This window comes from Salinispirillum marinum (genome assembly GCF_042650105.1).
Classification (GTDB): domain Bacteria; phylum Pseudomonadota; class Gammaproteobacteria; order Pseudomonadales; family Natronospirillaceae; genus Salinispirillum; species Salinispirillum marinum.
The window spans coordinates 1-115343 of sequence record NZ_JBHSAL010000005.1 but is presented as its reverse complement, the minus strand read 5'-3'; the positions used below and the strand labels follow the sequence as shown (position 1 = coordinate 115343).

The following is a 115343-nucleotide window of genomic DNA, read 5'->3' as shown; positions in this document are numbered from 1 at the left end:
ATCAACGCGGAACCAAGTTTCACGATCGTACGAAGCTACGGCCTGATAATTCTTCCAGCCCAGAGGGTAGGCTGATTCGCCGCAATTTTCCAAGCGTAAAACGTGTTCAACATCTTCTGTGCTGACCAAGCGGAAATGGAACCATTGATAGAAATCGGAGTTGTTGTCTTTGCGAATGGTCAACCGGATGTTGGTTGGGTCATCGGCAGCAATAACGTCAATATTGCCACTGTCAAACTGGCTGGTGATCTTAATCATAGGTTTGATTTCTCCGCAGGTTCATGTCGTGCGGATCACTATATAGAGGAAGTAAGGTCGTCGCTATGCACTGGATTTTCTGAACAAGCAGTCAATGTATCGCTCGCTATACATCCGACCTCACTGGGAGAGAATTTAAACTCAGACTTGAAAACAGATCCGTTCAACCCATCTAACGTAAACGCACTTAACCTTTATAAAGAGAAAACGATATGACCACCCCTTGGTTTCCGAATACTGAATTGTGGCCCGTACAGCATCCTGATCGCCTGCAACTCTACACCATGGCGACGCCGAATGGCTTGAAAGTGTCTATTGCTCTGGAGGAAATGGGCATTCCCTACGAGGCCCATTTGGTTAACATTTTGGAAAACACCCAGTTTGACCCGGATTACTTAAAACTGAGCCCGAACGGTAAGATACCCACGATATTGGACCCTAACGGCCCAGCGGGTGAGCCCATTACCTTGATGGAAACAGGTGCGATTCTGTTATATCTGGCGGAAAAATCCGGAAAGTTGATGCCCGCTGACCCGCGCCAGGCATGGGTGGTAAAGCAGTGGCTGTTTATGCAGGTTGCCCATATCGGACCCATGTTCGGGCAGTTCGGTCATTTCTATAAATTCGCCAAGGGTAAAACCAGCGATGAATACGCTGTTACGCGCTTTACCAACGAAGCGAAACGGCTGTTGAAGGTGCTGGATGACCGCTTGGCGACCACGTCCTGGCTGGCCGGTGAGGAATACACGATTGCCGATGTAGCCACCTTCCCATGGGTTGCTTGTTTGAGTTTCTATGACGGTCTGGAAGCCGTCGAGTTTGATACCTTTGGGCACGTAAAAGCATGGCTCGAGCGCTGTGAAGTACGGCCAGCCACGCAGCGCGGTCGGCAAGTCGGGTTGATCGGTTCCTAGAAATTACGGGCGAGCTGCCCTAACCATTGCGTGCATTGGCGAACACCGTTACCATTGCCGCTCAATAAATACACAAAAGGCCCCGCTTGCTGGGGTCTTTTTTATTTCAGTTCGAGAAATAAGAGAGCACGACACCATGGCCGCAAGACACTTTTTGACGCTGTTGGACCTTTCGCCGTCTGAGCTTCGGCAACTGATTGACCGAGCCATAGAGCTGAAGGCCATGCAAAAACGTGGTGATATTCACGAACCGTTGAAAAATCGTGTATTGGCAATGATTTTTGAAAAGTCGTCCACCCGTACGCGGGTGTCGTTTGAAGCAGGGATGTCCCAATTGGGCGGTAGTTCCATCTTCTTGTCGCCGCGCGATACCCAGCTTGGCCGTGGCGAGCCGATCGAAGATTCCGCACGCGTGTTGTCACAAATGGTCGATGCCGTGATGATCCGAACCTTCGAACATGACAAAGTGGAATTGTTTGCCGAGTACGCCACCGTGCCCGTCATCAACGCCCTAACCGACGATTATCACCCCTGCCAGTTGCTGGCCGACATGCAGGCCTATCACGAAGTGCGCGGCTCCATTCAAGGTAAAACCGTGACCTGGGTGGGGGATGGCAACAATATGTGCCACAGCTATATTAATGCTGCCCGGCAATGGGACTTTACCCTGAACATCGCCTGCCCCGAAGGCTTTGAACCGAATGCCGACTTGGTACAAGCCAATGCTGATCGAGTGAATGTCTTGCGAGACCCGAAAGCGGCGGTGGAAAACTCACATTTGGTCGTTACCGATGTGTGGGCCTCCATGGGCCAGGAAGATGAAGCGGCCGAGCGCATGAATAAATTTGCTGACTATCAAATCAGCCCCGCGCTCATGGATCTTGCCCACCCGGACGCCCTGTTTATGCATTGTTTGCCCGCGCACCGGGGCGAAGAAGTTAGCCATGACATGCTGGATGACCCGCGTTCTGTGGTGTGGGAAGAAGCGGGCAACCGGCTGCACGCGCAAAAAGCGCTGCTGGAATTTTTGCTGGCACATTAATAGTACCGGGTAGGCAATCCCCCCTTGAAACAAAAAAAATCTCCCTCATATAAGGGCCATTCTAATTCTTTGGCCCTAGGGAGACGCATCAATGTCGGCAGAAGAGCAAAAAGCACAGCCAGAAACTGAAAATGAAGCAACGACCTCTGACATCGAGGTAGACGCAAGCACCGTCGATTCGACGCCGTCGGATGCCGATGTCCCTGCGCACGGTGAAGACGTCAGCCTAGAAGAGCTGGTCGCCCAGCTGGCGGCAAGTCAGGAAGAAATTGCCAAGTTGAAAGATGCGGTCATTCGAAGTGAAGCGGAGATGCAGAACATCCGCCGTCGGGCCGAAAAAGATGTGGAAGCCGCGCACAAATTCAGCCAGGAAAAACTCATCAAAGAACTGTTGCCCGTGCTCGACAATCTCGAGCGTGCGCTGGAGGCTTCCACTGGCGAAGAGACGGGTGCGGCCAAGGCGGTACTGGAAGGCGTTGAGCTAACCCATAAGTCGTTCTCCGATACCTTGGTCAAAGCCGCTGTGGTTGCGCTCAACCCAGTGGGTGAAACCTTCGACCCACAACTGCATCAAGCTATGTCCATGGTGCCAAACCCTGATGTACCTGCCAATACCGTTATTGCTGTGGTGCAAAAAGGGTACAGCTTGCATGGTCGGTTAGTGCGTCCGGCCATGGTGATGGTGTCCAGCGGTGGGCCGACCAGTACACACATTGATGAAACCGCATAAGAACAATCCTTTAACGACTGCATTCGCAACCATGGCGTCAAAATTCATCACTTGACGTCAAGCGACTTGAAAAAACTGCGCCGGGACCCATATACCGGCTATAGCAAGATAAACCGAATTACTGAGGAGTAAACATCATGGGTAAAATTATCGGCATCGACTTGGGAACCACCAATTCATGTGTGGCTATCCTCGACGGTGACAAAACACGCGTAATTGAAAACGCTGAAGGCGATCGCACTACCCCATCCATTGTGGCCTACGCCGACGATGATGAAGTGTTGGTCGGTCAACCCGCGAAACGCCAAGCCGTGACCAATCCGCAGAACACGTTGTATGCCGTGAAGCGTCTGATTGGCCGCCGCTTTGAAGACGATGTCGTGCAAAAAGACATCAAAATGGTGCCGTACAAAATCGTTAAAGCCGACAACGGCGATGCTTGGGTTGAAGTGAAAGGCGACAAAAAAGCGCCGCCACAGATTTCTGCCGAAGTGCTAAAGAAAATGAAGAAAACCGCCGAAGACTTCTTGGGTGAAAAAGTCACCGAAGCGGTTATCACCGTGCCTGCGTACTTCAACGACAGCCAGCGTCAAGCCACGAAAGATGCTGGCCGTATTGCCGGTTTGGATGTAAAACGGATCATCAACGAACCTACGGCGGCAGCGCTGGCCTATGGTTTGGATAAGAAATCCGGCGACCGCACCATTGCTGTGTATGACTTGGGCGGTGGTACGTTCGATATTTCCATCATTGAAATCGCTGATGTTGATGGCGAAACCCAGTTTGAAGTGTTGTCCACCAACGGTGACACCTTCTTGGGTGGTGAAGACTTCGACATGCACCTGATCAACTACTTGGCCGACCAGTTCAAGAAAGACAGTGGCATCGACCTGAAAGGCGACTCGTTGGCCATGCAGCGCTTAAAAGAAGCGGCTGAAAAAGCCAAAGTTGAATTGTCGTCCGCGCAGCAGACCGACGTGAACTTGCCCTACATCACCGCTGACGCTTCAGGGCCAAAACACCTGAACGTTAAAGTCACGCGTGCCAAGTTGGAAGCGCTGGTGGAAGAGTTGGTTGAACGGTCCATTGCGCCTTGCCGCATGGCCTTGAAAGACGCTGACTTGGATGTGGGTGATATTGACGAAGTGATTTTGGTCGGTGGTCAATCACGTATGCCACTGGTGCAGCAGAAGGTAAAAGACTTCTTCGGCAAAGAACCTCGTAAAGACGTTAACCCGGATGAAGCCGTGGCCATGGGTGCAGCTTTGCAGGGTGCGGTATTGTCAGGCGATGTGAAAGACGTACTGTTGTTGGACGTAACCCCATTAACCCTGGGTATCGAAACCATGGGCGGCGTAATGACCGCGTTGATCGAAAAGAACACCACCATTCCGACCAAGAAAACACAGGTGTTCTCAACGGCTGACAACAACCAAACCGCCGTGACCATTCACGTGGTACAGGGTGAGCGTAAGCAAGCGGCGCAGAACAAATCACTGGGTCGTTTCGACTTGGCTGACATTCCGCCAGCACCGCGTGGTGTGCCGCAGATTGAAGTCGCCTTCGACATCGATGCCAACGGTATTTTGAATGTGTCGGCCAAAGATAAAGGCACCGGCAAAGAACAATCCATCGTCATCAAAGCTTCTTCTGGCTTGAGCGATGATGAAATCGAAGCCATGGTGAAAGACGCCGAAGCGAACGCCGAGGAAGACCGCAAGTTTGAAGAGCTGGTACAGGCGCGCAACACCGCCGATGCCATGATTCACGCTACTCGGAAAACCTTAGAAGACGCAGGCGACAAAGCGACCGAAGAAGAGAAAAGCGCCATTGAAAGCGCCATCTCTGACTTGGAAGTGGCTATGAAAGGCAACGATAAGGCGGAAATTGAAGCCAAAACCAAAGCGCTGACCGATGCGTCTGGTAATCTGGCGCAGAAAATGTATGCCGATGCCGCTGCACAAGGTGAAGCGGGTGCCAATGCAGACGCGACGGACAATGGCGCCGACGACGCAGTAGACGCCGAGTTTGAAGAAGTAAAAGACGACAAGTAATACGTAAGAGGCCAGCCTTCTGGCCTAATTTCGCGCGGAGGGCCGCACGCCTACCGAAACAAATGTCGTAGGAGGCCAGCCCCCTGGCCGAAGGGTTCTCGTAAGAGACCAGCCCTCTGACCGAACATGCGCATTAATCATCAAGGATGGACCTACGAGTCCATCCTTTTGTTTGCTGGAACATTCCAAGATGTCAAAACGAGACTATTACGAAGTACTGGGTGTCGATCGCAAAGCGGATGCCAAAGAAATCAAAAAGGCATACCGCCGTTTGGCGATGAAATACCACCCGGACCGCAACTCCGACGACCCGGATTCCGACGCCAAATTCAAAGAGGCCAGTGAGGCCTATGAAGTTCTGGCCGACGAAGACAAACGCCACATCTACGACCAGCGCGGTCATGCGGGCCTTGAAGGTATGGGGGCTGGTGGCTTTGATGCCGGAGCGCATGGTAGCTTCAGTGACATTTTTGGTGATGTGTTTGGCGATATTTTTGGTGGTGGCCGTGGTGGTCGCTCGACCTCGCGGCGCGGTTCCGACTTGCGCTATAACCTTGAACTGAGCTTGGAAGAAGCCGTACGCGGAGTGGAAAAGAAAATCCGTGTGCCGACGTTGGTGGGTTGTAATACCTGTGACGGCAGCGGCGCAAAACCTGGCACCAAGCCCACCACCTGTACCGTGTGCCAAGGTACTGGCACAGTGCGTATGCAACAGGGCTTCTTTGCCGTACAACAAACCTGCCATGCATGTGGCGGGCGCGGCACCGTGATTGCCGACCCGTGCCATGACTGCCATGGCCGTGGTGTAAAAGAAGAAACGCGCACCCTGAACGTGAAAATTCCTGCCGGTGTTGATACCGGTGACCGTATTCGCTTGAGCGGTGAGGGTGAAGCGGGCATGCAAGGTGGCCCATCGGGTGACTTGTTTGTGCAGGTGATGGTACGTGAACACCCCATTTTTCAACGTGACGGCAGCAACCTGTATTGCGAAGTCCCCATTTCCTTTGCTGACGCCGCTTTAGGTGGCGAGCTGGAAGTGCCGACGCTGGAAGGCAAGGTTAAACTTAAAGTGCCGGAAGAAACGCAAACCGGCAAGCTGTTCCGCTTACGCAGCAAAGGCGTTACGTCTGTGCGCGGCGGCCCGCGTGGCGACCTATTATGCCGCGTGGTCATCGAAACGCCGGTGAAGCTTTCGAGCGCACAAAAAGATCTGCTGCGAGAGTTTCAAGCGTCTCTGGAAGGCAAGAAACACAACCATTCACCGAAAAAAACCACCTGGTTTGACGGTGTGAAGAAATTTTTCGACGGCATGTAGATAGATAGTTCGTAGGAGCGCGGCGCTCGCTACACAAGCAGGCGCGAATAAATTACATGTGGGGAGCAATCATGAACATCATCATCACGGGCGCACCGGGCCGCATGGGTCGAACCTTGGTTACACTGGTGCACGAACACTCCCGGTTGACCTTGGCTGGCGCGACGGATCGACCCGACAGCAGCTTGTTGGGCACCGATATCGGCGCGCTTTGCGGCTTGGGTGAATTGAATGTGCCGCTGGTGGATGATTTGGAACAGTGCGACCCAGCCGCCGATGTAGTGATTGATTTCACCACCCCGGCAGCTTCGATGGATCACTTGGAATACTGTCGTCAGCAAGGTATTGGCCTGGTGATCGGTACGACCGGGTTTAGCCCGGAAGAAAAAGATCTCATTGCTCAGGCGGCGCGTGAAATCCCCATCGTGTTTGCCCCTAACTATTCCGTGGGAGTCACCGTACTACTGAGCCTAGTAAAGCAAACCGCTGCGCTCTTGGGCGATGACTACGACGTAGAAATTGTCGAAATGCACCATCGGCATAAGGTAGATGCTCCCTCAGGTACGGCACTGCGGCTCGGTGAAGCCGCTGCCGAAGGGTTAGGGCGTAATCTGTACGATGTTGCCGTATATGGGCGAGAAGGCGCAGAGGGCCCGCGTGAGCAACAAACCATCGGTTTTGCCACCCTGCGCGGCGGCGATGTCGTCGGAGACCATACCGTGGTTTACGCCACCGAAGGCGAGCGCATAGAACTCACGCACAAAGCCAGCAACCGCAATACCTTTGCGAAAGGTGCTTTGCGCGCCGCCCAATGGCTGGTCGATCAACCGGCAGGTTTGTATGACATGCAGGATGTTTTGGGCCTGAAAAACGGGTGAACTTTTCATTGCGGTGAGGTTTTTACGGGCATAGAATATTCATAAATACCCATTTTTATTAGGTTTTGAATATGGCCAGCACCAGTATGAGTCTTGGCAAGCACTGGGAAGTATTTATCCAGAATCAGGTCAGTACCGGCCGGTACGGCTCGGCCAGTGAAGTGATCAGGGATGCACTACGTCAAATGGAAGAACGAAACAATAAGCTAGAAGCCTTACGCAAACATGTAGCTGAAGGCATAGCTCAGGCCGACGGAGGCGAGCTTACTGGCTATAATCGAGAAGCCTTACTTGAAGAGCTAAGGAGCTAATCGCTATCAATAACATGGATGTTGTATTCACCCCTCGCGCCAAAAAGGACCTCAAAGACATCTGGCAGTTCACGCAGTTCCGGTGGGGCAGTGCTCAAGCTGACCTCTATGTGTCGCGCTTACTCGATGCCATAGAACTGCTCAGCAGCATCCCTAGTGCAGGGCGGGTAAGGCCGGAGATCGGCAAGAACGTCCAGTGTCTATCTGTAGGAAGACACAGCATTTTCTATCGACAAACAGACGGTATTGAAATATTGGCGGTGGTGCATCAATCCATGGATCAATTTCAAGTTGAATGAAATGTTGGTTGACGGATATTTTGAGTGTTGCGAAATAGTTCAGAACTTCAGTAGGCAGATTGCTTACGCAATCCTTACGATCGTTTTCGATGCCCTGCGCTGAAAATTTGATCTTGATGCTTTGGTCGAAAAATCAACAACCTAGGTTATCCTTGCAAAAAATTCATCACACATAGCACCCGCCCCCCGCATATCCGGATGTAAAACTGCGAAATCTGTCTAAAAAACCCAATTTAACGCCAAAAAACCGTTGACCACTCCCAAATTCTCTGGTGTGATAACGGCACGTTCGGGCCTTGGCTGGGGCGTTACACCGCAGAAAAACACTGACGGGCACGGTTTTCCGATTCGTCGGTGAAAAAGCTACGGAGTTTGAAGCCAAGGGTTTCAATTTTGTAATAGCCGTGTAATATGGCTGCTGCAAACTGAATAACGATAAGAAATCGGTGTGCACACAGTCCCATGGGTGAACACCAACTTATGGAGTTCAGCGCAATTGTGCGTTGAGTTCGTGATAATAAAAGGGGAATCTTGAATGAAAGCTTTTAAACTTGCTTCTGGTTTTGCAGTTTCTGCATTGACGTTGGCGATCGCTGGCACTGCAGTGGCTGAAGCTACTACTGAAATGTCCTACACTGGTTCAGTGCGTGTTCAAACTGTTTTCGATTTGGAAGCTGAAAGCCGCGAAAACCAACTGCCTGGTTATGCTGCAGCTGATGAAGACTGGTACAACTTCAACATCACTACCACTGTGAAGCATGGCCCTATGAGCGGTAAAATCCGTGTAGGTATCCATGAAGATGAAAAGGCTGGTGGTAGTGGTTGGTCGCCAACGTCAGTTACTAATGACAAGAATAACGGATATGTTCGTGTATTTGACTTGCGCGTAGACGAAGGCGCTGTTTCTTTCGGTCAAATTGGCGACATCGCTGATACCGTTGGTAAATTGGAAGGCTTAACCGATTTCGATACTGCCGCTGAAACAGCATTAGATGCTGGCTTAGGTGTTAAATCAGCAGCACGTTACACTGTTGCCGATTTAGGCCTGAAAGTACAAGCTGAAGGTAACGATGTAGCCGATTTCGGTTTCGCTGCCGCTGTACACCAAGACTTGGGCGTAGCTCAAGTTTGGGCTGACTTCCAATACCGTGAGCCTGATGGCGGCAACTCTGATGTAGACGCAATCACTGGTTTAGGTGTGGCAGTTGAAGCTTCTCCAATTGATGCTTTGACCATTGAAGGTGCATTCCGTAATAACTCGGGCGCAGACGATTCAGCTTGGGCTGCTAAAGCCACATTCGCTGTGTCAGATACTATCTCTGTATACGGTCAAGTAGCTTCTATCAGTACTGAAAACGAGCGTATGGCTGTTCGTGCAGGTGGTTCTGCTGCATTTGCTCCGATTACTGTTGAAGGCTGGTTTGCTACTGACTTGACTGAAGATGCGGAAGACACTCGTGTATTCGGTAAAGTGAGCTATGCTGAAGGCGCTATCGGTGCTTACGGCGAAGCCAAAATGGGCTTAGGCGAAGGCCAAGGCTTGGAAGCTGAAGTTGGTGGTTCTTACACCACTGAGTCTGGCGTTAAATATGGTGCTGAATACGCCATGGGCGACGTAGCTGATGAAGATTCAGAAGCTAGCAAAGCAACTGTATATGCTGAATACAGCTTCTAATCTGACCCTTAAAGGTTAATTGAAGTTAAAAAGCCGGCATTAGCCGGCTTTTTTGTGTCTGTCATCTTCTGGACGTTGCGTTAACGTTCACATCTCAACTGTCGTCAAATTGCCATAAAATCGTCGTCATTTTGTCAACTTGCCCCTAGAAAATCTCTCCTGCGTTTTTGAGTAAATGCTCAATCCAAACTTCAGGGGAAATAACATGGTTGATGATAATAATAAGCCGGTTGAATTTGACCGTTTAATTGATTCTGCGGTCAGTCGTCGCAGTCTGTTGAAAATGGGTGGTGCAGTGGGTGCGACAGCCTTCATGGGTGGCGTATCCGGCGTGGCCGCGGCGGTAAACCAAGCCACAACGTTAATGAGCTTTGACAATATACCCACCAGCACGGCAGACGACATCATGCTGCCGCCGGGTTACCGTTACGATGTGCTGATGTCATGGGGTGACCCGGTTTTGCGTGGTGCACCGGAATTCTCACGCAGCAACAATGCAGAAGCACAAGCTGGCCAGTTTGGTGACAACACAGATGGCATGGAGCTCTACCACCTGACCAACGCCGATGGGTCAATGGACCCCAACCGGGCCGTACTGGCCGTGAACAGCGAATACTACAATGATGAATACCTGTTTACGCACGGTGAAGCCGCGAAAACCGCAGATGATGTGCGGCGTGGGCTGTATGCGCACGGCGTCACCGTGGTGGAGCTGGAACGCAACCGTAACGGTGAATGGGCGTATAAAAAGTCCTCAAACTTGAACCGTCGCTTACACGGTTACAGTGAGTTTGAACTGACCGGGCCTGTTGCCGGTACAGAATATGTGAAAACGTCGGAAGATACTTCCGGTCGTCGCGTGCTTGGTACCTTGAATAACTGTGGTGCCAGCCGCACGCCATGGGGCACCTACTTAACTTGTGAAGAGAACTTCAACGGTTATTTTGGGGCGCCAGAAGGTACGACGTTCACCCCGGCACAGCAGCGCTATGGTTTAAGCACTGGTGGTTTCGGTTACCAGTGGTGGCCACATGAGCGCCGTTTCAATGTCGCGCAAGAGCCGAACGAAGCGAATCGGTTTGGTTGGATTGTGGAAATTGATCCGATGAACCCGAATTCAACGCCGAAAAAGCGTACGGCGTTAGGACGGTTCAAGCACGAAAACGCAGCAGTGACGATCAATAAAGATGGTCGTGCGGTAGTGTACATGGGTGACGACGAGCGCGCCGAGTTCATCTATAAGTTTGTGTCGCGTGATCTGTACGACGCCAACAATCCCTCACGCAATGCAGACCTGCTGGAACAGGGCACGCTCTATGCGGCACGGTTTAACGAAAATGGCAGCGGCGACTGGTTGGAACTGACGTTCGGTCGCAACGGTTTAACGCCCAGCAATGGTTTCCGAGATGAAGCCGATGTGTTGGTGCGGGCACGTGAGGCGGCGACCTTCGTGGGTGCAACCACAATGGACCGTCCGGAGTGGGTCACGGTGCACCCCTCAGCCCCTATGGTCTTGTGTGCCTTGACCAACAATAGCCGCCGTACAGCGGAAACGACGAATGGTCCGAACCCACGGGCAGAAAACCATTTTGGTCAAATTGTACGCTGGACGCCGCACAATGGTGATCATACTTCCGATCGTTTTGGGTGGGACCTGTACGCAGTGGCCGGTAACCCGACAACTCAAACGGGTCTGTATGCCGGCAGTGACAACATTACGGCGGAGAATATGTTCAACAGCCCGGATGGATTGGCGTTCGACCGTTTCGGTCGCTTGTGGATCCAAACCGATGGTAACTTCAGCAATGAAGGTCGTTATGCCGGTCAAGGCAACAACATGATGTTGTGTGGTGATCCGGTAACAGGCCATATCCGCCGTTTTATGGTGGGGCCGGTTGGCTGTGAAGTGACGGGTATTACGTTCAGTGACGACCATCGCGCCATGATGGTAGGGATCCAGCACCCAACGGGCGCTTGGCCGAATGCAGGTCGTGATGGTGTGCCGCGTTCATCGGTGATCACAATCTATCGTGAAGATGGCGGTGTTATTGGTGCCTAAAGCACTCGGGGAGGGCTCGTCCCTCCCCGGTTTTCTATACGGCTAAAATAAACTTTCTAATCCACTCCGCTACTAATTCCGGCTTTTCCGCGTGCAACCAGTGTCCGGTGCCGCCGACGATTCGACCTTTGGCATTGGGAAAAAGCCCCGTAATGGTGGGCTGGTCTTCTTTGCTGACGTAATCGGAAAGCTCCCCGACTAAAAACTGTGTTGGGCCGGTGTACTTCCCCGATTCAACCGGAAAATCCGCTAAATCTTCGTAGTGTCCATACAAAGCCTGCCAGTTGATCCGCCATTGGAAGCCCTGATCGGTGCGCTCCAGGTTTTTTAGGATAAACGTTCGTACATCCGTGGTTTGAATATGTTCTTGTAAGATCGCTTCAGCATCTTGTCGCGTTTGAGGTTTCGCTTCGACCACGGCGAGTAAACCGGCAAATACATCGCGGTGGCGTATGGGATATCGTTTCGGGGCAATATCCACCACCGTTAAACTGCTTACCCGTTCCGGGTGTTGTAGGGCAAAGGTCATCGCAATTTTGCCGCCCATGGAATGGCCAACAATATGCGCTTTGGGGAGATTAAGATCATCCATCAAGGCCGCAATATCAGCCGCCATGGTGGTATAGCGAATATCATTGTTATGCGGCGAGCGACCATGGTTGCGCATGTCGGGTAAGATCAAGCGGAAGTGGTCTTTCAAAATACGGCTGACGCCGCCCCAGTTCAGACCATCGCCGAACAGGCCGTGAATAATGATGACGGGTTCGCCATCGCCTTGGGTTCGGTAGTGCAGTTTCATGCAGTTTTCCATTGTGAACCATTAAGCATGCGCAGTAGGATACGTGATAGAACACACATAGGCTACGGTAGGCCTGCGCAATGCTTTTGTTGGCGTTGTCATAAATTGATGCTGTTGGAGAAGCCTGTTAGTGGAACCGGTCTATTTTTTAATTGCGCTCAGCACCTTGTTGTTTGTGGGTGTCATCGTCATTCTGCATTTTGAAGTGTTTGTGTGGTTTAGTCGTCAGATGGAGCGTCCAGGGTATCCTCCACGGGTTCGCATGGTATTGTTGATGTTTGGCATATTGGCGCTGCATGTGGTTGAAATCTGGCTCTTTGCTGCGCTGGTTTGGTTTTTATTACTGTTCGATGGTGCAGGTCAGATACACGCACACTACGCCGTCGGCTTTTTGGATACGGTTTATTTGTCGGCCGTTACCTACACGACCGTAGGCTATGGTGATATTTGGGCGGAAGGGCCTATTCGGTTTGTGCTCGGAACAGAAGCGTTGGTGGGTTTTGCGCTCATTACATGGTCAGCCTCCTTAACCTTTATTGAAATGCAGAAGCATTGGCTACCGAAACGATCGCCGATGGAGTAGTAGTGTTTAGGCTTCCGCCAACAATCGCTGTTTGGCGATCTTAATCACCTGTGTACGCAGGTTCAGCATGACATCACTTTCCGTTTGCCAATAGTGCCAGTAAAGCGGGGTAGATAGGGCATAACCGGGCACAACGTCGACCAACTCGCCACTGGCGAGCAAGTCACGGAATTGCAGTTCTGGAATCATCCCGTAGCCGAGGCCGACGCGAGTGGCCTCAACAAAGCCTTCCGATGAGGGGCAGTAATGTATGCGTTGGGGTGTTCCACCCACTACCGTCGCCAAAAATTCGTGCTGCAATGGGTCATCGCGGTTAAACACCAAACAGGGCGCATCCGGTAGCCGGGAAAGGTCCTTTAACCCATAGTTCGCAATAAACTCGGGCGAGGCTACGGCCCGGTAACGTAAATACCCCAAGAAGGCGACGCGACCGCCGTTTACCGGTTCGGCACTGGCGCATAAGCACGCCATCACCTCGCCTTGGCGCATCCGACGCAGCCCAACCGCCTGATCTTCCACTAACAGATCAAAAGAAACATTGGGATGGTCGGGTAAAACCAAGGCTTCGGGTAACCAGGTTGCCAGCGAGTCGGCGTTTACGGTTAAACGCACCGTGAGTTGATTGGGCGTGCTGGCAATGCCCAGTCCCGCCTCCAATAATCGTACCTGCTGCCAGTGGCTGTGCAAACGCTGGCCCATGGCTGTGGCCTTGGGCGGCGTAGTGCGCATCAAAACCGGTTGGCCGATCAGTGCTTCCAAGTGTTTTACGCGCTGGCTAACCGCCGATTGTGTGATAAACAGGTGACGCGCGGCGCGTTCAAAGCCGCCATGCTCGATCACCATGGCAAGGGCTTGCAGACCTCGATAATCAATCATTAGATACTCTTATGATGCAGAAGAATTATGTGTTGGATTAATGATACGCCACGCTGCTATCTTGCCCAAATGAAACTGTTGTCCAAATAAAGGTGAGGGATAGTTATGCTGTGGTCGCTGTTAACCGGCTTTGTGGTCACCATCGGCTTGATCGTAGCGATCGGTGCGCAAAATGCTTGGGTGTTGAGCCAGAGTATGCGTGGTGGACATCGCGGTGTTATCGCCATGGTGTGTATTTTGTGTGATGCAGGTTTGATTATTTTGGGCGTCTACGGAATTCATTGGGTGCAGGCGATTGTGCCTGACCTCGTGCCGGTGCTGACATGGCTTGGTGTGGCGTTGTTATTGTGGTTAGCGAGCCAGTCGGCGTGGCGAGCATGGCAGGGTACTTCAGGCTTGCAGGCAGATTTGGCGACGGGCTTGGGTGGGCGCTGGAAAACCGCTGGCACTGCGCTAGCTATTACACTACTGAATCCGCATGTGTATCTTGATACCGTGGTATTGATTGGCAGTATTGGTGCGCAACAGGCAGCGCCGCCGTGGTTTGTATTGGGGGCTTGTTTAGCGTCGTTTACGTGGTTTACCGCGCTCACCGGATTTGCTCCGAAACTGGCCAGTTATCTGCGTTCGCCAGCCCGTTGGCGGGCTTTTGATGCGGGCATGTCGGCATTGTTGGTTGTGGTGGCGGTTTCCTTAGTTTGGCACGGATAAATGTATGGTGACATTAACCATCGCGCAGCAAGCGTTCGAAATAGAGCCGGACAAAACGCTTTATGAAGCGTTGTTGGGACAGGGATTGGCGCTGCGCAAAGCCTGCATTAACGGCGCTTGCGGGGTGTGTCGGTACCGGTTGGTGGCGGGACATATCGATTACCGTGGCCGTACCCCCTATGGTTTAGACGAAGCAGCACGAAGAGAGGGGTTTATCTTGCCTTGCATCGCTTATCCGATCGGAGACGTTGGTTTAAGTGAGCTACGCCGTTAATGCAATGCGTTAAGCCACCCGCCTAGCAGCAGAGAGACGGCAAACAGGGGTAGGCTCCACGCATGAAATTCTTTCCACAGTCCGGGCTGGCGAGCCAGTCGCAGCGCAATCAGGTTCGCCAAGGAGCCCAACATAAAGCCTAAGCCGCCCACGCTCACTCCCCACGCCAGGGTGCGCCAATCGGACGTGAATTCAGCCAGCAATATATTGGCTGGTACGTTCGACATTGCTTGCGAGAGTAGCACCGAGCAGATGAATAGGGCATCTTAGGGCATGGACTGCATTTGAATGAGGTCAAGGTGTTGCATCATCCACTGGTGGGTTTTGTCGTTGTCGCCTTGTCGCCAACCGGCGACGATCTGAATGTCCGCCACATCCGGTTGTTCAACCAGTTCTTTGACGATCAGCTCACCCGCGAAAATTTCCTTTTGAATGCGATGTAAGGGCAGAAAGCCGATACCCAACCCCTGTTTCTGCGCGATGATCTTGGTTGCCATGTCCGGCACCATGATTTCGCGCTTGCGCTTGCGAATGCCGGCGGTCAATGGAGCGATTTGGCGAGCGGTGTCCTTCACAGTCACCACCGGGAAATCGGCCATGTCGTCTTCAGTAATCGCCCGATCAATGGCCGCTAAGGGATGGCTTCCCGCCACCGCCAGCACCATTTGCATTGAGCCAATGACGCGTGTCTGAATACCCGATGCGTTGGGCTTCGACAAATTCGGAGCTAAGACCAAATCCACCTGATGATTGATCAGTAACTCCCAAGTACCTGACAAGGTACCCTGTTGAATATGTATAGGCACCCAGGGGATATCCAGCTGCGCCTTACTGAGCAGCGGTACGACTTGACTGAAATCCAATACGTGATCAACCGCGAGGCTGTATTGGGTCGTCCAGCCTTCGGCAAGGCGTTGTGAACTGTGCGCCAAATTGTCGAGTGAAGTCAGAATATGGCGGCCTTCCTTCAGGATATGGCGCGCACTCTCCGTCCATTCGGCGCGGTGGCCGCTGCGGTCAAACAAGGTGATGTCGAGGTCTTTTTCGCACTTTTGCAATGTGTAGGTCAGGGCCGAAGGCACTTTGTGCAATTGCTCGGCTGCCGCCGCGAAGCTCCCATGTCGGTCAATGGCGTCGAGTGTTTTGATCAGGTCGATGGTAATCGGGTTGTGAGCCATGTTCGGCACTCATTCAAACTTTTTGAAATCATCCGCCAGATTATTCCGTTATTCAAGTGCCGATAGAGGGTCTACTCTAACCGCATCACTCAAATGAAGAGGTAATGATCATGACCACGAGAACTGTTGCCCGCTTGGCGAAAGGTATGCCGACTCAGGACGGCGCAGGCGTTAGCCTGTCACGCATTATCGGCAACCCGTACTTGCAGCGTTTGGATCCTTTCTTAATGCTGGATGAATTTAAGTCAGACGACCCGAACGACTATATTGCGGGCTTTCCATCGCACCCACACCGGGGCTTTGAAACCGTGACCTACCTGATCGAAGGCAGTGTGCGCCACCGTGACCACATGGGCAGCGAAGGCTATTTAGGGCCAGGCTCTATTCAATGGATGACGGCGGGGCGCGGCATTATTCATGAAGAAATGCCACAGCAGGAAAATGGCTTGCTGTGGGGCTTCCAGCTGTGGGTAAACCTGCCAGCGAAAGACAAAATGATCGACCCGCGCTATCAGGATATTCCGGCCAGCGATGTACCCGAAGTGGATGTGCCCGTGGGTAAAGTGCGTGTGTTGGCAGGTTCCTTGAAGGGTGTAACCGGGCCAGTCAGTGGCGTGGCTACTCAACCACGCTTCTTTGATGTGCGCTGGGAGCAAGCAGGTGAATTTGAGCACGACTTGCCCGCCGAGCATACCGGGTTTATCTACGCGTACAAGGGTGAGTTGAATGTAGCAGGTCAGGTCATTCGTGAAGGCGAAGTGGCGGTGTTGAGCGAGGGCGATTCAGTGAGCATCTCCGCGCAAGCTCACAGCGGTGCATTGTTGATCGCTGGCCAGCCGTTGAAAGAACCTATTGTGCAGTATGGTCCGTTCGTGATGAACACACCGCAGGAAATCGAACAAGCGATTCGAGACTATCAGTCCGGGCGATTGGTTTCGTAGCTTTCTACTTGCATGGGACACCATGGGCTTTCGGGGTGTGCCAATAGCGCTTCACGGCAGGCCGAAAGGCGCGCTTTATGGCACACACCCTACGCCCATTGCAGTTCAGTATCATGGTGTAATATGAAAGCGGACTGACTGATTCTTAATCTGCTTTTTCTGGCTTTGGCCTTGGGTTCAAGCAGGGCGCAGGGCGTATGCCTCAAGGTGCGATCAATTGCGATAGCAATTGACACCGCCACCAGGCGCCCGCAGGGGGAGAAAAATGCACAATCATTTTTCTCAGTCACTCCCGGCCTGCCGTGGAGCGCCAGAGGCATACCCCGAGAGCCCTACGGACTAAAACCGACAGACACAAAAAAGCCAGCTTGAGCTGGCTTTTATGTCCACGGATGGACGGTATTCTGGCAACGCAGGAGCAGTTGCCAGTGTTGTCTCCGAAGAGACGCTAGGACCTTGTCGGTCGTTATTACGCTTTCAGCGCTTTAACGTGACCCGACAAACGGCTCATGGTGCGCGCGGCCTTGTTTTTAGAGATAATGCCCTTACGAGCCATACCATCTAACTTAGGCTGTGCGGCAGACAAAGCGGTTTTGGCTGCCTCGTAATTGCCAGTTTCAATCTGTGCAACTACTTTCTTCACATATGTGCGGACCATAGAGCGCAGGCTAGCATTGTGTGCACGGCGACCAATCGCTTGACGTGCACGTTTACGAGAACCAGGGTTGTTTGCCACAGTGTGTGCGCTCCTATTACGAAATTAAGCTCATGATACGTGTTCAAAAACAGAACCCTATCAAAGAGAGCGCGCGATTCTAGATCTACTGCCTATTCTTGTCAACCAAAAGGGTGGCCACACCGACAAAACCGGAATCTCGCCTGACTTCGCACATCGAAGAAATTCAATTACACTGCGTCGACTCTCCATTGCGTTAGGATTTTTCACCTCATGGCCGGATCTCGCCTGTTAAAACAATCGGCCATTGTCAGTGCGGGCACCATGACGTCCCGTATCTTGGGTTTGGTGCGTGATGTTGTTATGGCGGCCTTACTAGGGGCCACCAATGCCGCCGATGCCTTTTATGTGGCGTTTAAAATTCCCAATTTTTTTCGCCGCTTATTTGCTGAAGGTGCTTTTGCCCAAGCCTTTGTGCCGGTGTTGGCGGAGTATAAAGAAGAAGGTGGGCTGGCTGCGGTACAGCAATTAGTGAATAGGGTATTTGTTACACTCGGTTTTTCCCTGTTTGTGGTGTGCGCACTGGCCTTTGCGGCGGCCCCCGGCATAACGTGGCTGTTTGCCTCCGGCTTTCATCAATACCCCGATAAGCTGGCCCTGACCACCGAACTCATCCGTATCACCTTTCCATACTTAGGGTTTATTTCACTCACGGCGTTTGCCGGCGGAATTCTCAATACGTACGGGCGCTATGCGATTCCGGCATTGACACCCGTGCTACTGAACCTGTCGTTGATTGGCGCAGCTTTCTGGTTAACGCCTTATGTGCCAACACCGGCGCATGCTTTAGCCTGGGGCGTGTTGATGGCCGGGGTGACTCAGTTGCTCTTTCAGGTGCCCTTTTTACGCCAACTGGGGTTGTTGCCGAAGCCGGTTTGGGACTGGCGGCACCCCGGCGTGGTGAAGATTCTGCGCTTGATGGCACCGGCCATGTTGGGGGTCAGCGTGGCGCAGGTTAATTTGTTGCTGGATACCGTATTGGCCTCCTGGCTGGAAGCGGGCAGTGTGGCGTGGCTGTATTATTCGGATCGGTTGGTGGAGTTGCCCTTAGGTGTAATCGGCATTGCCATTGCCACTGTCGTGTTGCCCGGATTGTCGGCTGACGTTGCCAAGAAAGATGACGATGCCTTTAGGGAAAGCCTGCACTGGGCGGTGCGGATGGTGCTATTGCTCGGCGTCCCTGCTGCCGTGGCGCTGGCGGTTTTGGCGGTGCCGATTCTGAGTACCCTCTTTTTCTACGGTGCTATGACCGCGCATGACGTGACCCGCAGTGCGGCCAGTTTAATGGCCTACAGTGGGGGGTTGGTGGCTTTTATGTTGGTGAAAGTATTAGCGCCGGGTTTTTTCAGTCGGCAAGACATGAAAACGCCGGTCAAAATAGCGCTGGCGGCGTTGGTCGCCAATATAGTCTTCAATCTAATCCTGATTTGGCCACTCGCTCACGTTGGCCTGGCGTTGGCGACGACATTATCGGCTTGGCTCAATGCCGGGTTATTAGCCGCCGGCTTGCATAGAGCTGGGTTGTTGAGCGTCGGCGGTTTAATGCGGCATCCGCGCACCTTGGGTGTTGTCGGGGCTGCTCTGTTAATGGCGATGGTGTTGGTGTGGGTTATGCCGGATACTGCGTGGTGGCTCGCCGCCGACCTTTGGTTAAGATTGCGCGCCTTGGGCCTGTTAATTGCGCTTGGCGGTTTGGCTTATGGGTTCGGCTTGGTCATCACCGGCTGGCGGGTGCGACATCTCACAGCACGGTAGCCGCTGACCGACTGGCCCGCTATAATGACGCCCCTTGTAATGGGTGAAACGATTCTGTGAAGTTACTGCGTGGCAGTCAGGTCCTCGAAGGGCCACATCAAGCAACGGTGGTTACCGTGGGTAACTTCGATGGCGTGCATCTGGGTCACCAGCAACTGTTGCGTGCCTTAAAATCCTATGCAGACGCGCATCAATTGGCCACCGCGGTCGTGTTATTCGAGCCACAGCCCAAAGAATTCTTCATGGGCGCCGACGCGCCACCCCGCATTTCAACGCTGCGTGATAAGCTCATGGTGTTGCAGGCGTTGGGCATTGATTGGGTTTGGGTGGTGCGTTTTAACAGTGCTTTTGCCAATCAATCGCCGGAAGACTTTATTCATCGCTACCTGTGCGCGGGTTTGCGGGCGCAACATGTGGTGGTTGGGGATGATTTTCGTTTCGGTCGTCAGCGCTTGGGTGATTTAGCCTTGTTAAAAGCGGTGGGTGCACATCAAGGCTTCAGCGCCGAAGGCACGGATTCGTTCATCGCCGCCGATCAACGTGTGAGCAGCACAGCGGTGCGGACGGCATTGAGTGATGGCAACTTCCGCCTGGCGGAAACGCTGCTCGGTCGACCCTATGCCCTTACCGGACGGGTAATTCATGGCCAGCGCTTGGGGCGCAAGCTGGGATTCCCTACCGCCAATATCGGCTTGGGGCCGCAGCGGCGTGCCGTAAATGGAGTTTATAGCGTATGGGCGTGGGTTGATGGCCATGGAGAACGCATAGCAGGCGTGGCCAATGTGGGGGTTAAACCCAGTTTTTCTCACCTGGCGCCGTTGTTAGAAGTCCACCTGTTGGATACCCAGTTAGACCTCTACGGTCACACTTTGACTGTGGAGTTTGTTCAGAAAATTCGTGATGCACGTAAGTTTGCCGCCTTGATAGACTTGCAAACACAAATTCAGAAAGACACCGAAACCGCTCGGGCACAATTGACCCGACAGAGGAATGACTAAAAGGCCATGACTGACTATAAAGCCACGTTGAACCTGCCCGACACCGAATTTCCGATGCGCGGAAACCTGCCGCAGCGCGAACCTGAGCGCCTGAAACAATGGGCAGAACAGGATATTTACCAAAAGATTCGCACCTACGCGGCAGGGCGTCCTAAGTTTATTCTGCATGATGGCCCACCGTATGCGAACGGCGATATTCATATTGGTCATGCGGTTAACAAGGTGTTGAAGGACATGATTGTGAAGTCGCGGGGCTTTATGGGCTTTGATGCGCCTTATGTGCCCGGTTGGGACTGCCACGGTTTGCCCATCGAACACAAAGTCGAAACCATGATTGGTCGCGCGGGCGATAAGGTAGACCACAAAACCTTTCGCGCCAAGTGCCGCGAATACGCGCTGCAACAAGTAGACGGCCAGCGCGAAGCGTTCAAGCGCCTGGGTATTTTCGGTGACTGGGATAACCCTTATTTAACCTTGGATAAAAAAGTCGAAGCGGACATCATTCGCGCCCTCGGCGATATTGCCAAAAATGGCCATTTGCACAAAGGCTTTAAGCCGGTGTACTGGAGTGTGGTGGGCGGCTCTGCCTTGGCAGAAGCGGAAGTCGAATACAAAGAGAAAACCTCGCAAGCCATTGATGTGGCATATCCTGTGTTGGACGGCGCGAAACTGTCTGCGGCCTTTGGTGAAGTGGGCATGTTGAAGGATGCCAGCGTAGTCATCTGGACGACAACCCCGTGGACCATTCCGTCCAGCTTGGCGGTCAGCGCGCACCCTGAAATTGAATATGCCTTGGTGTTGGCCAATGGCAAACACTATGTACTGGCGCGTGACTTGGTAGAAACGGCCGCGCAACGTTACGAATGGCAAAACACCAAAGTCGAGGCACTGACACGCGGCGCGGCGCTAGAAGGCCTGCGTATGAAGCACCCGTTCTACGACCGGGAAATCCCCATGTTGTTGGGTGAGCACGTCACCACTGAGGCCGGTACTGGCTTTGTGCACACGGCACCGGATCACGGCGCTGACGACTTTGTGGTAGCGCGGCATTACGGCATCGAAACCATCAATCCGATTGATGATGGCGGGGTGTACAGAGAGCACATCGAAGGTTTTGCCGGGCAGCATGTCTACAAAGTAGACGGCCCGGTGATCGAGCGGTTGAAGGCGGCAGGAACCTTAGTCGCCCATGAAACCATAAAACACCAATATGCCCACTGCTGGCGTACCAAAACGCCGTTGATCTATCGCGCCACACCGCAATGGTTTGTGTCGATGACCAAAAACAACTTGCGTGATCAAGCGTTGGACGCCATCAAGGGTGTACGTTGGGTTCCTTCTTGGGGACAAAACCGCATTGAAGCGATGATTGAGCAAAGCCCGGATTGGTGTGTGTCGCGGCAACGCACTTGGGGTGTGCCGATCTGTTTGTTCGTGCATAAAACGACCGGTGAATTGCATCCGCGCACCCAAGAGATCATTGAGCAAGTGGCGCAGCGGGTTGAACAAGACGGCATGGATGCGTGGTGGGAATACGACTCGGCGGAGCTGCTGGGTGCGGATGTAGACGACTATGAAAAGGTCACCGACACCTTGGATGTTTGGTTTGACTCCGGCGTCACCCACGCCAGCGTATTGCGCAAACGCCCGGAGCTGGGTCAATACCCGGCGGATATGTATTTGGAAGGTTCGGATCAACATCGCGGCTGGTTCCAGTCGTCACTGAAAACCGGTATCGCCATTAACGGTGCTGCGCCATACAAGCAAGTGCTGACGCACGGTTTTACGGTGGATGAAAATGGCCGCAAGATGTCCAAATCCATTGGCAATATTGTAGAACCGCAGAAGATCAACAATACGCTGGGTGCGGATGTACTGCGCCTGTGGATTGCCTCGACCGATTACAGTGGTGATATGAGCTGTTCGGAAGACATTCTTAAGCGTTCATCCGATGCCTACCGGCGTATCCGCAATACTTGTCGTTTCCTGCTGTCGAATATGGCCGGTTTCGACCCCGCCACCGATATCGTACCGATGGATCAGATGCTGAAACTGGACCGTTGGCTGGTGCATCGTACCGCGCAACTGCAAGCAGAAATTCACGACCACTATGACAACTACCAATTCCTCAATGTGTATCAAAACGTGCACAACTTCTGTGTGTTGGAATTGGGTGGTTTTTACCTGGATATCATTAAAGACCGGCAATACACCACGCAGGCTGATTCCTTGGCCCGCCGCAGTGCGCAGACGGCGTTGTATCATACTTTACAGGCCATGGTGCGCTGGATTGCCCCAATACTGAGCTTCACCGCCGAAGAGCTGTGGGAATGTATGCCGGGCGAGAAAGCCGAGTCGGTTTTCCTGAATACCTGGTATGACGGCTTGGCCGAACTGCCCGCCGAAGAAGAATGGAATGACGCCTTCTGGGATGTGGTGATGCAGGCCAAAGAAGGCACCAACAAGGTGCTCGAAATGGCGCGCAGTGAAGGTATGAAAGGTGGCAGCTTAGGTGCAGCAGTAACGCTGTATTGTACGGACGACATGGCCGATGTGCTTAACCGCTTAGGCGATGAGCTGCGCTTTGTGTTGATCACGTCTGCCGCCACGGTGAAGTCCTTTAAAGATGCTCCTGCCGAAGCCCAAGACAGCGATGTTGAAGGCTTGAAAGTTGCAGTGACGGCGGCGGATGGCACCAAGTGCGTGCGGTGCTGGCATTACCGTGATGATGTGGGTAGCCATGACGAGCACCCTGAACTTTGTGGCCGCTGTGTGACCAATGTCGCCGGCGTGGGTGAGCTGAGGTTATTCGCTTAATGGTATTGCAGGTCATGGGTTACCGGTTAGATGCAAAGCAGTTGCTCTGGTTGTTGATTGCGGCGGTGATCATTGTTTTTGATCAATGGACGAAGCACCTAGTAGCCAGCACTTTGCAATACGGTCAGCGTATTAATGTGTTGCCCGTCTTCGACATTATCTATGTGCACAATCCGGGGGCTGCGTTCAGTTTTCTGGCGGATGCCGGAGGCTGGCAAATCGTATTTTTTACCGCGATTGCTGCCATCATGAGTGTGGCTATGATGATCTGGATCTTGACCTTACCGCGTACCGCTCGTTGGTTGCCGGTGGCCTTGAGCTTGATCATTGGTGGAGCCATCGGTAATGCCATTGACCGGATCAAATACGGCTATGTTGAAGATTTTATTTTGGTGTATTGGCAAAACGCCTATTTCCCGGCGTTTAACATTGCGGATTCAGCCATCACTGTGGGCGCCATTATGCTGTTGATTGATGCATTTTGGCTGGAAAAACGTCGTGCGGCAGCGGAGTAAGTGGCCGAACGTTCCTAGTTAATAACAGAGGCAGTACGGTTGGTATGCAGATTACCGAGAATTCACTGGTGACCTTGCACTTTTCCCTGGCGTTGGCCGACGGTGAAGTGATTGACAGCAATTTCCACGGCAATGCCGCTACGTTTCAAATGGGCGATGGCAGCTTGTTGGAAGGCTTTGAAGCCTGTTTGCTGGGCCTCAGCGTGGGCGACCGGGAAACCTTTCAAGTACCCGCCGAAAAAGCCTTTGGGCTGCATTTGGAAGATAATGTACAAACCTTCAAACGACATCAGTTCGGTGTTGATATCGTGCTGGAGCCGGGTGTCGTGGTTTCCTTTGCCGATGCTTCCGGTGCAGAGTTGCCCGGTGTGGTCAGTCGTTTGGACGGCGACTATGTCGTGGTGGACTTTAATCATCCCTTGGCCGGTAAAGACATCACCTTCATGGTGTCGATTCTGTCCGTCGCCGAAGCGCCTGAGGAGGCTTAACGCATGTCTGCCACCGTGGTTGACCCGCAATCCATCGCCATCACTTTGGCCAATCCGCGCGGTTTTTGTGCCGGGGTTGATCGGGCCATCGATATTGTGAACCGTGCCTTGGAAATCCACGGTGCACCTCTCTATGTGCGTCATGAAGTGGTGCACAACAAGTTCGTGGTCGACAATCTGCGGGCGCGGGGTGCGGTGTTTGTGGATGAATTGGATGAAGTGCCGGACAATCAGTTGGTTATTTTCTCTGCCCACGGTGTATCAAAAGCAGTGCAGGAAGAGGCGCGTAAACGGGGCTTGAAAGTCTATGATGCGACCTGCCCCCTAGTGACCAAAGTGCATTTAGAAGTCACCAAATTCAGCCGCGAAGGCATGGAATGCATTTTGATCGGTCATAAAGGCCACCCGGAAGTGGAAGGCACCATGGGCCAGTTCGATGCTTCGCACGGTGGAGCGATTTATTTGGTGGAAGACGTAACCGATGTGGCGGCACTGCAAGTGCGTAATGAGCAGCAACTCGCCTATGTGACCCAGACCACGCTCTCTATGGATGATACAGCTCAAATCATCGATGCCCTGCGGGCGCGTTTTCCGCACATTGAAGGGCCGCGCAAAAATGACATTTGCTATGCTACGCAAAATCGGCAGGATGCGGTGAAAAGCCTGGCGACAGAATGCGATGTCGTGCTGGTGGTGGGCTCACCCAACAGTTCCAACTCCAACCGCTTACGCGAATTATCCGAACGTATGGGTTGCCCCGCGTACTTGATAGACTCGGCGGATGAAATTCAATCGGAATGGCTGGCCGGGAAGAAACACATTGGCGTGACCGCCGGAGCCTCCGCACCGGAAATCCTCGTCGAAGAGGTGGTAGAAGCATTGCAGGCACGGGGCGGTCGGGCACCGGTCAATTTAAAGGGTATTCCCGAAAATGTGGTGTTCAGTTTGCCGCGTGAGCTGAGAATCGAGGCGAAAACCATTGAATAAGCGTGGCGTTGTGTGATTCCGGTCACACTATCGCCATCTTCCTGTCCGTTGATGCGGATTTTCCTGCCGTTTATCTTTCTGTTCGTTTACCTTCCCAACCAAGGCCCTATGATGTTCACATCAGTATAGGGTAGGTTCATCCATGCCAGAGACACCATGGGCATCATGATAAAAAGAAAAAATACGTCATCATCCTTTAACACCGGCTTCAATTTGCTCGAGCTTATGGTCGTGGTCGCCATCTTGGGCATCACCGCCCTGATTGCTATTCCCAATATGTCGCGCATGGTGGAAAACAGCCAGCTTCGTTCCACCGTGAATGATTTTTCCACTGCGTTATCGCTGGCGCGGAGTGAGGCGTTGACGTCTGGAAGTGGTTTTGTGAATCCGGTCAATTTGGGTGGAGGTGCCAGTTTTGCCAACGGATGGTGTGTGTCCACCGCAGCCAACTGTGCGCCTGCGATTCGCGTGTTTCCTGCATTAACCGGGCAGACAGTTTCCGGCAGTACGGCATCCATCCAATTTAATAGCCGAGGCGAACTGGTCGGCGCAGCACCCACGATCACCTTTACTCCGACAGGGTGTGCTCCAGGTACAGCGGATCGTGCTCGGGTCATTCAGGTCGAACCCAGTGGCCGCACGTCTATAGATTCTGGGGCTTGTGTATGAAACGTATGAAACGAGTCCTGCAGCGTCGAGCCTCCGGTGTTTCATTGATCGAAGTACTGGTGGCGATTCTTGTTTTGTCGATCGGTCTGCTGGGCGTGGCAGCGCTGATGGGCAATGCCTTGCAGTTTAACCAAGGGGCGCAAGCCCGCACGCAAGCGGTTTTATTGGCTTCCGACATTGTGGAGCGGGCACGCGTAAATCGGACCGATCGAGCAGCCTATGCCCTAGATGATGAAGGCGATTGTGCGGCGGCCATTGTTGGAGCATCCGTTGCTGCACGAGATGTAGCGGAATGGCTGCGTCAAGTAGGTTGTGCTCTGCCGGGTGGAGAGGCGCAAATTGTCTTTGCCGGCGACCAGATGACGGTCACATTACAGTGGGCGGATACGACCAATGACAACACAGAAACGCTGGTCGTAACGGCGCAACTGCAATGAGGAATGAGGTCATGAAGGTTTATGCCAGACACCATCGGTTTGCCACGCGCCGCGCTGAGGCTGGTATGTCGTTGCTGGAAGTGCTGGTGGCGCTGGGGATCGGCTTGGTGCTTATTGCCGGTGTGACACAGTTGTTTATCGGTTCAAATCAGGCCTTTCTGGCGCGGGATCAACTGGCCCGTATGCAAGAGAATATCCGTTTTATCAGTGAACGGTTACAGCGTGATATCCGCATGGCGGGTTATCAGGGCTGTGCGCCATCGGTAAATGACTTGTTAGATTCAACGGACGCCGCTTATACCGGCCAACCCTATGTGTTTGATGGTACGCCTGTGATGGGTTGGGAATATGCAGGTTCAGCGATCGGCAATGCGCTGATACTGGATGATCTTGGTGCCAGTGAGGCGGCGAACTGGACAAATGGTGTAACGCCAGCTTTGCCGTTTACGCTTCCTGCTGGTGGCATTCTTCCTGGCAGTGACGTCTTGATGGTGAAGCGGAGTGCAAGGCATGATGTCGCGGTCACTGATGTGACCAATGGGGGAACGCCGAACATTCAAATGACCGCCGCAGAACCCGCCATTGCAGAGAACATGACCGTCGTATTGGTGGACAACAACTGCCGGGTCGCCGATAAGTTCCAGCGCACGAACGACAACGACGAAGACAGCATTGAGCGTGCTGCGGGTGCTGCGCCCGGCAACGCCACGCCGCTCGCGAATTGGAGTAATGCACTCGTCGGCAGTGTGTCCTCCCCAGCCACCTTACCTGTCTCTGTTTATACCCTGGAAAGCGAACTTTACTACATACGCAATAATCCTGACGACATACCCTCGCTGTACAGCGTGCGCTTGGGACCCTCCGGTGGCGCCACGCAAGAATTGATCACTGGCGTTGAAAACATGCAGGTTTTGTACGGCATATCAACGGGCGCACCCGATGACGTGGTGAATAATTATGTTCCGGCTAACGCTGTAACGGATTTTGACGATGTGCTGGCGGTGCGGGTTGCGTTTTTGATGCGCTCGACCGAATTGGCGAATACCGAAAATACCCTCGTCACCTACGTTTTGGCGGGTACGAATGTCACTCGCATGGACGTTGCCGTAGCCGGTAACGAAGGCGACCGCTTTCTGCGTTTATCTTCCACCATTACCGTGGGATTGCGAAACCAATTACGTTGAGGTCTATTAATTTGCGAGCAAACTCTATGGCAGGCTATTTGATTCAACGGTGCCGCGTTCCAAGCCTGACCGCTGCACGACAGCGGGGCGTTGCTTTGTTGGTTTCCTTGGTACTACTGCTGGCGCTGTCGATGCTGGCGATTAGTGCCATGCAAGGCACCATCATGCAAGAGCGGATGTCGGTAAACCAGCGTGATCTGGCGCAAGCGTTTAACGCCGCCGAGACCGCATTGCGTGCCGGGGAAGCGGCTCTGCAAGCCAATCCCCTAAATTTTCTGGGTAATGCGGCCCTGCCAAACCCGATGGTTTGGAATCCGGAAATGCCAGTGGGGCATGACCCTGCGGATCCGAATTGGGGTGGCAATGTGATCGCCGTCTTGGGCGTCGCTGCTGATCCAGCGCGCAATCCGGTGTATCACATCGCCGAAGCTGGCGTGATCTGTCCGGAAGGGGGTGAGTCCAGCGCGGCCTGTGATGAGTTGTATGTGGTTACCGCACGCGGACTGGGCGGGCAAGCCAATTCGGCAACGGTTTTACAAAGCACCATCGTGATTCGCCCTTGACCGGGTTCATGTTTTGGTGCGTCTTGATTCGATCTGAGGCAATGTTATGAACAGCAAATTTCCAAAAATTCTTCGTCGTGGTGCAGGAGTCTTGCTGTTGCTCCTGTGCAATGGACTGGTCCATGCGTCCATTGTGGACGACATTGCCGATGCACCTATCTTTCTGCGCCCCACCCAGTCACCCTCGGTTATGCTGACCCTCTCGAACGATCATCAACTGTATTTCGAGGCCTATAAAGAGTACGCCGATTTAAATGAAGATGGCCAAGCGGACGGCGGGTACCTACACGAAGTGGATTACTACGGCTATTTCGACAGCTATAAGTGCTATGCCTATAACACCACAGAAAACCGCTATCAGCCGAAAGGACTGACGGACAACAAGTATTGTGATTCGGTCAGCGATGGGGATTGGAGTGGTAATTTCCTGAATTGGGTGTCCATGTCGCGCATGGATGTGGTTCGGAAAATCCTGTATGGCGGTTATCGTAGTACGGACGAGGCAGATTTAACGGTTCTGGAGCGGGTCTATATCCCTACCGATGTTCACGCTTGGGTGCGTTATTACAACGGCGATGATCTCGATAAATTGACCCCCTTCGAGAATCCATCGACGGTCACCGGCACCAGTTCAACCGCCATTGAGGTGTCTAATGGTTCGAAGACTTTTTCGACCAGTGGCTTGTCGGGCGATACTCAATTGCAAGTGGGTGACCAATTGGTGATTGATGCCTTGACGGGTGGCTCGCCCAACGGCAACCGGCTGTGGGCGCATGTGACGAATAAGAGCAGCAGTGGCATAACGGTTGATGTACGACGTCATGAAGGTTCCGGTACACACAATAGTTGGCGAATCACCAATCGCTCACGAGCGGGTATTTCCATCTGCAATGTAACGCGCGTGGGCTCTGGTTTGTCGGAAGATGTTTCTTCCCCACCGCTGTTGCGCATTGCATCGGGCGACTACAGTTTGTGGAAAGCCAACGAACGTTGGCAGTGTCATTGGCATGAAGAGCGCAACAATACAGCGAGCGGTGTGCCAGGCAGTAACGGCAATACGGTGGGCATCACTGGGCTCTATGCCAACAATGACAATCCAGTACGTGAAGACGTACGGTTGGGTGGGCGTGATTTTGTCGTGCGAGTTGAAGCCTGTCGTCCAGACTTGGTGGGTACCGAGAATTGTAAAGATTATCCGGAAGGCTCACCCAAACCGGTCGGTTTGTTGCAAGAGTACGGCGACGAAGGCGCGATCAATTTTGGCTTAATGACGGGCAGCTATCTCAGGAACAAGTCCGGTGGTGTGCTGCGTAAGAACATTGGTTCGTTTAACGATGAAGTGAACGTTAATACCGATGGCACCTTTCAAGACTTGAGCGATAAAGACTCCATCGTCAATACCATCAACCTGTTCCGCCTGGTCAGCTATAACCATGGTAATGGCAACTACAACGATTGTCCGGCCCAAAGCGGTTTTGACGATGGAGACTGCAAAAACTGGGGCAATCCGCAAGCCGAGATGCACCTGGAAGCGGTGCGCTACTTCGCTAAATTAGAGCCCACCGCGGCGTTTGATATCGGCAGTGGCACCGACGGCATTGATGGTTTGCGCGTCGCGGAATGGAATAACCCGATCGGCGAAGATCTATGGTGCTCCCAGTGTTCTATCGTCAATTTCAATGCCAGCGTGACATCTTATGATATGGACCAACTGGGTTCAGCCTCCGATTTGCCGGGCAGTCCTGATCTCGCCGCCCTGACCAATGCGATTGGTGTAGCCGAAGGGATACAGGGTAAAGATTGGTTTGTCGGTAATGTCGGTGATACCACCAACGATCTCTGCACCCCAAAAGAAATTACCAGTTTGGCTGCCGTTGAGGGTTTATGCCCCGATGCTCCAAGTTTGGATGGCGGTTTTCTTATGGCCGGTTTGGCGCACTATGCCCATACCACGGACTTACGCCCGGACTTGCCCGGCAAGCAAACGGTGAAAACCTACTCCATTGCGCTCGAACCCGCGTTGCCGCGCATTGATATCCCGAAGCCCGGCGAAAGTGAGTCCGCCGTGACCTTACTTCCCGCCTGTCAAAATACTCGGGCGTCCGACCGAGGCAGTTGCGCTATTATTGACTTTAAAATCATCGATCAGGACATTGAAGCTGGTACGGGTTCATTTCTGGTGCAGTGGGAAGCGCATGAGCAGGGCGGGGACTTCGATTCCGACATGAACGGGATCATCAGTTATACAATCACGGACACTGAGCTGGCCGTTACCACAAGAGTTTTTTCACTGTCTGCGGGGATGATTGCCGGTTTCGGTTACGTGCTCAGTGGCACCGAAACGGATGGCTATCATGCACACTCCGGGGTGAACGGTTATACCTTCAACGACCCTTCGGGAGGCTTGGCCTGTACCTCTTGCCAAGCTAACAATGCCGCTACTACACGCACCTATACCTTGAGCGCTGATGAGGCAGCAGAGCAGTTGCAACTGCCCGGTTATTACGCCGCCAAATGGGGTGGATTTGATAAGGCGTTTGATGCCCCAACGGTCACTGAAGCCTGGGACACCACCGGCAACGGCTTGCCAGACAACTATTATTTCGCCATAAACCCGATACAGTTGGCGGAGGACTTGAGCGCGGTGTTTGCAGCGGTGTTAAAAGCGAACGAATCTTCCACCGCCATTGCCACCAACTCCACACGCTTGGATACCGAAACCACTATTTTCCAAGCGATGTTCGATAGCGGTGACTGGTACGGTGACATCACCGCTTATAAGTACGCCGACTTTGATGATGCTGATGATTATGAATGGCGGGCATCCGAACGGTTGGAGAAACAAGTTACCGATCCCGGAGAGGTACAACGAACTATCGTAACCTATTATGAAAGCGAAGGGATTGCGGTATCCAACATCGGGTTGTTAGATACGCCCATGTACGGTGCTCTGAACCATAATGTGAATGGCGATGAAGACAGTCTATTTTCAGCGCGTGTGGCCTGGTTGCGAGGTGAAGACAACCTAGACGCAGGATTGCGCTCAAGAACCATCGATGGCGAGCTGCAATTGTTGGGTGATATTGTGAATTCAGACCCGCAATACGTCGGCAAACCGAATTACGGCAATAGTTTGTTACCCGGAGCGGAAGGTTCGAGGTACAAAACGTTTCGAAGTGATTCGGCGTATAAAAGCCGCAGTGACATGATCTACGTGGCGGCCAACGATGGCATGCTGCATGGCTTTGATGCCGTGGATGGCACCGAGTACGTAGCCTATATACCCAGTGAATTGTTATTGCCCGAATCGGACAGCGTGCCGTTCGCGCCCATTAATCGCTTGATGATGCAGAACTATACCCACCGCTATTTTATGGACGGTACCGCAACGATTCGGGATGCCTACATCAATAGCGAATGGAAAACTGTGCTTGTTGGCACCATGGGTGCCGGCGGTCGAACAGTCTTTGCACTGGATGTTACAGACCCGAAAGAATTTGGGCCGGACAAAGTACTGTGGGAGTTTCAACATGAAGAACTGGGTTATGGCGTAACCAGTCCGACCATTACCCGTCTCGCCACCGGAGAATGGGCCGCCGTATTTGGCAACGGCTACGGTGGCAGCAGTAATACCTCTCAACTCTTTATTGTTAACCTCTCGACGGGTGCACTCATCAAACGAATCGATACCGGCGTCGGTGGCTTGAGCGCACCCAATGGCATGGCGCCACCCTATGTGACGGACTGGAGCAATGGTGATCGCATCGCGGCTTTGGCCTACGCCGGTGATTTGCTGGGGAATGTATGGCGATTCGATTTAACCTCGAATGACATCGAAGCATGGACCATGAACAAGATATTTACGACCCAAGATCTGGCGGATGAAGTCCAACCCATTACCGCCCCGGTGATCGCTGCCCCACACCCGGACGAGGCAGGAACTTTGGTGTTATCGTTTGGCACCGGCAGCTATTTCCGCAACAGTGATGCCGCGAGCGTGCAGGTACAGTCCTTGTATGGCATCTTTGATCGTGGTGGCGCCATAGTGGAAAACAATCAACTGATTGAACAAGAGATCATCTATCAGAGCAGCCTAGTGTTGGACAGTGTGACCTATGAAAGCGTGCGCGCCACTACGGCGTATTCAAAAGACGATTCACCGTATGATGTCCTTCCTCAGATTGATGGTTGGAAGATGGATCTAAAATTTGGGGCAAGCGCCAGTGGCGAACGCGTGGTCAGTCGCCCCAGTATGGCGCCGGGGCGCAGTGCGGTGCGTTTTACCACCTTGATGCCGGATGTTCAGTCCTGCGGCTCCGGTCGATATGGTTATTTAATGGAACTGGATTTGGTGTCCGGTTCTCGGCCCACCGATCCGGTGTTTGATTTGGATTTGGATGGGGTGTTCAACACAGAAGTCGATACGGTGCTGGTGACGGTCGAGGTGGATGGTATTGAAACAGAGATTCAAATACCTATTTCGGGCGTGGGTGGTGCTACTCAAGGCGAAGAATTGCGCACCGTGCAGGATGAAGAGGGTGTCGAAACGGTAGTGCAGTTGATCCCGGATGACAATTCGACACCGCCACCGATCCCGAATTTGCTGGGTGATGTTACGGCCACCGGTCGTCAATCATGGGAGCAATTACGATGACAACTAGGGTCAGATTGACGAAACAACAGCCTACAAGCAGCCCTAAGGCACAGGGTTTTAGCCTGATTGAGTTAATGATCGTGGTCGCGGTGATGGGTATTCTTGTTGTGATCGCCGTGCCGAACTATCAGCGCTACACACAAGATGCACGACGGGCGGATGCGCAAGCGGTCATGCTGAATTATGTGGCGCGCTTGGAGCGCAATCTATCCATCAATTCGTCCTATCTCGTCGGAGGAGTGGCACCGGCCTTACCCGCTAACCCTGAGGGATATACATTATCCTTTCCTGCGGCGACGCCGGTCACCGCCACCACCTTTGTACTGAGTGCCGCGCCTGTAGCCGGTGGACCACAGGCCACAGACCGTTGTGGCACCATGACGATCTCGAATACCGGCGCAAGGACGGCAGACGAAGCGAACTGCTGGCGTTAACAGGTCAACGGTGTGTCGTCGGGTAGCCATTCCGCCCGCGTCCGGCCCGTCATATTAACCACCACGCGGGCCATCGCTTTGTCATCATCCGGGCAGTACCGTACGTGCCCAATAGTTCCGTGCGAATGGCCCTGTGCAGTATATTGAAAATAGTTTTTGCTTGCCGGTGCGGCTTTCATGTGTCCAAAGGGCAATGGCGGAAATTCACGAATGATGGCAGCAGGGCTGGGTAATGCGCGCGTGTTATTCGGATCATAGAATACGGTAATGGCGTTGGACCAGTCCGTTGTGCACATATTATCCGCATCCAGCGGGCAAACCGTCACTAGCTGTTGCGCTGATACCGCTGAAAAACGCGCCAGTTGAAAGGCGGTGGTGGTTTGCGATAACGACGTTTTGGCTTGTGTGCGGTCGATCATGGGTTTGAGTTTGGGTACGCCCACCAGCGACAAAATGCTCACAATGGCTGTGACCGTCATCAGTTCCAGCAGGTTGAATCCCTGCTGTCTTTGCAGTAATGCAGACATCGACATGACAATATTCCCTGTAGTGTGTAACTCCTGTAAGACCGGCACATCATAGCAACACGGAATGTCGCAAAACACTTCCCCCGAGGGGTAGGGTGGTCCGGTCCGGTTCAGTCATGGCAATTTAACGCTCTTTCATCGACAATAGCCCCATCATGTCGAACCAAGCGTATGCCCCTAATTATGTCTGAGCTATTGAATATTCAACTGGTACAAGCCGATTTTCCGGTGGGTGATATTCCCGGTAACGCCGAGCGCATATTGGACCACGGGCGGCGGGCCTGTGCCGACGGTGCTCAGGTAGTGGTGTTTCCCGAATTGACCCTAACCGGCTATCCGCCTGAGGACTTGCTACTGCGCCCCAGTCTGGCCGTGCGCATTGAGGCAGCGTTAGATGTCATCATGGCCGCGCAACTGCCGACGGCCTTGGTCATTGGGGTACCTTGGCACGACAACGGTAAGTTGTATAACGCCGCCGTGGTGATTGACCATGGCGAGCTGGTGGCACGTTATTACAAACGTCATTTGCCGAATTATCAGGTGTTTGATGAACATCGCTATTTTGCATCAGGTGTGCTGTCGACAACTTGGGAATGCAAAGGGATTCGGCTGGGGTTGACCATTTGTGAAGATGTCTGGTTCGATGATGTACTGGCCGATCAGGTGCATGCGGGGGCCGATGTGGTGCTGACCTTGAATGCCTCACCGTTCCACATTGATCGTATTCCCCAACGACGTGCTTTGTTGATGCGCCATGCGCAAAATTTTGGCTTGCCCATGGTGTATGTGAATGCTTGCCACGCTCAAGATGAGCTGGTGTTTGACGGCGGTTCTATGGTGGTCGATGCCCAAGGCGTATTGCGTGCTGCCTTGCCAGCGTACGAGCAGACGCATCTCACCGTGCAGTATCAGCGTGGCAGCGACGGTGTCGTGCAGTTGTTGGGTGACTATCCAGTGGCCGAACTGATGAACACGGAAGCCAGTGTGTACGAAGCACTCAAAATGGGTTTAGCGAGCTATGTGAATCGGAATGGGTTCAAGGGCGTGGTGCTCGGCTTATCCGGGGGTATTGATTCGGCGCTCAGCTTGGCGATCGCTGTGGATGCGCTGGGTGCAGACCGCGTACAGGCGGTGATGATGCCGTTTGAATACACCTCGGCGATCAGTCAGGAAGATGCCAAAGCAGAAGCCGATTTGCTGGGTGTAACCTATCATGTGTTGCCCATTCATAGCATGTTCCACGCTGGCATGGACCTGTTAAATCCTCTGTTTGAGGGCCATGCGGCGGATGTCACCGAGCAAAACCTGCAAGCCCGAATTCGCGGGCAGCTCCTAATGGCGTTGTCGAACAAACTGGGTTTGATGGTGCTGACCACCGGCAACAAAAGTGAAATGGCGGTCGGTTATGCCACCTTGTATGGCGATATGTGTGGTGGTTTTAACGCGCTAAAAGATGTACCCAAACAATTGGTGTTTCGCTTGGCGCGCTATCGCAACAGCTTGAGCCCGGCCATCCCGGAGCGTGTGATCACTCGGCCGCCCAGTGCCGAATTGGCGCCGAATCAGAAAGACGAAGACAGCCTGCCGCCGTATGAAATTCTCGATCAAATCATCGAACGCTACGTCGAGCGTGATGACAGCGCAGAAGAGATCGTAGCAGCGGGCTTTGACCGGGAGAGTGTGTTCCGCGTGATCACCTTGATCGACCGCAATGAGTATAAGCGTCGACAAGCACCGGAAGGGGTGCGCATAACCCCTCGTGGCTTTGGTCGTGATCGGCGCTACCCCATTACGCATGCTTGGAAACCGGGCAATTAGAAATGCACCCTATCGTTTTGCCGCCCTGGGCATCGGTGTGTGCTTAAAGGCGCGACTCCCGGCCTGCCGTGGAGCGCCGTAAGCATGCACCTATTGGCCCAAGGGCCGGTGAATCTTAATGTCGGGTGGGGCCGGCAGGCTTGAGCGGTAAACGAAATGTAAAACGGCGTGGCCTTACCTTGAGCGTAGCGTACAAGACAACATATTAAAGAAAACCTTCAGCGCTTCCCTTATTGGTTGTTACGTTTCAGGAGTTGAATATGTTAAAGCCTACGCTACGTCGGTCATGGATTCTGGTCACCGTTTTCACGTTGTCGGTGTGGCAGCACGCCATGGCGCAGACTGTTACCTTGCCGGATTTCGCTACCTTAGCTGAAGATTATTCGCCTTCGGTGGTGCGCATTGAAGCCCAAGGTGAGCCGAGTCAGCGGCAGCAACAGCAGATGGAACAGTTCGAGCAATGGCAAGAGCAAATGCCAGAAATGTTCCGTTATTTCTTCGGTGATCAACCCCCTAATGGGCAGCGCCCACCGCAGGCTCAGCCCAGCCGCTCACAAGGTTCCGGTTTTATCATTTCAGCCGATGGCTTTGTGGTGACGAACCATCATGTGATCGCCGGTGCGAATAACATTCGTGTACGCTTGAATGACCAGCGCGTGTACGACGCCGAGTTAGTGGGCACCGATGAGCAAAGTGACTTGGCCTTGCTGAAAGTCGAGGCCACGAATTTGCCGTTTTTACGCTTTGGCGATTCGGATGACTTGCGCGTTGGGGCTTGGGTGCTTGCCATTGGCGCACCTTTTGGCATGGACTATTCGGTAACTGCGGGCATCGTCAGTGCGAAAGGCCGGAGCCTGGGTGAGCGTTACGTGCCCTTTATTCAAACCGATGTGGCGATCAACCCCGGTAACTCAGGTGGGCCGCTGTTCAATACACAGGGCGAAGTGGTCGGTATCAATTCGCAAATTTATACCCGCTCCGGTGGGTTCATGGGCTTGTCATTTGCCATCCCGTCCAACATGGCGATGGACATCATCGACCAGTTGCAAACCAATGGTCGCGTGGCGCGCGGTTGGCTGGGTATTGCCATGGACAGCAATTACAACAACGACCCCGACTTAGCGGAGTCCTTTGGTTTAGATCGACCCATCGGTGCCTTGGTGCAGCATGTGTACAGTGGCACGCCCGCGCAAGACGCCGGATTGCGTCCGGGAGATTTGATCCTGCGTTTTGGTGATCGTGACATTCAACAGTTTTCTGATCTGGCACCGCTGGTGGGTGCGACGCGCCCTGGAACGGTGGTGGATTTGAGCGTTGTGCGTAACGGGGAGCGCATTACATTGCCGTTGGAAATTGGTGCACTGCCCGAAAATGAGCAGTCGGTCATCGCCCAAGCGCAGCCACAGGCCATGCCTGATGTGGATAATCCCTTGATGATTCGGGCCCGAGACCTCACGCCTGCCGAAAGTCGAGTGTTGCAAGAGCGCGGGGTGATGATCGATGAAGTGTTTGCTGGCCCGGCGCAAGACGCTGGCTTGGTCAGTGGTGATGTGATCACCATGTTGCATGGCCAGTTTGTGCGCACGAAAGAAGAGTTTGACCGTGTGGTAGCAAATTTACCTGAAGGTCGACGTGTGGCCTTGCGTATCATTCGTGATAATGCGGTGCGCTTTGTCTCGGTGGCCCTATAATTTTTGTCAATCTACTGAGCAGAGCATGCTCTGCTCAGTATCTACATAGCCTTTTGATCGGCAATTGAGTAGAATCGCCGTCCATTTTTCGGACAATGTGCACGCAGCGTTGCCGCGTGCCGCTATAAGGTAAACCATCGGTGAGCAGCGATCTATCACACATTCGTAACTTCAGTATCATAGCCCACATTGATCATGGCAAATCCACCTTAGCCGATCGTTTTATTCAAGTCTGTGGTGGCTTGGAAGACCGTGATATGTCGGAGCAAGTGCTCGACAGCATGGACATTGAGCGGGAGCGCGGCATTACCATCAAGGCGCAGAGCGTCACGCTCAACTACACCGCGCGCGATGGCAAAACCTATCAGTTGAATTTCATTGATACGCCGGGCCATGTGGATTTCAGCTATGAAGTATCGCGTTCGTTGGCGGCGTGCGAAGGTGCGCTGTTGGTGGTAGACGCCGCACAAGGCGTTGAAGCTCAGTCGGTGGCGAACTGCTACACCGCGTTGGATCAAAACCTCGAAGTTATCCCCATCTTGAACAAGATGGACTTGCCGCAGGCCGAGCCGGAAAAAGTGGCTCGAGAGATTGAAGAAATTATTGGCATTGAAGCGACCGACGCCGTGCGCTGTTCAGCCAAGTCCGGCTTGGGTGTTGAAGATGTTCTGGAAGAGTTGGTGCGTCGTATACCGCCACCGGTCGGCGATACCGACGCTCATTTGCAGGCTTTGATCATTGATTCCTGGTTCGACAATTATTTGGGCGTTGTGTCTCTGGTACGGATTCGCCAAGGTAGCTTGAAGAAAGGCGACAAAGTACTGATCAAGAGTACCGGTCGCACGCATTTGGTCGACAATTTGGGTATTTTTACACCGAAACGTACGCCAACCAGTGAGTTAAAAGCCGGAGAAGTCGGTTACATCTGTACCGGCATCAAAGACATCCATGGTGCGCCGGTTGGCGATACCATCACGTCGGCTAAAACACCCGATGTCGCCCAATTACCGGGTTTCAAGAAAGTGAAACCGCAGGTATACGCCGGACTATTCCCGATCAGCTCGGACGATTACGAAGACTTCCGTGATGCCTTGGAAAAGTTGAGCCTGAACGATGCCTCCTTGTTTTACGAACCGGAAAGTTCAGACGCATTAGGTTTCGGTTTTCGCTGTGGTTTCCTCGGCATGCTGCACATGGAAATCATTCAAGAACGCTTGGAGCGTGAATACGATATCGATTTGATCACCACGGCGCCGACGGTGGTGTATGAGATCGTGAAAAACAATGGCGATGTCGTGTACGTCGATAACCCGTCGAAGCTGCCGGATTTGGGCAGTATTGAAGAGATTCGTGAGCCCATCGTGCGTGCCAGTATTCTGGTGCCACAGGAATATCTGGGCAACGTGATTACCTTGTGTACGGAAAAACGTGGCATTCAAGTCAATATGTTGTTTACCGGCAGTCAGGTCAGTGTGGTCTATGACATGCCGATGAACGAAGTGGTGATGGATTTCTTTGACCGCCTCAAGTCCGCCACGCGCGGTTTTGCTTCGCTAGATTTCGCGTTTGAACGCTACGAGGCGGCCCCGATGGTGCGCTTGGATATTCTGGTGAATGGTGATCGGGTGGATGCGTTGGCGGTCATCATGCACCGTGATCAGATTCAAAACCGGGGCCGTAACCTGTGCGAAAAAATGAAAGAACTGATTCCACGGCAGATGTTTGATGTCGCTATTCAGGCCGCCATCGGGCGGCAAGTGGTCGCCCGTACAACGGTTAAAGCCTTACGCAAGAACGTGACGGCGAAATGTTATGGCGGCGATGTATCGCGCAAGAAGAAATTGTTAGAACGCCAGAAAGAAGGGAAAAAGCGCATGAAGCAGGTCGGTAACGTGGAAATACCACAGGACGCCTTCCTTGCCGTGCTCAAAACCGATTAATGTGAGGGTTTCTTGTGTTTGGATGGATAGCCTGGGCGCTGGCCCTGTTGGTGGTTGTGTGGTTGGTGGATACCTTTTGGCTGGATCGTCGGCGTTTAAAAGCAGCGGCCGAGGGGCTTAATCAGGGTGATGCCAAGGTGGAACAGATTACACCGCTGCTGACGTATTCGGCCGGGCGCAAGTTGCTCTATACCGTTGGTGCGCCGCTGATTGTCTTGTTAATTTATACCGCCATTCGGGAAAACAAAGATCTGGCGCTGTTACTGATTCTCGGCACCTTGTTTGCCGGTCTGGTGGCCTTGGCTGATCGCTTTTTGCTCCGACCTATCCGCCTGCAAATTGCTGAAGCAGCGCACGATGAGAGCGTGCAAGAGAAGGCACTGACCGATAACAGTATGGTGGAGTACGCGAAAAGCTTCTTTCCTGTGTTGGCGTTGGTGGTGGTGTTGCGTTCGTTCCTGTTTGAACCGTACCAAATTCCTTCCGGCTCAATGCGACCGAACCTGGTGGTGGGCGACTTCCTGATCGTGAACAAATTTTCTTACGGTTTTCGCTTGCCGATCCTGAAGACACAACTCACGGATTTTGGGGCACCCGAAGCCGGTGACATCATTGTGTTTACGCCGCCACACCAAACCTATCAAAATTACATCAAGCGGGTGATCGCCACAGGTGGCGATCGGGTGCAGTACGATTATCGAACGAAGGAATTGCGAATTAATGGGGAACCCATTCCGCGCACCCTGATTGATACTTATGTGGAAAATGGCCGTCGTATTGCGCGCTTTGAAGAAACCCTGAACGGGCAAACCTATGAGGTCTATCAAATCACCAACATGAGTGTGCCCAATCTGTTGCCCTTGGATGTGATCGTGCCGGAAGGGCATTACTTTATGGTGGGTGACAACCGCGATGACTCGTTGGATTCGCGCTTTTGGCAGCAACAGTATGGCACCAGTCCGTTCGTAGAGCGGCGGGAAATTCAGGGCAAAGCGGTACTGCGCTGGATGTACTGGCCATCTCTGCTATCCTTACCCTCATTCAGTCGGGCTGGCTTGCTACACTGATTACAAGCCTAGGCCCATACATGGCTATGGGCCGCCTTGACGGCGTTAAATGGCATATCGGTATGGCTTTACCGTTGTGTTCGATGTCGCAATACCTTTAAGAGACTGTGCAGTGACCACCGGAACTACCCTATCTGATCAAGATGTCACCCGCCTTCAGCAACGTTTGAATTATCGTTTTGTCCGCCGGGAATTGTTGGCCTTGGCTTTAACGCATCGTAGCGTGGGGGCGCAGAACAACGAACGCTTGGAATTTATTGGCGACGCCATTTTAAATTGCACCATCGCGCAAGCGCTTTATCAGCAATTTCCCAAGGCGAATGAGGGCGAATTGAGTCGTTTTCGGGCGGCCTTGGTAAAAGGCGATACGCTGGCCGAATTAGCCCGCGAGTTCGATCTTGGCCCGTTTTTGCAACTGGGTACGGGCGAGATGCGCAGTGGCGGGCATCGCCGTTCGTCCATCTTGGCGGATACCGTAGAGGCCTTGATCGGAGCCATTTCACTGGACGCCGATATGCCTACCGCGCAAGCCCGGGTAATGGCTTGGTGGCAGCCGCGTTTGGCCGCACTCGACCCGGATCTGGTTTTGAAGGACCCTAAAACCCGCCTGCAAGAATACCTGCAAAGCCAGAATGAGCCATTGCCGCAGTATGAGGTTTCGGCCATTACCGGGCAGGCGCACAATCAACAGTTCACGGTGCAATGTACAACAAGTATGTTGCCAGAGCCGACCACCGCAACCGACAGCAGCCGCCGCGGCGCGGAGCAGGCAGCGGCGCGGCATGCCCTTCAACGTTTAGGCCAAAAAGTATGAGCACTGACATTAACCCAACAACGCGGTGTGGTTACGTTGCCATTGTGGGTCGTCCCAATGTGGGCAAATCCACCTTAATGAATCACTTGTTGGGGCAGAAAATCAGCATCACCTCACGCAAGCCGCAAACCACCCGGCACAGCATCGTGGGGATTCTTACCGAAGTTGAGACGCAGGTGATCTTTGTCGATACGCCGGGGATACACCAAAACGCGGCCAAAGCCATCAACCAGTATATGAACCGTTCAGCCTTGCAAGCTTTGCAAGACGTTGATCTGGTGCTGTTCGTGGTGGATCGTACCCATTGGACGGCGGAAGACGATCTGGTATTGCAGCATTTGGAGCGCGTAAAAGTGCCCGTGGCCTTGGTGCTCAACAAGGTTGATCAGATCGACGACAAAAGCAGCTTGTTACCGCGTATTCAAACTTTAAGCGAACGGCGTGAATTTGCTGCGATCTTCGCGATTTCCGCGCTGAAAGGTCAAAAAGTAGACGATTTGAAGCATTATCTGCTGGATAACATGCCGAGCAACGATTTCTTTTTTCCGGAAGATCAAATCACCGATCGTTCCGAGCGCTTTCTGGCTGCGGAAATTGTACGCGAAAAGTTAATGCGTAATCTGGGTGAGGAATTACCTTACGAATTAACGGTGGAAATAGAAGATTTTGGTTTTCAAGATCACGTCCTGCACATTCATGCCTTGATTCTGGTCGAGCGAGAAGGCCAGAAGAAAATTGTTATTGGTGAAAAAGGTGAGAAGTTAAAGCGCATCGGTACGGATGCGCGGAAAGATTTGGAGCTTCTGCTCGATACCAAAGTTATGCTCAACCTCTGGGTGAAGGTCAAGTCCGGGTGGTCGGACGATGAACGCGCCCTGCGCAGCCTAGGGTATCGGGATTAATGCTGGGCGTGCCGCCGGTCAATGCGTTTGTCTTGCAGCGCACGCCCTACCGTGAAAACAGCCTGCTACTGCGACTTTTTATGCCTGAGTACGGGCAAACCATGGCCGTATGGCGGGGTACAGCAACCACTCACCTGTATCAGCCTTATCATTTTACCCTTGCGATCAAGGACGACTGGGCCACCGTGCGCTCGGTTGAACTGGCCGGTAAGGTATTGCATCTGCGTGGTCCAAGCCTCTATATGGCGCTCTATCTGAACGAATTGCTGGGGTTGTTGTTGCCCCGCTGGGCACCGGCTACCGAGTTGTTTGGCGCCTACTACGCTACGCTGCGGCGTTTGGAAGCCGGTGAGGCCACCGAGCCGCTGTTGCGTTTTTTTGAGCGTCGTTTGCTGGAGCAGTTGGGCGTGGGTATCGATTTTCAGCGCGATACCGCAGGGCACACCATCCTGTCGGATACGCGCTATGATTTTGATGGCCGAAACGGTTTTGTGCCGATGGCGGAAGGGTCGTTTTCAGGCGCTCAGTTAGCGGCCGTAGAACACAACCAGTGGCAGGTGCCAGGCGCATTGTTGGCCGCCAAACGCCTGTTCCGTGCCGCCTTAGCGGTGCAACTCGATGGTAAGCCTTTGCGCTCGCGGGCCTATGTGTCGCCGCTGAGCACGGGCGACCATTCGCCACGCGCAGACACCACCACCCCGGAATGGAAAGCAGCATTGTGATTGTAGGTATTGGCACGGACATCATTCGAATCCAGCGCATGGACGAGGTACTGGCGCGCCATGGCAACCGTATTGTCGAACGGATATTGACGCCGGACGAGCAGGCCGACTTTGCCCAGCGTGCGGACCCGGGTCGCTTTTTAGCGAAACGTTGGGCAGCCAAAGAAGCCGCGGCGAAAGCGTTGGGAACAGGCATTCGTGGCGCCATTGGTTTTCGCAGTTTCTCGGTTCGGCACGACGACCTCGGTAAGCCGGAGTTGCAATGCTTGGATGGCGCCGCTGAACGGCTCGCTGCCTTGGGCGGCAGTCAGTGCTGGCTCACCCTGTCGGATGAAGCGGAATACGCCGTAGCCTTCGTTGTGCTGTCAAGATGAGGCGAAGAACGGTTGCCAGTCGCGGTGCGTGCTCCACCATTCCACCTCAGCCATGGCTTCCAACACACGGTTTAACGCAGCCGGTACTTCGGAACATTGCGTATTCTTAAGGTTAACTTCCAGCTCGCGTACCGCTTGTTCTAACACCGGCACCCCGCAGTAGCGCGTTAACCCGTGTAATGCATGTACGCGATCAAGCAAGGCAGAACGTGCTTTGTCGGCATGCAACTGTGCTAACTCGGTGCGGTCGGCTTGAATCTGTTCCAGCAGCCCTTGAAACATGTCCCGTGCCAGATCAGGCTTATTACCCGCTCGTCGCAGGGCCAGCGTAATGTCCACGGGACCGGATTCGTCAGGGCTCTTTGCTGCTCTCACTGTCTTGTCTGTCGCCGTGCTCACCGACATTGACGGTGCAGAACCGACTGCAGGTCCAGCGTCAAGGGTGGGCGGTGCGGTCAGCGGCACCAGCTCAACGCCTGTCCACTGAAATACGGCGTTCAGTAGTTGGGCTTCATCAATCGGTTTGGTGATGTAGTCGTCGAAGCCCGAATGGCGTAAACGTTCCTCTTCTTCCGGTAAGGCATGTGCGGTCAGTGCAATCACGGGCAGATGTTCGTCCGGGCGCTCATGACGACGAATTTCTTTGGTGGCGGTAATGCCATCCATCACCGGCATTTGAATGTCCATAAACACCAAGTCGAAACTTTGTTGACTGATACAGGCCATCGCCTGCGCGCCGTCTTCCGCTTCGCTTGGGGTAATCCCGTAGTCGCCGAGCAAGGCGGTCAGGAGTTTGCGGTTCGTGGCGTTATCGTCCACCACCAGAATGCGCGGTTGATTGTTGGCCGGGGGTGTCTCAGTGTTCAGCTCGGGCAGGGCGCGTCCGAGCAACTCCGTACAAATAGCGTACAGTCGACTGTATCGGATGGGTTTGGCGCTGTGCACGTCCACCAGGGGGGCAATATCGTTCAGCTCGGCGCGGATTTCGTTGTGGCGCGTGAGTAAAACAATAGGGATTCCGTGCCGTTGGCATTGTTGCGCGGCCCGGCGCAAACGGTCCGGATGTTGGGCGTCGCACGTCAGTATTGCCAGCCGTGGGCGCTGTTCGGAGGCACTCAGTGCTTGTTCGTCCGAGAGTACGGTCAAATCATGCACCACCATGCCCCATTGCTCCAAACGGTGGCCCAATACCGTACGGGATAACTCATGAGGCTCTAAAACGAGAACATGGCTGCCCGCGAGCAAGGTATCGGCAGGCTGTGCGGCAATGGCCTGATGGTCAATGTCGAGGTCCAGCGTGAACCAGAACGTCGAGCCTTCACCCTGCACACTTTCGACGCCGATGTGTCCGTGCATTTGTTCGATCAGGCGCTGGCAAATCACCAACCCCAGACCGGTACCGCCAAAGCGCCGGGATGTCGACGCATCGGCCTGACTAAACGCACTGAATAAGCGATTTTGTTGTTCGCGGCTCATGCCCGGCCCGGTGTCCGACACACTGAAGCGCAAATGCATGGTTTGCTCTGTGGCTTGCTCCAGCATAAGGCGCACGGCCACATGCCCGGCGGTGGTGAATTTGATGGCATTTCCCACCAGATTGGTGAGCACCTGACGCAAACGCAATGGGTCGCCAAAGGCGCGCAGCGGCACATCTTCATAGACCAGAGTGACCAGTTCCAGGTCTTTGTCTTGCGCCAACGGGCCAAGCAGATCCATGACATCTTCAATTACATCGCGCAGATGCATCGGGCGCTGCTCAAGTTCGAGCTTGCCCGATTCCAATTTTAGGAAGTCGAGAATGTCATTGATGATGGTCAGCAAACTTTCCGACGACCGCTGAATGGTCTGCAAATAATCCTTTTGACGCGTGTCCAAATCCGTCTTAGCCAGCAGGCGCGCAAACCCGAGAACACCGTTCAAAGGCGTACGAATTTCATGGCTCATGTTGGCCAGAAACTGCGTTTTAGCTTCGCTGGCTTCTTGCGCTTGGCGGCGGGCGTTGCCCAGCTGGATGTTCTGAATCTCCAAGGCTTCAAGCGTCTGATGCAAATCTTGTGTGGCCTGATCGACACTCTGTTGCATATCACGTTGTGCATGTTGCAGGGAGTCCGCCATGGCATTAACACCTTCGCCCAGCCGGCGCAGTTCGCCCGAGGTCTCCAGCGCTACACGTTCGCTGTAATGCCCGTCTTTAATGGCGCGCAAGGTATCTATGGTTTGGTGGAAAGGTTGCACAATGGGCCGAATCAAGCGCAAGGCCAGCAACCAGATAAGAACCAGTCCAGCCACGGCGACCACAGCACCTAGAGTGATCAGGCGATAGTTTTCCAGTTGCACATCATTGATGGAGTAGTCCACCACCAACCAGCCCAGAAGATCTGGGTAACCTTCGGGCAATTGGTGCCGCAAGACGGTGGCGCGAATCGGAATCTCGACGCGGATCCAGGTATCCTGTATCAGCCGGTGAACCTCGCCGGGTGGCCCGGACAGCAATGGCAGTGACAACTGTGCGCCTTGCTCGACGATGGGGTTGCCGGCGGCGTCCAGCACTTTGGCGGCGCGCACAAAGGGTGCGTTGAGCAGTACCTGGCTGGTCCGTCGTAGGTACTCTTCGTCAAAATACAACAGTCCCGATTCCATCGCGGGCAGTGTGCTGGTGGTTAGGGTGTCAACTTGGGCTTGAAAGTTCAAATTCGCCCGCTCGACTGTGGTCAGGGCAAAGTAGGCGACCATGATTAAGGCAAATACAAAGGCGGGCAAGAGAGCCAGTTGTAACAGGCGGCGGGATAAACTGGAACGCATGAGGGACAGTCCTCGCCCAAGCGGAAAATAAAGTAAGTACCAAGACTAGTATGGGGCTGCGAAGGCGTCAACTGTACAGTATGGACTTTCGAGGTATGCCTCCGGCGCTCCACGGCAGGCCGGGAGTCGCGCCTTGAGGCATACCTCTACGTCCATGCAAAGAGTTCCATAAAGGTTAGAATCCAAATAATGAACTACGCCTCGTTTATAAGCTCATGACCACTGGTACTTATCGCGGCGGTGGCAGAGTGGTTATACTGGGCACTCTTCGGTATTCGCTAATGAGAGCGCTATGAGCCCAGTTGATTTGAACGTCCCCACCATAGAAGACTTGATCGGCAATACGCCCTTGGTGCGTCTGCAACGCCTGCCGGGGCAAACCACAAATTTAGTTCTGGCGAAGCTGGAAGGCAATAATCCGGCGGGTTCGGTGAAAGACCGTCCGGCCATGTCGATGATTGTTGAGGCGGAAAAGCGGGGTGATATCAAGCCGGGTGACCGGCTGATTGAAGCCACCAGCGGGAATACCGGTATTGCGCTGGCCATGGCGGCCGCCATCAAGGGCTACCGCATGCGTTTGATCATGCCCGACAACATGAGCCATGAACGCAAGGCGTCTATGGCGGCCTACGGTGCTGAGCTGGTGTTGGTGAGCAAAGAGGAGGGCATGGAAGCGGCGCGCGACATGGCCTTGGCAATGGCGAGTCGGGGTGAAGGCGTGGTGTTGAACCAGTTTGGCAATTTTGACAACCCTCTGGCGCACTATCGCGGCACTGGCCCGGAGATTTGGCAGCAAACGCAAGGCAAGGTGACCCACTTCGTCAGCTCTATGGGCACCACGGGCACCATCATGGGCACCTCACGTTACTTGAAAGAGCAAAATCCCGCGGTTCAAATTGTTGGCCTGCAACCGGCCGATGGATCGCAAATTCCGGGCATTCGTCGGTGGCCGGAGGCCTATTTACCGACCATTTTCGAACGCAGTCGGGTGGACAGTATTTTGGATGTGACCCAGCAGGAAGCGGAAGTCACCATGCGCCGTCTGGCCATGGAGGAGGGTATCTTTTGTGGCGTCTCATCGGGCGGATCCATAGCCGCTGCACTGAAGCTGTCCGAGCAGGTCGAAAATGCCGTGATCGTTGCCATTATTTGTGACCGGGGTGATCGTTATTTGTCGACCGGGGTGTTTGATTCCGCCGTTCAATAAACGAACCGTGACACAGGGTGCCACCCTTCATTGAAATATGCCGCCAACAGGCGTATGTTGCTTGCCGAAGTACGCACGTGAGGTCAGGTGCATGGTAAAAGTACGGGACGACCAACCCATTTCCATGGATGGTACGGTTAACCTCGACGCGTGGATGCAACGCATGCACGCCAAAACGGTCATCATCGACGAAGATGAATTGTTGCGTGCCTGTCGAATTGCACGGCGGGCTGAGGAAGAGGCCAAAGCGGTTGAAAATGCCTGGGTCGATGGCTACAGCAGCTTCCGTACTGGCTTGGAAATGGCCGAAATCCTGGCCGAACTCAAGATGGATCAGGAAACCCTTGAAGCCGCCATTTTGTACCGCAGCGTTCGCGAAGGAAAACTTTCCCTAGACACCGTACGAGACCAATTTGGCCCCACCGTGGGCAAGCTGGTGGAAGGTGTGCTGCGCATGGCGGCCATTCACCAGAAACATAAAGGCAGCAATAAAACTGTTTTGGGCCAAACCGGCTCACAGGCCGAGAATGTGCGCAAAATGTTGGTCGCCATGATCAACGATGTGCGGGTGGCTCTAATCAAAATCGCTGAGCGTACCTGTGCGATTCGAGCGGTAAAAGATGTCGCTGCCGCCAAGCGCTATCAGGTCGCTCGTGAAGTCTTTGATATCTACGCGCCCTTGGCGCACCGTTTGGGCATTGGTCATATTAAGTGGGAGCTGGAAGACCTGTCATTCCGCTATCTGTATCCCACGGACTACAAAAAAATTGCCAAGTTATTGGATGAGCGAAGGCTCGACCGCGAAAGCTACATCAAGAATGTGATCGCGGCTTTGAACGATAAGTTATTGGAAGCCCAAATTGAAGGCCAGGTCGATGGACGGGTAAAACACATTTACTCGATCTGGCGCAAAATGCAACGCAAGAACATCAGCTTCTCCCAAGTCTATGACATTCGTGCGGTGCGCATTCTGGTGCCCGAAGTGCGCGACTGCTACAGCGTGCTCGGTATCGTGCATTCCACGTGGCGCAATATTCCGAAAGAGTTTGACGACTACATCGCCTCGCCCAAGCCCAACGGTTACCAGTCATTGCATACGGCGGTGATTGGGCCGGAAGGCAAAGTCGTGGAAGTCCAAATCCGTACGTTTCAAATGCACGACGATGCCGAATTGGGCGTCTGTGCACATTGGCGGTATAAAGGCACCGACGTTAAACCGGCCAGCCATGGTTATGAAGAAAAAATGGCCTGGTTGCGCCAAGTGCTTGAATGGCACGATGAATTGGTGGAAGACAACGTCAGCGACGATGTCAGCCATGAAGTGACCAACGACCGTATCTATGTGCTGACCCCCGAAGGCCATATTGTCGATATGCCCGCGGGTTCTACGCCCATTGATTTCGCTTATCGGGTGCATACCGAAATTGGCCATGCGTGTCGGGGTGCTAAGGTTAACGGGCGTATGGTGCCGTTGACGCACAGCCTGCAAATCGGTGATCAGGTGGAAGTGCTCACCGGGGCCAATTCGCATCCAAGTCGGGATTGGCTAAACCCGGATTTGCATTACGTCACCTCGTCGCGTGCGCGGGCTAAAATTGCTGCGTGGTTCAAGGCACAAGATCGCGAACAAAACATCATCGATGGCAAACAGGCCCTGCAACGCGAGATCAAACGTTTCGCGTTGGACACGCCAGACTTTACCGAGCTGGCGAAAGTTCTGAACCTGCATTCTGCCGAAGACCTTTTTGCCAGCGTCGGCGCGGGCGATGTAAAACTCATGGCGGTCGTCCATGCCTTAGAGCGGCAACAGCGACCAGCGCCTGAGCTGACCAATGTGCCGGTCAGCCCCAGTAAGCAACAAGGGCCGGTGGATGATGATCTGAACATTCTGGGGGTGGGCAATCTGCTCACTACCATGGCTGGATGCTGTAAACCGGTGCCGGGGGATTCCATCGTGGGTTACATCACGGTCGGGCGCGGCGTGTCCATTCACCGTGAAGACTGTGTGAACCTGTTGCAACTGCGCTCCACCGAACCAGAGCGCATCATTGAGGTGAGCTGGGGTCAGCAGGTTAATCATGCTTATCCGGTGGATGTGGAGATTCAGGCCTACGACCGAACCGGCTTGTTGCGCGACATCATGGTGGTGTTAGCCAATGCGCAGGTCAACGTCATCGCGGCCAATACGTTGTCCGACAAGGGCAAGAGCATGGCGCGTATTCGCCTGACGGTAGAAATCGACGGTTTAGAACGCTTGGGTAAAGTACTGACCCAGATTGAAAAGCTACCCAATATTGCCGAGGCGCGGCGGGTGGCGACGAAAGCGCATTGATGCGGATGCAGCAAAAGGCGGCTGATGGAGTTTTAGGATTGTCGGGGACGCCGTAAATCCGGTCCCTGGAGGCTCGCTGCCGCCATCCTTGGCGGCAAACGCCCCGCACTCCTAAAACTCCATCAGCCGCCCGATCGCCCTTTATTACCCATTCGTCTAAAAGCACTGGATGCATGTCACGTTAAATGAGAGTGAGTGTTTTTCGTATGCACACAATCAATGATCTTATTGTTCTTATGTCCCGCTTGCGTGATCCCGCCGATGGCTGCCCGTGGGATTTGAAACAAGATTTTGCCAGCATCGTGCCGCACACCTTAGAGGAAGTTTATGAGGTGGTGGATACCATTGAACGGCAGGACTGGACACACCTGCGGGAAGAGCTGGGCGATCTGCTGTTTCAGGTGGTGTTTTACGCTCGCTTGGCCGAAGAGCAAGGGGATTTTACCTTTGCTGATGTGGTGCATGACATCACCGAAAAATTATTGCGCCGACATCCGCATGTGTTTCCTGATGGTACTTTAAGCAGCCGACGCGGTGCGGAGATGTTTTCCGAGGCGCAAATCAACGCCAACTGGGAAGCGATCAAACAAGCCGAAAAAACCAGCGCGGCAACAGCAGAACAGCCCACAAGTATTCTAGCCGATGTACCCAACGCCATGCCCGCTATTGCGCGGGCCGAAAAACTGCAAAAGAAAGCCGCGCGAGTGGGTTTTGATTGGCCCGAGTCCGCGCCGGTGTGGGATGTCGTGCACGGTGAACTGGCCGAGTTGCAAGCCGCAGCGGCGTCGGGTGATGCTGAGCATACCGAAGAAGAATTGGGCGATGTGTTGTTTTCCGTCGTCAATCTGGCGCGTCACCTTAAGGTTAACCCGGAAACCGCGCTGCGCCGTGCCAACGACAAATTCATCCGCCGATTTGGTCATATCGAGCAGTCGTTGGCGGCCGAAGGGTTGGCGATGAATGAGCAATCTCTCGATTCACTTGATGCGCTTTGGCGCGCGGCAAAGCAGGCTGAACGTGGCGAGTGAACCTGTATCGACTGTGCCGGTGGTAATTATTGGTGGTGGCCCGGCCGGGTTAATGGCTGCCGAGGTCATTGCGCAAGCCGGTTATCCTGTGCACCTGTACGACGCCATGCCCTCGGTGGGGCGCAAATTTCTGCTCGCCGGGGTAGGTGGCATGAATATTACCCACGCCGAACCCAAGGCGGATTTTGTACAACGCTATCGGGAACGGGCAGGCGCGGTTGGTGACTGGTTGCAGGACTTCGATGCCGATGCCCTGCGTGCATGGATTCATGAGTTGGGCGTGGACACCTTTGTCGGATCTTCCGGGCGCGTATTCCCGCGTGAAATGAAGGCGGCACCTTTGTTGCGCAAGTGGTTGCAACGCCTGCGCGAACTTGGGGTGCAGTTTCATGTACGCCATCGCTGGCATGGTTGGAATGAGCACGGAGCGTTGCGCTTTGAAACGCCAGAGGGAGAGCACTCGGTTACGGCCACTGCTACCATTTTGGCCTTAGGCGGGGCCAGTTGGGCGCGCTTGGGTTCCGATGGGCGCTGGGTGCCGTGGTTGCAAGCCAAACACGTTCAGGTGCAGCCGTTAAAACCGGCCAACAGCGGCTTTGACTGCGCGTGGTCTGACATAATGAAGGAGCAACATGCCGGGGCTTTCGTGAAGTCCGTCGGTATGCGTGTGGTCGATGCCGCTAGCAAAACGACACAAGAAACGCGTATAGGCGAATTTATTGTGACCGCAACGGGTGTGGAAGGCAGCTTGATTTATGCCTTCTCAGCGCCTTTGCGCGAACAGATTCTGGCCTCTGGACGGGCGCATTTAGAACTGGATTTATTGCCCGATCGCTCTGTAGCTCAAATCACGCAAGCCCTGCGCAAACCACGGGGCAAGCAATCCATGAGCAGTCATTTGCGCCGTACACTGAACCTCACCGGTGTGAAAGCAGCGTTGTCACGTGAACGCGCCGCACAGGCGTTCACCGAAGCTGACAAACTGGCACGCGCGATAAAAGCCCTGCCATTGACCTTAACGGCCACACGTCCTATTGATGAAGCCATCAGCACGGCGGGTGGCGTTGACGTTTCGGCGCTGGACGACGGGCTTATGTTAACGGCCTTGCCCGGTGTTTTTTGCGCGGGCGAAATGCTGGACTGGGAAGCACCTACGGGCGGGTACTTATTAACGGCCTGTTTCGCCAGCGGACGTCGGGCAGGCCTTGGTGCTTTGTCCTGGTTAGCTAACCGCTGAATCACTTAATAAATACAGAGTAACCGCATGTTTTCTGAAACCTTTGAACCGCGTTTTGTGGATACCGACGCACTGGGACATATTAATAACACTGCCTTGCCAATCTGGTTTGAAGGCTGCCGCACCCCCATTTTTCGTTGGTTTACACCCGATCTCGATCCGAAAAAATGGCGCATTATTCTGGCACGCTACACCATCGAATTTCATGCCGAAATTTTTTACGGCGAGCCGGTGGAAATCCGCACCGGTATCGCACGGGTGGGTGGCAGTTCGTTCGATGTGTATCAAGAAGTGTGGCAACGAGGCCACAAGTGCGCCAGCGGCACGACCGTGTTGGTGCACTTTAATCACAGCACCAAAAAGGCTGAGCCTCTGCCCGATTCAATACGCTTATTGATGCAAAATTGCGTATTCCAACCCGCTGAATCGGTATAAATGCACAATAGGCGGTTAAAAAAGTATCACCATCAGGCAAAATTGTATTGGTAAGCTCAGTCCAGAAAGCGCGTAATAGATAGCACTACAACGATAAAAAAGAGTGTGCGTTATGTTTCTTGGCCTCGATTTAGGCACCTCTGGCCTGAAGGCAATGCTGGTGGACAGTAACGGTCACGTATTAGGCTCCGTGACCCAGCCGCTGACCACGACCCGACCACACCCGCAATGGTCCGAGCAAGACCCTCATGATTGGTGGGTTGCGCTCGTGGCCGCCTGTCAGATGCTCGCTGCGGAACATGATTTAAACGCCCTGAAGGCCATTGGGCTCAGCGGACATATGCACGGCGCGGTATTGCTGGATCAAGCCGGGGATGTATTGCGCCCCTGTATTCTGTGGAACGATGGCCGGAGTGCGGCACAGTGCCGAACGTTAATGCACCGAGCCCCTAATCTACACGCTTTGTCAGGTAACTTGGCGATGCCTGGATTCACGGCACCCAAGCTGTTATGGGTAGAGGAGCATGAGCCGGAAATATTTGCCCAAACAGCCACCGTGTTGTTACCCAAGGACTATCTGCGCTACCGGCTGACTGGTGATTGTGTATCCGAAATGTCCGATGCTGCGGGCACGCTCTGGCTGAACCCCGCCACGCGGGACTGGGATGATGACCTACTGGCGGCCACGCATTTAACGCGCGCGCAGATGCCAACGCTGATTGAAGGCAGTGCTTTGAGTGGCACCGTTGCGCCTTTGGTTGCTGCTGAATTGGGTATTCCCTCAGTGCCGGTTGCGGGCGGTGGTGGTGATAACGCCGCGGGTGCGGTGGGCGTGGGCGTTACGGAACCAGGGCAGGGTTTTATTTCCCTAGGCACCTCAGGCGTGTACTTCGTGGTGAGTGACCGGCATAACTCGGCACCCGAGCATACGGTTCACGCGTTTTGCCATGCTCTGCCACGCCGTTGGCATCAAATGGGTGTGACGCTGAGTGCCGCCAGTGCCTTAAGTTGGTGGGCCGACGTGGCAGGGCAAACGGTTGAGCAGTTGTTGGCCGAGTTGGAACACAGCGAGATCACCGAAACGCCGGTGTTGTTTTTACCCTATCTGAATGGCGAACGAACGCCGCACAATGATGCCTTGGCGAGTGCACAATGGTTTGGCATGACGGGGCAGACCACAAGGGCGCATCTCACCTTGTCTATACTGGAAGGGGTAGCCTTTAGTGTCGCCGACTGTGCCGCTGCGCTGCGCAGTGCTGGAACAGAGGCTAAAGAACTGACGTTAATTGGCGGTGGTGCACGGTCGGCCCGGTGGCGTCAGATCATTGCCGATGTGTTGCAGCGTCCTTTGGATTACCGTGCGGGTGGCGAAGCGGGGCCTGCTTTGGGCGCCGCCCGATTAGCCATGTTGGCGCTGACGGGGGATGGTGAAGCGCGTATTCGTCAGGTCTGTACGCCACCGCCGGTGGTGGCACGCCATGAGCCTGATCCACATCATGTCAGTTACTACACAGCCAAGTTGGCGCGATATCGTCAGTTGTATCGTCTAACGTTGCCGCTGGAGGCCCGCCATGAGCACACGTGAACCCGAATTCGAGTTGGTACCGGAGGACGCGCATTGCATACGCTATTTGGAGCACGGTGCCGACAGTCAGTTGATCCGCTGGCATTACCATAAAGAATATGAGTTGCACCTCTTAGTCAGTACCCGGGGAAAGGCCTTTGTGGGTGATTACATTGGCCCGTTTGCGCCGGGCTGCCTGGTGCTTACCGGGCCTAATTTGCCGCACAATTGGATCACCTTGGGTGATATGGGCAGCGGCATTCGTGATCGGGTAATTAATTTTTCGCACGAATTTATGGTCAGTTTGATGCAATCCATACCGGAGGCACGTCAACTTGAAACCATGCTAGAAAGTTCCGTCTATGGCTTGCAGTTTACGCCGCATGTGACCGAACAAGTGTTGCCATTGTTTGAAGAGGTTAGCCAAAGTGAGGGCTTTTCACGGGTAGCTGCTTTTCTCAAGATCATGGCGCATTTGGCCGCGTCGAAAGCCTACACCACGTTGTCCAGCCGACGCTATAACCACCAACATGACCAAAAAACCATTGCGCACATTAATCGGGTGGTGAACTACATTACACAGAACTTTACCCAAGACATTACGCTGGAGGACGCTGCGGCCCAGCTCAATATGGGCCCGGTGGTGTTTTCCCGCTTTTTTCATCGCGCTACCGGACAGCGCTTCAAAGACGTGGTGTTGCAGCTGCGGGTGAGCAAAGCCTGCGAGTATTTGGAAATGACCGATGACCCGGTGACCAACATTTGTTTCAACGTGGGTTTTAGTAATGTGTCGAATTTCAACCGTCGGTTTCTGGCCATTAAGGGTATGACGCCCACGGAATACCGCAAGAATATCGCCCAACGTGATCGTCGGGCGCGGGAGCATATCTTGTTGTGAGGTGTCTGCACCTACAGTATGGATTCAGGGACTTTCCATTGTTCAAATAGCAATCAGCAGAAAACTTAAGTCACTATAAATCAATAGCTTACGATCAATTATGCATTTTTTGACGGCCATTTTTGGTTAAAAAAGTATCAGCATTGGGTCAAGGGGTATTGGTTGGGGTCGCAAAAAACTCCTTTAATTGTCCATGCAAACCACTGGTCGAATGATCAAAGATTAGCCGGTCAGTTCATTACAAAAACAACAAAGAGATCAACACTATGTTTAATACCAAGCCCCTGGCATTCGCCTCGGCAACCGGTTTGGCCATGCTTATTGCCGGAACCGTTGCCGCACAGACCACCATCACCATCGGTACCGTGAACAACGGTGACATGGTACGCATGGAATCACTGTCTTCGGTGTATGAGGCCGCTAACCCCGGTATCAACCTCGAATTCGTGGTGCTGGAAGAAAACGTTTTGCGTCAACGTCTGACCACCGACATCGCGGCTGGCAGTGGCCAATTCGATGTGATGACCATAGGCAGTTATGAAACCCCGATTTGGGGCGAAAATAACTGGCTGGTTCCTCTAGGTGACCGTCTGCCGGCAAGCTATGACCTGAACGATGTGTTCCCGTCCGTACGTGATGCATTGTCCGCCAACGGTGAGCTGTACGCGGTGCCGTTCTACGCTGAAAGCTCGATGACGTACTATCGCAAAGACCTGTTTGAGCAAGCAGGCCTGACCATGCCGGAAGCGCCAACATGGAGTCAAATCCGTGAATTCGCCGTCGCCTTGCATGATCCCGCACAAAACCAATACGGTGTTTGTATGCGTGGTTTGGCAGGCTGGGGTGAAAACATGGCGCTGGTGTCCACCATGGTTAATGCCTTTGGTGGTCGCTGGTTCGATATGGAGTGGGAGCCACAGTTAGAAACAGCTGAATGGAAAAATGCCATCAACTTCTACGTTGATCTGTTGGGCAACTACGGTCCTCCAGGTGCCAGCTCTAACGGCTTCAACGAAAACTTGGCCTTGTTCAACAGCGGTAACTGCGCCATGTGGTTCGATGCCACGGTAGCGGGTTCGTTTGTAACGGATCCAGCACAAAGCAGTGTGCACGATCGTGTTGGTTTTGCCGCCGCACCAAGCCAGGTAACGACCAAAGGCAGTGGTTGGTTGTGGGTATGGGCGCTGGCGATTCCAGATAGCTCACAAAACAAAGACGAAGCCGCTAAGTTCATTGCTTGGGCAACATCTAAAGAGTACTCGCAACTGGTTGCTTCACGTACCGGTATTGCCTCTGTACCTCCAGGTACCCGTCAATCGACCTACAACGATGCGTACATGAATGCAGCACCGTTCGCGCAGATGACACTGACCCAAATGGGTAAAGCTGATCCTGCGGACTCTACGCTTCTGCCTTCTCCATACACGGGTGTCCAGTTCGTCGCCATCCCACGCTTCCAAGCGTTTGGTACGACGGTTGGCCAGCAGATAGCGGGTGCTTTAGCCGGTAACTCTTCGGTCGACCAAGCCTTGCGCAATGCCCAGCAACTGGTGCGTCGTGAGATGGTTCGCGGCGGTTACATTAACTAAGCCTTTCTGATAGCCCCTGAAATCGATGGGCCTTGCCAAGTGCAAGGCCCATCTCTTCCGAAGTGGTGTGCATTATGACGACTCACAGTTACAACAGTGGCATTGCCCGTTGGTTGCTTATGCCTTCCGTGGTTTTGTTATTGATCTGGATGGCGGTTCCCCTTGCCATGACGATCTACTACTCAACCATTGATTTCAACTTGCTGATGCCCGGATTTCGTAGCTTTGTCGGCTTTGAGAACTATCAGTATTTCTTAACAGACCCCAGCTTTCTTACCGGTTTAAAGAATACCTTCGTTTTGGTGTTTTCGGTGCTGGCCATCACCATCGGCTTGGGAACCCTAATTGCCGTATTAATCGACCAGCCGTTTTATGGCCGTGGAATAGCCCGGGTTCTGCTGATTGCGCCGTTCTTCATTATGCCTACGGTCAATGCGTTGATTTGGAAAAACCTGATTTTCCATCCGGTCAACGGGTTGTCGGCATGGATCGTTAAAGTATTTGGTGGCACCCCGGTGGATTGGTTCGCCGATGCGCCCATGCTCGCAATCATCATTATCGTGAGTTGGCAGTGGTTACCCTTTGCCATCCTTATCTTGATGACGGCTTTGCAATCCATGGATCAGGAGCAAGTGGAAGCGGCAAAATTGGAAGGCGCAGGCCCAGTCAGTGTGTTTCGGCACATTGCCATTCCGCACCTCACCCGCCCTTTGATCGTGGTGGTGATGATTGAAACCATTTTCTTACTGACCATCTTTGCGGAAATTTTCACCACCACCGGTGGTGGCCCGGGTGATAGCACAACCAATTTGGCGTACCTGATTTTTGCCCAAGCCTTATTGCAGTTCGATGTCGGTATGGCCTCTGCAGGCGGTATCGTGGCGGTCATTTTGGCCAATATTGTTGCTGTCGTGTTGATCCGCGTGGTCGGCAAGACCCTAGCCAGTTAATTGGAGGTGAGCATGGACTTACATACGTCGAAACAACTTAAAATGCTCGGTGCAACCTTCATTTGCTGGTTGGTTGCGCTCCTGATCTTCTTTCCGATTTTTTGGATGGTACTGACGTCGTTTAAAACGGAATTTGAAGCCATTTCGTTACCGCCAAAATTGTTCTTTACCCCAACACTGGAGAACTATGCGCTGATTTTCGAGCGCACCGGCTATGCCCGCTTCGCGTGGAATTCCGTGGTGATCAGTGTTGGCTCGTCGTTACTGGGTATGCTGTTGGCTGTCCCAGCCGCTTATGCCATGGCGTTCTACCCTTCCAAGCGTACCAAAAGTACCTTGTTGTGGATGTTGTCGACCAAGATGTTGCCCCCGGTTGGGGTGTTGATTCCCATCTACTTGTTGTTCCGCGACTTCGCGTTGCTGGACACCAAGTTGGGCTTAACCATCATTTTCACCATGATGAACCTGCCCATTATGGTGTGGATGATTTACACCTACTTCAAAGAAATTCCGGTGGAAATCCTTGAGGCCAGTCGGATGGACGGTGCCAGCCCTCGGCAGGAAATCATGAGCGTCATCATTCCCATCAGCATGGGGGGGCTCGCGTCAAGCTTTCTCTTGGCCCTTATTCTGAGTTGGAACGAGGCGTTCTGGTCGCTCAATCTCACGGCCTCAAAAGCGGCACCCTTAACCGCGTTTATTGCTTCCTACTCCAAGCCTGAAGGGCTGTTCTGGGCCAAGTTATCGGCGGCGTCAACCCTGGCGGTCGCGCCCATCGTGATTTTCGGTTGGCTGAGTATGAAGCAGTTGGTGCGTGGCTTGACCTTTGGTGCGGTGAAATAACTTTGTGAATAACGCAGGCGGAGCCCTGGCTCCGCCTCTCGATTGGAAGGCATTATGACGGCTTTACTCGATATTTATAAGAAAAGTCTAATAGATGGAGCGTTGCCAGCGTATGACCGGAAAGCGCTGAAGGTCGGCATCGTGCATATTGGTGTCGGCGGCTTTCATCGCGCTCACCAGACGCTGTATTTGGAGAAGTACCTGCGCGCCCATCCGGATGACTTGAACTGGGGCATTCTCGGTATTGGTTTGATGCCCAATGACACGGCTTTTTTGGCCCAATTAAACCAACAGGAGGGGCTCTACACCCTGCAATTGGTTGATCAGACGCAACGGACGTATTACCCCATCGGGGTGATTAAGTCGACGCTCAGCGGTGCTGATGTTCCTGCAGGAGCGATTGCCGCCATGGCCGATCCCGCAGTGAAAATCATCAGCATGACCATCACGGAAGGTGGGTATTTGTATGATTTTGAGACTGACCAGTTTATGGCCGACCATCCTTTGGTGCGGCATGATTTAGCACCGCAAAACACCCCAAAGTGCATTCATGGTTTTTTGGCGCGTGCCTTACGGCAACGCATGCTGGATGGCGCTGGGCCGGTGACCTTGCTGTCCTGTGATAACGTGCCAGGCAACGGACAGGTATTGCAGCGTGCGCTTACGGCATTTATCGCGTTGACGGGCGACGCGGCATTATTGGCGTGGTTGGACACCCACGTCAGTTTTCCCAACTCCATGGTCGACCGTATCACGCCTATTCCAACGGCTGCCTTGCAACAGCAGGTGAAGGCGGATCTCGGGGTTGACGATTTGTGTCCGGTGTTGGGTGAGCCTTTTGGCCAATGGGTGGTGGAAGACCATTTTATTGCCGGCCGACCCGCCCTGGAAACCGTGGGCGTGGAATTCACTGACGCCGTGGAAGACTATGAAAAGCTCAAGCTGCGCATTTTGAATGGCACGCACATCCTCATCGCCCTCATCGGCTATGTGGACGGTCTGACCTATATCCATGAATGCATGGAAGACCCGTTGATTCTGCAGCGGGCTCGCGAATTGATGGACCTCGATGCGCATCCAGCGATTGAAGGTTTTTCGGATGCGGCCATCAACGATTACAAGCACTTGATTGTGCAGCGGTTCAGTAACCCCGTCACGCTCGACAGCGTTGAACGCGTGGCCTCCGATGGTTTCAACAAACTGAAAAACTACCTTATGCCGATTTTGCGCGACGGGATGAGCCGTGGTCGCATTTCGCCACTGATTTCCCTCGCGTTTGCCTGCTATGCCCGGCACCTCAAAGGCATCAACGATCGTGGGCAAGCCATTCGCGTGAATGAGCCCCGGCTCACCATGGCTGAACGGCAGACCTACAGTGACGATGTTGAAGCAATCTTGCGCTTGGAGAGCTTTTTCGGACAGGACGAAAGTGCGCAGGTAAATAGCTTTATCGCCCAAACCCAAGCGCTGTATGAGGTCATTAAAACGCATGGTGTGCGCGATGCGTTGAATAGCGCGATCAATGCGTCGTCAGAAGAGCAAAGGGTGAATTAAAAAAGCCCCAAAAAAACGCAAGGGCTCTGGTGTCTATCCCGTACTTGAGCCCGCGAGTCTGTGGTTGTTGTTTGGCGTTACCTTGCCGCGTTGAGTTCCTCGTCTCACGCGGCCTTTTTTCCGGGAGTGCAATGAACGGAAGGATTGTCCAATATAACGATAAGAATAAGGTGGATATTATGTCTAACCCAACGTGGTCAGTGGCCTTAGCCCTGATCTTGTGCCTTGGCAGCACTGTGCATGCGCAAACCCGTTTGCGCAGAGCGGCAGTGGATAATCCAGACATGCTTCTACTGTGTGATTTATTGACCCCCGACCGACGCTTCAACCTGTGCCCTATGAAGGCATTCAATACGTGGGCATTGCCGAGTTTCTTTCATTGCCGAACAGTTTGGCAAGAAAGCACTGGCTGCGGTGCAGGATGAGATCACGGTGACACAAGCGTTAGACGATGTGCAACAACTGGCCGAAGGCTTTATGGCCATACAAAGACGAAATCGTTAGGGGTATTGCTATGAAATTCTCATTGACCACCGTAGTTAAGCCTTCCATCTTGATGAAAATCGCTATGGGCTTTGGGTTGTTGGTCTTACTGATGGCATTGGCCAGCACCGTAACCATGTTCACCTCAACGCGCACCATTGAAAGCGTGAACCGGTTGACGGGCAATGCTAACCCCATTGTGTTGGCCAACAATGCGCTCGACTTGCAACTCAGCCAGCTCAGTGAGCAATTTCAACTGCATCAGAGCACCACCGACGAAGCGCAGATGCAACGGCTGGCCCGAGATATGGCGGCCAGTAAGTCGGTCATTCAGGCCGAGGCAGAGCGCGTGCATGGTTATCTGCGCAATTTACCGGATACCAGCGCCGAAGAAGCGGAGGTCGGGCGTTTTCTGGCGGTTGTCGGCACCATGAGTGCGCAGATGGACACCATGATGGCCGAACATCGAAACAGCCTGCAAGCCAATGCGTTGCTGCGTGACCAGCGGGTGGCCATCGCGGAGTTGGAGAATCAGGTGGTCACTTTATTTTCGGACCTGATCTGGTCGTTAGCTGATGATGAATCCATCATCATTGCGCTGGAATTTTACGCGTCGTTTCTGCGTGGTTTGATGATCATAAAGAATGCCGATATTGCCGACACCATGACGCTACTGGCCGAGCGCGAGCAAGAGTTTGCACAATGGATTGATAACCACAATGGGCAGTTCTTTGCCTTCACCAGCTTGGTGGTGGCCAATCCCAGTGCGCGTGAATTGGTGCAAACCGTGGATGGCATTACCAAAGGACTCATTTCCCTGACGCAGGGCGACGAGGGTGTACCTGGCCTGATCGATAATCGACGCGAGCTGATCGCCGTCATTGAACGCTACGAAGAAGGTCTGGCAAGTCTTAACAGCGAGCTGGTGGAAGCCAAGTCTGCGCTGGCGGCGTTGAATCAGTTTGCCTCGCGGTTTGCCGAATTTACCGATGCACAGGTCTCGGACAACCTACGGTTGACAGTACGGTTGTCGGCGGCCTCGCTGGGTGTTTCCGCTGTGCTGGGTTTGCTGGTATCGTGGCTCATTATTCGCAGCATCCGCGGCCCGATGACGCGCGTTAGGCAAGCCCTAAAAGCATTGGCAGCCGGCGATTTATCGCATGCTATCCATGACCACAGTACGGATGAGATGGGCGAGTTGTCACGGTCGGTCGAACAGGTGCGACAATCCTTGTTGGATATGATCAGCCACATTCGGCAAAAATCGGATGAGCTGCAGCAAATGGCGCAAGCCAGCCATGCGATGGCAACCAGTGCGCGTGACCAAGCCGCGGCACAAAGCCAGGAAACCGATATGATATCGACATCGATGCAAGAAATGGCGTCTACCGTACATGAGGTAGCCCGAGCCACCGAAACCGGTATGGCGCAGGCGGAATCGGCGATGGAAGAAATCAACCAAACGGTGGAGACCATCGACCAGAATCTCGATGCCTTAACCGGATTGCGCGATCAAATGGTGGATGCGGTGGCGTTTACAGAGCAATTGGCCGAGCGCATGAGCAGTATTGAAGCGATGTCCGATGTCATTCGCAGCATTGCCGAACAGACCAACTTACTGGCCTTGAACGCCGCGATAGAAGCGGCTCGGGCGGGTGATCACGGGCGGGGTTTTGCGGTGGTCGCGGATGAGGTGCGGACGTTGGCGAGTCGTACGCAGGCCTCTACGACTGAGATACGCTCAACCATTGACGGCCTGCTGCAAGGGCATCAGGAGCTGGCCGCTACCATGCAAGTGAGTCGACAAGGGGTGATAGACACGCACGGCGTATCGGAAGCGGCTAATACGTCGATTAAAGCGTTCCGGGAGCGCATGGAGTCGATTCAAGATATTAGCCGCCAAATCAATGTGACCGCCACCGAACAAGGCTCAACGGCCGAGGACATCAGCCAGCGGTTGACTCGAGTGGCCGATATTGCCCGTGACAACGAAACTAGCGCCGAGCAGGCGACCGAGGCTAACGAGGCGATGAGTCACCTTGCGGAGGAGCTGGAAGCCTTGGTTGGCCGGTTTCAGATTAACAACACCGCGGGGTAAGGTAACCGATGGTGCATTCACGCCCGGGATACGAGCTGATCGAACCACAAGAAAGCTGCTTTCAATTCAGAGCCCACGGTGCCGACAGTGACTTGGTGCGCTGGCATTTTCACCCGGAGTATGAATTGCATTTGTTGGTCAGTAGCCGTGGGCAGTCGTTCGTCGGTGATTACATGGGGACGTTTGAGCCCGGTTGTCTGGTGTTGACCGGGCCACATTTACCCCACAATTGGATATCGCAGCAGGACGTTTCCGACGGTTTACGCGATCTGGTGATCAATTTCTCCGACGATTTTATGCAACGCATGATGGACCTCGTACCGGAGTCGCGGGCTATGTCCCGCATGTTACGTGATGCCTGGTATGGCATTCAATTCACGACCGCCGCCAGTGAATCGGTAACGCCGCTGTTTTGGGCGATGTCGCGACAAACCGGGTTTGCCCGCTTTGTCACCTTTATGCGCATCATGGAACAACTGGCGGTGGCGAACGCTTATGTGCGGTTATCGACCCGTTGTTATGATGCATCTCCCGACGCGGATGTGTCTGACCGCATTGGTAAAGTGGTGCGTTACATCACGGATCGGGTGACTGAGCCGCTGACATTGGAGGAAGTTGCCGCGCACATTCATCTTAGCCCGGTGGCCTTCTCGCGTTATTTTCATCGGGCGACCGGACATAAATTTAAAGAATTCGTCTTACGGTTACGAATTGGCAAGGCCTGTGAGTTGTTGGAAGAAACCGATTGGCCCATCACCCAGGTATGCTATGAGGCCGGGTTCACGAATCTGTCGAACTTCAATCGGCGCTTTTTAGCGATCAAACAGATGACGCCCAGTGATTTTCGCGCCCAAGCCGCCCAACGCTAAAAAACCGAAGGCAACGACGCCGCAGGCGTCGTTTAGCCTTTCAGAGTACGTTCGTTAAAGTAGCCAACCCGCTCATGGATGCCCAAATAATCAAAAATACGTTTGGGGTATTCGCTCGGCCGTAATACGTCGACAATGCTGAGATCGTCGCGCTCGTTGAGGTCGATCAACAAAGCATCCTGCTTGGGGATGTCCGGGTTATAGAGCAGGACTTCCGGCTTCAGTAAGGCCTTAGCACACACGGCCACGACCAAACCAATGCTCTCGTCCGATAATTTCACCACTGTACCCGGCGGGTATACCCCCATGGTTTGAATGAAACGGCCAATCAGCTTTTCATCCAATGGACCTCGGTATTTGGCGTACAGGGTTGCCACCGCCTGTTTGGGCGTGACCGCTTTCGCCACATTCGGTGGGTTGCATAAATTGTCGTACAGGTTGGCAATGGCGACCGTTTGCGCGGCATTGCTGATGTCCGGTGCTTTGATGCCGCGTGGATAACCCGAGCCGTCGAGCATTTCATGGTGGTTTTCAATGATTTCAATGATTGCACCGTCCAAATACCCGACCCGCGACGCCATTTTTGCCCCCAGGGCCGGATGGGTGTCGAGAATCGACTGTTCGCTGGGGGTTAAATCACCTTCTTTCAGGGTAATTTGCGACGGTACCAGTATCTTGCCGATATCATGCAGCATGGCGCCGATACCAATGTATTTTAGCTCTTCACCACGCACGCCACGGGCTGCGCCCATGGTCAGGGCCAGTACGGTGACGTTCAACGCATGGTGGTACAACGAAAAATCGTTGTCCGACAACGACACCAGGTTCATCAACACATCACCATCGTCATCAAAAGCCCCGGTTAAGGTTTCGATCAACTCGCCGGCATCCCGAATGGCATTCGCGGGTGCTGTTTTCAAGTCACGGGTCAGGTTCTTAACCCGTTTGATGGTCTCCTGATATTCCTTTTCAATCTTTAATCGCCGGTTCCGGTATTGTGCCGCTTCCTGAATGCTTTCTTGTTTCGCCTTCCACATTTTATCGTGGTCACTGACCGCCGATTTTTCAGCGGGCGCGGGGGCTTCGGCGGCGGGTGTCGCTGGGCCAGCTTGTGCTTTTTTCAGCAGGCCTTCGCTGCGCCCCGGATACACCGTGACTTCTTTGAGGCCCAAGCCTCGGATGATGTTGATCTCTTCTTGTGTTTTGATCTTAAAGCGTTTGAACAGGAAGGGGTGATCCGTCCATCCCAACCCAAGGTCGATGTATAAGCCTGGAATCAGGTTTTCCACAGGAAGTAGAATGGTCTTATCTTTGTCCGCCATGTATTGCTGTGCGCTCTGTCACGGGTTGCTAAGGAAACTCTGAAAAACTACCTGCGTAGCTGACATTTTTCTGGACCTCCCTAATCATTAGGTTGTGGTAAGCATAAAAGACTCGGTTCAGTGACGCCAACGGAAATCCAGAAATATGACCATTAACTGATGTTGATCAGTGTTCATTTATGTTTGCTCAGTCGATTGGGGGCGGAGAATCTACCAATCCATGACGATTGGGTTGTGGTCCGACACGCCCCACGGTTGAGTAACCGGAAACAACGGGTGATTGAAGGGCATGGGCGGCAGTTCGGCATGGCCTTGAATGACCTGAGCTTGCAGCGCTGCGGGCATGCCCGAGACCCAGACGTGATCCAATTGTTGCGCTTGGCCGCGATACCAATAGGTGGGCGCCGAAAGGCGCACGGGTTGCGCACCCTGCTGCAACAGCGGTTGCCACAATGCTTCGTCGGGAAGGGTATTAAAGTCGCCTGCTAACAGCCATGGTGCGGATGGTTGTTGTGCCAGCCATGCCGCCAGCGCTTTTACACCTTGGGTACGCGGTTCGGCACATTGATTGGCGCAACCGGCGCGCGACTTCAAATGTACATTGACTATGCCGATCACCTGAGCCTGACGATCGACAAAGCGCTGCGCGAGGGACGGCCTGGGGTGCTTGTCAATCAACAGGGGTTGGCCGTTCGGTCGAACCTGTTCGGGGTCATACAAAAAGGCTTGGGTAATTTGATCGTCACCGCTGCGTCGGGGTAAAGCGATGATGTCATAGGTTCGGCCCCCGGCCTGTGCTATGGCAGCCACCAACTCCGGCAGAACCGCGTGCTCCGTACCATAATCGTGTTCAACTTCCTGTAAGGCCACAATGTCGGCGTTCAGCTCGGCCAGATGGCGGGCAATGGCGGTGCGTTGAACCATCCATTCCTCGGCGTTACTTGCGCCTCGTGAGGCGCGAAAGCCTTGTTGGTCGCCATTGAACAGATTCTTCAGATTCCAAACCACCAATCGGGTACGGTCGACGGGTTGCCGCGGGATGCGCCAACCCCCGGTGTAGGTGGGTGTTAACGCGGTGTCTGGCAGGACGACCCATTGATCCCAGCGCCAGGATAGCACCCCAGTCAAGGGCGCCAGAGGGCGGCCATTGGCCAACAAAGACGGGTCTTGCGCCATACCGAAGGGCACGTAGGTCAACCGGCGGTCATTGCTGCCGTCTTCGAGGATCCATGATTGGTCGCCTTGCGCAACCACCAGTTCGCCAAAACCGAAAAGCCGATAGTTTTCCGTGATGCGGGTGGCGGGCAGTTGCACGCGCATGCCTTCGTAGCGCTCGGCAGGTGCCTCTATGGTGACGGGGGCGGGTGGGGCGGCCTGACCACAGCGTTGCACACGTCGTACCCGTGTCACTTCGGTCAGGCCATGGAATTCCAGAACGTCGCCGTCGACCACCACGTCATCACCGACGTTAACCGGGTGATTTGGTGCATAAATAAACAAGCCGTCAGAGCTTTGCGGCTGGTAACTGGGTGGTCCTTGAATAAAAAAGCCACGCAAACTGTTGCGTTGTGGCGTGTCGATTTGGTCGCTGTAGGTCACCACGCCACGAACCTGTACCCGTTGTCCTTGCAATGGGCTGCTATCTGTAGCGCCTTGCACCAGATGGGGTGCCATGGCAGGTGGGCAGGCGGCGTGCGCGGCACTGCACAAGACCCAGACACACAGCACGAGCAGGCAGGTCCGGCGGCGCGAAACTTGGTGATGGTGCGGGTTTACGATATGATCCCCGCACTTTTTTGATGGCTCGGCGCTATCACCCATACTCCCCGCTTTACATCTAGGGTCTGTGGCCTGTTTTGCTCGACGCAGAACAGGTGGCCAATAGTTGACTAAATTACTAGGATATTCCATAATTTGCGCCGTTTCGTTCTTTTCCTGTAATGGTCTGTCCTATGCGCTTAACCACGAAAGGTCGCTATGCGGTCACTGCCATGTTGGATCTCGCCTTGCACGAGGCGCAAGGCCCTATCAGCCTTGCTGATATCTCGGATCGACAGGGTATTTCCTTATCGTATTTGGAGCAACTGTTTGCTAAGTTGCGGCGTCATGAATTGGTGAACAGTGTCCGTGGCCCCGGTGGCGGGTATCAATTGGCTGGCGGCCCCGGTGCTATTTCGGTGGCGCAGGTGGTGGACGCGGTCAGCGAATCCATGGATGCGACGCGGTGTCAGGGGAAAGAAGGCTGCCAGCAGGGTGAAATTTGTCTCACCCACCATTTATGGGAAGACTTGAGCGAACAGATACACCGCTTTCTCAACGACATCACCTTGGCGGATTTGGTCGCGCGTGGTGATATTCAGTCGGTGCGGATACGCCAGGATTCACACCAGCGCAGCAAGCCTGAGTCGCACATAGCGCTCAGTCCGATTCAGTAGCAGGTGGTTGGTCATGCGCACGCCGATTTATCTTGATTATGCTGCCACCACGCCGGTCGACCCGTTCGTTGCCGAGCGCATGATGGCCTGTTTAACGTTGACCGGAAACTTTGCCAACCCGGCGTCACGCTCGCATTTGTTCGGATGGCAAGCCGAAGAAGCGGTAGAACATGCCCGTGGACAAGTCGCCAGCTTGCTCAACTGCGATGCGCGGGAAATCGTATGGACCAGCGGTGCCACCGAGTCCGACAATCTGGCGCTCAAAGGTGCTGCGTTGGCGCGGCAGGCGGAAGGCAAACACATTGTCGTTTCCAGCATTGAGCATAAAGCGGTTCTGGACCCTGCACATTGGTTGGCCGAGCAAGGGTTCGACGTCACCTTTATCGCACCGGATGCCAGTGGCCGGGTATTGCCCGAGCAACTGGCGGCGGTATTGCGGCCGGATACCATTCTGGTCAGCGTGATGCATGTGAACAATGAATTGGGCACGGTGAACGATATTGCGGCGCTGGGTGCCTTGTGTCGAGCGAATGACACCCTGTTTCATGTCGATGCGGCGCAAAGCGTGGGCAAGTTGCCACTGGATATGCAGCGCTTGCCGGTTGATTTGTTGTCCCTGTCGGCACACAAATTTTATGGCCCGAAAGGCATTGGGGCGCTTTATGTGCGCCGTGATCCTCGGGTACGAGTGCTCGCCCAGCAGCATGGTGGTGGGCATGAACGGGGTATGCGTTCCGGCACGTTGCCGACGCACCAGATCGTCGGCTTGGGTGCCGCAGCAGAACAAGCGGAACAGTTACTGGCAGAGGACGGTGAACGCATCACCGCGCTGCGCAAGCGGTTGTGGCAGGGCATGGCTGACCTCCCGGGTGTCAGCTTGAATGGTCATCCAACAGAGCGCGTCAGCGGTATTCTTAATGTCGCCTTCGCTGGACAGGATGGCGAGACCTTGTTGATGGCGCTGCGTAATATCGCCATCTCTACCGGGTCAGCCTGTACGTCGGCGAGTATTGAGCCCAGTTTTGTGTTGCACGCCATTGGCTTGCCGGACGACCTAGCGCATGCGTCGTTGCGTTTCAGCGTTGGGCGTTACACCACTGAAGAAGAAATTGATTTTGCGGTCGGACATATCCGGCAAGTCGTCAGCGCCCTGAGCGCTGCCGCCTAACGAGGAAAGGGCATGAGTGAACAGGTCGAACAGTTAATTAAGAAAGAGTACGCCGCCGGTTTTCACTCGGCGATTGAGTCGGATACTTTAGCGCCCGGCTTAACCGAAGAGACGGTGCGTTTTATCTCGGCCAAAAAAGGTGAGCCGGAGTGGTTGCTGGAATGGCGCCTGAAGGCCTTTGCTGCGTGGCAGGAAATGGAAGAGCCGACATGGGCGCATGTGCACTATCCGGAAATCGACTTTCAAAAGGTGTCGTACTATTCCGCGCCAAAAAGCATGGCCGACAAACCCCAGAGTTTGGATGAAGTAGATCCGGAGTTGCTGGCCACCTATGAAAAGCTCGGTATTCCGCTGCATGAGCAGGAAATGCTGGCCGGTGTCGCGGTGGATGCGGTGTTTGATTCCGTGTCGGTAGTCACGACCTATCGCGCCAAACTGGAAGAAGCGGGCGTGATTTTCTGCCCGATCAGTGAGGCCGTGCACAAGTACCCCGATCTGCTGAAAAAGTACTTGGGTTCGGTGGTGCCGCAAAAAGACAATTTCTACGCCGCGCTGAATTCGGCGGTTTTTTCTGACGGCTCGTTTGTCTACATTCCCAAAGGGGTGCGCTGCCCGATGGAATTGTCGACCTATTTCCGCATTAACGAGATGAACACCGGACAGTTCGAGCGCACCTTGATCGTCGCCGATGAAGGCTCGCACGTCAGCTATCTTGAGGGCTGTACGGCCCCCATGCGGGATGAAAATCAGTTGCACGCCGCCGTGGTAGAACTGGTGGCGCTGGACAATGCGGAAATCAAATATTCTACCGTGCAAAACTGGTACCCCGGCAATGCCGAGGGCAAGGGCGGTATCTATAACTTTGTCACCAAGCGCGGCATTTGCCACACCAGCGCTAAGATTTCGTGGACGCAGGTAGAAACGGGTTCGGCGGTGACGTGGAAATACCCGAGCTGCATCCTGAAGGGCGACAACAGTGTCGGCGAGTTCTATTCCGTGGCCTTGACCAACAATTTCCAACAAGCCGATACCGGCACCAAGATGATTCATTTGGGTAAGAACACCAAGTCGACCATCATCGCCAAAGGCATTTCGGCCGGAAAGAGCAACAGTTCTTACCGTGGTTTGGTGCGGATGAACGCGGGTGCCGATGGGGCGCGCAACTTCACGCAGTGCGATTCACTGCTTATTGGCGACCAATGCGGGGCACACACTTTCCCCTACATCGAAAGTAAAAACCCGACCGCCGTCATCGAGCATGAAGCCACAACATCGAAGGTCAGTGATGACCAGATGTTTCTGTGCCAACAGCGCGGTTTAGACGCTGAAAAAGCCATTTCGATGATCGTCAATGGGTTTTGTCGTGAAGTGTTTAAAGAATTACCGATGGAGTTCGCCGTAGAAGCGGGCAAATTACTCGAAGTGAGCCTGGAAGGCTCCGTAGGCTAAGTCGCCTTTTTTACTGCATTCAAAATTTGGAATATATCAGCCCATGTTAAGCATCAATCAGTTGCACGCCCAAGTCGAAGACAAAGAAATCCTGAAGGGATTGAGCCTTGAGATCAAGCCCGGGGAAATCCACGCCATTATGGGGCCAAACGGGGCGGGGAAGAGTACGCTTGGTAACGTGTTAAGCGGACGGGAAGGCTATGAGGTTACCGGCGGTAGCGTACAATTTAAAGGGCAGAACCTTCTCGATATGGACACTGAAGAGCGTGCCCGCGAAGGCTTATTTCTGGCATTCCAGTACCCGGTGGAGATTCCCGGGGTCAGTAACATGGAATTCTTGAAGGCAGCGGTAGACGCCAAGCGCAAACACCATGGGCAGTCTGAGTTGTCGGCGGTGGAATTCATGAAGTTAGCGCGTGAGACCAGCAAACAGGTCAGCTTGGACCCCAACTTCTTAAAGCGCGGCGTCAATGAAGGCTTTTCCGGCGGCGAAAAGAAACGCAACGAAATCATGCAAATGATGTTGTTGGAACCCAAATTGTGCATTCTGGATGAAACCGATTCCGGCCTGGATATCGACGCTCTGCAAGTCGTGGCGGATGGCGTGAACGCCATGCGGGCGACTGATCGTAGCTTTATCGTGGTGACGCATTACCAGCGTTTGCTCGACTACATTGTGCCGGACTATGTGCATGTGCTGGCCAACGGCCGCATTGTGAAATCCGGTGATAAGTCTTTGGCCTTGGAGCTGGAAGAAAAAGGCTATGGCTGGCTGGAAGGCGAGGTAGCCTGAACCCATGACCACGGCAACAGACTTTCAACAACAGGCATTACGCCTCGCCGCGCAACAAACCAGCCCCGCGTGGTTGGCCGATTTGCGTGCCCAGAACGCCGACATTTGGCTGCAATCGGCCTGGCCGGGTCGGCGCACCGAAGACTGGAAATATACGCCGTTGCAGGCCCTGCAAACCGATGGTTTTACCCAATGGGCGCAGCCTTCCGATGGGCATGAGCAGGCAGAATGGCTGGCCCTCGACGCGCACCGGTTGGTGTTGGTCAATGGTGTATTCAGTGAGGCGTTATCGACGGCCTTGCCGAGTAACCTGGTCCGTTTCGACCAGGCCAACGCGGACCAGCAATCGATCATTACGCAGCACCTTGGCAGCGTGGTTGACCCACAACGCCACCTGTTCGGAGCACTCAGTAACGCCTGTGTAGCGGACGGTTGGCTGTATCATCTTGGCCCCAATTGCCAAGCCGATAAGCCGCTGTACGTGGTGCATCTGTCAACCCCGGCTGCACAGCCTGCGCTGGCGCAGCAACGTTTGCTGGTGGTGTTGGAACGGCACGCGAAGGCATCGGTGATCGAGCATTATGTATCGACCGCAGAGCAGCAAAACGGCTTTGTGAACAGCCTGACGGAATTGGTGGTGGGTGAAAACGCTCACCTGCACCATTACCGCTTGAATCTGGAAGAAGAACATCTTCTACATGTGGGAGGTGTGCATGCCAACCTGCAGCGCACCGCCGTATTGGATGCGTTCGCCTTGGGGCAAGGCAGTCGGTTGAAGCGGGTGGATTACCACATTCGGCACATCGGCGAAGGGGCACATCTTGCCCTGAACGGGATTTACTTGCCGCGCAACAAGCAGCGCATTGACTACCATACCCACGTCGAACACTGCGTACCTCATTGCACCACCGACGAAAACTTCCGGGGCATCATCGCGGACGCAGCAAAAGCCGTGTTCAATGGCCGCATACACATTCATAAAGATGCCCAGAAAACACTGGCGGAACTGAGTAATAAGAATCTTTTGACGTCGAAAACGGCCGAAATAGACACCAAGCCCGAACTGGAAATATACGCCGATGATGTGAAATGTGCGCATGGTGCTACGGTCAGTCAACTGAACGAAACGGCCATGTATTATCTGCAAAGCCGGGGTGTCGCGCGCGCTGAAGCCGAAGTGATGTTGAGTTTTGGCTTCATCAATGAATTGCTGCAGAACGTCGCCGAACCGGCCATCCAAACCTATTTGCGTCCTCGGCTGGCCAGCCTGTTTGGCAACGATGATGAATTGGCGAGGCACCTGATCCATGACTAAATTCGACGTAGAGCGCGTGCGTGCCGACTTTCCCATTCTGCAGCAAGAGGTAAACGGCCACCCCTTGGTGTATTTGGACAACGCGGCCACCACGCAGAAACCGGAAGCTGTCATTCAAGCGATTGCAGACTACTACCGGCACGACAACAGCAATGTGCACCGGGGCGCCCATGCGTTAAGTGATCGGGCGACGGAAAAATTTGAAGGCGCCCGTACCAAGGTGGCCGCGTTCATTAACGCGCCCTCCTCGGCACAAGTTTTGTGGACGCGCGGTACGACGGAAGGCATCAATATGGTGGCCGCTACCTGGGGCCGCCAAAACCTGAAAGCGGGCGATCGCGTCTTGGTTTCCGCGCTAGAACACCACTCGAACATTGTGCCTTGGCAGATGATTGCCGGCGCCGTAGGCGCTACCGTCGAAGCCATCCCGGTGGATGGTGATGGTACGTTGAACCTGACTGAATTCCGGCAGATGCTCGACCCCAGGGTGAAAATGGTGTCGTTGCAGCATGTCTCGAATGCGTTGGGCACCATTCATCCTATTGATGATGTGATTGCCATGGCGCATGCCGTCGGCGCTAAAGTGCTGATCGACGGCGCACAGGCGATCAGTCATTGGGCAGTCGATGTACAGGCTTTGGACTGCGATTTCTATGCCTTTTCCGCGCACAAACTCTTTGGCCCTACCGGCTTGGGCGTGCTGTACGGCAAGCGCGAACTGTTGGATGCCATGCCGCCGTACCAAGGCGGTGGTGAAATGATCGAAACGGTCAGTTTCGCGGGCACCACCTTTAACCAGTTGCCGTACAAGTTTGAAGCCGGTACGCCGGATATCGCGGGCGCAGTGGGTTTAGGTGCGGCCATCGATTATTTGAATGCTTTGGATCGGCGCGGTGCCTCCGCGCACGAGCACGCGTTGCTGAAATACGCCGAAGATAAAGCGCGGGCGATGCCGGGCATAACCTTGGTCGGGACGTCGCCGTACAAGACCAGTGTGATGAGTTTTATGGTAGATGGCGCACACCCGGCCGATGTAGGCACAATATTGGACCAGCAAGGTGTTGCCGTGCGTACCGGAAACCATTGTGCGCAACCCATCATGGACCAATACGGTATTCCGGGAACGGTGCGCGCCAGTTTTAGTTTCTATAATACGTTTGCAGACGTAGATCGTTTGTTTGCTGCGTTAACCAAAGCCCAACAATTTTTGCTGTAGGAGAACAATGCCATGTCAGTGCAATCGTTTGACCCCGCGCAGCAGACGGTGAAAGTCAGTCCGGCTGCCGTGCAACATTTTCGGTCGCAATTAACGCAAGATGGTGCCGCCAAGGCGGTTCGCTTGAGCGTCAAAGAAAGTGGCTGCACCGGGTTTATGTACGTGGTGGACTTAGTGCAAGAAGGCCAGGTAGATGACGTACATGTGCCGTTAGACAGTAGCGTTGAACTGCTGGTGGCGAAAGACAGCTTGGCCATTGTGGCGGGCACGGAGATCGATTACGTCAAAGAAGGCGTGAATCGGCAGCTAAAATTCTTGAACCCGAACGCCAAAGACCATTGTGGTTGTGGCGAGAGCTTCAACGTCAATTGATAGGATAAACACAATGGAAAGACGCATGGTGGTGGCGCAAGCCGATTGCCCGGCCCGTCGCGTGCCGGATGGCACGCCTGTGACCATTCCGCGTGATACGTTTGTGACCATTACCCAAGCACTGGGTGGTAACTATACCGTGACCTTCAACGGCCAAATGGTACGCGTTGACGGGACGGATGCTGCCCATTTGGGGCTAGAGGCCGAAACACTCAGTTTTCCGGCACCTGAAAATGATGACATTCAGGAAGAGCAGGTGTGGACTGCGCTCAAAACCGTATTCGATCCGGAGATTCCGGTGGACTTGGTTAATCTGGGGCTTATATACCGGGTTGAAGTCGACCAAGCGACGCACAGTGTACTCATTGATATGACGCTCACCGCACCAGCCTGTGGCATGGGGCCCGTGTTGGTAGGCGATGTGGAATACCGTGTACGCCGGGTCCCCAATGTACAAAGAGTGAAGGTCAACCTGGTGTTTGATCCACCGTGGCGCCGCGACATGATGAGTGAAGAAGCGCAACTAGAAACCGGCATGTTTTTTTAAGGATTATAGGCTATGGCAACGTTTGGCGTTGATATTACTGCGGACGATGTGCTCGACGCGCTAGCGTTTTTTGATAGCTGGGAAGACCGCTACAAATACATTATTGATTTGGGCAAAGAACTTCCACCGCTGGACGAAGCCTATAAAACCGATGAATTCATCGTGCGCGGCTGTCAGAGCAAGGTTTGGTTGGTGCCGCGCAACGAATCCGGGCAATGGTTTTTTGCCGCCGACAGTGATGCTTTTATTGTAAAAGGGTTACTGGCCGTGGTTTTGGCCGCGTATAACGGCAAAACGTCTGAAGAAATAAAAGCCTTTGATATCGAACATTACTTTGCACAGCTAAATCTCCTCAAACACCTCAGTGCTACCCGTGGCAACGGTCTCAAAGCGATGGTGCAGCGCATTCGTGCCTGGGCCGACCCGGCAGCCGAGTGACCTGACCCCTGCGATCGCGTTGTCCGATCCCTTCACATGGCTTTATGCTTCAAAAGAATCTTGTGTTCGTGCTCTATGGTCTATTATGTCGTAAGTGGAATAAGGGTAATGAACTAACCCCTACAACCACTTGTTGCGGGATAGAACACTGCGCTATGGTATAGGTACAAAAACAACAACGGCGGTGCCATCAAGTTTCACCGCCCACCATCTGAGAACGCTTGCATGTCGAATGATCATCTGTACGACAGCGCACCGTGGAAACAGTTCTACGGTGCTGCACAGAATGCGATACAAGACCGAAAACAATCCGATGAATTAAGGTTTGCGAACATCCCGGCTATGGTGTCGGCAGCCGCAAAAGAGTTCGGTGAGCACAAAGCTTTCACCACCTGTATGCCCAACGGGATGAACGGTAGTTTGACCTATAACCGCGTTGAGGCGATGTCAGACGCTTTCGCTGTGTACTTACGCGAAACCTTGGGCCTTGCGGCGGGTGCGCGTGTAGCGGTGCAAATGCCCAATTGTTTAACCTTGCCTGTGGTGGCCTTTGGCATCCTTAAAGCGGGGTGTGTTTTGGTCAACGTGAACCCTTTGTACACCCGTCGGGAAATGGAACACCAGTTCAACGATAGCGGTGCCGAGGTCTTGGTTATTGTCGATATGTTCGCCGACAAGCTGCAGGACATCATTGCCAAAACGCCCATTAAACACGTTGTCTTAACGTCTTTGGCGCAATGGTTTAACCCCGTGGTGCGTGGCGTTTTGCACGCGGTGTTAAAGTATTGGAATCGTGTCATTCCGAAGCATAATCTTGCTGCGACATCGATCAATGACGCCTTGGCAGCCGGTGAGGCCGTGCTGTCGAGCAAATCCATCAATGTCGAAGACTATTGGCGTGCCAGTACGCGCAACGATACCGCCGTATTGCAGTACACCGGAGGCACCACAGGCGTCAGCAAAGGCACCGAGTTGACGCATGGCAATTTGCTGTCCAACCTCGAACAGGTCGATGCGGTGGCCAGTGCGTACATTGACCCCGGTAAAGAATGCATCTTAACCGCCTTGCCGATGTACCACATCTTTGCGTTCACTGTGAATTTGCTGGCTTTTTATCACAAGGGCGCGCACAACATCTTGGTGCCCAGTCCGCGACCCATTCAAAATTGCCAACGTGCCTTTGACAACTTTCCCATTTCTTGGATATCCGGCGTGAATACGCTCTACAACGCCTTGTTGAACGAGGAGTGGTTTACCGCCTACCCACCGCAAACCATGAAAGTGGCCTTGGCGGGCGGTACGGCATTGCACAAATCAGTAGCGGAACGCTGGGCTAAGTTGGTTGGCACGCCCATTACCGAGGGGTATGGGTTAACGGAAAGTTCACCCATTATTTGTTTTAACCCCATTGGCAAAGAGCGCATGGACAGCATCGGGATTCCGGCGCCGGGCACCGACGTTCGTATCGTCGATGAGCAAGGGATGACGATGGCCCTGGGCGAGCCCGGTGAATTGATTGCGCGTGGTCCGCAGATTATGAAGGGCTACTGGAAGCGCCCGGAAGAAACAGCCAAAACGTTGAAAGACGGTTGGTTGTATACCGGTGATATTGCCGTCATGTCGGACGATGGTCATTTTCATATCGTTGATCGCAAGAAAGATATGGTGCTCGTGAGCGGATTTAATGTGTACCCTAATGAAGTGGAGGACAGCATTGCACGATTGCCACAAGTGCAGGAGTCGGCAGTGATCGGGGTGCCGGACAACCAAACCGGAGAAGCGGTGCATGCTTATGTGGTGTTGCGCGAGGAAGGTCTGACCGCGCAGGACATCATTGCGCACTGCAAAACCGAATTGGCTGCCTATAAAGTGCCGAAAAAAGTGGTGTTTTGGGATGAGTTACCCAAAACCCCGGTGGGTAAGGTGTTGCGCAAAGAAGTTCGCGCCGCTGCCATAAAACAATAATTTCCCGGAATATACGGCCCTTAGCGGGAAGCTGGTCACGGTCTGTGACACCAGATCCCAGATGGAGAACTGACGATGTTAAGTCCATTAGAAGAAAGTTTATTATCGATCATGATGGTGATCATTATGTTCGGCATGGGGTCTTCGCTGACCTTTAAAGATTTCCGCTTGGCTCTGCGTCACCCGCAAGCCATCGGAGTGGGTTTTGCTTCACAGTATTTGCTCATGCCGTTTATCGGGTTTGCCTTAGCGCGCCTGCTGAATTTGTCGGTGGAGCAAACCGTGGGTATGGTGCTGATGGGGTGTATGCCCGGTGGTACTACCTCGAACATTTTTGCCTATTTCTCCAAGTCACTGCTCAGTTTGAGCATCATGATGACCATCTGTTCCACACTGGCCGGGTTTATTTTGGTGCCGCTGTGGATGGAGTTCTATACCCAAGGCATTGATGACGCCTTCCGCATTCCACCGGACCAAATTGCGCGCTTACTTTTCGTACTGTTGATCCCGACATTGTTGGGTATGTGGTTGCGCCGCAAGAACGCGAACATTGGCGCCGTGATCGAGTTAACTGGCGGTATTCTCGGTGCTGTGGTGATCATCTTCCTGGTCGTTACCTGGGCGCCGCGCAACTGGCGTTTGCTGGTGGAAACCAGTTGGCAGGTCTATGCCGCGGTCATCCTGCTGGGGTTGATCGGTTTCCTGTTCGGTTACCTGTTCTCGCGCGTGCTCAAGCTGAATCCACAGAAGGCGCGCACCGTATCTTTGGAAACGGGTATCCAGAATGGGCCACTGGCGGCGTTGATCGTCATCATGACGTTCAGTGGTGAAACACAACAGTTGATCTTGTTGATTCCGGTGATGTACTCATTGTTCATCGTCCTGAACTCAACCTGGGTCACGGTGTTCTATCGTCGCTGGACCCGGCGCGAAGAGCTGGCGCGTGATCAAGCCAAGGTAGAACCTGCCTAACGGCTTCCTTGGTTAGCCTCGCAAGCTCTATCTGTATTAGATAAGGGCTTGGGAGAACGTCAATTTCGGCGTATTTTGACCCTGTTTCCCCATCAAAAAAGGTATTCGTCCAATGAAGTAATCTCCTGACTCCGTTGTTTATTAACGCTTTCAGACGAGATACTTGTGATGACGAATACCGTGCTTTCAGCTCTGGGTTTAACCTTGGGCTATGCTGAACAATCCTTACTCCTGTCTTCTGTTGACCTGCATCTACCGCCAGTGCCGATGGCCTTGGTGGGGCGCAATGGGGTGGGTAAATCAACTTTGCTGCGTTGTTTGGCGAAGCATTTAACGCCGCAATCCGGGCATATAACGGCCACCGTACCTATCGCGTATTTGGCCCAAACCGAACGGGATGCCGCGCCAGCGATGACCGTTGAGGAATGGCTGGGTGTTGCACCGGCGTTAGCCGCCTTGGATCGATTATTGGCGGGCAACGGTTCTGCTGACGATTTGCTGGTGCTGAATGACCGTTGGACCCTCCGCGAAGACGTTGAAGCGCAATGTGCCGCTTATGGTTTGCCGACCTCGATCTTAGCGCAACCTATGCGCAGTTTAAGTGGTGGGCAGCGTACCCGCTTAGCTTTGTGTCGCTTGAACCCGTCCCCAGAGACGTTTTTATTGCTGGACGAACCGACCAATCATTTAGACCGCGCCGGACGGACTTGGTTTTATGACTGGTTATTCCAACATCCTGGTGGTGCCTTGGTCGCCAGTCATGACCAAGATCTACTGCACCGCATGACACATATTATTGAACTCAGGTCGGGTAGCGTATTTACCTACGGTTCCGGGTGGGAGGGCTATCTCGTCTCACGGCAACAGGAAGTGGCGCGCGCAGAGGCCGATAAAGCCCATGCGTTACGAACACTGAAGCACGAAGCTAGGCAACTGCAAGAGGCACGCGAACGACACGCCCGTCGCGAGCGACAAGGGCGAAAAAAAGCAGCGCAAGGCGATGCTCCGAAGATATTGCTGGGCATGATGAAGGCTCGCAGTGAGGCGACGGGTGGTCGTTTAAAAGCTCAACAACAGGACGCAATGGAAAAAGAACAGGCGCGTGTCAGGCGTGCGCAGGATCGCCTTGAGATTTTCGATCCCTTACATTTTGCGCTGTCGCAGCCCGCCGAACGTGCGGGTAACTTACTCTTAGCACAGGATCTGGTTTTGCCCTACGTCCAGCGTGCCGTCAGTTTACAGGTTGACCGTGGTGAACGATGGTTGATTCAGGGGCCGAATGCGAGTGGGAAGAGTGTGCTCCTGCAAGTCTTGCATAAAACGTTAAACCCTGCGTCGGGCGCGGTTCAAGGGCATTATCGTTCCGTGTTATTGGATCAGCATCTAGCGTTGCTATGTCCGCATGAACCCGCCATTGCGGCGTTCCAACGACTAAACCCCGGATGGACGGAGCAGGCGTATCGAGACAGCTTAGCCCTGATGCGGTTACGCCGTGAACGGGCGCTCTTGCCGATACAGGAATTGAGTGGTGGGGAGCGGCTTAAACTCGCGCTGGCCAGTGTACTTATGGGGCCGACGACGTTCGACTTGGTGCTCTTGGATGAACCGGACAATCACTTGGATTTGGAAAGTCAGCATCTGTTGGCCAGTACCCTATCAGCTTTTAAAGGTACGCTGATGGTGGTGACGCACAGCACACAGATGGCCGAAGCCTTGCGTGTTGACCAACGACTCACTTTTTAGTGCCTTAGAGATCAGAAAACAGTGCGGCAATGCAACCCACTAAGGTCATCACAAACAAGAACCATTTTAACGTCGAAGGTTTAGCTTTGATGGCGAACTTCACCGCCCCGAAGGCCCCTAAAACTGTGCCGATCGATAAGGTCAGACCTGGAATCCAAAGCACCTGGTCATTGTAAATGAAAATGGCCAGCGCAATAGCGGTAAAAAACAAGGTAGTGAACATCTTCAAGGCATTAGCGCGCACGAGGTCATAACGCAGGCTACCGGCAAATGCCGCAATCAAGATAAAGCCCACCCCGGCTTGCACAAACCCACCGTAAAAACCTGCCAGCAACAGAATGGGAAAGGACGATGGCCGCTCGCGCACCAAATATGGCACGGTATCGGGTGGGGGCGCCACCACCGAAGGCTTAACCAACATCACGACGGTCATGGTGAGCATGGCACCCAGTAGCATGTATTTCAGCAATCCGGGCGGCGCATAAGAGGCCAGCAGGGAGCCAAACACCGAGCCGATTAAGGTAGGGACAACAATGGCCTTGATGTCGTGGCGCGGTAAGCGGTCATTGTGGTAAAAGCCAGCACTGCCCGCCACCCCTTGTAAAAACACCGCCACGCGATTGGTGGCATTGGCCACGTCCGGTGGCATACCCATCACCATCAACGCCGGAAGCGTCAGGTTTGAGCCGCCGCCGGCCAGAGTGTTGATGATGCCCGCGACAAACCCGGTACCCAGCAACAACGCGATAAACCAGAGTTCCATGTCGAGCATAGTTGGAAGCCTTCGCCAAACCGTAAAAAGGGCCAACATCATACTATGCGGCTCGAAATAGCACTATGGACGTGGGCGGAGAAGTACCGTTCCACGAGGGTCTTGCCCATGAGCCGGTTTCCGATTTGCGACTTGCCACTAAAGTCGGTAGCCTTTGCCGTCCCAATATGAGCCAGACTATGCCTGACACCACCTCCGCTGATGCTCTAACAACCTCGCAAGGCCGCCCTTCTATGCGTGCGCTCTTTGCTGTGCTTGGCTTTCGTCGCTATTTTTTGGCCAGCGCCTTTTCAACCTTTGCAATCTGGATTACCCGATTTTTGCTGGGCTGGATGGCGTGGGCGTTAACCGAGTCCGCGTTCTGGGTCGGCGTGGTCAGTGCGTTATTTCTGGCGCCAACGTTTTTGTTGTCTTTGCTGTTCGGGGTGGTGGCGGATCGGGTGCATCCGCTCCGTGGCATGTGGATCACCACGGGTGCGCAGGCTGTTATCGGGTTGGTTGCGACGGGCGCCTCTGTTCTCGGCGTTTTGCAGCTGCCTTTGTTGTGTCTTATTGCGGCCTGCATTGGCATTGTTACTGCGGCGCATCATCCTCTACGTATGGCATTGTTGCCTCTGTTGGTGGCTAGACAGCACTTTACCGGTGCCATTGGCTTAGCCTCAATTGTGTTCAATACATCCCGCATTCTCGGGCCAGCTCTGGGTGCCTTGTTGCTGTGGTTGGGGTCGCCTGCTTGGGCTTTTGGTGTCGCTTCTGGCCTGTATTGCGCCACTTTGGCGGCATTGTTGCGGGTGCCTGTGGTAGCGCCTGAACGTACCGTAGCTACCCCGCATCTTTGGCGTGAGCTAGCCGCCGGCCTTGGCGTGGTGCGGCAAAGCCCAACCATTCGTATTATCTTATTATTGACCATGATCAATGGACTCTTTGGCCGGACTCTGATTGAAATGCTACCCGCTATCTCGGGTCAGTTGTTGCAGGGCGACGCTGGAACGTTGGCGATGTTGACCTCAGTCGCGGGTGCGGGTTCCATCATGGGCGGATTGATTATCTCCCGCCAACGCGGTACACCGTCGCGATTGGCGCATTTAGTGCTGCTGTCCGTGTTGTTGGGCGCCGCGGTGATGCTTCCGGTCTGGTGGATTCATACGGGCTATGTATTGGCCACACAGGTGTTCGTGCTGGCGTTGAGCATGACCATCATTGGTACCGGATGCCAAACCACGCTGCAATTAATGGTGGACGATGCCTTTCGTGGTCGTGTCATGAGTATCTGGACGGTTATATCCATGGGTATGCCGGCGGCGGGCGCTTTGCTGTTGGGTGCACTGGCCGATTCTTTCGGGTTGCCAGTGGTCATCACGGTGTTTGCCTTGTTGGTGTTGCTGATAGCCTTGACCTTGAGAGCGCCCCAGCAGCGCTTGTTTGCGGAGACGAAACCCCATGAAGAAACCTAGTCCGATCCAGTCGGTTCCGGTTTATGTACTGTTTGGCTTTCTTGGCGTCGGTAAAACAACAGCCCTGCGGCAGTTAATGCAACAGCGTCCGGTTCATGAACGCTGGGCAATTCTGGTGAATGAATTTGGCGAAATCGGGGTCGATGGCGTAGCCCTGCAAGAGAACAATATCGCAGTACGGCAAATACCGGGCGGTTGTATGTGCTGTGCAACCGGACCGGTTACTCAGGTAACACTGAATACCTTGTTGCGCCGTGAACGGCCGGATCGCTTGTTCATCGAGCCCAGTGGTTTAGGCCATCCTGCCTCGCTGTTGGCACTACTGCGCGCACCGGAGTATCGTGGCGTGTTGCGCCTGACTTCGCCCGTTACCCTGGTGGATCCGCGTCAGGTATTACAGTTGCGCTATCAAACCCATGCGTTGTTTCAGGATCAAATTGCCCGTGCAGGGCGCTTGCTGATCAATAAAACCGATTTGGTTGACCAGTCTATGCTGACCGCTGCCACCAAATGGTTGCAAGCGCAGGTGGGTGCTGGTGTGTCTATAAAAGCGGTGACGCAGGGCGCGCTGTCCTTGGACGATTTTGGTTCGCCAGAGCAGCCAGAAGTCATCGCAGACTCAAAGGGAGAAAGCCTCGCCCTGCCTGAACCTGCATTGGATTGGCGCAGTCAGCCTGCTGCACCTACAGCGGCGCAGTGGATCATGGCGCAACGTCAGGCAGACGGTTACTACAGCATGGGGTGGCGTATGCCCGCCAGTGCAACGTGGTCCATAGCGCCTTTGTTGGAATGGATAGCGGGGACCCGCGCGTTGCGCATAAAGGCCGTATTGCCGACGGCGGAGGGGTGGGTGTGGTGCAATGTGGTCGACGGTGCCGTATCGGTGCACACTACAGCGGCGCAGCAGGAGGCGGTTTTGGAGTTGATTGCCAATCACCCGCTCGACGCGGATCAGCTTGAAGAAGGGCTGCGGAAAGTGTTAGAAAATAGTTCGATAAAAGACAAGACATCGCCTTGAATTCCGTATAAAATCCGCGCCCCTCGTAACGTTGCTCGAACGCCGCGAGCATTGCCTAAAGACACAATACAGAGGCACAGCAGCTTGGATTTCCAAATACAGCAGATCGATGCCGAGGCCACTTGGCCCATTCGCCAGTACGTACTGTGGCCCGACCAGCCCATCAGCCATTGCATGCTCGAAGACGATGCCGTGGGTACGCACTATGGTGTTTTTGTGGACGGTCGCTTGGTGAGTGTCGCATCGTTGTTTCCTCAGGGTGACGGTGTGTCCAGGTTGCGGAAGTTTGCTACCTTGCCCGATTTTCAACATTTGGGCATGGGCACCGCCTTATTGAAGCATGTCATTGCCGAGCTGCCTAAGATGGGCGTTGTCCGGCTGTGGTGTCATGCCCGGTCCTCGGCCCTGCCGTTTTACGCGCGCTTTGGTTTTGTTGCCGAAGGCGAGCCGTTCAACAAAGGCCCGGTCAGTTATGTGCGTGCCGAGCTGGCGTTGTAGCCAAAAGCCTGGATTCTTTTCGCGTACAAAAAATAACCAAAATGCCTGATCCAATTACCTAACAGCACGTACACTTAAACGTGTATCAAAGCGGTGAGGTTGGCACAGTGATGAGTAAGCTGTGGTTGTTTTTTGTGCTGATGTGCTGGTCATCTTGGGCGGTGGCGCAAACACCTGAGTCAGCGCAAAGTGTCATTCGGGCCCAGATTCAAGCGCTCGCGGATGATGATGCCGAGCATGCATTTTCGTTCGCTGCCGATACGATTCAAGCGCAATTTGGTGATGCCCAGCGCTTTGTACGTATGGTCAGAACGCAGTATCCGGCGTTGTACCGCCCCAGACAAGTCCTTTTCTCTGAGCCCGTGGTGGTAACACCTGAGCAAATGTTTCAAGAGCTGGCGTTGGTCGATGCACAAGGCCAAGCATGGCGGGCCGTGTACAGTTTGCACACGATGGCGGGCGCGTGGCGTATAGACGGTGTGGTTTTGGTGCGGTCTCGACAGCAAGCCATTTAACGATTTGATATGAACAATGGTCGTCCGAAGCAAGCGGCTTTTGTTCGTTCCCCTGTGGCCAGCCGCCCGGCTGGCCTTTTTTTATTAATTCACCAAAGGCTTCAGTTGCGCCACAATATGCTGGCCGATCGGCAGGGCAGCGGTTGCCGCTGGCGATGGTGCATTGCATACGTTCACCGTGCGCTTGGTATTCATGAACAAAAAGTCATCCAACAGCTTACCTTCATTCGATACCGCTTGTGCACGCACACCCGCCGGGTAAGGTGTGAGGTCGTCGAGCGTTAACGATGGGCAGTATTTTCTTACTTCCTCTAAATAGCCGCGTTTGTACATCGAATTCTTCAGTTCCACCAAGCCAGAGCGCAAATGTTGACGCAAGACTTTGCGCACCCCGGAGTGCGCGAGTTGTTGGAAGGTGTCGCGCAACGACACGTCCGTTTTGCGATAACCTTCACGCTTCCATGCCAGCACTGCGTTTGGGCCGACGGTTACAGAGCCGTCGATCATCCGAGTCAGATGCACGCCCAAAAAGGGCATGCTGGGGTCGGGTATGGGGTAAATAAGGTGGTTAACAATGCGGTTGTGCTGTGGGGCTAGGCGGTAATACTCGCCGCGAAACGGGCAAATGGTAAAGGTCGTGGTGAGGCCGAGCATGCGTACGATGCGATCCGCCATCAGGCCCGCGCAGGTGACAAGATAGCGGCCGGTAAAATCCCCTTGGGTGGAATTAACCACCACGTCATTGGCGCTTTCCAGCAGTCCCGTTACTTCAGCCTGGTATTGAATGGTTCCGCCGCCGGCTAAAAAGCGGCGCGCCATGGCCTCTGCGACAGCTCGATAGTCGACGATGCCACTGGACGGCACAAAGATACCACCAACGCCCGTAATATTCGGTTCGCGTTCCTTAAGTTCATCGGCGCTTACCCAATGGCGTTCGACACCATTGCTGGCGGTGCGATCCCAAAGAGCTTGCATGCGCGTAAGTTCAATGTCGTTGGTGGCCACCAGTAATTTGCCGCATTCATCATAGGCAACGTCATTGGCCTGGCAAAATGCTTTGGTCGCCTTATTACCTTCGACACAAAAACGGGCTTTCAAACTGCCGGGCGTATAGTAAACGCCAGCATGGATTACGCCACTGTTATGGCCGGTTTGGTGCTGTGCCGGGCGGGGCTCTTTTTCCAGCAGTAAAAGGCGGTGATCGGGAAACTCGGCTTGCCATTGCATGGCGGTGGATAAGCCAAGAATGCCTCCGCCAATGATAATGACATCATACATTGCCTACGCTCCGTTTAACTAAAATGAGGGTGAACCAGTATAACGTGAAAATATCTCCAAAAGGCAAGGCTTCTGCATTGGAGTTAAGGGGCAACGGCCTGTATAATCTGCGCTCCAAATTTTAACCCCTCTCGGATATTCAACATGGCTATCGAACAAACCTTTTCCATCGTAAAACCTGACGCTGTTGGCAAAAATGTCATCGGTGAAATTTACAGCCGCTTTGAAAAAGCGGGACTGAAAATTGTTGGTGCTAAAATGATTCACATGTCCGAAGCATTGGCTGGTGAGTTCTATGCAGAGCACAAAGAGCGTCCATTTTATGGCGAACTGGTCGGCTTCATGACCTCTGGCCCAGTAATGGTGCAAGTATTGGAAGGCGAAAATGCGGTTGCCTTAAACCGCGAAATTATGGGTGCAACGAACCCGAAAGAAGCGGCACCGGGCACCATTCGGGCTGACTTTGCAACTGAAGTATCAGCCAATGCTGTGCACGGTTCAGATGCACCCGCGTCGGCGGCGCGTGAAATTGCCATTTTCTTCAAGCCAGAAGAGATCTTCAGCCGCGCTTAAGGTGCGGTGTCTTTTGTCGAGGTGGTAACATCGATTGGCAATGGATGACGAAAGGGGGCTAAGCCCCCTTTTTGGCGCTTATGTCAGGGCGTATGCAACAGTGTACAGATGGGTATATTGTTGCATGGGTCTTAACAACCTAACGATCAACTATACAGGGTTTCAGTGTGGCACAAACAGCAATCAATTTATTGGGCATGACCAAGGCGCAATTGGAAGCGCATTTCGTGGCCATGGGTGAAAAGCCGTTTCGTGCTGCACAGGTGTTGAAATGGATTCATGCGCGTGGAATCACGGACATTGATCAAATGACCGATTTGTCCAAACCGCTGCGCGAGAAGTTGAAGGCGACGGCGGTGTTGGATGTGCCCGAAGTGATCTACGACGCCACCGCCAAAGACGGTACCCGGAAATGGGTCATGCGCATGCCGGGCGGATCTTCCATCGAAACGGTCTATATTCCCGAAGAGCGGCGCGGTACGCTTTGTGTGTCGTCACAAATTGGCTGTGCGTTGGATTGTTCGTTTTGTTCTACCGGCAAACAAGGGTTCAATCGGGATTTGTCGGCGGCAGAAATCATTGGCCAAGTTTGGGTAGCAGCAAAAGCCTTCGATGACTTATCCGGCAAGCGTGAACGCCGGATTACCAATGTCGTGATGATGGGTATGGGCGAACCCTTATTGAATTTCGACAATGTCATTGCGGCGATGAACCTGATGATGGAAGACAACGCCTATGGGATTTCCAAGCGTCGCGTGACTCTGAGTACGTCCGGTGTGGTACCTGCCATTCGTGAACTGGCTCAGCATACTGACGTTAGTCTGGCGTTGTCATTGCATGCGCCAAACGATGCGCTGCGAGACCAACTGGTGCCAGTCAACAAAAAATATGGCATTGCCGATACCTTGGCGGCCTGTAACGAATATTTATCCGGGCTGAGCGACAAGCGTGTGTTGACGGTTGAATACACGTTGATGAATGAAGTGAACGATACGCCAGAACAGGCCCATGAACTGGCTGCGTTGCTGCGCGAAACCCCTTGTAAGATCAATTTGATCCCATTTAACCCGTTCCCTAATTCGGGTTATGAACGGCCAAGCAACAATCGACTGCATCGCTTCCGTGACATCCTGTCGGCCGCAGGCTATAACGTCACCATTCGTAAAACCCGGGGCGACGACATTGATGCGGCCTGTGGGCAATTGGTCGGGCAAGTGGAAGATCTGACTCGACGCAGTGAACGCTTTATCAAAGCGGTTGAAATTGGCACCACGGCAGCCGATCTGGCAAAACGTAGGAGCAAGAGGCTATGACACGATCCGTCAATATCCTAGGGTTGGCCCTATTGATTGTATTGTTGTTTTCCGGTTGCGCCAGTCGCGGTGTCAGTACGGAAGATCAAACGTCAGCAGAACAGTACGTAGAGATCGGCTTTCGGCATTTGCAGTTCGACAACGCTGCTCAGGCGAGGGTCGCTTTTCGCGAAGCGCTGACGTTCGATGAAGCGTCCGATTCGGCGCACTTAGGCATGGCTTTGGTGTATCAGCGCGAAGGCGAACCGGAATTGTCGGAGCGATATTTTAAGCGCGCCATGGCGTTGGGAGAAGATACGCAACACCGTCACCTGTATGCGCAGTTCTTGTTTCGGCAGAATCGAATTGATGAAGCCCAGAAGGTGCTGAATGAGGTCATAGCAGATACGGACTATTTTGACCGCGCCGTGGCCTTTGAAGACCTAGCGATCGTTAGCCTCTATTTGAACGATACGCAGAGTGCGAAGAACTTTTTTGATCGGGCCATCGTGTTGAATAAAATGTTGCCAATGCCCTATTGGCATATGGCAAATCTGCTTCTAAATGAGGGCAATACTGCACGCGCGGCCAGTTATTTTGACGGTTTCCAAAGCCTGGTTACCAGTGAGGTGGTTGAGCATACCGAGGCATCGCTGGTATTAGGGCTCCGCGTTACGGAAGCGATGAACCGGCAAGAATCTTATGCGGCGCTGCGTGCTCAATTAGAAGCCCGTTTCCCGAACAGCACGTTTTTGGAAGAATGACATGAACAAGCAAATGGTTTCTCCGATCAAGCGGCGGAAAAGTCGGCAAATCATGGTAGGCAATGTGCCGGTGGGTGGTGATGCACCCATTTCTGTGCAAAGCATGACAAATACCGAAACCTGCGATGTAGCGGCTACTGTGGCTCAGATTCAACGACTGGAAGCCGCCGGTGTAGACTTAGTTCGGGTGTCAGTACCCAGCATGGACGCCGCCGAAGCCTTTGGCAAAATACGGCAAGCGGTTCAGGTGCCACTGATTGCCGACATTCACTTTGATCACAAAATAGCGCTACGGGTAGCCGATTTGGGTGTGGACTGCCTGCGCATCAATCCAGGCAACATCGGGAATGAAGAGCGTATTCGGGCGGTGGTCGATAAAGCCCGTGATAAAGGCATTCCGATTCGTATCGGTGTTAATGCCGGTTCGCTGGAAAAAGACCTGCAGAAAAAATACGGTGAGCCAACACCTGAAGCCCTGGTGGAGTCTGCACTGCGACATATTGATATTCTGGACCGGTTGGACTACCAAAACTTTAAACTCAGCCTAAAAGCCTCCGATGTGTTCATGGCGGTGGCCGCCTACCGACAAATTGCGACACAAATCGATCAGCCCTTGCACCTGGGTATTACAGAAGCAGGTGGTTTGCGTTCGGGTACGGTTAAATCTTCGGTTGGCTTGGGCTTACTGTTGATGGATGGTATTGGCGATACCTTGCGCATATCGTTGGCGGCAGATCCGGTAGAAGAAGTTAAAGTAGGATTCGACATTCTCAAAAGCCTGCGCTTACGCAATAAAGGCATCAACTTTATCGCTTGCCCCAGTTGCTCACGGCAGAATTTCGATGTGATCAGCACGATGAATGCTCTAGAAGAACGCTTGGAAGATATCCTCACACCCTTGGATGTTGCCGTCATTGGTTGCGTAGTAAACGGACCGGGCGAGGCGAAAGAGGCTGACATCGGCATTACTGGTGGCTCACCCAACAATTTGATCTATTTAAACGGCACACCGCACACCAAGCTCAAGAACGCTGAACTGGTCGACACCTTTGAACGAATGATCCGCGAACAAGTGGCCCTGCGGGATGCTGCCGAGCGCGATCTGATAGCAAAATCTAAATAGGAAACCGTGTGAAAACTATCCAAGCCGTTCGTGGCATGAATGACATTTTGCCTGACCGCTCACCCCTTTGGCAGTATGCAGAACAGCAGATGCGCGAGCTGTTTGCGCGCTATGGTTATCGGGAAATACGCACCCCCATTGTAGAAGACACCAGTTTGTTCCAGCGCTCTATTGGCGAAGTAACGGACATCGTTGAAAAAGAAATGTACACCTTTAATGACCGCAATGAGGAAAGCCTCACGCTGCGTCCTGAGGGTACAGCAGGTGTAGTGCGTGCGGCCCTGCAGCATGGTCTGTTGCACAACCAGATTCAGAAGTTGTGGTATACCGGCCCGATGTTTCGCTACGAGCGGCCACAGAAAGGCCGCTATCGTCAATTCCATCAATTCGGGGCCGAGGTCTTTGGCCTGAATGGGCCGGATATTGACGCTGAAATTATTATTATGTCGGCGCGCCTTTGGGCTGAGTTGGGCATCGCGGAGCACTTGACCTTAGAGCTGAATACCTTGGGCAGCGCCGACAGCAGAGCCCGCTACCGGGACGACTTGGTCAGCTATTTACGTCAACATGTAACGCGTTTAGATGCCGATTCCCAGCGCCGTTTGGACACCAACCCGCTGCGTATTCTTGACAGCAAAGATGCTGAAACCCGTGCTGTACTGGCCGATGCGCCGGACTTTTTCAGTTACCTTGATGACGATTCGAGAACGCACTTCGACCAACTGTGTGCGTTATTGGATGCTGCAAAGGTTAGCTATCGTGTTAATCCAACATTGGTACGCGGCTTGGATTACTACGGTAAAACGGTGTTTGAATGGGTGACCACGGCTCTGGGTGCGCAAGGTACTGTGATGGGCGGCGGGCGCTACGATGCTTTGGTAGAACAGCTCGGTGGCCGCCCTACGCCAGCCATTGGCTTTGGTATGGGTGTCGAGCGTTTGTTGCTGTTGTTGGAAGGGCTGGAGGTCGTGCCTGAATGGGTGAATGCCATGGCGGACGTCTGTTTAGTGACCGTGGGTGTGGCGGCCGACCAACAAGCCTTGGTGCTAGCCGAGCAACTGCGTACTGCACTGCCTGACCGTCGAGTACATACCGTGCTGGGTGACGGCAGCATGAAATCGAAAATGAAAAAAGCCGACAAAAGTGGTGCGCGCTTGGCACTGATCGTCGGGGATGATGAATTATCCCGCGGTGAGTTCATGGTGAAAAATCTGCGCAAAGACGACCCGCAACATTCGATTGCATGGTCAGATACCGGGGCATTAATACAAGCCCTTAACGACTCTCTCTAATGACGAAAATGCAAGGAGTGAATGGTGTACGATACCGAACAAGAACAAATTGAAGCGATTAAAAACTGGTGGTCGCGTTGGGGTAATGCTGTCATCGGCGGGGTGCTTATTTTTGTCGTGGGCTATTTTGGGGTGTTCTTTTATAACGACCAACAAGCCAAGAAATATGCGGCGGCGTCCGATTTGTATCAGCAAGTGCTGCGTGTGGTGGCGGACAAAACCACGTTAACCACCGATGAACAAGCGCGCTTTGATGCTTTGTTCGCAGATTTGAGCGATCAGCACGCCAAGAGCACTTACACCACTTACACAGCGATGTTACAAGCTCGTTTCCAGGCCGATGCAGAAAACTACTCGACCGCCCGTGAAACGCTGGTGTGGGCATTGGAGCAGAATACAGATGATGCACTTGATCGGGTAATTACGCTGCGGATTGCACGGTTACAGGTAGCGGAAGGCGAGTTAGATGCCGCCTTGGCAACCTTGGATTCGATGTCAGCAGAGGGGCAACAAATGGCGTTTGACGAATTGCGTGGCGACATTTATCAGGCGAAAGGGGACGCAGACGCTGCACGTAATGCGTATCAGTCGGCCTGGACCATTGCTCAGCAACAGGGCCTAACGGCACCGCTGCTACAAGCGAAAGCTGAACGCTTTGGTTTATTGTAACCGGCGGTATAAGGAGTACGGTGGATGAAGGTTTTGCATAGCCTCTGGGTGGTAGCACTGCTGGTATTGATGGGTTGCAGTGGCCTGAATCCACGTTACCCCGCTGCACCGCAAGCGTTTGCAGAAGACCGGGTTGATTTTTCCTGGAGCCATTTCTTGGTTGACGGTTGGCAGCCCGGCGATGGCGCTGTGCGTTTGCGGCCTGCGCACGATGAAGCGCGCCTGTATGCGGCGCATATTGATGGTACGGTCGTGGCGCTGAATAATGCCGATGGCCGGGTGCAATGGAAGAAAACGCTGAATCCCTGGCAAGTGGGTATTACGCTGCACCGAGATCAACTCTTTTTGTTGAGCCAAACAGGGGATCTGGTGGTGCTGGATGCCAACACAGGGGCGGAACTCCAACGCACCGAGTGGGGCATATCGGCGGTCAGTCCTATGGTTGTGCAAGGGAATCAAATTGCCATCCTCGGGCAGGATGGTGCACTGCGCTTATGGGACAATACCAGTCGCTCATGGGTGTGGATTTACGACAGCGAGCAACCCGTATTAACCTTGCACGGGCAAGCGCAACCGTTGTTTTATCGCGATGCTTTAATTGCCGGTTTTGCTAATGGCCGTGTCGTCGCCTTTGATTTGTTAAGTGGTGAAATTCGCTGGTCGCATCGGTTGGCCCAGCCGCGCGGCGTGACCGATCTGCAGCGCTTAGTCGATGTGGACGTGTCGCCCTTACTCGTCAATGGGCGTATCTACGTCGCGGCATATGAAGGACAGTTGATGGAGATCATTCCGGAAACGGGTGAGGTCCGCTGGCGAACCGAGCTATCGGTCAGTACGAATTTGGCTACGGATGATGCCTTATTGTTTGTGGCTAATCGTACCGGCGAATTATTCGCCTACGATGTAAACAGCAAGGCCATTCTCTGGCAACAGCAGGCGGTTGCGGGGCGACCACTCACGGCGTTGACAGTGCAAGGCGACCATTTGGTGGTGACGGATCGGCGTGGCTATGTCTACGCCTTTCAGCGCAGCAATGGGCAGCCGGTCGGGCGCTTGGATTTCTCTGGCCGACAACGCTTTACCGTACCGGCAATCGCCGATGCGCAGAATTTTTATGTGCAATCCATGCAAGGTCTGTTACTTAAAGGCCATGTCAGTGCACCACAGGAGTAAACCCGCGTGACGCCGGTAATCGCTTTAGTAGGACGCCCCAATGTGGGCAAATCCACGTTATTTAATTGCCTCACGCGGACCCGTGATGCGCTGGTGGCCGACTGGCCCGGGCTGACGCGCGATCGCAAATACGGCGAAGGCAAGGTAGGAGATATTCCCTATATCGTAGTGGATACGGGTGGTGTCAGCGGCTACGAAGAAGGTTTGGACCTTGAAATGGCCGAACAGTCGTACGCGGCTATTCAAGAGGCCGACTTGGTGTTCTTTATGGTTGATGCCCGGGATGGGGTGACGGCCAGTGACCTGATGCTGGCCAAACATCTGCGTACCGCGGGTAAGAAGACCCAATTGGTGGTGAATAAAGTCGATGGCCTGAATGAAGACACCGTATTGCTCGATTTCTTCGAGTTGGGTTTGGGTGAACCGTTTCCGTTGGCTGCGTCACACAACCGAGGCGTGACCACTCTCATCACCGAGGCGCTGGAGTGGTTCCCAGACGCTGAACCTATTGACCCGGATGCTTTACAGGGCAGTGGCATTCGCTTGGCCATTGTCGGCCGACCCAATGTCGGTAAATCAACGCTGGTAAATCGGATGTTGGGTGAAGAGCGGGTGGTGGTGTTTGATCAGCCGGGCACCACCATGGACAGCATTTTCATTCCCTTTGAGCGTGAAGGCGTGGACTACACGCTCATTGATACCGCCGGGGTGCGGCGGCGCAAGAACATCACCGAAGCGGTCGAAAAGTTTTCCATTATCAAAACACTGCAAGCCATCCAACAAGCGAACGTGGTGGTGATGGTGTTGGACGCGCGGGACAGTGTGGTAGAGCAAGACTTGCACATGCTGCACTTCGTGCTGCAAGCCGGGCGCTCTGTGGTGTTGGCGGTGAACAAGTGGGACAACATGACGCTGGACGACCGGGAGCAAGTGAAAAAAGACTTGGACCGACGCATGAGCTTTATGGATTGGGCTGACTTGCATTTTATTTCGGCCAAACACGGTACAAACGTCGGGCATTTGTTTGCGTCGGTGCAAAAAGCCTATGAATCGGCGACTAAGCAATGGTCAACGAATCACCTGACTGAATTGATGAATGGACTGGTGCAAGAACATCAGCCGCCATTGGTGAACGGTCGACGCATTAAATTGCGTTATGCGCACTTGGGTGGGCGTAATCCACCGGTGATTGTGATTCATGGAAATCAGGTCGAGAAACTGCCGAGCAGCTATCATCGCTATTTGGAAAACAGTTTCCGCCAGATTCTCGACCTGAGAGGAACGCCGATTCGGTTCGAGTTCCGCAGTGGTGAGAACCCCTATGCGCCCACTACGACCGGGAAACCGCAGAAAAAACGTGGCCCCGCGCCGCGCGGCAGTGCGAAGGCTAAAGCGGGCCCGCGCGAGCGCAAGAAGCGTTAACGCGGCTTTTCGCCCTTTAGTATAACGTCTGTAACGGTGCTTTTTACTTGCCCGTCGGCCAGTCGATGGGTAAGTGTTTGACCCACCGCTAGCCGTTTAGCCGATGTCACTACCTTGCCTTGTTCATCTTGCGTAATGCTATAACCGCGCTGCAAGGTGGCCAGCGGGCTGGCCGTATGCAAGCTGTGCGCTTGCGTGGTTAGGTGACTGCGCCAACGTTCAAGCCGATGCGTAATAATGCGCAACAAACGTTGTTGTAGCAGGTTCAGTTGTTGTTTTTGCGCCGGTAAACGGTGCTGCGGTGAGGCACGTTCGACCCGTTGTGTGGCTGTGTGCAGGCGCATACGAACCTGCTGCAGACGATGCTGTAGCGCCCGCTCTAAACGCACGCTGGCGTTGTCGAGGCGTTGTTGTTGTTCACGAATGCGATCCGCCGGGTGACGCAAGCGTTGCTGCGTATGATGTAAACGCTGGCGGTAGGTCGTGATGGTGCGTTGTACCGCGAAACTCAGGCGACGTGCCAAGGTAGTCAATTGCTGCGCGCGCAAACTGTGGTCCGCAGACACCAGCTCTGCTGCTGCAGAAGGTGTGGGGGCACGTACATCGGCCACAAAGTCCGCGATGGTGAAATCGACTTCGTGCCCTACGGCGCTGACGACCGGAATAGGCGAGGCAGCAATATCCCGCGCCAACCCTTCGTCGTTGAACGACCACAGATCCTCACTGGAGCCACCGCCTCGGCCGACAATGATCACATCTGAAGCTGCATCCTGTATGGCTTGGGCGAGTGCTCGTCGGATGTCCAACGCGGCCTCTTTACCTTGCACCAAACACGGATAAACCAAGACTTCGATGAAAGGGTCCCGGCGTCGTAACACCTGCAGAATATCTTGCAGCGCGGCGCCGGTTGCCGAGGTGATCACTGCCACGGTACTGACGGATGATGGAAGGGCGCGCTTTCGTTCTTGCGCAAACAGCCCCTCGGCTTGCAGGCGTTTTTTTAGTGCCTCAAAAGCAATTTGCAGGGCACCATCACCGGCGGGTTGAATGCTGCTAACCAATACTTGGTAGTCGCCCCGGCCTTCAAATAAGCTGACTTTGCCGCTAACCAAAACGGCCTCGCCTTCTTGCGGGCGATAGGTTTGCCGCATCGCTTGGCCTTTAAAAAAGGCGCAGCGCACCTGCGCAGTATTGTCTTTCAGGGTGAAATAGACGTGCCCGGATTGCGGGCGAGACAGGTTGGAAAGCTCGCCGTGGATCAAGACTTGGCCGAAATTCTGTTCAAGGATGAACTTTGCCTGACGATTGAGCTGAGCGACACTGATGGCCTGTTCCATGTAACTTCCTTAAATACGGCCTCAGTTGAACAGGCGGTCACCGAGTTGGTCTATGGCTTGCCGTGCTTTAAGTCGGGTATGGACGATAGCAGTATCCATGTCAGGCAGTAAATCGGCACGGATCAAATGATGCGTGCGTGTATCATCACCCACTTTTTGAATATGTGCTGCAATGCGAAATTGGCCACCCACAGGTTCGGGGGCGAATTGAATCCGGTAGCCCTTGTATTCTTCTTCCTCTTGAACCTGGGCGGCCTTGTTTTGTGGGGCAGAAGTAAAAGCTGACTTTAACCAACCAAACATGAAAAACCTCAGCACGGAAAAAACGGATGCACAGTGTACCCTGTTCATCGCTTGGGTGCATCGTGGGGTGGTGAGGAATTCTGCGTTCTACGGAAGTCTATGTGTTGCCTGCGCTGTCATCAATCTTCCACAGATTCTGTGGATAACTCTGTGTGTAACCTCGTGACAAAGAGGGTCAAGCCACGCAGGATAAGGGGTTTGCCAGATTGATCAAAAAATAAACAAATCTAAAAAATACTATATATATCAATAATATAGAGCGTTAAATTATTGTGACAGTGGAGGAGTGCTGGTGTTGCTTGCTATAACCAAAGGCACGAGCAGAATTGTGTATAAATGTTATTGTCAATGCTTGACAGGCGAAAAACTTTCCGGGTCTAGCTTGTGGCGGTAGGCAGCAGCCCACAAGCTGGTTAAAATCAGCGACCTTTAAGAGAACGGACACAACGCATGCATTGTCCTTTTTGCGGTCAAGCGGATTCCAAAGTCATCGACTCCCGGCTGGTGGCCGAGGGTCAGCAGGTGAGGCGTCGGCGTGAATGCCCGCATTGCGGCGAGCGTTTTACCACCTATGAATCGGCCGAGTTGGTCATGCCTAAATTGATCAAACAAGATGGCTCACGCGAACCTTATAATACCGAGAAACTCCGTGCTGGTATGATGCGTGCGCTCGAGCGGCGTCCTGTTTCAGTCGAAGACATTGAAGCGGCGATTACCCGTGTTGAGCACCGCTTACGCGCCAGCGGCGAACGCGAAGTGCCCTCGCGCTTGGTAGGCGAGGCCGTGATGGACGAACTGAAAGAATTGGATCAGGTTGCCTTTGTCCGGTTCGCCTCGGTCTATCGCAGCTTTCAAGACATCGCCGAGTTTCGAGCTGAAATCGAACGCCTTGAGAACAAGGGTAAATGATGTCGGCTGTCGATGCACACTGGATGCAGAAAGCCTTACGTTTAGCCGAGCGGGGGCTCTTTGCGACCACTCCAAATCCGCGCGTCGGTGCGGTGGTGGTGCAAGGCGATGTTGAAGTGGGAGCGGGTTGGCACCCTGGAGCAGGTCAGCCTCATGCTGAGGTGTTTGCTTTGCGGGCCGCTGGATCTGCCGCAAAAGGCGCCACGGTGTATGTCACCTTGGAGCCGTGCAGTCATCTCGGTCGTACGCCACCTTGCGCTGATGCACTGGTTGCAGCGCAGGTCGCGCGTGTTGTGGTGGCGAGCCACGACCCTAACCCTTTGGTGTCTGGCCAAGGCTTGGCGCGTTTGCGCGCTGCCGGAATTGACGTCACTGAGGGCGTACTGACCGCCGCCGCCGATGCCGTCAATATCGGCTTCTTACAGCGCATGCGTACCGGACGACCATGGGTAAGAGCGAAAATTGCCCACAGCTTGGACGGACGCACCGCTATGGCCAGTGGTGAAAGTTTTTGGATTACTGGAGAAGCTGCGCGGGCGGATGTGCAGTACTGGCGGGCGCGCAGTTGTGCCGTTCTGACCGGCGCCGATACGTTATTGCAAGATCAAAGCCGCTTACAAGTGCGTATGGACTTGTTGGCGCAACGCTGGCCGGGACATCCGCAGGTTAAGCCGCCCCTGCGCTGTGTGATTGACAGTCAGCTTAGGGTGCCGCCAGAACACCCCTTTTTTGCCGAGTCGTCGGCTGTGTTGTGTACCTTGGCGTCCCAGCCCGAAAGAGACTTGGAGCCCTATCGAGCACGCGGCGTAACCGTCCTACAAGCACCCGCCCTTGCGGGCAAGGTAGACATAACGTTCGTGTTGCAGCAGCTTGCGGCCCAACAGGGTGTGAATGAGGTTTTGTTGGAAGCGGGCCCTACCCTAATCGGCGCGTGTTTCAGGCACAAGCTGATCGATGAGTTCATCTTCTATCAAGCGCCCCGCTTGCTCGGCAGCACAGGGCGTCCATTAATGGACTTGCCGTTGTCACGAATGGATGAGGCCATAAACCTACGTGTAACGGATCAGCGACAGTTTGGTGCTGACTGGCGCATTATGGCGCGGGTTGAAGGCACATCGACGGATGAAGTTAACGCAAGAACAAGGTAGAATCGCCGCCCAAACATGCGAGGCGCATAAAGCCTTAGCGTAAGCCACTGAATGTGGCCACTTTCTGGGAGACATGGCGTTGGCTTTGAATACCGTTGAAGAAATCGTTGAAGACATTCGGCAGGGTAAGATGGTCATCCTGATGGATGATGAAGACCGCGAAAATGAAGGCGATTTGATCGTCGCTGCGGAGAAAGTCACCCCTGAAATCATCAATTTTATGGCCCGTGAAGCACGCGGTTTGATCTGCTTAACGCTGACGGGCGAGCGCTGCGATTACCTGGGCTTACCCGCAATGGTGAAAAGTAACAGCGCGCAGTATGGCACGCATTTCACCATTTCCATTGAAGCTGCTGATGGTGTTACAACGGGTATCAGTGCCGCTGATCGGGCCCACACCGTGCGTACGGCCGTAAACCCGAACAGTAAACCGTCCGATATTGTGCAGCCGGGCCATGTATTCCCATTACGCGCCGAGCGTGGCGGTGTATTGAGCCGCGCCGGTCATACCGAAGCCGGGTGCGATCTGCCGCGACTGGCCGGTTTGACGCCAGCCTCGGTCATTGTTGAAATCATGAACGACGATGGCACCATGGCGCGCCGCCCTGATTTGGAAATCTTCGCAGAGAAGCACGGCCTGAAAATCGGCACCATTGCGGACTTGATTCACTATCGCATGATGAACGAACGGACCATTCGTGAATTGGATCGCCGCACCGTGCAAACTCGTTGGGGTGAATTTGATCTCCGTGCTTACGAAGACCAATTGCAAGGGGGTACGCACCTAACCTTGTCGCAGGGTACGTTCAACATTGACGAACCGACCTTAGTACGAGTGCATACCGGACAAACCCTGCGGGACACTCTCGGCATCGAGTCTCCAGCGTGGACGGGTTGGTCGTTGTCGGACGCCATGGCGCGTGTGGCAGCGGAAGGTCATGGGGTTGTGGTGCTGTTGGATGCACCGTCCGGCAATGGCTTGTTAGATGAGCTCGAGCGTTTGCAAACACCCGAAAAGAAGAAGCCGACATGGCACGTTAACCGCAGTGGCAACTACGTCACCATCGGTACGGGTTCGCAAATTTTGCGCGATCTGGGTATTGGAAAAATGCGCCTGATGAGTTCGCCGATTAAATTTGGTGGCATTTCCGGTTTTGATCTTGAAGTGGTGGAATACGTGTCCAGCACTCAAAAGCCCGCCTAAGGGCAGAGGAAAACGATATGACAGTTAAAGTGATTGAAGGTAATTTGCAAGCCAACAATGGACGTTATGCCCTGGTGGTAGGGCGCTGGAATGCCTTTGTGGTGGACGCACTGGAAAAAGGCGCGATTGAAGCGCTGGAGCGCCATGGTGTTCCTAGTAGTCAGATCACCGTAATTCGTGCTCCGGGTGCATTTGAAATTCCCCTTGTGGTGCAAAAAGCGGCTGCGTCCAGGCAGTATGACGCGGTGATTGCATTGGGCGCGGTCATTCGTGGTGGTACGCCGCATTTCGAATACGTAGCAGGCGAGTGTACCAGCGGTTTATCCCATGCATCCCGCACCACGGGTGTGCCGGTTGCGTTTGGTGTGTTAACGGTAGATACCATTGAACAAGCCATTGAACGATCTGGTACGAAAGCGGGCAATAAAGGCGAAGAAGCCGCGTTGAGCGCTTTGGAAATGGTTAATTTGCTAGCGCAGTTGGGGGCTTGATGACCGAGCAATTTCGCCCAGCAGCACGACGTCGTGCACGCCATATGGTGCTGCAGGCGCTGTATCAATGGCAGGTTAGCAAAGCCAGCGCCAATGAAATTGAAGCGCAGTTTTTGGTAGACAACGATCTGAGTAAGATCGATAAGCCTTATTTTCACGAAGTGTTGCACCAGGTCCCGGCGCGGGTGAATGAATTGGATGCCGCGATAGCGCCGCTGTTAGACCGGGCGCTGGCGGATATGACGCCCATCGAATTGGCCATTCTGCGTATGGGCACCTATGAATTGATGCACCGCGTTGATGTGCCCTACAAAGTGGTGATCAATGAAGGTGTTGAACTGGCAAAGTCGTTCGGGGCAACCGACGGACACCGCTATGTTAATGGTGTTTTGGATAAACTGGCGGTGCGCCTGCGTCCGCTGGAAGCCGGTCATCGTTCACGTTCATGAGTTCTGAATTCGAACGTATACAACGTTATTTTTGGCCCCTCGCTGCACCGGAGGCTAACCCGCCCGCGCTTATTGGCAATGGCGATGATGCCCTTGCCGTGTGCAGCGGCCAAGCGGTGGTTATTTCGGTCGATACCAGTGTGTCGGGTACACATTTTCCGCCCGATGCAGCGCCCGAGGATGTTGCGAGCAAAGCGGTGCGATCGGCCATCAGTGATCTGGCGGCCATGGGTGCTCGGCCTTGGTTTTATACGTTGAGTATTGTGGTACCTAAGGCGTATGACGAATCCTGGTGGCAACGCTTTACCGACCAGCTAATGCTGGAAAATCAACACTGGCGTATGCCGTGTTTGGGTGGCGATACCACCTCGGGCGCCATTCTTGTGGTGACTGTTCAGGTGCATGGATTGACCGACCAGCCTTTGCGTCGGTCAAGTGCGCAGCCGGGCGACGATATATGGGTGACCAGTTATTTAGGGGATTCGGCTGGCGGTTTGGCCGGTTTGCAGCAACGCGCACCCATTCGCGCCGAGTTGTTGGAGCGATTCTACCGACCTGAGCCACCGGTGAGCTTTATGGTTGCGGCAGCGCCGATGATTCATGCGGCGGTTGATGTGTCGGATGGTTTGGTTGCCGACTTGGGGCATATTGCGAAAGCGAGCCATTGTGGTGCCTGTATTGATGTTGATAGCCTGCCGTTATCGCCGACGCTGCAAGATATTGTGTCCACCGAACAAGCCATTGCCTGGGCGCTCAGCGGCGGCGAAGATTTTGCGGCCTGTTTTACCGCCGCGCCAGTGCATGCTGATGAGCTGTGTGCTCTGGCAAAGGAACATGGCCGCACGCTATGGCGTATTGGTACTATGATTGAAGGTAAAGGTGTACAGGTGTTGCGCGCCGATTCACCGTACAACCATTCGGATGCGGGGTACGATCATTTTGGCTAAGCCAGTTATGTTACATGAAAAATGGGTGCATTGGGTTGCCTTCGGTTTTGGCTCCGGCACCTCGCCTAAAGCGCCCGGTACCATGGGAAGCTTGGCAGCGCTGTTGACCCTACCTGTATTTGGTGTTCTTTCTTGGCCATTGCAGCTTGTTTGGGTGTTGGTAACCTTCATGGTCGGTGTCTGGCTGTGCGGACGTACCGCAACAGATCTTCGTGTTCATGATCATCCCGGTATTGTGTGGGATGAGTTCGTCGGTATTTGGATCGTGTTTGTTGCTGTTCCGCTGACCTGGCCGAATATTGTTCTCGGGTTTCTCTTGTTCCGCTTTTTCGATGTTATAAAACCATGGCCGATTCGCTGGCTTGACCGCAAAGTGAAGGGCGGTTTCGGCATCATGATTGATGATGTGCTGGCCGGAGTAATGGCCTGGTTCATGTTGCAAGGTTGGTTGATGACTGACTGGAGTGCTCGCTTCTTTTGACCCGGGTTGTGAGCGCTCTGGGGTAGCGGAAATACCCGACTCAGTGGTAAGGTTTAGCCCGATATGGGGCATATTGCCTCGGACACTGTAAGAATTCGAGAATCCATCATGAGCAGTGCAACGCATACGTCGCCCGATGTGGCCCATCAAGATTTGTTAGTGTTATTGGCCCGCCAAACCAATTTGTCGTCTTTGCTGGGTTTTATTGTGGCGGAAGCCATGCGTATCACGGGTGCGGATGGCGGCACACTGTACTTGGTGAAAGGCGAAGACGAAGCACGTGAGCTGCAGTTCACCGTGGTTCGAACCGACTCGTTAGGTATTGATATTAACGGGCATGCGGGCGACCACGTGCCGATGATGCCCATAAAGTTGTACACCGATGGCCAGCCGAATCATCATAATGTCGCCAGTTATGCGGCGCTGAGTCGGCAAACGGTCTGTATTGAAGATGCTTATACCGTTGACGAGTTTGATTTTTCCGGCACCAAGCGGTTTGACGAAAGTAACGGTTATCGGTCCAAAAGCTTCCTAACTTTGCCGTTATCCGACCACCAGGACGAAGTGATTGGGGTATTGCAACTGCTGAATGCAACCGATGCAAAGGGTGAAGTCACGGCATTTGCGCCAGACGTAATACCGTCCATCGAAGCTTTAGCCACCTATGCGGCGATTTCGTTAAACAATCAAATTCTTATTGAAGGCCACAAAGAGCTGCTGGATGCCTTTATCAAATCGCTGGCGCAAATTACCGATGTGCGTTCGCCTCACACCTCTTTACACTGTCAACGCATTCCAGAACTGACCGAGCTCATTGCCCGCGCCGCGTGCGAACAAAAAGAAGGTTATTTTGCAGATTTTAATCTGAACGAAGAAGAATGGTACGAGTTAAGTGTGGCAGCGTGGATGCACGATTGTGGCAAGCTGGCCACGCCCGACTATGTGGTTGAAAAAGCCACCAAACTGAACCTCATTCTGGATGGCATAGACGCCATCAAAGCACGTTTTTCAGCCCTCATATCACAGCGCGAGAACCACTATTTGCGTGCCATGCTGCAGGGCGGTGATGTCTCACTGCTGCAACAAGAAATGGATGCCGAAATCGCCAAGTTGCGCGAAGATTGTGATTTCTTGGCGCGTGCGAATCAGGGTGGCGAGTTTATGCGCCCGGAAGATCAAGAACGTGTTCGTCAATTAGCTACGCTCACCTGGCGTAATGCACAGGGCGAAGAGCAAAGCATGTTGAATGAGCAGGAAGTGCACAATTTGTGCATTTCGCGCGGTACGTTGAACGATGAAGAGCGCGCCATCATTAATCGCCACATTGATATCACCATTGATGTGTTGGAAGCGCTGCCCTTCCCAAAACATCTGCGTCGGGTGCCTGAATACGCTGGCGGCCATCATGAAAAAATGAATGGTAAAGGGTTTCCACGTGGCCTTACCCGTGATCAATTGTCAATTCCAGCACGGATGATGGGTGTTGCGGATATTTTTGAAGCACTGACCGCAAAAGAGCGGCCCTATAAAAAACCGATGCCGCTCAGTCAGTCATTCAGCATATTGCGTAATATGCGTGACGATGAGCACATTGATCCCGACGTTTATGAACTCTTTTTAACCAGCGGTATTTGGCGTGAGTATGCCGAGCGCCATTTGTTGGACGTACAGAAAGATGTGGAGGATGTCACGCCCTACCTCTGATGCAGGGCCGTGAGTACTCCTTCCGTAGCCCCTGTTACTGCGTCAATTTGGCCTGCCACGCCTGAATCTGGCTTGTTATGCCAGCCACATCCAAGCCTGCGATGGCCAGTTGGCGCTGCGCGGACGCATGCTCAATGTAGGCATCGGGTAGCCCTATGTTCAGAACGGGAAGTACGTAACCTTGCTGATTTAACCACTCGGTAACGCCCGCCCCCGCGCCTCCGGCTATGGTGTTTTCTTCGATCGTTACGAATGCCGCATGTGTTTGCACCAACGCTTGCAGGCGTTGAGTATCTAAAGGTTTTACAAAGCGCATGTTGATCACGGTCGCGTTCAGTGCTTTGCCGACCACTAGAGCCGGTTCAACCATGCTACCGAACGCAAGCAGGGCCAGACCTTCACCTTCGCGGCAAACAACGCTTTCACCAATGGGCAGCGTATCCAGCGTATCCAGTGGTGTGACACCGGTACCGGCGCCTCTCGGATAGCGCACCGCCGCCGGGCCTTGGTGGTGATAGCCGGTACTGAGCATTTGTCGTGTTTCCCGCTCGTTGGCCGGGGCCATGATCAACATGTTAGGAATGCAGCGCAAGTAGGTGTAGTCGAAGCTACCGGCGTGCGTTGGGCCGTCTTCGCCGACTAAGCCCGCCCGGTCGATGGCAAATAACACATCCAGATTTTGCAACGCTACATCATGAATGAGTTGATCATAGGCACGTTGGAGAAACGTGGAATAAATCGCTACAACCGGTTTTGCACCTTCACACGCCATGCCCGCTGCCAGGGTAACGGCATGTTGTTCTGCAATGGCGACATCGAAATAGCGTTTGGGGTACTGCGCTGAAAACGCGACCAAATCTGAGCCTTCGCGCATCGCGGGCGTAATGCCCATCAAGCGCTCGTCTTCAGCGGCCATATCACACAACCACTGTCCGAATACATTCGAGTACTTTAAACCCGGCGTGCTTTTGGCGGGCGTGGTTTCCAGCTTGCTGATGGCATGGTACTTAATGGGGGCGGCTTCGGCAGGCGCAAACCCCTTGCCCTTTCGGGTAATAATGTGCAGAAACTGCGGCCCGGAAAGGTCTTTTAAGGTATCCAAAACATCCAGTAATTTGGGTAGATCATGACCATCGACGGGGCCGATGTAGTTGAACCCGAGTTCTTCAAACAAGGTGCCGGGCGTCACCATGCCCTTCATATGCTCTTCGGCTTTACGGGCTAATATGCGCGCTGGCTCTGGCAAATGCATTAACACTTTCTTGCTTTCTTCACGGATGCTGGTGTAGGTGCGACTGGCAATCAAGTTCGTGAAATAACGGGACAACCCACCGACATTTTCAGAAATCGACATGTCATTGTCGTTCAAAATAACCAGCATGTCTGCATCTTCATGGCCCGCGTGGTTCAGCGCTTCAAAGGCCATGCCCGCGGTTAATGCGCCATCACCAATAACCGCCGCGACGCGGCGTTTTTTACCTGCATTTCGCGCCGCTAAGGCCATGCCTAGTCCTGCTGACAAGGATGTGCTGCTGTGGCCCACCCCAAAGGCGTCATAGGGGCTTTCATCGCGTGCTGGGAAGGCCGCCAAACCGCCTTCTTGACGAATACTGAGGATGGCGTCGCGTCGCCCGGTTAAAATTTTATGCGGGTATGCCTGGTGGCCAACGTCCCAAAGCAAGCGATCTTCCGGTGTGTTTAAGGTGCGATGCAACGCAATGGTCAGCTCGATCACCCCCAGGCCCGCACCAAAGTGGCCACCCGTTTGACCCACGGAGAACAATAAATAGGCGCGCAGTTCATCCGCCAGTTGCAACAGATCCTGCGGCGCCAGCGAGCGCAAATCGGTCGGCGCGTTGATTTGATCTAATAGTGGGGTTTCAGGGCGTTGCGCCGGAATCTCAGTAAATACTTTCATGGTGCGATCAGTCAGTGACTCCTAGACTCCTAAAGCGACAAAGGTGCCGATCAGCGCGAACGTAGCACAATAAAATCGGCTAGGGCACGCAAGGCCGTGGTATCCGAAGGCAGGCATTCTAACGCAGATAAGGCCTCGGCATGTAATGCTTCTGCTTTTTTTCTTGCCTCTTCGATGCCCAGTAGCGACACATAGGTAGCCTTCTCGTTCGCGAAGTCACTACCTGCGTCCTTGCCAAGAGTTTCAGTGTCACTTGTCACATCCAAAATATCATCGATGATCTGAAAAGCTAGGCCAATCGATTGTGCATAGCGTGACAGTGCCTTTACAATTTCCTGGCTGGGTTGCGCCGGCGCACATTGTCCGCCCATAAGTACGGCGGCTTCGATCAAGCAGCCTGTTTTACGGCGATGCAGTGCTTCAAGTTCGGCGAGCGTCAAAGTCGAACCTTCGGCTGACAAGTCCAAGGCCTGCCCATCCACCATGCCTTGTTGTCCGGCAGCTTTTGCCAAGGTGTGCACCCAGGCCAGCTGGTGGGTCGCAGAGCGCTGCGTAAGCGAGGCATCACTGAGCAGCGCAAACGCCATGCTTTGCAAAGCATCACCAGCCAGTATGGCCGTTGCTTCATCAAAGGCAATGTGCATCGTGGGGCGCCCGCGCCGCCATTCATCGTCGTCCATTGCCGGCAAATCATCATGAATTAATGAGTAGGTATGGATCATTTCAACCGCCGTCGCTGGCACCAGCCATGCATCATCCGCACAGCCAACGGATTGCGCGGCAGCCATCACCAGCAAAGGGCGAACATGTTTCCCACCAACTTGCATGGCGTAGTTTAGGGCGGCTTGAAGTTGTTGGCTGGAAGCGGAATGACGAGATAGGTACGCTTGGGCAAACGCCGCGTACTGTTTACCGGCGTTGGAAAGTTCTTCTGGCAGCGACCCCACGATGATTAGTCCTCAGACTGATTGGGGGTGTTTTCAGCGAGCAGGGTGCGCACCTTGAGCTCTGCTGCATCAAGTTGTTGTTGACAAGCACGTGTCAGGTGGACACCTTGTTCAAAGGCAGCCATAGCAGCATCCAAACTGAGGTCACCTTGCTCAAGTTGAACGACAATATTTTCTAAATCCGCTAATGATTTCTCAAAATTGTTCGACTTACTAATAGATGCCATAACAGTTGACCGTGCTGTAAAGTGCGCAAACCGTACTGAATTGAACCTCTGGGGTCAATAAGTGTCGTAAAGCCTATTGCTGATTCGCCCAGAATGGGGCATCAATGCAATATTATAGTATGATGATGCGACGACAATGGTATTGTCGTTCAACTATACCAGGTGGAGTGTAGCGCGTGGATTTAGCAACGATAGTAGGCCTTATTGGCGGCATTGGCATGATCATCATGGCCATGGTGTTGGGCGGTGATGTGACCATCTACTACAATTTGCCGTCGGTGTTGATTGTGGTGGTGGGGTCCGTGTTTGTGGCCATGCAAAGTTACACCCTAGAACAATTCTTGGGTGCTATGCGCATTGCCAGCAAAGCTTACTCCTATAAAAGTATTGCGCCGGAAGAAATCATAGAAGAAGTCGTTGAACTGGCGGATGCGGCGCGTAAAGGCGGGTTACTCTCCCTGGAAGGTAAAGACGTCAGTAATGAGTTTCTGGGCAAAGGCATTCAGTTACTGGTGGACGGTCATGACCCTGACGTCGTACGCGTGATGTTGAACAAAGATATTGAAATGACCGCAGAGCGGCACCGCGACGGTGCAAAAATGTTTGCCACCATCGGGGATGTTGCACCTGCCATGGGCATGATCGGAACCCTGATTGGCTTGGTGGGTATGCTGGCGAATATGGATGACCCAAAAGCGATCGGCCCACAGATGGCAGTAGCTCTCCTGACTACACTCTACGGTTCGGTCATGGCGAACGTGATCGCCATTCCCATTCAAAATAAATGTATGCTGCGTTCCAATGAAGAAGGTCTTATTCAGCGCATGATCCGGGATGCGCTAATGGGTATTCAAGCTGGGCAAAACCCAAGGATTATCGAGCAAGCATTGAAAACCTATCTCCCTGCTACACAACGCGGTGTGGACGCCTAAGTTATGAGCGCCATTGTCGAAGAAGAGAAGAAGTGTCCGGAATGTAAGCCCGGTTTGCCTGCGTGGATGGCAACGTTCTCGGATTTGATGGCGTTGTTGATGTGTTTCTTTGTGTTGCTGTTGTCATTTTCTGAACTGGATGCCATGCGCTTTAAGCGCCTCGCCGGTTCTATGCGTAATGCGTTTGGGGTGCAGAACCAGTTAAATTTTGATGCCATTCCGAAAGGCACATCCATCATAGCGCAAGAATTCAGCCCCGGTCGCCCCGACCCTACGCCGCTCAATGTCATTACTCAAGATACGGTTCGCGACTTGATGGACAGTCTGGAAGTGCTGTGTCAGGACGAAATGACCATACAAGAAACCCGACAAGGTGATACCGGGCAGTTAACCCGCCAAATCGTGGTGCCAGACGATGTCCTGCAAGAGCAGGTGGAACAGGAAGCTGCAAGTATTGCCTCGCGTCTTGGCGAGTTTATTGATGTCGGGGCGTTGGAAGTTGAGACGGTCGATCAAACCATCATTATACGCGTGAAGGAGCAGTCGTTCGGGCCGGGTTCCGACTTTGTGGCGGATGAATTTTTGCCCATACTGGATCGCGTCCGCGCTATTTTGCTGACCACGCCGGGCGAATTGCACATTGCCGGCCATACGGACTCTATTCCACTGAACAACAATGCTCGATTCCGCAATAATTGGTTGCTATCGTCATCGCGTGCTTTAGCGGTCGCAGAATACCTGTGGGCTGACCCGGAAATGGATGAGAACCGTTTTGTCATTGTCGGACATGGCGCCTCCCGGCCCATTGCCGACAATGAAACGGCTGAAGGTCGTTCAACCAATCGACGGGTTGAGATTATGATTCGGCGTGACAATCCAGAGTTTGCTGGGCCAGTCGTGCCAGAATCTGAGCAGGGCGATGAGGTGGATTTTGGTCCGCCAGACCTTTTTGGTCTTAACCCTGATGAGATCTTTTAACGGATCGTCTAAAAGCCATAGCGTGCCAAGCGCCCGCCCCAAGGGCGTTGGGCAACAAGGGTAGCGCGTAAGGGGGCCGGATGGCCTTCCTGCGTTCGGGTCGGGTCTTTGGGGTCGAGATAGTCCGCCAGTGACTGGCCGGGCTTCCATTCTGTGGTGCGCTGCTCGTCGGCCGTTGTTGCTGTGATATCCACGCAGCGAACCTCATCGAAGCCCATTTTTCTGCACCAAGCGATCAGCGTGGGTACGCTGGGCAGAAACCACACGTTGTTCATGCGAGCATACCGGCCTTCCGGCACCAAGCTTTCGCCTTCTTTTCCGTCGATCACCAGAGTTTCCAACACCAATTCACCACCGGGGCGCAGCGTGTTCCTTAATTCTTCCAGGTGATCAAGCGGGGACCGTCGATGGTACAAAACGCCCATGCTAAAAGTGGTATCAAATGCTTGAATGTTGGGCGTTAGAGCTTCCAGAGTAAGCGGTAGAATGTGGTGTCGAGGGTCACGCATGTAGTGGTTGACGGCGAAGTGCTGCACCACCGACAGCCAAGATGGATCAATGCCGATGACGCGACTGGCGCCTGCGCCAAGCATACGCCACCCGTAATAGCCATTGCCGCTACCCACATCCAGCACCGTCCTGCCGTGTAAGTTGCTTAGATGCGGTGCCACGCGGTCCCACTTTAGATTGCAACGCCATTCCGTGTCGATGTGGTCACCAAAGAGCGTAAAAGGGCCTTTGCGCCATGGCATCAAACCCTGCAGGCTGGCATTCAACTGCGTGCGTTGCGTTGGCGATAGCTCATGTGCATGACCGACACCGATGCTGTCTTCAGTCAGAATGTTGTGCTCTGTTTGTACGTCAGGGAGGGCATCCAGATGCGCAAGAAAGCGTGGCAGGTTGCCGTTATTGTGTGCTGTGATCAGCTGATGCAGTTGCTGGCTGAGGTCGGCCCGCCAATGCTGCAGTGGTGAGTCTGCCAGGCTGCTGATCAAATCGTTGTAGTTAATCATTTGTGGGCAACGAAACTGGCGAAGTTAAAGCTGCGGAACCAGCAATGAGCAGCGGAGAAACCGGCGTCGCTCAAGCGCTCATAATGATTGTCTTCTGTATCGGGGATGAGCACGTTCTCAATGGCCGCGCGCTTCTGGGCAATTTCCAGGTCACTGTAGCCTTGGGCACGCTTAAAGAGCAAGTGATGCTGGTCGAGCCATTCCTGCTGCGCTGGATTGTCAAAACGAAGCTTTTCAGAAAGAATGAGAATGCCACCAGGCAGTAGACCCTGATGGATGCGGGTAAGCAACGCCAGTCGGTCAGCGGGCGGAATAAACTGAAGGGTAAAATTCAAGACGACAACGGACGCCTGTTTTATGTCTACTTGCCGGATGTCTGCGCAAATGTTATGCACCGGGATATCAGATTCTTCGGCGTCCAAGAAATCGCGGCTGCGTCTTAGCATGTCAGCGCTGCTGTCGATAGCCAATATTTCCACGCCGGGCGCCGAGATACGATGACGCATGGCAATACTGGCGGCCCCCAGTGACGACCCGAGGTCATAAACGTTGCTGTTCGGTTGCGCATACGCACCGGCTAAAACGCCTATGTTCAAAATAATATGGCTGTAGCCGGGCACCGATCGTTTGATCATGTCGGGAAAGACACGCGCTACCTGTTCATCAAACTGGAAAGGTGCCAGTTGATCGCGTGGGCTGGCATATAGGTCGTCTTTTTGCATGGCTTTATACCCGGATTTTGGCGCGCTAGTGTAGGCTAAAACCGCCTGGAACTGAACCGCGAGTTGCCAATAAGGGCGTTGCTCTGGGTGAAATGATATCGGACTCGAAACTGGACGGTAAAAGGGTATAATTCGCGGCAAATTTCAGGCCGATTGAGAATTTCTATGTCTAGCCTTGCCCAAGAAGTGGCAAAACGTCGTACCTTCGCCATCATTTCACACCCGGATGCGGGTAAAACCACCATCACCGAAAAGGTGTTGTTGCACGGTCATCTCATTCAGCGCGCCGGAACGGTAAAAGGCAGAAAATCTGGCCAACATGCGAAGTCGGATTGGATGGAAATGGAGAAGGAACGGGGCATCTCCGTTACCACCTCGGTGATGCAGTTCCCGTATCACGACAAGCTGGTCAATTTGCTTGATACGCCAGGGCACGAGGATTTCTCGGAGGACACCTATCGGACGTTGACGGCCGTGGACTCTTGTTTGATGGTGATAGATGCGGCCAAAGGGGTCGAGGAACGCACCATTAAGTTAATGGAGGTTACGCGGCTGCGCGACACGCCAATCATTACCTTCATGAACAAGCTTGATCGTGACATTCGAGATCCGATCGAATTGATGGATGAAGTCGAAAACGTACTGAAGATTCGTTGCGCGCCCATTACATGGCCGATCGGTGAAGGCAAGAACTTTAAGGGTGTTTATAATTTGATGACCGATACGGTCACGCTCTATGAAACCGGCAAAGGTGCGGTGATACAGGACGGTAAGCAAATTGTCGGCTTGGATAGCCCAGAATTAGATATAGCTATTGGTGACTATGCCGTTGATCTGCGTGATGAGATTGATTTGGTGCGCGGTGCTTCAAATGAATTTAATTTGGCGGCGTTTTTGTCCGGTGAATTAACGCCCGTGTATTGGGGTACGGCCTTGGGTAACTTCGGCGTGGATCATATGCTGGATGGCTTAACCGCATGGGCCCCCAGTCCACAGTCGCGCGCCACCGAGCATCGCGTCGTCGAGCCGAATGAAAGTGGATTTACGGGCTTCGTCTTTAAGATTCAAGCCAATATGGACCCCAATCATCGGGACCGTGTTGCATTTATGCGTATTGTTTCCGGGTGCTATGAGAAAGGCATGAAGTTGCAGCATGTTAGGCTGGGCAAGGAAGTCAGGATCGCCGATGCAGTAACCTTTGTGGCGGGCGATCGCGAGCAGGTTGATCAAGCGTGGGCTGGCGATATCATCGGCTTGCATAATCATGGCACGATCCAGATAGGGGATACCTTTACGACAGGCGAAGCACTCAAGTTTACCGGAATTCCAAACTTTGCCCCGGAATTGTTTCGCCGTATTCAGTTGAAAGACCCGCTGAAAATCAAACAACTGCAAAAAGGGCTGATGCAGTTGTCTGAAGAGGGCGCGGTGCAGGTGTTCCGACCGCTGCGTAATAATGACCTGATTGTAGGTGCGGTGGGTATTCTTCAGTTCGATGTGGTTGTGCACCGACTGCGCAGCGAATACAAAGTCGAAGCGATCTACGAGCCGGTGAATGTTGCCACAGCGCGTTGGATACAGGCGCGTGATAACAAGGTGTTGGAACAGTTTAAGCAAAAGGCCTATGATAATCTGGCTTTGGATGGTGCGGAGAACCTTACCTATATTGCTCCAACGATGGTGAATTTACAGTTGGCGCAAGAGCGTCATCCCGATGTGGCTTTCCTAAAAACTAGGGAGAATTGATGCATGCTTTGGTATCTGGGGTTGATGATCGTTTGTAACATCGCTGCATTCTTGGTGTGCTTTCGCGCCAGTCAGTTTTTGGGGCAAAGGTTTGCACTGTCGGTAGACCGCGTCAGTGGTATCTACATTGCGACGATTCTTCCCGCCATGTTATTGGTCGGTGGTTTTGCTTACGCTGCCGCCAGTGCCTCAGATGCAACATGGGGTGCGGCGGGTATGTTGTTGCAGTCGATTCTTTTGGTGATGTTGGTACCCAGTGGTTTGCTGCAGTTGAAAAAAAGTGATGGGATGGCATGAAATGCCTTGAGTACGGGTAAGCCTTTCTATAGAATCGCCCACCTGAAAAATCTGAAGATTAACTTCCCCCTGAGCCCCCACTTATAGGTGGAGTTAAAAGAGACTAAATGAAAACATTTAATGCAAGTTCCGAAACAGTTCAGCGTGAATGGTTTATCGTCAATGCCGAAGGTAAGACGCTAGGCCGTATTGCGACTGAGATTGCCAGTCGTTTGAAAGGCAAGCACAAACCTGTCTTTACCCCTCACGCTGACACCGGTGATTATATTGTTGTGGTCAATGCGGCGAAAGTTCGTGTAACCGGCAACAAAGCGGGTGACAAGATGTATCACCGTCACACCGGTTATCCTGGTGGCTTGAAGTCCATGAGCTTTGAAAAACTCCGTGATCACGCTCCAGAGCGCATCATCGAGTTGGCTGTTAAAGGCATGCTTCCTCGTTCTCCTTTGGGCCGGACAATGCTCAAGAAGTTGAAGGTGTATGCTGGGGCCGAACATCCCCATGCCGCACAGCAGCCCAAAGAACTGGATATTTAAGAGGTAATACATGTCAACTCAATATTATGGAACTGGCCGTCGTAAAACCTCTACCGCGCGTGTTTTTTTGCGTCCTGGTACTGGCGTTATTACGGTAAACAACAAGACCTTGGATGCGTATTTTGGTCGTGAGACCTCACGCATGGTGGTTCGTCAGCCTTTAGAGCTGACGCAATCGGTAGGTAAGTTCGATCTTTACGTTACAGTTGCTGGTGGTGGTGCAAGTGGCCAGGCGGGTGCAATTCGTCATGGTGTAACTCGTGCTTTGATGCAATACGACGAGACCTTGCGTCCGGTATTGCGTGCTGCTGGCTATGTAACGCGTGATGCGCGTGAAGTAGAGCGTAAGAAAGTTGGTTTACGCAAAGCACGTAAGCGTCCTCAGTTCTCGAAGCGTTAATTCAACGCCGGAAGCTGTTCAAGAATGCCCGCTTTGCGCGGGCATTTTTTTTGGTAAGACCCTGGCATGGGATGGCGCGATTTGTCTGTGTAAGTTGTTCTTGAAGTATGTATGCTGCCTTGTAAGGCTGTGTAAATTTCATTACCATCTGCACAATTTAAAAATCTCACCCTACAGTTTTCTTATTTGTTTTCAGAGGATTTAAGAATGAGTCAAGACGGCGTGAACACAGGCCGCCGACGCTTCCTGATGGCCGCTACAGGTGTAGTTGGTGCTGCGGGTGGTGTTGGGGTCGCTGTGCCTTTTCTGTCTTCGTGGCAGCCTAGCGAGCGGGCTAAAGCCATTGGAGCGCCAGTGAGCTTGGATACGTCCAGTATCGAGCTTGGTCAGATGGTGACGGTAGAGTGGCGCGGTAAGCCTATCTTCATCGTGCGTCGGACCCCAGAAGCGCTGGATCGCATGACTCAGTCCGAAGCCTTGTCGCGCTTAGCAGACCCTGAATCGACTGAACCTCAGCAGCCTGAATACGCCTCCAACAGGTTTCGCTCTCGTGGTGAAGAATTTCTGGTTATCGAGGGCGTCTGTACCCACCTTGGGTGCGCTCCGCAATATATTCCGCAGGTTGAGCCACAGGCTTTCGATAGCAACTGGCAAGGTGGTTTCTTTTGCCCCTGCCACGGTTCCGCATTCGACCTAGCGGGGCGGGTTTATCGCGGTGTTCCAGCACCATCAAATCTGGTCGTGCCGCCTCATTTCTTTGAGGGTGCGGTGTTAACCATCGGTGAAGACGGGGGTGCTGCCTAATGAGTAGCAAAGAAACAAACGGATTAATGGGTTGGATTGACGCCCGTATCCCGCTGACGCGCACCATGGAAAAGCACGTCACAAAATATTATGCACCGAAGAACTTTAACGTTTGGTACGTTTTTGGTGTACTGGCAATGTTGGTCTTTGCAAACCAGATTATTACTGGGATCTGGCTGACCATGAAATATGTACCCAGTGCGGAAGAAGCGTTCCGTTCTGTCGAATACATCATGCGTGACGTCGAGTGGGGTTGGTTGATCCGCTACATGCACTCCACAGGTGCTTCAGCCTTTTTCATCGTTGTCTATTTGCACATGTTCCGTGGCATCATGTATGGCTCATACCAGAAGCCCCGTGAACTGATCTGGATCTTTGGTATGACTATCTACCTCTGCCTGATGGCTGAGGCGTTCATGGGCTACGTATTGCCATGGGGTCAAATGTCATACTGGGGTGCGCAGGTTATCATCTCTCTGTTCGGTGCGATCCCTGTCATCGGTGACGCTCTGGTGGAGTGGATTCGTGGTGACTACCTGATATCGACGATTACCTTGAACCGATTCTTTGCCTTGCACGTGATTGCGCTGCCTTTCGTGTTGGCTGGTTTGGTGTTCTTGCACATTGTTGCCTTACACGAAGTGGGTTCAAACAACCCTGACGGTGTTGATATCAAGAAGAACCTGAGTGAGCAGGGTGTGCCTGTTGATGGTATTCCGTTCCATCCGTACTACACCATCGGCAAGGACTTGGTGGCCATTGTTATTTTCTTGATGGTTTTCTGTGGCATTATTTTCTTTGCTCCTGAAGCAAATGGCTATTTCTTGGAGTATGCGAACTTTGAGCCGGCTAACCCACTGAAGACGCCAGAAAACATCCACCCTACCTGGTATTTTGGTGCGTTCTACGCCATGTTGCGGGCGATTAACTTCAGCTTGTTCTTCATTGATGCCAAGTTGCTGGGTGTTATCACCATGGGTGCAGCCATCGCTATCTTGTTTGTTTTGCCATGGTTGGATCGCAGTCCTGTACGCTCTTGGCGTTACAAGGGTCGTATCAGCAAGGTCATGATTGTTCTGTTTGCGATCGCTTTCGTCATCCTGACGTGGTTAGGTATTCAGCCAGCTTCTGAGTTGTACACCTTGATCGCGCAGCTGTGTACCGTTATTTACTTTGCGTTTTTCATCGGTATGCCATTCTACACCAAGTATGAAAAGACCAAGCCGGTTCCAGAGAGGGTAACAAGCTAATGAAAAAGGTTATTTTTACTCTATTGGTTGCCTTGTTGCCCATGGTTGCGATTGCCGCCAAAGGGCCTGCCTGGGTGGATCACGTCAACAATGATGTCTCCGATGTGCGTTCATTGCAGCGTGGTGCCCAAGTGTTTTTTAACAATTGTATGGGTTGTCATAGCTTGGAATATGGCCGCTATAACCGCGTGGCACGCGACTTGGAGATCCCTGAAGACTTGTTTCAAGAGTATCTGATGAGCACTGATCAGGCGATCGGTGATTTGATGACAATCTCTATGAACCGTGACTTAGGTAAACAGTTTTTCGGTATTGCACCCCCGGATTTGACCTTGGTTGCCCGCGTTCGTGGAACCGATTGGTTGTATACTTATCTGCGTGGCTTTTATGCGGACGATTCACGACCTTATGGTGTGAACAACGTAGTGTTCCCCGGTGTCGGTATGCCGCATGCCATGGTTGATGCGCAAGGTCTGTGTGCTGAGCCGCCCAAGCCTGTGTCTGCGGTGAGTATTGATCCATTGACGGGCGAGCGCATCAGCGAAGGTGGGTGTGAGCGCTACCTAACAGAAGGCACCATGTCTAAGGTAGAGTTTGATCAAGCGACTTATGATCTGGTTAACTTTTTAGACTACATGGGCGAGCCTCGGCAGTTGGAGCGTGAGCGTCTTGGTTGGCTGGTGTTGGCTTTCCTAACGGTATTTTTGGCCTTCGCATGGCTGTTGTACCGTGAGCTTTGGAAAGACGTAAAATAACGGATCGCCTGCTTTTTTAAGCATGATCCACATGCGCGGCTCTGCCGCGCTTTTTAGTTTGTTGGCTATTTGTTAGGAGATATTCCATGGGCGTAGTGGCCAAGCGGTCATCCATGACATTTTTTTCAGACCCCGCATCGCATTACAGTCATCGTGTGCGCATTGTTTTGGCTGAAAAAGGCGTGGCGGTTGATATTGTAGATAGCGATCCTGATAGCGTTCCGCAGGATGTGACAGATATTAATCCTTATAATACATTGCCAACCTTGGTTGACCGTGACTTAGTGCTGTATGAGCCAAATGTCATGATGGAGTACTTGGATGAGCGGTTTCCCCACCCACCCTTGTTGCCTGTCTATCCGGTCGCGCGTGGGGAGAGTCGACTTTACATCTATCGTATTCAGCGTGATTGGTGCACCCTGGTAGATACGATTGTTGCAGGTAAAGATCGTGCCGTCGTTACAGAGGCCAGAGAGAAATTGGCCGAAAGTATTATCAGTATTTCGCCGATCTTTGGTGAAAAACCGTACTTTATGAGCGAAGACTTCACGTTGGTTGATTGTTGTGTTGCACCGATTTTGTGGCGTTTGCAGGATTTGGGTGTTGATGTCGAAGATCGTGCTGACAAAAATCTCAAGAAATACATGGAGCGTGTGTTTGAACGTGAGTCTTTCAAACTCAGCTTGTCTGAAGTAGAGAGTGAAATGCGTGACTGAACAGTTGACGATGTCGGATAACAAGCCTTATCTGATCCGAGCTATTTATGAATGGATTGTGGATAACAATTGCACGCCTTATTTGGTGGTGCAGGCCAGTTATCCCGGCGTCGTGGTGCCTGAGCAGTTCGTTGAGGATGGAAAAATAACGTTAAATGCTGCGCCACGGTCGGTTCGAGATCTGGACTTAGGTAACGACAGAATTACGTTCACTGCCTCATTCTCTGGTGTTGTTTATGACATTGTCGTTCCGTGCTTTGCTGTGGCGGCTATTTTTGCACGTGAGAATGCGCAAGGGATGATGTTTGAAGTAAAAGTGCCCGATGAAGTTCCGGAAGATCCCGCGCCACCAACCGGTGGCGGCAAGCCAACATTAAAAGTTGTTAAGTAATAGGTTGACTCTCAGAGGCAGGCCTCTATAATGCGCCTCCGCTGTCAGGGAGACGGTGTTTCATCAGCAGAATGAGTGGCGATAAGCGACTGATTCGCAAGAAGAAAAAAGCAAAAAAGGAGTTGACACGCAGCGCAGGATCATTAAGATGTGCGCTCCTTGCCAAGGCAAGAAGTTCTTTAAAAATTCAGGTAATCAATCAAGTAATTCGTGTGGGCACTTGTTGATGTGGGTTAGCTAGTCTAACAAATATCAGTAAGTGACTGTGAATTCATACATGTG

General features: G+C 53.4%; 110 protein-coding genes (1 of these 110 running past the window's edge). 91 read left to right on the top strand and 19 right to left on the bottom strand.

Going from position 1 to position 115343, the window contains the following annotated elements; genetic code table 11:
* On the bottom strand, positions 1 to 258 hold the beginning of the coding sequence (locus ACFOSD_RS13965; RefSeq protein WP_380697579.1) for a M14 family metallopeptidase. Its footprint begins 870 nt before the window's first position; the window shows 258 of its 1128 coding nt (coding positions 1-258); its start codon is at positions 256 to 258; its stop codon lies off the left edge, out of view.
* 212 nt (positions 259 to 470) lie between these two features.
* Here ACFOSD_RS13965 and ACFOSD_RS13960 point away from each other — a divergent pair, with 212 nt between their 5' ends.
* The 10 genes from ACFOSD_RS13960 (at position 471) to ACFOSD_RS13915 (ending at position 11535) form a co-directional block, all read left to right on the top strand.
* Positions 471 to 1172: a glutathione binding-like protein gene (locus ACFOSD_RS13960; RefSeq protein ID WP_380697576.1), complete on the top strand. Its 702-nt coding sequence runs from the start codon at positions 471 to 473 to the stop codon at positions 1170 to 1172.
* Between the two features lie 136 nt (positions 1173 to 1308).
* Positions 1309 to 2214 carry an ornithine carbamoyltransferase gene (argF, locus tag ACFOSD_RS13955; protein ID WP_380697574.1) on the top strand — a complete coding sequence of 302 codons (906 nt, stop codon included), beginning with the start codon at positions 1309 to 1311 and terminating at the stop codon, positions 2212 to 2214.
* Between the two features lie 91 nt (positions 2215 to 2305).
* Positions 2306 to 2944: a nucleotide exchange factor GrpE gene (gene grpE, locus ACFOSD_RS13950; RefSeq protein WP_380697572.1), complete on the top strand. Its 639-nt coding sequence runs from the start codon at positions 2306 to 2308 to the stop codon at positions 2942 to 2944.
* A 137-nt stretch (positions 2945 to 3081) separates the two neighbouring features.
* On the top strand, positions 3082 to 4998 hold the full coding sequence (dnaK, locus tag ACFOSD_RS13945; protein ID WP_380697569.1) for a molecular chaperone DnaK: 1917 nt from the start codon (positions 3082 to 3084) through the stop codon (positions 4996 to 4998).
* Between the two features lie 190 nt (positions 4999 to 5188).
* Positions 5189 to 6313 (top strand): molecular chaperone DnaJ, encoded by a 1125-nt coding sequence (gene dnaJ / locus ACFOSD_RS13940; protein WP_380697566.1) that lies wholly within the window; start codon positions 5189 to 5191, stop codon positions 6311 to 6313.
* Between the two features lie 71 nt (positions 6314 to 6384).
* Positions 6385 to 7191: a 4-hydroxy-tetrahydrodipicolinate reductase gene (dapB, locus tag ACFOSD_RS13935; protein ID WP_380697563.1), complete on the top strand. Its 807-nt coding sequence runs from the start codon at positions 6385 to 6387 to the stop codon at positions 7189 to 7191.
* Positions 7192 to 7262: 71 nt separating this feature from the next.
* Entirely contained in the window at positions 7263 to 7502 is a 240-nt protein-coding gene (locus ACFOSD_RS13930) for a type II toxin-antitoxin system ParD family antitoxin (protein WP_380697560.1), read from the top strand.
* Positions 7503 to 7516: 14 nt separating this feature from the next.
* Positions 7517 to 7801 carry a type II toxin-antitoxin system RelE/ParE family toxin gene (locus ACFOSD_RS13925; RefSeq protein WP_380697557.1) on the top strand — a complete coding sequence of 95 codons (285 nt, stop codon included), beginning with the start codon at positions 7517 to 7519 and terminating at the stop codon, positions 7799 to 7801.
* Between the two features lie 535 nt (positions 7802 to 8336).
* Entirely contained in the window at positions 8337 to 9476 is a 1140-nt protein-coding gene (locus ACFOSD_RS13920; RefSeq protein ID WP_380697553.1) for a hypothetical protein, read from the top strand.
* 205 nt (positions 9477 to 9681) lie between these two features.
* The gene (locus ACFOSD_RS13915; RefSeq protein WP_380697550.1) at positions 9682 to 11535 is read left to right on the top strand and encodes a PhoX family protein; all 1854 of its coding nucleotides are present in this window, start codon (positions 9682 to 9684) and stop codon (positions 11533 to 11535) included.
* A gap of 34 nt (positions 11536 to 11569) precedes the next feature.
* Here ACFOSD_RS13915 and ACFOSD_RS13910 read toward each other — a convergent pair whose 3' ends face one another.
* Complete coding sequence (locus ACFOSD_RS13910) at positions 11570 to 12334, bottom strand: alpha/beta fold hydrolase (RefSeq protein WP_380697547.1); 765 nt, start codon at positions 12332 to 12334, stop codon at positions 11570 to 11572.
* A 130-nt stretch (positions 12335 to 12464) separates the two neighbouring features.
* On the opposite strand from ACFOSD_RS13910, the gene ACFOSD_RS13905 reads away from it, so the two are divergent.
* The gene (locus ACFOSD_RS13905; protein WP_380697544.1) at positions 12465 to 12917 is read left to right on the top strand and encodes an ion channel; all 453 of its coding nucleotides are present in this window, start codon (positions 12465 to 12467) and stop codon (positions 12915 to 12917) included.
* Between the two features lie 6 nt (positions 12918 to 12923).
* Here the strand turns inward: ACFOSD_RS13905 and ACFOSD_RS13900 are convergent, their stop codons facing one another.
* Positions 12924 to 13793: a LysR family transcriptional regulator ArgP gene (locus ACFOSD_RS13900; RefSeq protein WP_380697541.1), complete on the bottom strand. Its 870-nt coding sequence runs from the start codon at positions 13791 to 13793 to the stop codon at positions 12924 to 12926.
* A gap of 105 nt (positions 13794 to 13898) precedes the next feature.
* On the opposite strand from ACFOSD_RS13900, the gene ACFOSD_RS13895 reads away from it, so the two are divergent.
* The gene (locus ACFOSD_RS13895; RefSeq protein WP_380697538.1) at positions 13899 to 14504 is read left to right on the top strand and encodes a LysE/ArgO family amino acid transporter; all 606 of its coding nucleotides are present in this window, start codon (positions 13899 to 13901) and stop codon (positions 14502 to 14504) included.
* 4 nt (positions 14505 to 14508) lie between these two features.
* The gene (locus tag ACFOSD_RS13890; RefSeq protein ID WP_380697535.1) at positions 14509 to 14778 is read left to right on the top strand and encodes a 2Fe-2S iron-sulfur cluster-binding protein; all 270 of its coding nucleotides are present in this window, start codon (positions 14509 to 14511) and stop codon (positions 14776 to 14778) included.
* Here the strand turns inward: ACFOSD_RS13890 and ACFOSD_RS13885 are convergent.
* Positions 14775 to 15005 (bottom strand): hypothetical protein, encoded by a 231-nt coding sequence (locus ACFOSD_RS13885; RefSeq protein WP_380697532.1) that lies wholly within the window; start codon positions 15003 to 15005, stop codon positions 14775 to 14777. The two genes, ACFOSD_RS13890 and ACFOSD_RS13885, sit on opposite strands and share 4 nt — an antisense overlap.
* A 39-nt stretch (positions 15006 to 15044) precedes the next feature.
* Positions 15045 to 15956, bottom strand: a complete 912-nt coding sequence (locus ACFOSD_RS13880) for a LysR substrate-binding domain-containing protein (protein ID WP_380697529.1) — start codon at positions 15954 to 15956, stop codon at positions 15045 to 15047.
* A gap of 110 nt (positions 15957 to 16066) precedes the next feature.
* Between ACFOSD_RS13880 and ACFOSD_RS13875 the strand changes: the two genes are divergently transcribed.
* Positions 16067 to 16897, top strand: a complete 831-nt coding sequence (locus ACFOSD_RS13875; RefSeq protein WP_380697526.1) for a pirin family protein — start codon at positions 16067 to 16069, stop codon at positions 16895 to 16897.
* 469 nt (positions 16898 to 17366) lie between these two features.
* Here the strand turns inward: ACFOSD_RS13875 and rpsT are convergent, their stop codons facing one another.
* The gene (gene rpsT, locus ACFOSD_RS13870) at positions 17367 to 17633 is read right to left on the bottom strand and encodes a 30S ribosomal protein S20 (RefSeq protein ID WP_380697523.1); all 267 of its coding nucleotides are present in this window, start codon (positions 17631 to 17633) and stop codon (positions 17367 to 17369) included.
* Between the two features lie 213 nt (positions 17634 to 17846).
* Here rpsT and murJ point away from each other — a divergent pair, with 213 nt between their 5' ends.
* The 12 genes from murJ to ACFOSD_RS13810 all read left to right on the top strand — a co-directional run bounded on the left by murJ (position 17847) and on the right by ACFOSD_RS13810 (position 33134).
* Positions 17847 to 19388: a murein biosynthesis integral membrane protein MurJ gene (murJ, locus tag ACFOSD_RS13865; protein ID WP_380697520.1), complete on the top strand. Its 1542-nt coding sequence runs from the start codon at positions 17847 to 17849 to the stop codon at positions 19386 to 19388.
* 56 nt (positions 19389 to 19444) lie between these two features.
* Positions 19445 to 20386, top strand: coding sequence for a bifunctional riboflavin kinase/FAD synthetase (gene ribF / locus ACFOSD_RS13860; RefSeq protein ID WP_380697517.1), 942 nt, complete (start codon positions 19445 to 19447; stop codon positions 20384 to 20386).
* Between the two features lie 6 nt (positions 20387 to 20392).
* Entirely contained in the window at positions 20393 to 23203 is a 2811-nt protein-coding gene (gene ileS, locus ACFOSD_RS13855; protein ID WP_380697514.1) for an isoleucine--tRNA ligase, read from the top strand.
* Positions 23203 to 23718 (top strand): signal peptidase II, encoded by a 516-nt coding sequence (gene lspA / locus ACFOSD_RS13850; protein WP_380707482.1) that lies wholly within the window; start codon positions 23203 to 23205, stop codon positions 23716 to 23718. The genes ileS and lspA overlap by 1 nt, the downstream gene beginning before the upstream one ends.
* A 44-nt stretch (positions 23719 to 23762) precedes the next feature.
* The gene (gene fkpB / locus ACFOSD_RS13845; RefSeq protein ID WP_380697507.1) at positions 23763 to 24206 is read left to right on the top strand and encodes an FKBP-type peptidyl-prolyl cis-trans isomerase; all 444 of its coding nucleotides are present in this window, start codon (positions 23763 to 23765) and stop codon (positions 24204 to 24206) included.
* Between the two features lie 3 nt (positions 24207 to 24209).
* Entirely contained in the window at positions 24210 to 25193 is a 984-nt protein-coding gene (gene ispH, locus ACFOSD_RS13840; protein WP_380697504.1) for a 4-hydroxy-3-methylbut-2-enyl diphosphate reductase, read from the top strand.
* 165 nt (positions 25194 to 25358) lie between these two features.
* Positions 25359 to 25862, top strand: coding sequence for a GspH/FimT family pseudopilin (locus ACFOSD_RS13835; protein WP_380697501.1), 504 nt, complete (start codon positions 25359 to 25361; stop codon positions 25860 to 25862).
* Positions 25859 to 26299, top strand: a complete 441-nt coding sequence (gene pilV, locus ACFOSD_RS13830; protein ID WP_380697498.1) for a type IV pilus modification protein PilV — start codon at positions 25859 to 25861, stop codon at positions 26297 to 26299. Before ACFOSD_RS13835 ends, pilV begins: the two co-directional genes overlap by 4 nt.
* Before the next feature lie 11 nt (positions 26300 to 26310).
* Positions 26311 to 27483, top strand: a complete 1173-nt coding sequence (locus ACFOSD_RS13825) for a PilW family protein (RefSeq protein WP_380697495.1) — start codon at positions 26311 to 26313, stop codon at positions 27481 to 27483.
* 26 nt (positions 27484 to 27509) lie between these two features.
* The gene (locus ACFOSD_RS13820) at positions 27510 to 28046 is read left to right on the top strand and encodes a pilus assembly PilX family protein (RefSeq protein ID WP_380697493.1); all 537 of its coding nucleotides are present in this window, start codon (positions 27510 to 27512) and stop codon (positions 28044 to 28046) included.
* Between the two features lie 46 nt (positions 28047 to 28092).
* Positions 28093 to 32700 (top strand): pilus assembly protein, encoded by a 4608-nt coding sequence (locus ACFOSD_RS13815; RefSeq protein ID WP_380697490.1) that lies wholly within the window; start codon positions 28093 to 28095, stop codon positions 32698 to 32700.
* Between the two features lie 14 nt (positions 32701 to 32714).
* Positions 32715 to 33134: a type IV pilin protein gene (locus ACFOSD_RS13810; RefSeq protein ID WP_380707477.1), complete on the top strand. Its 420-nt coding sequence runs from the start codon at positions 32715 to 32717 to the stop codon at positions 33132 to 33134.
* Here the strand turns inward: ACFOSD_RS13810 and ACFOSD_RS13805 are convergent.
* Positions 33131 to 33667 carry a GspH/FimT family pseudopilin gene (locus tag ACFOSD_RS13805; RefSeq protein ID WP_380697484.1) on the bottom strand — a complete coding sequence of 179 codons (537 nt, stop codon included), beginning with the start codon at positions 33665 to 33667 and terminating at the stop codon, positions 33131 to 33133. The two genes, ACFOSD_RS13810 and ACFOSD_RS13805, sit on opposite strands and share 4 nt — an antisense overlap.
* A 177-nt stretch (positions 33668 to 33844) precedes the next feature.
* On the opposite strand from ACFOSD_RS13805, the gene ACFOSD_RS13800 reads away from it, so the two are divergent.
* From ACFOSD_RS13800 to acpS, 8 genes are all read left to right on the top strand, one after another.
* The gene (locus ACFOSD_RS13800; protein WP_380697480.1) at positions 33845 to 35479 is read left to right on the top strand and encodes an NAD+ synthase; all 1635 of its coding nucleotides are present in this window, start codon (positions 33845 to 33847) and stop codon (positions 35477 to 35479) included.
* A 260-nt stretch (positions 35480 to 35739) separates the two neighbouring features.
* Complete coding sequence (locus tag ACFOSD_RS13795; RefSeq protein WP_380697478.1) at positions 35740 to 37170, top strand: DegQ family serine endoprotease; 1431 nt, start codon at positions 35740 to 35742, stop codon at positions 37168 to 37170.
* 140 nt (positions 37171 to 37310) lie between these two features.
* Positions 37311 to 39110 (top strand): translation elongation factor 4, encoded by a 1800-nt coding sequence (gene lepA / locus ACFOSD_RS13790; RefSeq protein WP_380697475.1) that lies wholly within the window; start codon positions 37311 to 37313, stop codon positions 39108 to 39110.
* A gap of 14 nt (positions 39111 to 39124) precedes the next feature.
* A complete protein-coding gene (lepB, locus tag ACFOSD_RS13785) occupies positions 39125 to 40177 on the top strand; it encodes a signal peptidase I (RefSeq protein WP_380697471.1) in 1053 nt (350 codons plus the stop codon).
* 112 nt (positions 40178 to 40289) lie between these two features.
* Positions 40290 to 40991: a ribonuclease III gene (gene rnc, locus ACFOSD_RS13780; protein WP_380697468.1), complete on the top strand. Its 702-nt coding sequence runs from the start codon at positions 40290 to 40292 to the stop codon at positions 40989 to 40991.
* Positions 40988 to 41893 carry a GTPase Era gene (gene era / locus ACFOSD_RS13775; protein ID WP_380697464.1) on the top strand — a complete coding sequence of 302 codons (906 nt, stop codon included), beginning with the start codon at positions 40988 to 40990 and terminating at the stop codon, positions 41891 to 41893. Before rnc ends, era begins: the two co-directional genes overlap by 4 nt.
* Positions 41893 to 42615 carry a DNA repair protein RecO gene (recO, locus tag ACFOSD_RS13770; RefSeq protein ID WP_380697461.1) on the top strand — a complete coding sequence of 241 codons (723 nt, stop codon included), beginning with the start codon at positions 41893 to 41895 and terminating at the stop codon, positions 42613 to 42615. Before era ends, recO begins: the two co-directional genes overlap by 1 nt.
* Positions 42612 to 42989 carry a holo-ACP synthase gene (gene acpS, locus ACFOSD_RS13765; protein ID WP_380697458.1) on the top strand — a complete coding sequence of 126 codons (378 nt, stop codon included), beginning with the start codon at positions 42612 to 42614 and terminating at the stop codon, positions 42987 to 42989. The genes recO and acpS overlap by 4 nt, the downstream gene beginning before the upstream one ends.
* Here acpS and ACFOSD_RS13760 read toward each other — a convergent pair.
* Positions 42981 to 45791 (bottom strand): response regulator, encoded by a 2811-nt coding sequence (locus ACFOSD_RS13760; RefSeq protein WP_380697455.1) that lies wholly within the window; start codon positions 45789 to 45791, stop codon positions 42981 to 42983. The genes acpS and ACFOSD_RS13760 overlap by 9 nt on opposite strands.
* Before the next feature lie 292 nt (positions 45792 to 46083).
* On the opposite strand from ACFOSD_RS13760, the gene cysM reads away from it, so the two are divergent.
* The 14 genes from cysM to ACFOSD_RS13690 all read left to right on the top strand — a co-directional run bounded on the left by cysM (position 46084) and on the right by ACFOSD_RS13690 (position 62878).
* Positions 46084 to 46998 (top strand): cysteine synthase CysM, encoded by a 915-nt coding sequence (gene cysM / locus ACFOSD_RS13755; RefSeq protein WP_380697452.1) that lies wholly within the window; start codon positions 46084 to 46086, stop codon positions 46996 to 46998.
* Between the two features lie 91 nt (positions 46999 to 47089).
* Positions 47090 to 49330 carry a GTP diphosphokinase gene (relA, locus tag ACFOSD_RS13750; RefSeq protein ID WP_380697449.1) on the top strand — a complete coding sequence of 747 codons (2241 nt, stop codon included), beginning with the start codon at positions 47090 to 47092 and terminating at the stop codon, positions 49328 to 49330.
* A gap of 206 nt (positions 49331 to 49536) precedes the next feature.
* Positions 49537 to 50358 carry a nucleoside triphosphate pyrophosphohydrolase gene (gene mazG, locus ACFOSD_RS13745; protein WP_380697446.1) on the top strand — a complete coding sequence of 274 codons (822 nt, stop codon included), beginning with the start codon at positions 49537 to 49539 and terminating at the stop codon, positions 50356 to 50358.
* Positions 50291 to 51595 (top strand): TIGR03862 family flavoprotein, encoded by a 1305-nt coding sequence (locus tag ACFOSD_RS13740; RefSeq protein WP_380697443.1) that lies wholly within the window; start codon positions 50291 to 50293, stop codon positions 51593 to 51595. The genes mazG and ACFOSD_RS13740 overlap by 68 nt, the downstream gene beginning before the upstream one ends.
* 27 nt (positions 51596 to 51622) lie before the next feature.
* Positions 51623 to 52030, top strand: coding sequence for an acyl-CoA thioesterase (locus ACFOSD_RS13735; protein WP_380697440.1), 408 nt, complete (start codon positions 51623 to 51625; stop codon positions 52028 to 52030).
* Between the two features lie 112 nt (positions 52031 to 52142).
* Positions 52143 to 53615 carry a xylulokinase gene (xylB, locus tag ACFOSD_RS13730; protein ID WP_380697437.1) on the top strand — a complete coding sequence of 491 codons (1473 nt, stop codon included), beginning with the start codon at positions 52143 to 52145 and terminating at the stop codon, positions 53613 to 53615.
* Entirely contained in the window at positions 53602 to 54492 is an 891-nt protein-coding gene (locus ACFOSD_RS13725) for a helix-turn-helix domain-containing protein (protein WP_380697434.1), read from the top strand. Before xylB ends, ACFOSD_RS13725 begins: the two co-directional genes overlap by 14 nt.
* Positions 54493 to 54758: 266 nt before the next feature.
* Positions 54759 to 56081, top strand: coding sequence for an ABC transporter substrate-binding protein (locus ACFOSD_RS13720; protein ID WP_380697431.1), 1323 nt, complete (start codon positions 54759 to 54761; stop codon positions 56079 to 56081).
* A 74-nt stretch (positions 56082 to 56155) separates the two neighbouring features.
* Positions 56156 to 57031: a carbohydrate ABC transporter permease gene (locus tag ACFOSD_RS13715; protein ID WP_380697428.1), complete on the top strand. Its 876-nt coding sequence runs from the start codon at positions 56156 to 56158 to the stop codon at positions 57029 to 57031.
* A gap of 12 nt (positions 57032 to 57043) precedes the next feature.
* Complete coding sequence (locus tag ACFOSD_RS13710; protein ID WP_380697425.1) at positions 57044 to 57874, top strand: carbohydrate ABC transporter permease; 831 nt, start codon at positions 57044 to 57046, stop codon at positions 57872 to 57874.
* A 54-nt stretch (positions 57875 to 57928) separates the two neighbouring features.
* Entirely contained in the window at positions 57929 to 59428 is a 1500-nt protein-coding gene (locus ACFOSD_RS13705; RefSeq protein ID WP_380697422.1) for a mannitol dehydrogenase family protein, read from the top strand.
* Between the two features lie 179 nt (positions 59429 to 59607).
* A complete protein-coding gene (locus ACFOSD_RS13700) occupies positions 59608 to 59853 on the top strand; it encodes a hypothetical protein (RefSeq protein WP_380697419.1) in 246 nt (81 codons plus the stop codon).
* A gap of 89 nt (positions 59854 to 59942) precedes the next feature.
* Positions 59943 to 62009, top strand: coding sequence for a methyl-accepting chemotaxis protein (locus tag ACFOSD_RS13695; RefSeq protein WP_380697416.1), 2067 nt, complete (start codon positions 59943 to 59945; stop codon positions 62007 to 62009).
* 8 nt (positions 62010 to 62017) lie between these two features.
* Positions 62018 to 62878 carry a helix-turn-helix domain-containing protein gene (locus ACFOSD_RS13690; RefSeq protein WP_380697413.1) on the top strand — a complete coding sequence of 287 codons (861 nt, stop codon included), beginning with the start codon at positions 62018 to 62020 and terminating at the stop codon, positions 62876 to 62878.
* Between the two features lie 32 nt (positions 62879 to 62910).
* Here the strand turns inward: ACFOSD_RS13690 and ACFOSD_RS13685 are convergent, their stop codons facing one another.
* Entirely contained in the window at positions 62911 to 64200 is a 1290-nt protein-coding gene (locus tag ACFOSD_RS13685) for an HD-GYP domain-containing protein (RefSeq protein ID WP_380697410.1), read from the bottom strand.
* 210 nt (positions 64201 to 64410) lie between these two features.
* Positions 64411 to 66021, bottom strand: coding sequence for an endonuclease/exonuclease/phosphatase family protein (locus tag ACFOSD_RS13680; RefSeq protein ID WP_380697408.1), 1611 nt, complete (start codon positions 66019 to 66021; stop codon positions 64411 to 64413).
* Between the two features lie 131 nt (positions 66022 to 66152).
* On the opposite strand from ACFOSD_RS13680, the gene iscR reads away from it, so the two are divergent.
* From iscR to ACFOSD_RS13620, 12 genes are all read left to right on the top strand, one after another.
* Positions 66153 to 66635 carry a Fe-S cluster assembly transcriptional regulator IscR gene (gene iscR, locus ACFOSD_RS13675; RefSeq protein WP_380697406.1) on the top strand — a complete coding sequence of 161 codons (483 nt, stop codon included), beginning with the start codon at positions 66153 to 66155 and terminating at the stop codon, positions 66633 to 66635.
* Positions 66636 to 66648: 13 nt separating this feature from the next.
* The gene (locus tag ACFOSD_RS13670; protein WP_380697404.1) at positions 66649 to 67803 is read left to right on the top strand and encodes an IscS subfamily cysteine desulfurase; all 1155 of its coding nucleotides are present in this window, start codon (positions 66649 to 66651) and stop codon (positions 67801 to 67803) included.
* Positions 67804 to 67815: 12 nt separating this feature from the next.
* Complete coding sequence (gene sufB, locus ACFOSD_RS13665) at positions 67816 to 69252, top strand: Fe-S cluster assembly protein SufB (RefSeq protein WP_380697402.1); 1437 nt, start codon at positions 67816 to 67818, stop codon at positions 69250 to 69252.
* 13 nt (positions 69253 to 69265) lie between these two features.
* On the top strand, positions 69266 to 70045 hold the full coding sequence (gene sufC / locus ACFOSD_RS13660; RefSeq protein ID WP_449329104.1) for a Fe-S cluster assembly ATPase SufC: 780 nt from the start codon (positions 69266 to 69268) through the stop codon (positions 70043 to 70045).
* 4 nt (positions 70046 to 70049) lie between these two features.
* Entirely contained in the window at positions 70050 to 71360 is a 1311-nt protein-coding gene (sufD, locus tag ACFOSD_RS13655) for a Fe-S cluster assembly protein SufD (protein ID WP_380697398.1), read from the top strand.
* The gene (locus tag ACFOSD_RS13650) at positions 71353 to 72576 is read left to right on the top strand and encodes a SufS family cysteine desulfurase (RefSeq protein ID WP_380697397.1); all 1224 of its coding nucleotides are present in this window, start codon (positions 71353 to 71355) and stop codon (positions 72574 to 72576) included. Before sufD ends, ACFOSD_RS13650 begins: the two co-directional genes overlap by 8 nt.
* A 12-nt stretch (positions 72577 to 72588) precedes the next feature.
* The gene (locus ACFOSD_RS13645) at positions 72589 to 72948 is read left to right on the top strand and encodes a HesB/IscA family protein (RefSeq protein ID WP_380697395.1); all 360 of its coding nucleotides are present in this window, start codon (positions 72589 to 72591) and stop codon (positions 72946 to 72948) included.
* A gap of 13 nt (positions 72949 to 72961) precedes the next feature.
* Positions 72962 to 73495, top strand: coding sequence for a putative Fe-S cluster assembly protein SufT (gene sufT, locus ACFOSD_RS13640; protein WP_380697393.1), 534 nt, complete (start codon positions 72962 to 72964; stop codon positions 73493 to 73495).
* A gap of 12 nt (positions 73496 to 73507) precedes the next feature.
* On the top strand, positions 73508 to 73933 hold the full coding sequence (locus ACFOSD_RS13635) for a SufE family protein (protein WP_380697391.1): 426 nt from the start codon (positions 73508 to 73510) through the stop codon (positions 73931 to 73933).
* A 225-nt stretch (positions 73934 to 74158) separates the two neighbouring features.
* The gene (locus ACFOSD_RS13630; RefSeq protein ID WP_380697389.1) at positions 74159 to 75898 is read left to right on the top strand and encodes an AMP-binding protein; all 1740 of its coding nucleotides are present in this window, start codon (positions 74159 to 74161) and stop codon (positions 75896 to 75898) included.
* 75 nt (positions 75899 to 75973) lie between these two features.
* Positions 75974 to 76870, top strand: coding sequence for a bile acid:sodium symporter family protein (locus ACFOSD_RS13625; protein ID WP_380697387.1), 897 nt, complete (start codon positions 75974 to 75976; stop codon positions 76868 to 76870).
* 168 nt (positions 76871 to 77038) lie between these two features.
* On the top strand, positions 77039 to 78613 hold the full coding sequence (locus tag ACFOSD_RS13620; protein WP_380698069.1) for an ATP-binding cassette domain-containing protein: 1575 nt from the start codon (positions 77039 to 77041) through the stop codon (positions 78611 to 78613).
* Between the two features lie 4 nt (positions 78614 to 78617).
* Here ACFOSD_RS13620 and ACFOSD_RS13615 read toward each other — a convergent pair whose 3' ends face one another.
* Positions 78618 to 79385, bottom strand: coding sequence for a sulfite exporter TauE/SafE family protein (locus ACFOSD_RS13615; RefSeq protein ID WP_380697385.1), 768 nt, complete (start codon positions 79383 to 79385; stop codon positions 78618 to 78620).
* Between the two features lie 179 nt (positions 79386 to 79564).
* On the opposite strand from ACFOSD_RS13615, the gene ACFOSD_RS13610 reads away from it, so the two are divergent.
* The 4 genes from ACFOSD_RS13610 (at position 79565) to ACFOSD_RS13595 (ending at position 82870) form a co-directional block, all read left to right on the top strand.
* The gene (locus tag ACFOSD_RS13610; protein WP_380697383.1) at positions 79565 to 80839 is read left to right on the top strand and encodes an MFS transporter; all 1275 of its coding nucleotides are present in this window, start codon (positions 79565 to 79567) and stop codon (positions 80837 to 80839) included.
* Positions 80826 to 81857 (top strand): CobW family GTP-binding protein, encoded by a 1032-nt coding sequence (locus ACFOSD_RS13605; protein ID WP_380697381.1) that lies wholly within the window; start codon positions 80826 to 80828, stop codon positions 81855 to 81857. The genes ACFOSD_RS13610 and ACFOSD_RS13605 overlap by 14 nt, the downstream gene beginning before the upstream one ends.
* Positions 81858 to 81941: 84 nt before the next feature.
* The gene (locus ACFOSD_RS13600; RefSeq protein ID WP_380697379.1) at positions 81942 to 82355 is read left to right on the top strand and encodes a GNAT family N-acetyltransferase; all 414 of its coding nucleotides are present in this window, start codon (positions 81942 to 81944) and stop codon (positions 82353 to 82355) included.
* A gap of 110 nt (positions 82356 to 82465) precedes the next feature.
* A complete protein-coding gene (locus ACFOSD_RS13595) occupies positions 82466 to 82870 on the top strand; it encodes a DUF4864 domain-containing protein (protein WP_380697377.1) in 405 nt (134 codons plus the stop codon).
* 84 nt (positions 82871 to 82954) lie between these two features.
* On the opposite strand, the gene lhgO is transcribed toward ACFOSD_RS13595, so the two are convergent.
* On the bottom strand, positions 82955 to 84148 hold the full coding sequence (gene lhgO / locus ACFOSD_RS13590) for an L-2-hydroxyglutarate oxidase (RefSeq protein WP_380697375.1): 1194 nt from the start codon (positions 84146 to 84148) through the stop codon (positions 82955 to 82957).
* Between the two features lie 144 nt (positions 84149 to 84292).
* On the opposite strand from lhgO, the gene ndk reads away from it, so the two are divergent.
* The 8 genes from ndk to der all read left to right on the top strand — a co-directional run bounded on the left by ndk (position 84293) and on the right by der (position 92456).
* Positions 84293 to 84721, top strand: a complete 429-nt coding sequence (ndk, locus tag ACFOSD_RS13585; protein ID WP_380697373.1) for a nucleoside-diphosphate kinase — start codon at positions 84293 to 84295, stop codon at positions 84719 to 84721.
* Between the two features lie 167 nt (positions 84722 to 84888).
* Positions 84889 to 86034, top strand: a complete 1146-nt coding sequence (rlmN, locus tag ACFOSD_RS13580; RefSeq protein ID WP_380697371.1) for a 23S rRNA (adenine(2503)-C(2))-methyltransferase RlmN — start codon at positions 84889 to 84891, stop codon at positions 86032 to 86034.
* Positions 86031 to 86777, top strand: a complete 747-nt coding sequence (locus tag ACFOSD_RS13575) for a tetratricopeptide repeat protein (protein WP_380697369.1) — start codon at positions 86031 to 86033, stop codon at positions 86775 to 86777. Before rlmN ends, ACFOSD_RS13575 begins: the two co-directional genes overlap by 4 nt.
* Before the next feature lies 1 nt (position 86778).
* A complete protein-coding gene (ispG, locus tag ACFOSD_RS13570; protein ID WP_380697367.1) occupies positions 86779 to 87900 on the top strand; it encodes a flavodoxin-dependent (E)-4-hydroxy-3-methylbut-2-enyl-diphosphate synthase in 1122 nt (373 codons plus the stop codon).
* Positions 87901 to 87908: 8 nt separating this feature from the next.
* The gene (gene hisS, locus ACFOSD_RS13565) at positions 87909 to 89192 is read left to right on the top strand and encodes a histidine--tRNA ligase (RefSeq protein WP_380697365.1); all 1284 of its coding nucleotides are present in this window, start codon (positions 87909 to 87911) and stop codon (positions 89190 to 89192) included.
* A 21-nt stretch (positions 89193 to 89213) separates the two neighbouring features.
* Positions 89214 to 89861 (top strand): YfgM family protein, encoded by a 648-nt coding sequence (locus tag ACFOSD_RS13560; RefSeq protein WP_380697363.1) that lies wholly within the window; start codon positions 89214 to 89216, stop codon positions 89859 to 89861.
* 24 nt (positions 89862 to 89885) lie between these two features.
* Positions 89886 to 91034 carry an outer membrane protein assembly factor BamB family protein gene (locus ACFOSD_RS13555; protein ID WP_380697361.1) on the top strand — a complete coding sequence of 383 codons (1149 nt, stop codon included), beginning with the start codon at positions 89886 to 89888 and terminating at the stop codon, positions 91032 to 91034.
* Between the two features lie 6 nt (positions 91035 to 91040).
* Entirely contained in the window at positions 91041 to 92456 is a 1416-nt protein-coding gene (gene der, locus ACFOSD_RS13550; protein ID WP_380697359.1) for a ribosome biogenesis GTPase Der, read from the top strand.
* Here the strand turns inward: der and xseA are convergent.
* On the bottom strand, positions 92453 to 93793 hold the full coding sequence (gene xseA / locus ACFOSD_RS13545) for an exodeoxyribonuclease VII large subunit (protein ID WP_380697357.1): 1341 nt from the start codon (positions 93791 to 93793) through the stop codon (positions 92453 to 92455). The two genes, der and xseA, sit on opposite strands and share 4 nt — an antisense overlap.
* A 21-nt stretch (positions 93794 to 93814) precedes the next feature.
* Positions 93815 to 94096 carry an HlyU family transcriptional regulator gene (locus ACFOSD_RS13540; RefSeq protein ID WP_380697355.1) on the bottom strand — a complete coding sequence of 94 codons (282 nt, stop codon included), beginning with the start codon at positions 94094 to 94096 and terminating at the stop codon, positions 93815 to 93817.
* Between the two features lie 450 nt (positions 94097 to 94546).
* On the opposite strand from ACFOSD_RS13540, the gene nrdR reads away from it, so the two are divergent.
* From nrdR to ACFOSD_RS13500, 8 genes are all read left to right on the top strand, one after another.
* Positions 94547 to 95005, top strand: coding sequence for a transcriptional regulator NrdR (nrdR, locus tag ACFOSD_RS13535; RefSeq protein WP_380697353.1), 459 nt, complete (start codon positions 94547 to 94549; stop codon positions 95003 to 95005).
* The gene (gene ribD / locus ACFOSD_RS13530) at positions 95002 to 96153 is read left to right on the top strand and encodes a bifunctional diaminohydroxyphosphoribosylaminopyrimidine deaminase/5-amino-6-(5-phosphoribosylamino)uracil reductase RibD (protein ID WP_380697351.1); all 1152 of its coding nucleotides are present in this window, start codon (positions 95002 to 95004) and stop codon (positions 96151 to 96153) included. Before nrdR ends, ribD begins: the two co-directional genes overlap by 4 nt.
* A 79-nt stretch (positions 96154 to 96232) precedes the next feature.
* On the top strand, positions 96233 to 97357 hold the full coding sequence (gene ribBA / locus ACFOSD_RS13525) for a bifunctional 3,4-dihydroxy-2-butanone-4-phosphate synthase/GTP cyclohydrolase II (protein ID WP_380698067.1): 1125 nt from the start codon (positions 96233 to 96235) through the stop codon (positions 97355 to 97357).
* Between the two features lie 17 nt (positions 97358 to 97374).
* Complete coding sequence (gene ribH, locus ACFOSD_RS13520) at positions 97375 to 97848, top strand: 6,7-dimethyl-8-ribityllumazine synthase (RefSeq protein WP_380697349.1); 474 nt, start codon at positions 97375 to 97377, stop codon at positions 97846 to 97848.
* Positions 97848 to 98297 (top strand): transcription antitermination factor NusB, encoded by a 450-nt coding sequence (gene nusB, locus ACFOSD_RS13515; protein ID WP_380697347.1) that lies wholly within the window; start codon positions 97848 to 97850, stop codon positions 98295 to 98297. The genes ribH and nusB overlap by 1 nt, the downstream gene beginning before the upstream one ends.
* Positions 98294 to 99244, top strand: a complete 951-nt coding sequence (thiL, locus tag ACFOSD_RS13510) for a thiamine-phosphate kinase (RefSeq protein ID WP_380697345.1) — start codon at positions 98294 to 98296, stop codon at positions 99242 to 99244. Before nusB ends, thiL begins: the two co-directional genes overlap by 4 nt.
* A 7-nt stretch (positions 99245 to 99251) precedes the next feature.
* On the top strand, positions 99252 to 99725 hold the full coding sequence (locus tag ACFOSD_RS13505) for a phosphatidylglycerophosphatase A family protein (protein WP_380697343.1): 474 nt from the start codon (positions 99252 to 99254) through the stop codon (positions 99723 to 99725).
* A gap of 108 nt (positions 99726 to 99833) precedes the next feature.
* Positions 99834 to 101429 (top strand): HD domain-containing phosphohydrolase, encoded by a 1596-nt coding sequence (locus ACFOSD_RS13500; RefSeq protein WP_380697341.1) that lies wholly within the window; start codon positions 99834 to 99836, stop codon positions 101427 to 101429.
* A gap of 34 nt (positions 101430 to 101463) precedes the next feature.
* Here the strand turns inward: ACFOSD_RS13500 and dxs are convergent, their stop codons facing one another.
* The 3 genes from dxs to ACFOSD_RS13485 are packed head-to-tail and all read right to left on the bottom strand — an operon-like array spanning position 101464 to position 104521.
* Complete coding sequence (dxs, locus tag ACFOSD_RS13495) at positions 101464 to 103347, bottom strand: 1-deoxy-D-xylulose-5-phosphate synthase (RefSeq protein ID WP_380697339.1); 1884 nt, start codon at positions 103345 to 103347, stop codon at positions 101464 to 101466.
* A gap of 50 nt (positions 103348 to 103397) precedes the next feature.
* Positions 103398 to 104294 carry a polyprenyl synthetase family protein gene (locus tag ACFOSD_RS13490; protein WP_380697337.1) on the bottom strand — a complete coding sequence of 299 codons (897 nt, stop codon included), beginning with the start codon at positions 104292 to 104294 and terminating at the stop codon, positions 103398 to 103400.
* Positions 104295 to 104299: 5 nt separating this feature from the next.
* A complete protein-coding gene (locus ACFOSD_RS13485) occupies positions 104300 to 104521 on the bottom strand; it encodes an exodeoxyribonuclease VII small subunit (RefSeq protein ID WP_380697335.1) in 222 nt (73 codons plus the stop codon).
* A 176-nt stretch (positions 104522 to 104697) separates the two neighbouring features.
* On the opposite strand from ACFOSD_RS13485, the gene pomA reads away from it, so the two are divergent.
* Complete coding sequence (pomA, locus tag ACFOSD_RS13480) at positions 104698 to 105453, top strand: flagellar motor protein PomA (RefSeq protein WP_380697333.1); 756 nt, start codon at positions 104698 to 104700, stop codon at positions 105451 to 105453.
* Positions 105454 to 105456: 3 nt separating this feature from the next.
* Positions 105457 to 106431 (top strand): MotB family protein, encoded by a 975-nt coding sequence (locus tag ACFOSD_RS13475; RefSeq protein WP_380697331.1) that lies wholly within the window; start codon positions 105457 to 105459, stop codon positions 106429 to 106431.
* Positions 106432 to 106439: 8 nt separating this feature from the next.
* On the opposite strand, the gene cmoB is transcribed toward ACFOSD_RS13475, so the two are convergent.
* Both cmoB and cmoA read right to left on the bottom strand, forming a co-directional pair.
* Positions 106440 to 107444 carry a tRNA 5-methoxyuridine(34)/uridine 5-oxyacetic acid(34) synthase CmoB gene (gene cmoB / locus ACFOSD_RS13470; RefSeq protein ID WP_380697329.1) on the bottom strand — a complete coding sequence of 335 codons (1005 nt, stop codon included), beginning with the start codon at positions 107442 to 107444 and terminating at the stop codon, positions 106440 to 106442.
* Complete coding sequence (gene cmoA, locus ACFOSD_RS13465; RefSeq protein WP_380697327.1) at positions 107441 to 108166, bottom strand: carboxy-S-adenosyl-L-methionine synthase CmoA; 726 nt, start codon at positions 108164 to 108166, stop codon at positions 107441 to 107443. Before cmoA ends, cmoB begins: the two co-directional genes overlap by 4 nt.
* Positions 108167 to 108325: 159 nt before the next feature.
* Between cmoA and prfC the strand changes: the two genes are divergently transcribed.
* From prfC to ACFOSD_RS13420, 9 genes are all read left to right on the top strand, one after another.
* Positions 108326 to 109912, top strand: coding sequence for a peptide chain release factor 3 (prfC, locus tag ACFOSD_RS13460; RefSeq protein ID WP_380698065.1), 1587 nt, complete (start codon positions 108326 to 108328; stop codon positions 109910 to 109912).
* A gap of 3 nt (positions 109913 to 109915) precedes the next feature.
* The gene (locus tag ACFOSD_RS13455) at positions 109916 to 110209 is read left to right on the top strand and encodes a hypothetical protein (protein WP_380697325.1); all 294 of its coding nucleotides are present in this window, start codon (positions 109916 to 109918) and stop codon (positions 110207 to 110209) included.
* A 107-nt stretch (positions 110210 to 110316) separates the two neighbouring features.
* On the top strand, positions 110317 to 110745 hold the full coding sequence (rplM, locus tag ACFOSD_RS13450; protein ID WP_380697323.1) for a 50S ribosomal protein L13: 429 nt from the start codon (positions 110317 to 110319) through the stop codon (positions 110743 to 110745).
* A gap of 10 nt (positions 110746 to 110755) precedes the next feature.
* Positions 110756 to 111145: a 30S ribosomal protein S9 gene (gene rpsI / locus ACFOSD_RS13445; RefSeq protein WP_380697321.1), complete on the top strand. Its 390-nt coding sequence runs from the start codon at positions 110756 to 110758 to the stop codon at positions 111143 to 111145.
* A gap of 207 nt (positions 111146 to 111352) precedes the next feature.
* Complete coding sequence (gene petA / locus ACFOSD_RS13440) at positions 111353 to 111949, top strand: ubiquinol-cytochrome c reductase iron-sulfur subunit (RefSeq protein ID WP_380697319.1); 597 nt, start codon at positions 111353 to 111355, stop codon at positions 111947 to 111949.
* Positions 111949 to 113199: a cytochrome b gene (locus ACFOSD_RS13435; protein ID WP_380697317.1), complete on the top strand. Its 1251-nt coding sequence runs from the start codon at positions 111949 to 111951 to the stop codon at positions 113197 to 113199. Before petA ends, ACFOSD_RS13435 begins: the two co-directional genes overlap by 1 nt.
* Entirely contained in the window at positions 113199 to 113954 is a 756-nt protein-coding gene (locus ACFOSD_RS13430) for a cytochrome c1 (protein WP_380697315.1), read from the top strand. The genes ACFOSD_RS13435 and ACFOSD_RS13430 overlap by 1 nt, the downstream gene beginning before the upstream one ends.
* An 86-nt stretch (positions 113955 to 114040) precedes the next feature.
* Entirely contained in the window at positions 114041 to 114670 is a 630-nt protein-coding gene (locus ACFOSD_RS13425; RefSeq protein WP_380697313.1) for a glutathione S-transferase N-terminal domain-containing protein, read from the top strand.
* Positions 114663 to 115061: a ClpXP protease specificity-enhancing factor gene (locus ACFOSD_RS13420; RefSeq protein WP_380697311.1), complete on the top strand. Its 399-nt coding sequence runs from the start codon at positions 114663 to 114665 to the stop codon at positions 115059 to 115061. The genes ACFOSD_RS13425 and ACFOSD_RS13420 overlap by 8 nt, the downstream gene beginning before the upstream one ends.
* Positions 115062 to 115343 lie beyond the last annotated feature (282 nt).

Excerpts from the sequence above, each read along its gene's own strand:
- lhgO (WP_380697375.1), bottom strand. The coding sequence starts at position 84,148 with ATGTATGATGTCATTATCATTGGCGGAGGCATTCTTGGCTTATCCACC.
- thiL (WP_380697345.1), top strand. The coding sequence starts at position 98,294 with ATGAGTTCTGAATTCGAACGTATACAACGTTATTTTTGGCCCCTCGCT.
- nrdR (WP_380697353.1), top strand. The coding sequence starts at position 94,547 with ATGCATTGTCCTTTTTGCGGTCAAGCGGATTCCAAAGTCATCGACTCC.
- ACFOSD_RS13650 (WP_380697397.1), top strand. The coding sequence starts at position 71,353 with ATGACTAAATTCGACGTAGAGCGCGTGCGTGCCGACTTTCCCATTCTG.
- ACFOSD_RS13835 (WP_380697501.1), top strand. The coding sequence starts at position 25,359 with ATGATAAAAAGAAAAAATACGTCATCATCCTTTAACACCGGCTTCAAT.
- ACFOSD_RS13725 (WP_380697434.1), top strand. The coding sequence starts at position 53,602 with ATGAGCACACGTGAACCCGAATTCGAGTTGGTACCGGAGGACGCGCAT.
- ACFOSD_RS13505 (WP_380697343.1), top strand. The coding sequence starts at position 99,252 with ATGTTACATGAAAAATGGGTGCATTGGGTTGCCTTCGGTTTTGGCTCC.
- ACFOSD_RS13805 (WP_380697484.1), bottom strand. The coding sequence starts at position 33,667 with ATGTCGATGTCTGCATTACTGCAAAGACAGCAGGGATTCAACCTGCTG.
- ACFOSD_RS13595 (WP_380697377.1), top strand. The coding sequence starts at position 82,466 with ATGAGTAAGCTGTGGTTGTTTTTTGTGCTGATGTGCTGGTCATCTTGG.
- ACFOSD_RS13760 (WP_380697455.1), bottom strand. The coding sequence starts at position 45,791 with ATGCGTTCCAGTTTATCCCGCCGCCTGTTACAACTGGCTCTCTTGCCC.
- ACFOSD_RS13620 (WP_380698069.1), top strand. The coding sequence starts at position 77,039 with ATGACGAATACCGTGCTTTCAGCTCTGGGTTTAACCTTGGGCTATGCT.
- ACFOSD_RS13930 (WP_380697560.1), top strand. The coding sequence starts at position 7,263 with ATGGCCAGCACCAGTATGAGTCTTGGCAAGCACTGGGAAGTATTTATC.
- ACFOSD_RS13820 (WP_380697493.1), top strand. The coding sequence starts at position 27,510 with ATGGCAGGCTATTTGATTCAACGGTGCCGCGTTCCAAGCCTGACCGCT.
- ACFOSD_RS13720 (WP_380697431.1), top strand. The coding sequence starts at position 54,759 with ATGTTTAATACCAAGCCCCTGGCATTCGCCTCGGCAACCGGTTTGGCC.
- ACFOSD_RS13890 (WP_380697535.1), top strand. The coding sequence starts at position 14,509 with ATGGTGACATTAACCATCGCGCAGCAAGCGTTCGAAATAGAGCCGGAC.
- ACFOSD_RS13475 (WP_380697331.1), top strand. The coding sequence starts at position 105,457 with ATGAGCGCCATTGTCGAAGAAGAGAAGAAGTGTCCGGAATGTAAGCCC.
- ACFOSD_RS13685 (WP_380697410.1), bottom strand. The coding sequence starts at position 64,200 with ATGGCGGACAAAGATAAGACCATTCTACTTCCTGTGGAAAACCTGATT.
- lspA (WP_380707482.1), top strand. The coding sequence starts at position 23,203 with ATGGTATTGCAGGTCATGGGTTACCGGTTAGATGCAAAGCAGTTGCTC.
- grpE (WP_380697572.1), top strand. The coding sequence starts at position 2,306 with ATGTCGGCAGAAGAGCAAAAAGCACAGCCAGAAACTGAAAATGAAGCA.
- ACFOSD_RS13625 (WP_380697387.1), top strand. The coding sequence starts at position 75,974 with ATGTTAAGTCCATTAGAAGAAAGTTTATTATCGATCATGATGGTGATC.
- ACFOSD_RS13875 (WP_380697526.1), top strand. The coding sequence starts at position 16,067 with ATGACCACGAGAACTGTTGCCCGCTTGGCGAAAGGTATGCCGACTCAG.
- ileS (WP_380697514.1), top strand. The coding sequence starts at position 20,393 with ATGACTGACTATAAAGCCACGTTGAACCTGCCCGACACCGAATTTCCG.
- cysM (WP_380697452.1), top strand. The coding sequence starts at position 46,084 with ATGAGCCCAGTTGATTTGAACGTCCCCACCATAGAAGACTTGATCGGC.
- mazG (WP_380697446.1), top strand. The coding sequence starts at position 49,537 with ATGCACACAATCAATGATCTTATTGTTCTTATGTCCCGCTTGCGTGAT.
- recO (WP_380697461.1), top strand. The coding sequence starts at position 41,893 with ATGCTGGGCGTGCCGCCGGTCAATGCGTTTGTCTTGCAGCGCACGCCC.
- ACFOSD_RS13635 (WP_380697391.1), top strand. The coding sequence starts at position 73,508 with ATGGCAACGTTTGGCGTTGATATTACTGCGGACGATGTGCTCGACGCG.
- nusB (WP_380697347.1), top strand. The coding sequence starts at position 97,848 with ATGACCGAGCAATTTCGCCCAGCAGCACGACGTCGTGCACGCCATATG.
- ACFOSD_RS13900 (WP_380697541.1), bottom strand. The coding sequence starts at position 13,793 with ATGATTGATTATCGAGGTCTGCAAGCCCTTGCCATGGTGATCGAGCAT.
- ACFOSD_RS13815 (WP_380697490.1), top strand. The coding sequence starts at position 28,093 with ATGAACAGCAAATTTCCAAAAATTCTTCGTCGTGGTGCAGGAGTCTTG.
- era (WP_380697464.1), top strand. The coding sequence starts at position 40,988 with ATGAGCACTGACATTAACCCAACAACGCGGTGTGGTTACGTTGCCATT.
- ACFOSD_RS13500 (WP_380697341.1), top strand. The coding sequence starts at position 99,834 with ATGAGCAGTGCAACGCATACGTCGCCCGATGTGGCCCATCAAGATTTG.
- ACFOSD_RS13920 (WP_380697553.1), top strand. The coding sequence starts at position 8,337 with ATGAAAGCTTTTAAACTTGCTTCTGGTTTTGCAGTTTCTGCATTGACG.
- ACFOSD_RS13800 (WP_380697480.1), top strand. The coding sequence starts at position 33,845 with ATGTCTGAGCTATTGAATATTCAACTGGTACAAGCCGATTTTCCGGTG.
- ACFOSD_RS13555 (WP_380697361.1), top strand. The coding sequence starts at position 89,886 with ATGAAGGTTTTGCATAGCCTCTGGGTGGTAGCACTGCTGGTATTGATG.
- ndk (WP_380697373.1), top strand. The coding sequence starts at position 84,293 with ATGGCTATCGAACAAACCTTTTCCATCGTAAAACCTGACGCTGTTGGC.
- cmoA (WP_380697327.1), bottom strand. The coding sequence starts at position 108,166 with ATGCAAAAAGACGACCTATATGCCAGCCCACGCGATCAACTGGCACCT.
- rpsI (WP_380697321.1), top strand. The coding sequence starts at position 110,756 with ATGTCAACTCAATATTATGGAACTGGCCGTCGTAAAACCTCTACCGCG.
- ACFOSD_RS13925 (WP_380697557.1), top strand. The coding sequence starts at position 7,517 with ATGGATGTTGTATTCACCCCTCGCGCCAAAAAGGACCTCAAAGACATC.
- ACFOSD_RS13605 (WP_380697381.1), top strand. The coding sequence starts at position 80,826 with ATGAAGAAACCTAGTCCGATCCAGTCGGTTCCGGTTTATGTACTGTTT.
- ACFOSD_RS13680 (WP_380697408.1), bottom strand. The coding sequence starts at position 66,021 with ATGGGTGATAGCGCCGAGCCATCAAAAAAGTGCGGGGATCATATCGTA.
- ACFOSD_RS13425 (WP_380697313.1), top strand. The coding sequence starts at position 114,041 with ATGGGCGTAGTGGCCAAGCGGTCATCCATGACATTTTTTTCAGACCCC.
- ACFOSD_RS13560 (WP_380697363.1), top strand. The coding sequence starts at position 89,214 with ATGGTGTACGATACCGAACAAGAACAAATTGAAGCGATTAAAAACTGG.
- argF (WP_380697574.1), top strand. The coding sequence starts at position 1,309 with ATGGCCGCAAGACACTTTTTGACGCTGTTGGACCTTTCGCCGTCTGAG.
- ACFOSD_RS13485 (WP_380697335.1), bottom strand. The coding sequence starts at position 104,521 with ATGGCATCTATTAGTAAGTCGAACAATTTTGAGAAATCATTAGCGGAT.
- ACFOSD_RS13700 (WP_380697419.1), top strand. The coding sequence starts at position 59,608 with ATGTCTAACCCAACGTGGTCAGTGGCCTTAGCCCTGATCTTGTGCCTT.
- ACFOSD_RS13540 (WP_380697355.1), bottom strand. The coding sequence starts at position 94,096 with ATGTTTGGTTGGTTAAAGTCAGCTTTTACTTCTGCCCCACAAAACAAG.
- xseA (WP_380697357.1), bottom strand. The coding sequence starts at position 93,793 with ATGGAACAGGCCATCAGTGTCGCTCAGCTCAATCGTCAGGCAAAGTTC.
- petA (WP_380697319.1), top strand. The coding sequence starts at position 111,353 with ATGAGTCAAGACGGCGTGAACACAGGCCGCCGACGCTTCCTGATGGCC.
- ACFOSD_RS13710 (WP_380697425.1), top strand. The coding sequence starts at position 57,044 with ATGGACTTACATACGTCGAAACAACTTAAAATGCTCGGTGCAACCTTC.
- ACFOSD_RS13615 (WP_380697385.1), bottom strand. The coding sequence starts at position 79,385 with ATGCTCGACATGGAACTCTGGTTTATCGCGTTGTTGCTGGGTACCGGG.
- ACFOSD_RS13690 (WP_380697413.1), top strand. The coding sequence starts at position 62,018 with ATGGTGCATTCACGCCCGGGATACGAGCTGATCGAACCACAAGAAAGC.
- ribD (WP_380697351.1), top strand. The coding sequence starts at position 95,002 with ATGATGTCGGCTGTCGATGCACACTGGATGCAGAAAGCCTTACGTTTA.
- sufB (WP_380697402.1), top strand. The coding sequence starts at position 67,816 with ATGAGTGAACAGGTCGAACAGTTAATTAAGAAAGAGTACGCCGCCGGT.
- ACFOSD_RS13795 (WP_380697478.1), top strand. The coding sequence starts at position 35,740 with ATGTTAAAGCCTACGCTACGTCGGTCATGGATTCTGGTCACCGTTTTC.
- ACFOSD_RS13670 (WP_380697404.1), top strand. The coding sequence starts at position 66,649 with ATGCGCACGCCGATTTATCTTGATTATGCTGCCACCACGCCGGTCGAC.
- ACFOSD_RS13705 (WP_380697422.1), top strand. The coding sequence starts at position 57,929 with ATGACGGCTTTACTCGATATTTATAAGAAAAGTCTAATAGATGGAGCG.
- ACFOSD_RS13455 (WP_380697325.1), top strand. The coding sequence starts at position 109,916 with ATGCTTTGGTATCTGGGGTTGATGATCGTTTGTAACATCGCTGCATTC.
- ACFOSD_RS13645 (WP_380697395.1), top strand. The coding sequence starts at position 72,589 with ATGTCAGTGCAATCGTTTGACCCCGCGCAGCAGACGGTGAAAGTCAGT.
- ACFOSD_RS13430 (WP_380697315.1), top strand. The coding sequence starts at position 113,199 with ATGAAAAAGGTTATTTTTACTCTATTGGTTGCCTTGTTGCCCATGGTT.
- ACFOSD_RS13630 (WP_380697389.1), top strand. The coding sequence starts at position 74,159 with ATGTCGAATGATCATCTGTACGACAGCGCACCGTGGAAACAGTTCTAC.
- murJ (WP_380697520.1), top strand. The coding sequence starts at position 17,847 with ATGGCCGGATCTCGCCTGTTAAAACAATCGGCCATTGTCAGTGCGGGC.
- rplM (WP_380697323.1), top strand. The coding sequence starts at position 110,317 with ATGAAAACATTTAATGCAAGTTCCGAAACAGTTCAGCGTGAATGGTTT.
- cmoB (WP_380697329.1), bottom strand. The coding sequence starts at position 107,444 with ATGATTAACTACAACGATTTGATCAGCAGCCTGGCAGACTCACCACTG.
- ACFOSD_RS13825 (WP_380697495.1), top strand. The coding sequence starts at position 26,311 with ATGAAGGTTTATGCCAGACACCATCGGTTTGCCACGCGCCGCGCTGAG.
- sufD (WP_380697398.1), top strand. The coding sequence starts at position 70,050 with ATGACCACGGCAACAGACTTTCAACAACAGGCATTACGCCTCGCCGCG.
- dxs (WP_380697339.1), bottom strand. The coding sequence starts at position 103,347 with ATGAAAGTATTTACTGAGATTCCGGCGCAACGCCCTGAAACCCCACTA.
- ACFOSD_RS13575 (WP_380697369.1), top strand. The coding sequence starts at position 86,031 with ATGACACGATCCGTCAATATCCTAGGGTTGGCCCTATTGATTGTATTG.
- ACFOSD_RS13715 (WP_380697428.1), top strand. The coding sequence starts at position 56,156 with ATGACGACTCACAGTTACAACAGTGGCATTGCCCGTTGGTTGCTTATG.
- dapB (WP_380697563.1), top strand. The coding sequence starts at position 6,385 with ATGAACATCATCATCACGGGCGCACCGGGCCGCATGGGTCGAACCTTG.
- ACFOSD_RS13435 (WP_380697317.1), top strand. The coding sequence starts at position 111,949 with ATGAGTAGCAAAGAAACAAACGGATTAATGGGTTGGATTGACGCCCGT.
- ACFOSD_RS13915 (WP_380697550.1), top strand. The coding sequence starts at position 9,682 with ATGGTTGATGATAATAATAAGCCGGTTGAATTTGACCGTTTAATTGAT.
- ACFOSD_RS13895 (WP_380697538.1), top strand. The coding sequence starts at position 13,899 with ATGCTGTGGTCGCTGTTAACCGGCTTTGTGGTCACCATCGGCTTGATC.
- ispH (WP_380697504.1), top strand. The coding sequence starts at position 24,210 with ATGTCTGCCACCGTGGTTGACCCGCAATCCATCGCCATCACTTTGGCC.
- pilV (WP_380697498.1), top strand. The coding sequence starts at position 25,859 with ATGAAACGTATGAAACGAGTCCTGCAGCGTCGAGCCTCCGGTGTTTCA.
- ACFOSD_RS13610 (WP_380697383.1), top strand. The coding sequence starts at position 79,565 with ATGCCTGACACCACCTCCGCTGATGCTCTAACAACCTCGCAAGGCCGC.
- dnaJ (WP_380697566.1), top strand. The coding sequence starts at position 5,189 with ATGTCAAAACGAGACTATTACGAAGTACTGGGTGTCGATCGCAAAGCG.
- ACFOSD_RS13740 (WP_380697443.1), top strand. The coding sequence starts at position 50,291 with ATGAGCAATCTCTCGATTCACTTGATGCGCTTTGGCGCGCGGCAAAGC.
- iscR (WP_380697406.1), top strand. The coding sequence starts at position 66,153 with ATGCGCTTAACCACGAAAGGTCGCTATGCGGTCACTGCCATGTTGGAT.
- ACFOSD_RS13910 (WP_380697547.1), bottom strand. The coding sequence starts at position 12,334 with ATGAAACTGCACTACCGAACCCAAGGCGATGGCGAACCCGTCATCATT.
- ribH (WP_380697349.1), top strand. The coding sequence starts at position 97,375 with ATGACAGTTAAAGTGATTGAAGGTAATTTGCAAGCCAACAATGGACGT.
- ACFOSD_RS13885 (WP_380697532.1), bottom strand. The coding sequence starts at position 15,005 with ATGTCGAACGTACCAGCCAATATATTGCTGGCTGAATTCACGTCCGAT.
- ACFOSD_RS13960 (WP_380697576.1), top strand. The coding sequence starts at position 471 with ATGACCACCCCTTGGTTTCCGAATACTGAATTGTGGCCCGTACAGCAT.
- dnaK (WP_380697569.1), top strand. The coding sequence starts at position 3,082 with ATGGGTAAAATTATCGGCATCGACTTGGGAACCACCAATTCATGTGTG.
- fkpB (WP_380697507.1), top strand. The coding sequence starts at position 23,763 with ATGCAGATTACCGAGAATTCACTGGTGACCTTGCACTTTTCCCTGGCG.
- ispG (WP_380697367.1), top strand. The coding sequence starts at position 86,779 with ATGAACAAGCAAATGGTTTCTCCGATCAAGCGGCGGAAAAGTCGGCAA.
- ACFOSD_RS13735 (WP_380697440.1), top strand. The coding sequence starts at position 51,623 with ATGTTTTCTGAAACCTTTGAACCGCGTTTTGTGGATACCGACGCACTG.
- ACFOSD_RS13695 (WP_380697416.1), top strand. The coding sequence starts at position 59,943 with ATGAAATTCTCATTGACCACCGTAGTTAAGCCTTCCATCTTGATGAAA.
- sufT (WP_380697393.1), top strand. The coding sequence starts at position 72,962 with ATGGAAAGACGCATGGTGGTGGCGCAAGCCGATTGCCCGGCCCGTCGC.
- xylB (WP_380697437.1), top strand. The coding sequence starts at position 52,143 with ATGTTTCTTGGCCTCGATTTAGGCACCTCTGGCCTGAAGGCAATGCTG.
- ACFOSD_RS13880 (WP_380697529.1), bottom strand. The coding sequence starts at position 15,956 with ATGGCTCACAACCCGATTACCATCGACCTGATCAAAACACTCGACGCC.
- relA (WP_380697449.1), top strand. The coding sequence starts at position 47,090 with ATGGTAAAAGTACGGGACGACCAACCCATTTCCATGGATGGTACGGTT.